This is a genomic window from Neotamlana nanhaiensis (assembly GCF_000943555.1).
Classification (GTDB): Bacteria; Bacteroidota; Bacteroidia; order Flavobacteriales; family Flavobacteriaceae; genus Neotamlana; species Neotamlana nanhaiensis.
On record NZ_JTDV01000010.1, the window covers coordinates 230,687 to 346,029 of the forward strand.

115 protein-coding genes, 1 other RNA gene and 2 pseudogenes (1 of these 118 cut by a window edge) are annotated in these 115,343 nt (G+C 33.5%); 44 read left to right on the forward strand and 74 right to left on the reverse strand.

The features are described from left to right. Positions 1 to 238 precede the first annotated feature (238 nt). Entirely contained in the window at positions 239 to 997 is a 759-nt protein-coding gene (gene yaaA, locus PK35_RS11575) for a peroxide stress protein YaaA (RefSeq protein ID WP_044626718.1), read from the forward strand. A gap of 2 nt (positions 998 to 999) precedes the next feature. Here the strand turns inward: yaaA and PK35_RS17420 are convergent, their stop codons facing one another. Further along, positions 1,000 to 1,134 carry a 30S ribosomal protein THX gene (locus PK35_RS17420; protein ID WP_082048577.1) on the reverse strand — a complete coding sequence of 45 codons (135 nt, stop codon included), beginning with the start codon at positions 1,132 to 1,134 and terminating at the stop codon, positions 1,000 to 1,002. 56 nt (positions 1,135 to 1,190) lie between these two features. Here PK35_RS17420 and PK35_RS11580 point away from each other — a divergent pair, with 56 nt between their 5' ends. Then, the gene (locus PK35_RS11580; RefSeq protein ID WP_044626719.1) at positions 1,191 to 1,922 is read left to right on the forward strand and encodes a uracil-DNA glycosylase family protein; all 732 of its coding nucleotides are present in this window, start codon (positions 1,191 to 1,193) and stop codon (positions 1,920 to 1,922) included. A 156-nt stretch (positions 1,923 to 2,078) separates the two neighbouring features. Here the strand turns inward: PK35_RS11580 and PK35_RS11585 are convergent, their stop codons facing one another. The 3 genes from PK35_RS11585 to PK35_RS17545 are packed head-to-tail and all read right to left on the reverse strand — an operon-like array spanning position 2,079 to position 3,498. Further along, positions 2,079 to 2,447: a DUF2200 domain-containing protein gene (locus tag PK35_RS11585; protein ID WP_044626855.1), complete on the reverse strand. Its 369-nt coding sequence runs from the start codon at positions 2,445 to 2,447 to the stop codon at positions 2,079 to 2,081. A gap of 7 nt (positions 2,448 to 2,454) precedes the next feature. Further along, positions 2,455 to 2,856, reverse strand: coding sequence for a DUF2721 domain-containing protein (locus PK35_RS17540; RefSeq protein WP_044626720.1), 402 nt, complete (start codon positions 2,854 to 2,856; stop codon positions 2,455 to 2,457). Between the two features lie 3 nt (positions 2,857 to 2,859). Beyond that, positions 2,860 to 3,498 carry a YdeI/OmpD-associated family protein gene (locus PK35_RS17545; protein ID WP_117624670.1) on the reverse strand — a complete coding sequence of 213 codons (639 nt, stop codon included), beginning with the start codon at positions 3,496 to 3,498 and terminating at the stop codon, positions 2,860 to 2,862. A gap of 207 nt (positions 3,499 to 3,705) precedes the next feature. On the opposite strand from PK35_RS17545, the gene PK35_RS11600 reads away from it, so the two are divergent. The 4 genes from PK35_RS11600 to PK35_RS11615 all read left to right on the forward strand — a co-directional run bounded on the left by PK35_RS11600 (position 3,706) and on the right by PK35_RS11615 (position 7,150). Continuing rightward, positions 3,706 to 4,443, forward strand: coding sequence for an energy transducer TonB (locus tag PK35_RS11600; RefSeq protein ID WP_044626721.1), 738 nt, complete (start codon positions 3,706 to 3,708; stop codon positions 4,441 to 4,443). A gap of 216 nt (positions 4,444 to 4,659) precedes the next feature. After that, positions 4,660 to 6,006 (forward strand): histidine kinase, encoded by a 1,347-nt coding sequence (locus PK35_RS11605; RefSeq protein WP_044626722.1) that lies wholly within the window; start codon positions 4,660 to 4,662, stop codon positions 6,004 to 6,006. 13 nt (positions 6,007 to 6,019) lie between these two features. Further along, complete coding sequence (locus PK35_RS11610; RefSeq protein ID WP_044626723.1) at positions 6,020 to 6,361, forward strand: 2TM domain-containing protein; 342 nt, start codon at positions 6,020 to 6,022, stop codon at positions 6,359 to 6,361. 33 nt (positions 6,362 to 6,394) lie between these two features. Then, positions 6,395 to 7,150 carry a LytR/AlgR family response regulator transcription factor gene (locus PK35_RS11615; RefSeq protein WP_044626724.1) on the forward strand — a complete coding sequence of 252 codons (756 nt, stop codon included), beginning with the start codon at positions 6,395 to 6,397 and terminating at the stop codon, positions 7,148 to 7,150. A gap of 16 nt (positions 7,151 to 7,166) precedes the next feature. On the opposite strand, the gene PK35_RS11620 is transcribed toward PK35_RS11615, so the two are convergent. The 3 genes from PK35_RS11620 to PK35_RS11630 all read right to left on the reverse strand — a co-directional run bounded on the left by PK35_RS11620 (position 7,167) and on the right by PK35_RS11630 (position 12,731). Continuing rightward, positions 7,167 to 7,640 (reverse strand): ASCH domain-containing protein, encoded by a 474-nt coding sequence (locus PK35_RS11620; protein ID WP_044626725.1) that lies wholly within the window; start codon positions 7,638 to 7,640, stop codon positions 7,167 to 7,169. A gap of 219 nt (positions 7,641 to 7,859) precedes the next feature. Further along, the gene (locus PK35_RS11625) at positions 7,860 to 9,584 is read right to left on the reverse strand and encodes a porin family protein (protein WP_044626726.1); all 1,725 of its coding nucleotides are present in this window, start codon (positions 9,582 to 9,584) and stop codon (positions 7,860 to 7,862) included. 108 nt (positions 9,585 to 9,692) lie between these two features. After that, positions 9,693 to 12,731 (reverse strand): tetratricopeptide repeat protein, encoded by a 3,039-nt coding sequence (locus PK35_RS11630; RefSeq protein WP_044626727.1) that lies wholly within the window; start codon positions 12,729 to 12,731, stop codon positions 9,693 to 9,695. Positions 12,732 to 12,952: 221 nt separating this feature from the next. Between PK35_RS11630 and PK35_RS11635 the strand changes: the two genes are divergently transcribed. The 4 genes from PK35_RS11635 to PK35_RS11650 are packed head-to-tail and all read left to right on the forward strand — an operon-like array spanning position 12,953 to position 16,176. Next, entirely contained in the window at positions 12,953 to 13,636 is a 684-nt protein-coding gene (locus PK35_RS11635; RefSeq protein ID WP_044626728.1) for a cell division ATP-binding protein FtsE, read from the forward strand. Continuing rightward, positions 13,636 to 14,379 (forward strand): class I SAM-dependent methyltransferase, encoded by a 744-nt coding sequence (locus tag PK35_RS11640; protein ID WP_238320910.1) that lies wholly within the window; start codon positions 13,636 to 13,638, stop codon positions 14,377 to 14,379. The genes PK35_RS11635 and PK35_RS11640 overlap by 1 nt, the downstream gene beginning before the upstream one ends. Further along, positions 14,379 to 15,224, forward strand: coding sequence for a glycosyltransferase family 2 protein (locus PK35_RS11645; RefSeq protein WP_044626729.1), 846 nt, complete (start codon positions 14,379 to 14,381; stop codon positions 15,222 to 15,224). Before PK35_RS11640 ends, PK35_RS11645 begins: the two co-directional genes overlap by 1 nt. 10 nt (positions 15,225 to 15,234) lie before the next feature. Beyond that, positions 15,235 to 16,176, forward strand: a complete 942-nt coding sequence (locus PK35_RS11650) for a glycosyltransferase family 2 protein (RefSeq protein WP_044626730.1) — start codon at positions 15,235 to 15,237, stop codon at positions 16,174 to 16,176. Here PK35_RS11650 and PK35_RS11655 read toward each other — a convergent pair. From PK35_RS11655 to typA, 5 genes are all read right to left on the reverse strand, one after another. Next, on the reverse strand, positions 16,173 to 17,255 hold the full coding sequence (locus PK35_RS11655) for a glycosyltransferase (protein WP_044626731.1): 1,083 nt from the start codon (positions 17,253 to 17,255) through the stop codon (positions 16,173 to 16,175). The two genes, PK35_RS11650 and PK35_RS11655, sit on opposite strands and share 4 nt — an antisense overlap. Before the next feature lie 21 nt (positions 17,256 to 17,276). Then, positions 17,277 to 18,875 carry a sulfatase-like hydrolase/transferase gene (locus tag PK35_RS11660; RefSeq protein WP_157841066.1) on the reverse strand — a complete coding sequence of 533 codons (1,599 nt, stop codon included), beginning with the start codon at positions 18,873 to 18,875 and terminating at the stop codon, positions 17,277 to 17,279. A 7-nt stretch (positions 18,876 to 18,882) separates the two neighbouring features. Further along, a complete protein-coding gene (locus PK35_RS11665; RefSeq protein ID WP_044626733.1) occupies positions 18,883 to 20,178 on the reverse strand; it encodes an O-antigen translocase in 1,296 nt (431 codons plus the stop codon). Between the two features lie 13 nt (positions 20,179 to 20,191). Continuing rightward, positions 20,192 to 21,502, reverse strand: a complete 1,311-nt coding sequence (locus PK35_RS11670; RefSeq protein ID WP_044626734.1) for an O-antigen translocase — start codon at positions 21,500 to 21,502, stop codon at positions 20,192 to 20,194. 389 nt (positions 21,503 to 21,891) lie between these two features. Next, positions 21,892 to 23,691 (reverse strand): translational GTPase TypA, encoded by a 1,800-nt coding sequence (typA, locus tag PK35_RS11680; protein WP_044626736.1) that lies wholly within the window; start codon positions 23,689 to 23,691, stop codon positions 21,892 to 21,894. A gap of 289 nt (positions 23,692 to 23,980) precedes the next feature. Here typA and kdsA point away from each other — a divergent pair, with 289 nt between their 5' ends. The 6 genes from kdsA to PK35_RS11710 all read left to right on the forward strand — a co-directional run bounded on the left by kdsA (position 23,981) and on the right by PK35_RS11710 (position 30,495). Beyond that, a complete protein-coding gene (kdsA, locus tag PK35_RS11685; protein ID WP_044626737.1) occupies positions 23,981 to 24,799 on the forward strand; it encodes a 3-deoxy-8-phosphooctulonate synthase in 819 nt (272 codons plus the stop codon). Between the two features lie 281 nt (positions 24,800 to 25,080). Then, positions 25,081 to 27,426, forward strand: a complete 2,346-nt coding sequence (locus PK35_RS11690; protein ID WP_044626738.1) for a TonB-dependent receptor — start codon at positions 25,081 to 25,083, stop codon at positions 27,424 to 27,426. 63 nt (positions 27,427 to 27,489) lie between these two features. Further along, on the forward strand, positions 27,490 to 28,206 hold the full coding sequence (locus PK35_RS11695; RefSeq protein ID WP_044626739.1) for a DUF4198 domain-containing protein: 717 nt from the start codon (positions 27,490 to 27,492) through the stop codon (positions 28,204 to 28,206). Positions 28,207 to 28,285: 79 nt separating this feature from the next. Further along, the gene (locus PK35_RS11700; protein WP_044626740.1) at positions 28,286 to 28,618 is read left to right on the forward strand and encodes a hypothetical protein; all 333 of its coding nucleotides are present in this window, start codon (positions 28,286 to 28,288) and stop codon (positions 28,616 to 28,618) included. 2 nt (positions 28,619 to 28,620) lie between these two features. Beyond that, the gene (locus PK35_RS11705; protein WP_044626741.1) at positions 28,621 to 28,917 is read left to right on the forward strand and encodes a hypothetical protein; all 297 of its coding nucleotides are present in this window, start codon (positions 28,621 to 28,623) and stop codon (positions 28,915 to 28,917) included. A gap of 33 nt (positions 28,918 to 28,950) precedes the next feature. Next, entirely contained in the window at positions 28,951 to 30,495 is a 1,545-nt protein-coding gene (locus PK35_RS11710) for a PepSY-associated TM helix domain-containing protein (RefSeq protein ID WP_044626742.1), read from the forward strand. Here the strand turns inward: PK35_RS11710 and PK35_RS11715 are convergent. Both PK35_RS11715 and PK35_RS11720 read right to left on the reverse strand, forming a co-directional pair. Then, complete coding sequence (locus tag PK35_RS11715) at positions 30,492 to 30,869, reverse strand: DUF1801 domain-containing protein (protein ID WP_044626743.1); 378 nt, start codon at positions 30,867 to 30,869, stop codon at positions 30,492 to 30,494. The genes PK35_RS11710 and PK35_RS11715 overlap by 4 nt on opposite strands. After that, positions 30,856 to 31,119 (reverse strand): hypothetical protein, encoded by a 264-nt coding sequence (locus PK35_RS11720; protein WP_044626744.1) that lies wholly within the window; start codon positions 31,117 to 31,119, stop codon positions 30,856 to 30,858. Before PK35_RS11720 ends, PK35_RS11715 begins: the two co-directional genes overlap by 14 nt. A gap of 125 nt (positions 31,120 to 31,244) precedes the next feature. Here PK35_RS11720 and PK35_RS11725 point away from each other — a divergent pair, with 125 nt between their 5' ends. The 4 genes from PK35_RS11725 (at position 31,245) to PK35_RS11740 (ending at position 34,503) form a co-directional block, all read left to right on the forward strand. After that, positions 31,245 to 31,853 carry a hypothetical protein gene (locus PK35_RS11725; RefSeq protein ID WP_044626745.1) on the forward strand — a complete coding sequence of 203 codons (609 nt, stop codon included), beginning with the start codon at positions 31,245 to 31,247 and terminating at the stop codon, positions 31,851 to 31,853. Positions 31,854 to 31,927: 74 nt separating this feature from the next. Next, positions 31,928 to 32,221 (forward strand): winged helix-turn-helix domain-containing protein, encoded by a 294-nt coding sequence (locus PK35_RS11730; protein WP_044626746.1) that lies wholly within the window; start codon positions 31,928 to 31,930, stop codon positions 32,219 to 32,221. Positions 32,222 to 32,275: 54 nt separating this feature from the next. Then, positions 32,276 to 33,655 (forward strand): cell envelope integrity protein CreD, encoded by a 1,380-nt coding sequence (creD, locus tag PK35_RS11735; RefSeq protein WP_044626747.1) that lies wholly within the window; start codon positions 32,276 to 32,278, stop codon positions 33,653 to 33,655. 179 nt (positions 33,656 to 33,834) lie between these two features. Continuing rightward, positions 33,835 to 34,503 carry a DUF1361 domain-containing protein gene (locus PK35_RS11740; protein ID WP_044626748.1) on the forward strand — a complete coding sequence of 223 codons (669 nt, stop codon included), beginning with the start codon at positions 33,835 to 33,837 and terminating at the stop codon, positions 34,501 to 34,503. Here PK35_RS11740 and PK35_RS11745 read toward each other — a convergent pair whose 3' ends face one another. Genes PK35_RS11745 through PK35_RS11755 form a run of 3 tightly spaced genes read right to left on the reverse strand, consistent with a single transcriptional unit; the run spans position 34,504 to position 36,946 of the window. After that, positions 34,504 to 35,286 (reverse strand): SDR family NAD(P)-dependent oxidoreductase, encoded by a 783-nt coding sequence (locus tag PK35_RS11745; protein WP_044626749.1) that lies wholly within the window; start codon positions 35,284 to 35,286, stop codon positions 34,504 to 34,506. It lies immediately after the preceding gene. Positions 35,287 to 35,315: 29 nt separating this feature from the next. Beyond that, on the reverse strand, positions 35,316 to 36,521 hold the full coding sequence (locus tag PK35_RS11750) for an NAD(P)-dependent oxidoreductase (protein ID WP_044626750.1): 1,206 nt from the start codon (positions 36,519 to 36,521) through the stop codon (positions 35,316 to 35,318). 5 nt (positions 36,522 to 36,526) lie between these two features. Then, positions 36,527 to 36,946, reverse strand: a complete 420-nt coding sequence (locus PK35_RS11755) for a DUF1801 domain-containing protein (protein ID WP_044626751.1) — start codon at positions 36,944 to 36,946, stop codon at positions 36,527 to 36,529. Positions 36,947 to 37,257: 311 nt separating this feature from the next. On the opposite strand from PK35_RS11755, the gene ssrA reads away from it, so the two are divergent. Beyond that, positions 37,258 to 37,654: a transfer-messenger RNA gene (gene ssrA / locus PK35_RS17430) on the forward strand. 363 nt (positions 37,655 to 38,017) lie between these two features. Here ssrA and PK35_RS11760 read toward each other — a convergent pair. The 32 genes from PK35_RS11760 to flxA form a co-directional block, all read right to left on the reverse strand. Further along, a complete protein-coding gene (locus tag PK35_RS11760; RefSeq protein ID WP_052825981.1) occupies positions 38,018 to 38,260 on the reverse strand; it encodes an AAA family ATPase in 243 nt (80 codons plus the stop codon). Between the two features lie 73 nt (positions 38,261 to 38,333). Beyond that, on the reverse strand, positions 38,334 to 39,623 hold the full coding sequence (gene flxY, locus PK35_RS11765; RefSeq protein WP_044626752.1) for a flexirubin biosynthesis putative acyl-CoA ligase FlxY: 1,290 nt from the start codon (positions 39,621 to 39,623) through the stop codon (positions 38,334 to 38,336). Then, positions 39,624 to 41,294: an acyl-CoA--6-aminopenicillanic acid acyl-transferase gene (locus PK35_RS11770; RefSeq protein WP_044626753.1), complete on the reverse strand. Its 1,671-nt coding sequence runs from the start codon at positions 41,292 to 41,294 to the stop codon at positions 39,624 to 39,626. It abuts the gene before it with no gap. A 7-nt stretch (positions 41,295 to 41,301) separates the two neighbouring features. After that, positions 41,302 to 42,840, reverse strand: coding sequence for a phytoene desaturase family protein (locus tag PK35_RS11775; RefSeq protein WP_044626754.1), 1,539 nt, complete (start codon positions 42,838 to 42,840; stop codon positions 41,302 to 41,304). A gap of 9 nt (positions 42,841 to 42,849) precedes the next feature. Next, positions 42,850 to 46,530 carry an MMPL family transporter gene (locus PK35_RS11780; RefSeq protein ID WP_044626755.1) on the reverse strand — a complete coding sequence of 1,227 codons (3,681 nt, stop codon included), beginning with the start codon at positions 46,528 to 46,530 and terminating at the stop codon, positions 42,850 to 42,852. Continuing rightward, entirely contained in the window at positions 46,523 to 47,707 is a 1,185-nt protein-coding gene (locus tag PK35_RS11785; protein WP_044626756.1) for a DUF2062 domain-containing protein, read from the reverse strand. Before PK35_RS11785 ends, PK35_RS11780 begins: the two co-directional genes overlap by 8 nt. A gap of 34 nt (positions 47,708 to 47,741) precedes the next feature. Then, positions 47,742 to 48,236, reverse strand: a complete 495-nt coding sequence (locus PK35_RS11790; protein ID WP_044626757.1) for a hypothetical protein — start codon at positions 48,234 to 48,236, stop codon at positions 47,742 to 47,744. 2 nt (positions 48,237 to 48,238) lie between these two features. Continuing rightward, a complete protein-coding gene (locus PK35_RS11795) occupies positions 48,239 to 48,604 on the reverse strand; it encodes an ApeI family dehydratase (protein WP_044626758.1) in 366 nt (121 codons plus the stop codon). Further along, on the reverse strand, positions 48,604 to 49,221 hold the full coding sequence (locus tag PK35_RS11800) for a porin family protein (RefSeq protein ID WP_044626759.1): 618 nt from the start codon (positions 49,219 to 49,221) through the stop codon (positions 48,604 to 48,606). The genes PK35_RS11795 and PK35_RS11800 overlap by 1 nt, the downstream gene beginning before the upstream one ends. A gap of 3 nt (positions 49,222 to 49,224) precedes the next feature. Continuing rightward, positions 49,225 to 49,836 carry a flexirubin biosynthesis protein LolB2 gene (lolB2, locus tag PK35_RS11805; protein WP_044626760.1) on the reverse strand — a complete coding sequence of 204 codons (612 nt, stop codon included), beginning with the start codon at positions 49,834 to 49,836 and terminating at the stop codon, positions 49,225 to 49,227. Further along, positions 49,817 to 50,434 (reverse strand): flexirubin biosynthesis/transport protein LolA2, encoded by a 618-nt coding sequence (lolA2, locus tag PK35_RS11810; RefSeq protein WP_044626761.1) that lies wholly within the window; start codon positions 50,432 to 50,434, stop codon positions 49,817 to 49,819. Before lolA2 ends, lolB2 begins: the two co-directional genes overlap by 20 nt. After that, entirely contained in the window at positions 50,427 to 51,191 is a 765-nt protein-coding gene (locus PK35_RS11815; RefSeq protein WP_044626762.1) for a polysaccharide deacetylase family protein, read from the reverse strand. Before PK35_RS11815 ends, lolA2 begins: the two co-directional genes overlap by 8 nt. Continuing rightward, positions 51,185 to 52,249, reverse strand: coding sequence for a beta-ketoacyl synthase N-terminal-like domain-containing protein (locus PK35_RS11820; RefSeq protein ID WP_044626763.1), 1,065 nt, complete (start codon positions 52,247 to 52,249; stop codon positions 51,185 to 51,187). The genes PK35_RS11815 and PK35_RS11820 overlap by 7 nt, the downstream gene beginning before the upstream one ends. A gap of 2 nt (positions 52,250 to 52,251) precedes the next feature. Then, positions 52,252 to 53,454 (reverse strand): beta-ketoacyl-[acyl-carrier-protein] synthase family protein, encoded by a 1,203-nt coding sequence (locus PK35_RS11825; RefSeq protein ID WP_044626764.1) that lies wholly within the window; start codon positions 53,452 to 53,454, stop codon positions 52,252 to 52,254. 8 nt (positions 53,455 to 53,462) lie between these two features. Continuing rightward, a complete protein-coding gene (locus PK35_RS11830; RefSeq protein WP_044626765.1) occupies positions 53,463 to 53,720 on the reverse strand; it encodes a phosphopantetheine-binding protein in 258 nt (85 codons plus the stop codon). Continuing rightward, on the reverse strand, positions 53,708 to 54,334 hold the full coding sequence (locus PK35_RS11835; protein ID WP_117624672.1) for a 3-oxoacyl-ACP synthase: 627 nt from the start codon (positions 54,332 to 54,334) through the stop codon (positions 53,708 to 53,710). The genes PK35_RS11830 and PK35_RS11835 overlap by 13 nt, the downstream gene beginning before the upstream one ends. Before the next feature lie 16 nt (positions 54,335 to 54,350). After that, complete coding sequence (locus PK35_RS11840) at positions 54,351 to 55,493, reverse strand: beta-ketoacyl synthase N-terminal-like domain-containing protein (protein ID WP_044626767.1); 1,143 nt, start codon at positions 55,491 to 55,493, stop codon at positions 54,351 to 54,353. After that, positions 55,486 to 55,926, reverse strand: coding sequence for an acyl-CoA thioesterase (locus PK35_RS11845; RefSeq protein ID WP_117624673.1), 441 nt, complete (start codon positions 55,924 to 55,926; stop codon positions 55,486 to 55,488). The genes PK35_RS11840 and PK35_RS11845 overlap by 8 nt, the downstream gene beginning before the upstream one ends. After that, positions 55,916 to 57,187 (reverse strand): ABC transporter permease, encoded by a 1,272-nt coding sequence (locus PK35_RS11850; protein WP_044626768.1) that lies wholly within the window; start codon positions 57,185 to 57,187, stop codon positions 55,916 to 55,918. The genes PK35_RS11845 and PK35_RS11850 overlap by 11 nt, the downstream gene beginning before the upstream one ends. After that, positions 57,180 to 57,923: an ABC transporter ATP-binding protein gene (locus tag PK35_RS17680; protein ID WP_044626769.1), complete on the reverse strand. Its 744-nt coding sequence runs from the start codon at positions 57,921 to 57,923 to the stop codon at positions 57,180 to 57,182. Before PK35_RS17680 ends, PK35_RS11850 begins: the two co-directional genes overlap by 8 nt. 3 nt (positions 57,924 to 57,926) lie before the next feature. Continuing rightward, positions 57,927 to 58,931: a BtrH-related acyltransferase DarH gene (gene darH / locus PK35_RS17685; RefSeq protein ID WP_044626770.1), complete on the reverse strand. Its 1,005-nt coding sequence runs from the start codon at positions 58,929 to 58,931 to the stop codon at positions 57,927 to 57,929. After that, the gene (gene DarG / locus PK35_RS11865; RefSeq protein WP_044626771.1) at positions 58,921 to 59,331 is read right to left on the reverse strand and encodes a flexirubin biosynthesis protein DarG; all 411 of its coding nucleotides are present in this window, start codon (positions 59,329 to 59,331) and stop codon (positions 58,921 to 58,923) included. Before DarG ends, darH begins: the two co-directional genes overlap by 11 nt. A 4-nt stretch (positions 59,332 to 59,335) precedes the next feature. Further along, a complete protein-coding gene (locus PK35_RS11870) occupies positions 59,336 to 59,776 on the reverse strand; it encodes a hotdog family protein (RefSeq protein ID WP_044626772.1) in 441 nt (146 codons plus the stop codon). Beyond that, entirely contained in the window at positions 59,776 to 60,204 is a 429-nt protein-coding gene (locus tag PK35_RS11875; protein WP_044626773.1) for a hotdog family protein, read from the reverse strand. The genes PK35_RS11870 and PK35_RS11875 overlap by 1 nt, the downstream gene beginning before the upstream one ends. 3 nt (positions 60,205 to 60,207) lie before the next feature. Beyond that, complete coding sequence (gene darB / locus PK35_RS11880) at positions 60,208 to 61,341, reverse strand: dialkylresorcinol biosynthesis protein DarB (protein WP_044626774.1); 1,134 nt, start codon at positions 61,339 to 61,341, stop codon at positions 60,208 to 60,210. Between the two features lie 3 nt (positions 61,342 to 61,344). Next, the gene (locus PK35_RS11885) at positions 61,345 to 62,280 is read right to left on the reverse strand and encodes a hypothetical protein (protein WP_044626775.1); all 936 of its coding nucleotides are present in this window, start codon (positions 62,278 to 62,280) and stop codon (positions 61,345 to 61,347) included. Positions 62,281 to 62,375: 95 nt separating this feature from the next. Then, positions 62,376 to 63,257 carry an LpxL/LpxP family acyltransferase gene (locus PK35_RS11890; protein WP_044626776.1) on the reverse strand — a complete coding sequence of 294 codons (882 nt, stop codon included), beginning with the start codon at positions 63,255 to 63,257 and terminating at the stop codon, positions 62,376 to 62,378. 18 nt (positions 63,258 to 63,275) lie between these two features. Then, entirely contained in the window at positions 63,276 to 63,518 is a 243-nt protein-coding gene (locus PK35_RS11895) for a phosphopantetheine-binding protein (protein WP_044626777.1), read from the reverse strand. A 7-nt stretch (positions 63,519 to 63,525) separates the two neighbouring features. Further along, on the reverse strand, positions 63,526 to 64,743 hold the full coding sequence (locus tag PK35_RS11900) for a beta-ketoacyl-[acyl-carrier-protein] synthase family protein (RefSeq protein ID WP_044626778.1): 1,218 nt from the start codon (positions 64,741 to 64,743) through the stop codon (positions 63,526 to 63,528). 9 nt (positions 64,744 to 64,752) lie between these two features. Beyond that, positions 64,753 to 65,484: a flexirubin biosynthesis SDR family reductase FlxB gene (gene flxB / locus PK35_RS11905; RefSeq protein ID WP_044626779.1), complete on the reverse strand. Its 732-nt coding sequence runs from the start codon at positions 65,482 to 65,484 to the stop codon at positions 64,753 to 64,755. Positions 65,485 to 65,521: 37 nt separating this feature from the next. Beyond that, positions 65,522 to 66,649, reverse strand: a complete 1,128-nt coding sequence (locus tag PK35_RS11910; RefSeq protein WP_044626780.1) for a WG repeat-containing protein — start codon at positions 66,647 to 66,649, stop codon at positions 65,522 to 65,524. An 18-nt stretch (positions 66,650 to 66,667) separates the two neighbouring features. Next, positions 66,668 to 68,191 (reverse strand): flexirubin biosynthesis tyrosine ammonia-lyase FlxA, encoded by a 1,524-nt coding sequence (gene flxA / locus PK35_RS11915; protein WP_044626781.1) that lies wholly within the window; start codon positions 68,189 to 68,191, stop codon positions 66,668 to 66,670. 106 nt (positions 68,192 to 68,297) lie between these two features. Between flxA and PK35_RS11920 the strand changes: the two genes are divergently transcribed. From PK35_RS11920 to PK35_RS11960, 10 genes and pseudogenes are all read left to right on the forward strand, one after another. Further along, positions 68,298 to 69,545, forward strand: coding sequence for an NAD(P)/FAD-dependent oxidoreductase (locus PK35_RS11920; protein WP_044626859.1), 1,248 nt, complete (start codon positions 68,298 to 68,300; stop codon positions 69,543 to 69,545). A gap of 215 nt (positions 69,546 to 69,760) precedes the next feature. After that, positions 69,761 to 70,747 carry a glycoside hydrolase family 43 protein gene (locus tag PK35_RS11925; RefSeq protein WP_044626782.1) on the forward strand — a complete coding sequence of 329 codons (987 nt, stop codon included), beginning with the start codon at positions 69,761 to 69,763 and terminating at the stop codon, positions 70,745 to 70,747. A gap of 154 nt (positions 70,748 to 70,901) precedes the next feature. Next, the gene (locus tag PK35_RS11930; protein WP_044626783.1) at positions 70,902 to 71,666 is read left to right on the forward strand and encodes a ParA family protein; all 765 of its coding nucleotides are present in this window, start codon (positions 70,902 to 70,904) and stop codon (positions 71,664 to 71,666) included. Between the two features lie 3 nt (positions 71,667 to 71,669). Then, the gene (locus tag PK35_RS11935) at positions 71,670 to 72,572 is read left to right on the forward strand and encodes a ParB/RepB/Spo0J family partition protein (protein WP_044626784.1); all 903 of its coding nucleotides are present in this window, start codon (positions 71,670 to 71,672) and stop codon (positions 72,570 to 72,572) included. Continuing rightward, complete coding sequence (locus tag PK35_RS11940; RefSeq protein WP_044626860.1) at positions 72,562 to 73,188, forward strand: DUF5683 domain-containing protein; 627 nt, start codon at positions 72,562 to 72,564, stop codon at positions 73,186 to 73,188. Before PK35_RS11935 ends, PK35_RS11940 begins: the two co-directional genes overlap by 11 nt. Before the next feature lie 33 nt (positions 73,189 to 73,221). Further along, complete coding sequence (gene dapB, locus PK35_RS11945; RefSeq protein ID WP_044626785.1) at positions 73,222 to 73,926, forward strand: 4-hydroxy-tetrahydrodipicolinate reductase; 705 nt, start codon at positions 73,222 to 73,224, stop codon at positions 73,924 to 73,926. A 90-nt stretch (positions 73,927 to 74,016) separates the two neighbouring features. Then, positions 74,017 to 75,576 (forward strand): annotated as a pseudogene (lepB, locus tag PK35_RS11950) (signal peptidase I); the annotation flags it as partial. A gap of 54 nt (positions 75,577 to 75,630) precedes the next feature. Next, positions 75,631 to 76,011: pseudogene (locus tag PK35_RS17890) on the forward strand (RDD family protein); the annotation flags it as partial. 78 nt (positions 76,012 to 76,089) lie between these two features. Next, the gene (locus PK35_RS11955) at positions 76,090 to 76,713 is read left to right on the forward strand and encodes a WbqC family protein (RefSeq protein WP_044626786.1); all 624 of its coding nucleotides are present in this window, start codon (positions 76,090 to 76,092) and stop codon (positions 76,711 to 76,713) included. Continuing rightward, positions 76,713 to 77,021, forward strand: coding sequence for a DUF6122 family protein (locus tag PK35_RS11960; RefSeq protein WP_044626787.1), 309 nt, complete (start codon positions 76,713 to 76,715; stop codon positions 77,019 to 77,021). The genes PK35_RS11955 and PK35_RS11960 overlap by 1 nt, the downstream gene beginning before the upstream one ends. On the opposite strand, the gene PK35_RS11965 is transcribed toward PK35_RS11960, so the two are convergent. The 9 genes from PK35_RS11965 to PK35_RS12005 all read right to left on the reverse strand — a co-directional run bounded on the left by PK35_RS11965 (position 77,022) and on the right by PK35_RS12005 (position 84,588). Continuing rightward, entirely contained in the window at positions 77,022 to 77,918 is an 897-nt protein-coding gene (locus PK35_RS11965; protein WP_044626788.1) for a hypothetical protein, read from the reverse strand. It abuts the gene before it with no gap. Between the two features lie 121 nt (positions 77,919 to 78,039). Next, a complete protein-coding gene (locus tag PK35_RS11970; protein ID WP_044626789.1) occupies positions 78,040 to 79,062 on the reverse strand; it encodes an endonuclease/exonuclease/phosphatase family protein in 1,023 nt (340 codons plus the stop codon). Between the two features lie 62 nt (positions 79,063 to 79,124). After that, positions 79,125 to 79,979 carry a rhomboid family intramembrane serine protease gene (locus PK35_RS11975; protein WP_044626790.1) on the reverse strand — a complete coding sequence of 285 codons (855 nt, stop codon included), beginning with the start codon at positions 79,977 to 79,979 and terminating at the stop codon, positions 79,125 to 79,127. Then, positions 79,979 to 80,725, reverse strand: coding sequence for a rhomboid family intramembrane serine protease (locus PK35_RS11980; RefSeq protein WP_044626791.1), 747 nt, complete (start codon positions 80,723 to 80,725; stop codon positions 79,979 to 79,981). Before PK35_RS11980 ends, PK35_RS11975 begins: the two co-directional genes overlap by 1 nt. A gap of 47 nt (positions 80,726 to 80,772) precedes the next feature. Beyond that, complete coding sequence (gene mutL / locus PK35_RS11985; protein WP_044626792.1) at positions 80,773 to 82,659, reverse strand: DNA mismatch repair endonuclease MutL; 1,887 nt, start codon at positions 82,657 to 82,659, stop codon at positions 80,773 to 80,775. Positions 82,660 to 82,665: 6 nt separating this feature from the next. Continuing rightward, a complete protein-coding gene (locus PK35_RS11990; protein ID WP_044626793.1) occupies positions 82,666 to 82,947 on the reverse strand; it encodes a hypothetical protein in 282 nt (93 codons plus the stop codon). A gap of 16 nt (positions 82,948 to 82,963) precedes the next feature. Next, positions 82,964 to 83,194 carry a hypothetical protein gene (locus tag PK35_RS11995; RefSeq protein WP_044626794.1) on the reverse strand — a complete coding sequence of 77 codons (231 nt, stop codon included), beginning with the start codon at positions 83,192 to 83,194 and terminating at the stop codon, positions 82,964 to 82,966. A 130-nt stretch (positions 83,195 to 83,324) separates the two neighbouring features. Continuing rightward, a complete protein-coding gene (ribH, locus tag PK35_RS12000) occupies positions 83,325 to 83,810 on the reverse strand; it encodes a 6,7-dimethyl-8-ribityllumazine synthase (protein ID WP_044626795.1) in 486 nt (161 codons plus the stop codon). Between the two features lies 1 nt (position 83,811). Continuing rightward, positions 83,812 to 84,588 (reverse strand): tetratricopeptide repeat protein, encoded by a 777-nt coding sequence (locus PK35_RS12005; protein WP_044626796.1) that lies wholly within the window; start codon positions 84,586 to 84,588, stop codon positions 83,812 to 83,814. A gap of 139 nt (positions 84,589 to 84,727) precedes the next feature. On the opposite strand from PK35_RS12005, the gene recF reads away from it, so the two are divergent. The 4 genes from recF to PK35_RS12025 all read left to right on the forward strand — a co-directional run bounded on the left by recF (position 84,728) and on the right by PK35_RS12025 (position 87,272). Continuing rightward, positions 84,728 to 85,807, forward strand: coding sequence for a DNA replication/repair protein RecF (recF, locus tag PK35_RS12010; protein WP_044626797.1), 1,080 nt, complete (start codon positions 84,728 to 84,730; stop codon positions 85,805 to 85,807). A 291-nt stretch (positions 85,808 to 86,098) separates the two neighbouring features. Further along, positions 86,099 to 86,512 carry a hypothetical protein gene (locus PK35_RS12015; protein ID WP_044626798.1) on the forward strand — a complete coding sequence of 138 codons (414 nt, stop codon included), beginning with the start codon at positions 86,099 to 86,101 and terminating at the stop codon, positions 86,510 to 86,512. Between the two features lie 114 nt (positions 86,513 to 86,626). Next, positions 86,627 to 86,923 carry a DciA family protein gene (locus PK35_RS12020; protein ID WP_044626799.1) on the forward strand — a complete coding sequence of 99 codons (297 nt, stop codon included), beginning with the start codon at positions 86,627 to 86,629 and terminating at the stop codon, positions 86,921 to 86,923. Positions 86,924 to 87,083: 160 nt separating this feature from the next. Continuing rightward, positions 87,084 to 87,272, forward strand: coding sequence for a cold-shock protein (locus PK35_RS12025; RefSeq protein ID WP_044626800.1), 189 nt, complete (start codon positions 87,084 to 87,086; stop codon positions 87,270 to 87,272). 91 nt (positions 87,273 to 87,363) lie between these two features. On the opposite strand, the gene PK35_RS12030 is transcribed toward PK35_RS12025, so the two are convergent. After that, the gene (locus tag PK35_RS12030; protein ID WP_044626801.1) at positions 87,364 to 87,783 is read right to left on the reverse strand and encodes a nucleoside-diphosphate kinase; all 420 of its coding nucleotides are present in this window, start codon (positions 87,781 to 87,783) and stop codon (positions 87,364 to 87,366) included. Positions 87,784 to 87,869: 86 nt separating this feature from the next. Here PK35_RS12030 and PK35_RS12035 point away from each other — a divergent pair, with 86 nt between their 5' ends. Genes PK35_RS12035 through PK35_RS12055 form a run of 5 tightly spaced genes read left to right on the forward strand, consistent with a single transcriptional unit; the run spans position 87,870 to position 92,016 of the window. Further along, the gene (locus PK35_RS12035; protein ID WP_044626802.1) at positions 87,870 to 88,889 is read left to right on the forward strand and encodes a DHH family phosphoesterase; all 1,020 of its coding nucleotides are present in this window, start codon (positions 87,870 to 87,872) and stop codon (positions 88,887 to 88,889) included. After that, the gene (gene gldI / locus PK35_RS12040; RefSeq protein WP_044626803.1) at positions 88,882 to 89,424 is read left to right on the forward strand and encodes a gliding motility-associated peptidyl-prolyl isomerase GldI; all 543 of its coding nucleotides are present in this window, start codon (positions 88,882 to 88,884) and stop codon (positions 89,422 to 89,424) included. The genes PK35_RS12035 and gldI overlap by 8 nt, the downstream gene beginning before the upstream one ends. 4 nt (positions 89,425 to 89,428) lie before the next feature. Further along, entirely contained in the window at positions 89,429 to 90,556 is a 1,128-nt protein-coding gene (locus tag PK35_RS12045) for a peptidylprolyl isomerase (protein ID WP_044626804.1), read from the forward strand. 54 nt (positions 90,557 to 90,610) lie between these two features. Beyond that, on the forward strand, positions 90,611 to 91,534 hold the full coding sequence (lgt, locus tag PK35_RS12050; RefSeq protein WP_044626805.1) for a prolipoprotein diacylglyceryl transferase: 924 nt from the start codon (positions 90,611 to 90,613) through the stop codon (positions 91,532 to 91,534). Next, a complete protein-coding gene (locus PK35_RS12055) occupies positions 91,534 to 92,016 on the forward strand; it encodes a DUF192 domain-containing protein (RefSeq protein WP_044626806.1) in 483 nt (160 codons plus the stop codon). Before lgt ends, PK35_RS12055 begins: the two co-directional genes overlap by 1 nt. 190 nt (positions 92,017 to 92,206) lie before the next feature. Here PK35_RS12055 and era read toward each other — a convergent pair whose 3' ends face one another. From era to PK35_RS12070, 3 genes are all read right to left on the reverse strand, one after another. After that, positions 92,207 to 93,088, reverse strand: a complete 882-nt coding sequence (era, locus tag PK35_RS12060) for a GTPase Era (RefSeq protein WP_044626862.1) — start codon at positions 93,086 to 93,088, stop codon at positions 92,207 to 92,209. A gap of 106 nt (positions 93,089 to 93,194) precedes the next feature. Next, entirely contained in the window at positions 93,195 to 93,890 is a 696-nt protein-coding gene (locus PK35_RS12065; protein WP_316930180.1) for a BamJ family beta-barrel-assembly machinery protein, read from the reverse strand. A gap of 120 nt (positions 93,891 to 94,010) precedes the next feature. Further along, the gene (locus PK35_RS12070) at positions 94,011 to 95,198 is read right to left on the reverse strand and encodes a response regulator (RefSeq protein ID WP_044626808.1); all 1,188 of its coding nucleotides are present in this window, start codon (positions 95,196 to 95,198) and stop codon (positions 94,011 to 94,013) included. 176 nt (positions 95,199 to 95,374) lie between these two features. On the opposite strand from PK35_RS12070, the gene PK35_RS12075 reads away from it, so the two are divergent. From PK35_RS12075 to PK35_RS12085, 3 genes are read left to right on the forward strand one after another with little or no spacing between them, the layout of a single operon-like run. Continuing rightward, entirely contained in the window at positions 95,375 to 98,467 is a 3,093-nt protein-coding gene (locus tag PK35_RS12075) for a membrane protein (protein WP_044626809.1), read from the forward strand. Beyond that, entirely contained in the window at positions 98,468 to 99,673 is a 1,206-nt protein-coding gene (locus tag PK35_RS12080) for a hypothetical protein (RefSeq protein WP_044626810.1), read from the forward strand. Continuing rightward, complete coding sequence (locus PK35_RS12085) at positions 99,667 to 101,184, forward strand: glycoside hydrolase family 2 TIM barrel-domain containing protein (RefSeq protein WP_044626811.1); 1,518 nt, start codon at positions 99,667 to 99,669, stop codon at positions 101,182 to 101,184. The genes PK35_RS12080 and PK35_RS12085 overlap by 7 nt, the downstream gene beginning before the upstream one ends. Here the strand turns inward: PK35_RS12085 and PK35_RS12090 are convergent. From PK35_RS12090 to PK35_RS12100, 3 genes are all read right to left on the reverse strand, one after another. Next, a complete protein-coding gene (locus PK35_RS12090) occupies positions 101,174 to 102,391 on the reverse strand; it encodes a glycosyltransferase (RefSeq protein ID WP_044626812.1) in 1,218 nt (405 codons plus the stop codon). The genes PK35_RS12085 and PK35_RS12090 overlap by 11 nt on opposite strands. Before the next feature lie 115 nt (positions 102,392 to 102,506). Continuing rightward, the gene (locus tag PK35_RS12095; protein ID WP_044626813.1) at positions 102,507 to 103,745 is read right to left on the reverse strand and encodes an oligosaccharide flippase family protein; all 1,239 of its coding nucleotides are present in this window, start codon (positions 103,743 to 103,745) and stop codon (positions 102,507 to 102,509) included. A gap of 40 nt (positions 103,746 to 103,785) precedes the next feature. Then, positions 103,786 to 104,052, reverse strand: coding sequence for an STAS domain-containing protein (locus tag PK35_RS12100; RefSeq protein ID WP_238320911.1), 267 nt, complete (start codon positions 104,050 to 104,052; stop codon positions 103,786 to 103,788). A 160-nt stretch (positions 104,053 to 104,212) separates the two neighbouring features. On the opposite strand from PK35_RS12100, the gene PK35_RS12105 reads away from it, so the two are divergent. Beyond that, entirely contained in the window at positions 104,213 to 106,273 is a 2,061-nt protein-coding gene (locus PK35_RS12105; RefSeq protein ID WP_044626815.1) for a tetratricopeptide repeat protein, read from the forward strand. A gap of 4 nt (positions 106,274 to 106,277) precedes the next feature. Here the strand turns inward: PK35_RS12105 and PK35_RS12110 are convergent, their stop codons facing one another. From PK35_RS12110 to PK35_RS12150, 9 genes are all read right to left on the reverse strand, one after another. After that, positions 106,278 to 106,745, reverse strand: a complete 468-nt coding sequence (locus tag PK35_RS12110) for a hypothetical protein (RefSeq protein WP_131474413.1) — start codon at positions 106,743 to 106,745, stop codon at positions 106,278 to 106,280. Positions 106,746 to 106,895: 150 nt separating this feature from the next. Next, positions 106,896 to 109,322, reverse strand: coding sequence for a DUF4114 domain-containing protein (locus PK35_RS12115; protein ID WP_044626817.1), 2,427 nt, complete (start codon positions 109,320 to 109,322; stop codon positions 106,896 to 106,898). Positions 109,323 to 109,432: 110 nt separating this feature from the next. Then, positions 109,433 to 110,149 (reverse strand): LytR/AlgR family response regulator transcription factor, encoded by a 717-nt coding sequence (locus tag PK35_RS12120; protein ID WP_044626818.1) that lies wholly within the window; start codon positions 110,147 to 110,149, stop codon positions 109,433 to 109,435. Between the two features lie 9 nt (positions 110,150 to 110,158). After that, the gene (locus tag PK35_RS12125) at positions 110,159 to 110,476 is read right to left on the reverse strand and encodes a hypothetical protein (protein WP_044626819.1); all 318 of its coding nucleotides are present in this window, start codon (positions 110,474 to 110,476) and stop codon (positions 110,159 to 110,161) included. 4 nt (positions 110,477 to 110,480) lie between these two features. After that, positions 110,481 to 111,530, reverse strand: coding sequence for a sensor histidine kinase (locus tag PK35_RS12130; RefSeq protein ID WP_044626820.1), 1,050 nt, complete (start codon positions 111,528 to 111,530; stop codon positions 110,481 to 110,483). Continuing rightward, entirely contained in the window at positions 111,530 to 112,663 is a 1,134-nt protein-coding gene (locus tag PK35_RS12135; RefSeq protein WP_044626821.1) for an FIST signal transduction protein, read from the reverse strand. Before PK35_RS12135 ends, PK35_RS12130 begins: the two co-directional genes overlap by 1 nt. Before the next feature lie 4 nt (positions 112,664 to 112,667). Beyond that, entirely contained in the window at positions 112,668 to 114,650 is a 1,983-nt protein-coding gene (locus PK35_RS12140; RefSeq protein WP_044626822.1) for a PAS domain-containing sensor histidine kinase, read from the reverse strand. Beyond that, positions 114,651 to 115,190, reverse strand: a complete 540-nt coding sequence (locus tag PK35_RS12145; protein ID WP_044626823.1) for a heme NO-binding domain-containing protein — start codon at positions 115,188 to 115,190, stop codon at positions 114,651 to 114,653. After that, on the reverse strand, positions 115,190 to 115,343 hold the 3' end of the coding sequence (locus PK35_RS12150) for a response regulator (protein WP_044626824.1). 260 nt of this gene lie beyond the right edge of the window; only the last 154 of its 414 coding nucleotides appear in the window; the start codon falls outside the window, past its right edge — the gene reads right to left on this strand; it ends in the stop codon at positions 115,190 to 115,192. The genes PK35_RS12145 and PK35_RS12150 overlap by 1 nt, the downstream gene beginning before the upstream one ends.

Genomic DNA, 115,343 nt, shown 5'->3' on the forward strand with positions numbered 1-115,343 from the left:
CTTTCACTACTCGCTTCACGCTCAAGCGTGAGAGCTCAAACATGCCGTTCAATCCCTAACGTGCTGGCGAACTCCAAAGTATCTTTACATTTTCAGAAAGCAAAATCAATAAATAAAAATTATCAAATCAATACCTATAAATAAATTTTGTTTATTTCAGTATTTAAAATAGATTTCAAAATCCGAATAAAAATTTCAATACTAATCGTAAATTTGACTTCAGAAAAAAAGAAACCATATGAAACTCGTATTATCGCCTGCTAAGTCATTAGATTTTGAAAGTGAATTACCAATAAACACACACACCGAAGCACAATTTTTAAAACAAGCCGAACGCTTAAACAAACTTTTAAAAAAGAAATCGGCCAAAAGTTTATCGAAACTCATGAGCATTTCCGATGCTTTAGGGCAATTAAATTACGAGCGTAATCAAAGTTGGGAACTTCCTTTTACAGAAGACAATGCACGACCTGCTGCCTATGCTTTTAATGGCGATGTTTATAAAGGTTTAGATGCTTACACCATTCCTACTGACAAAATAGACACGTTTAAAAACACCGTTCGTATTCTATCAGGATTATACGGCATTTTAAAACCAACCGATTTAATACAACCGTATCGCTTAGAAATGGGCACAAAAATGCCTGTTGGAGTAAAAAAGAACCTTTATGAATTCTGGAAAAAAGACATTACAAAAGCATTAAATAACGAACTTGAAGACGACGAGCTATTTTTAAACCTGGCTAGTAACGAGTATTTTAAAGCTGTTGATACAAAAGCATTAAAAGTACCTGTGATAACTGCCAATTTTAAAGATTTAAAAAATGGCGAATACAAAGTTATTTCGTTTTTTGCTAAAGAAGCTCGCGGACTCATGGCACGTTATATTGTAGATACAAACGCAAAAACTATTGATGATTTAAAAGGATTTAATTACGAAGGCTACGGTTTTAGCGAAAGTATGTCTAAACCAAACGATTTAGTATTTATTAGGTAGTATTATTTAGGTGTGGCTTTGTGACCAACGCTTATTTTTTTCTCAATAGACGGTCTTTTTTTAATTCGTGGTCTTCTATTGCCAAAAGTACCTCGGTGTATTTTTCCTCGTTTTGTTTTTTTATCGCCTTTTCCCATTAAAAGTTGTTTCTTTATAAAGTACAAAAAATAACAACGCAAGTCAAATTTTATACGTGTTTAAGCATAAGCATCCATACGATCCTTTTATTCAGCCTGATACAGAAAAACTCATTGTGGGCACTTTGCCACCTCCGCGATTTTCAATGGGAGAACTTTTAGAAAAAGATGTCGATTTTTGCTATGGCAGCTACTACAATTCACTTTGGCTGTACATTGATAAAATTCATAATCTAAACTTACGATACGACAACTCTACAGAAGCCGTACAACAGCGCAAAGATTTTTTAATAACACATAAAATTGGGGTTTGTGATATTGTAGCAAGTTGCGAACGCGAAAAAATTGATGCTTCCGATTTGGGTATGACGAACATTAAACTACGCAATATTATTGGCCATTTAAAACAAAATCCTAATATAAACACCTTACTTTTTACAGGTGGAAACAGTAAAAATGGTCCAGAGTATTTCTTTAGAAAGCATCTTAAAGAACATGGTTTAAAACTTGAATTAGTCAACAACGAAACACCAAGAATTCACCAATTTTCGCTACCTGTCATTGCGACTGAAGCGAAGCAATCTGCACAAAAAGAAACTATCATTACTAACACAGCCGAGGAATCTCATCAAAAATCACGAGTTATCAAAACCGTATCGTTAACATCTAGTTCTGGTGCAGCCAATATTTCAATCAGTAAAATCCCGCTATACCGACAATTAAAAGCTAAAAACCCCGATTTTAATACGTTTGCTTTTCGGGTTATGCAGTATCGCGAGTTTTTTTGAGCAAAGCTTATTTAAATTAAATTCGAAACCTTTTAATAGGTTGAACTAAGCCTTAAAAAACGTAATTAAAATTCTTTCGACTGCGCTCAAGATGACAAGCAAATAATCTATTAAACTTTTAGTTACTCTATTTTTAGTTTTATCTCGAACTCTAATTTATTTAGGTTCTCGTAAAATCTTTTCCATTTTACGGCCTTTGGCTAATTCGTCAACAAGTTTATCTAGATATCGAGTTTGTTTGGTTAACTCGGTTTCAATATCTTCAATTCTATAACCGCAAATAACACCTGTAATTAAATACGCGTTAGCATTAATTTTGGCTTGTTTAAAAAAGGTTTCAAAGGTTACTTTTTCGTTAATTAACTCTTGTAATTTGGCCTCATTAAAACCTGTAAGCCACTCAATTACTTGGTGTAACTCTTCAACCGTTCTACCCTTTTTTTCAACTTTAGTCACATAATGTGGGTAAACCGAAGAAAATGTCATGCTCGCAATACGTGCGTCGTGTTCTGGTGTTGTTGCCATAATTTTATTATTTAGTTGTGTTTTCAATATCACTAATATGGTGTTCTAAGGCTTTTACCGATATTTGAATTTCAACAACCAATAAAGCCAATGAAACTATTAACAACAATAAAGCCATACCAAACACCCAAACCGCAACGTTTTGCTGTTCAATATAAATTAAAAACATAGTTAACACGCACAACAACAAACTGCTAATGCCAAAAATTTGCATATAGCGCGTTAAATATAAACGGGTTTTAATATTTTTAATTTGCACCATTAAAACGGAATCTTTTTCTTTTTTATACTTATCGTGCAAACTTCTAATTACCGATGCGTATGCCAAAAACCTATTGGTATAGGCCAGCATAATTAACGAAATAGCTGAAAATAGTAAAGCTGGTGTTGTTAAGGTAAGTTGTTCCATAACTTATTTTTTGGTTTGTTTGTATTTATCATGTAAACCTATGCCGCTTAAAATTAGAGGTGTACACTTTTCTATTCGTGCAGTTCTGGTTTTAGCTTGTTTGGGTTGCGAAAAATAAAGAATATACCCACGCTGCCTACCAGGTGTTAAACTTTTGAAAGCCGATTTAAAATAGGGATCATCTTCAAATTTTGCTTCTAATTCTTCAGGAATGGGTTCGGGATTCTTTTTAAATTCAATTTGTAAGCCTGCCTTTTCTGCTTCAATAGCTTCAAAAATATAGGCTTTTATATCAGCTTCAATCGATTTAATATCATCTAAATTAGTAAACTTAAATAATCGTACAGCTTGAGAGTTTTCTCCTGGCTTCTCTAAAAGTTGTTTTTCATCGGCGAGTAAAGCACCTTTAAAAAAACCGATAGCACAATAATTTTTTAACGCAGTTATATTTAAAACATTTTTACCATTAAAGGTATAACAAGGCACGCCCCATTTACAGGTTTCGGTGAGGCCACATTGCAAAACAATGTGCCTTAACAATTGGAGTTCCCTTTGCCATGTGTGTATTTTACAATCGGGTGTCGCCCCAAGCGGACATCGACCACATCCCTCAATAAAATAATTTTCAACCGATGTATTCATTATTCTAATTTAGAATTAGTTCAACAATATAACTCTATTAAAAGCAATATCAAATAGATAATTCTCGCACGACTGCAAAAAGTCGTAATAAATTAAGAATTGAACATTACAGATATTTTAAGCAATTTATTCGAGAGTTTACATGATAAATATCATTCCATATAGGCTTCAATTCCAATAATTTTACTGTATTAAATTATTTAAGTCATGAAACCTAAAAAGAACCCAGAACTAGAAATAGGACGACATAGCAGTATATATTTTGCCATTGGGCTTAATTTAATGTTATTACTGTCTTGGAGAGCGCTTGAACACAGAACTTACCAGAAAGACGACTTTGTTATGGAAGTTCTAGATGTTAATTATAAAATTGAGGATGATATTCCTATTGTTAAAATGAATACGCCGGCTCCTCCTCCACCGCCTGCCAAAGTCCCCCAAATAATTGAAGTCATTGAGGATGATATTGTTGATATAGAAGAAACAGTTATTGAGAGCACAGAAACAGGGCAAGATGATGCCATTGAAGATTTTGTTGCTATTGGCGTTGATGAAGTGGTGGTTGAAGAAGTTGAAGAAGATGTGGAAGTTGCCTTTGCCGTAATTGAAGAAGTACCCGTTTTTCCTGGTTGCGAAGGATTAAGCAAAGAAAAAACTAAAGCTTGTTTTCAACAAAAAGTACAAGAGCATGTTGTAAAGAACTTTAATTACCCCGATGTTGCTTTACAACTAGGTATCCAAGGGCGTGTATCGGTTGTTTTTGTTATCGATTCACAAGGTAAAACTACCAAAATACGCTCTAGAGGCCCAGATAAATTACTTGAAAAAGAAGCCGAACGTATTATAAGCATAATGCCCAAAATGGAGCCCGGAAAACAACGTGGCAAACCTGTAACAGTACAATACGCAGTGCCTATTTACTTTAAATATGCTGCAACACATTAAAATGGGGTGATTTTGTTTCATGAGAGGCCGGATATGAATATGTTTTCTATCTGGCCTCTTTTTTGTTATAAAACTATCACTTTTACATTTCAGAATAAAAAAATAACAATTCGGTTATTCACTTTTTAAAAACCAATACTTCATCAAGATATTTGCAGTGTAATTAATTAAGCACTTTATTTATTAATTTTAAAAAAGTTTATAAAACATTACACCATGTCAAAATCTGGAAAAAACATATTAATCACTTTTATTTTAGGCTGTATCGTTTTTGTAATTGGCACCTTATTATCCGGTGGTTTTAATTTCGAAACGGTAAACGAAGCCATTATAAGCTTCGCCTTTTACCAATTGTACGCTTTTGTTTTAGGGTATTCAAATATGTTGTTTTTCGATTTTTTAAGTCGTAAAAACTGGAAAAAAACAGACTCTGTTAAACGCATAATTATTGGCGTAATTGGAGCCACAATTTTAACCATAATTGGGTTATTTATTTTACGAGCTTTAACCGCTCTATTAATGTATCACCAAACATTTAACGAGTTTATTACAAACGAAAAGTTTGCTTATTACAAGTTTGGTTTATGGATTACCTTAACCATTGTTGCCGTATTTCATGTAATTTACTTTTACAATAAATACCAACAAAACCGCATAAAAGAACAAAAAGTAATTGCAGGTACCGCGAGTGCTAAATTTGATGCTTTAAAAAACCAATTAGATCCGCATTTTTTATTTAACAGTTTAAATGTGTTAACTAGTTTAATTGAAGAAAACCCAGAAAGCGCACAAAAATTTACCACCTCGTTATCAAAAGTTTACCGTTATGTTTTAGAGCAAAAAAACAAAGAATTAGTTACGGTTGATGAAGAACTGCAATTCGCTAAAACCTATATGTCGCTTTTAAAAATGCGTTTTGAAGACAGTATTGTATTCAACATGCCCGAAAAAGCAAGTAACCCCGATAGTAAAGTGGTGCCATTATCGCTACAACTACTTTTAGAAAATGCCGTAAAACACAATATGGTTACAAGCAACAAACCTTTACATATAAGCATATATGAACAACAAGGCAATTTAGTGGTAGAAAACAATTTACAACCTAAACAAATCGTGAAAAAAAGTAGCGGTGTTGGCTTAAGTAATATTAAACAACGCTACCAACTTTTAACACATAAAAACGTATTCATTAATCAAGAAGCAAACCGTTTTGCAGTTGCAATACCAATGCTAACCAAACAATTATCAGTTATGAAACCTATGCATTCAAAATCAAATTTTAGCGATAGCTACGTGCGTGCACGCGACTACGTAAACGAACTTAAAGGCTTTTATTATAGTTTAATAAGCTATTTTGTAGTAATTCCTTTTTTAATTTACATTAACTACAACACCTATTGGGGCGTAAAATGGTTCTGGTTTCCTATGTTAGGCTGGGGCGTTGGTCTGGTTTTACAAGGCTTTAAAGTATTTGTTAATAATGGTGCCTTTGGTCGCAACTGGGAAAAACGTAAAATTGAACAATTTATTCGCGAAGAAGAAAATAAAAAACGTTGGAATTAAAAACTAAAAAATCATGGAAAATAAAGATATACAACCTTACAACGACGACTTTAAAAACAAAGCTTTTTTAAAAGAAGAAGCTTACCTACGAGCTAAAGAAAAAGTAAAAAAAATAGTAGGCTTTTATTGGCATTTAGCCGTTTTTATAGTAGTAAATGCCTTTATAATAATTACCATTGTTGTTAATGGTGGCAGTTTGTGGCACTTTGGTACCTGGGCAACACCTTTGTTTTGGGGCATTGGTTTACTTTTTCACTTTTTAGGTGTTTTTGGCGTTACGTTTTTATTTGGAAAAGACTGGGAAGAACGTAAAATTCGCGAGTTTATGGAAAAAGATAAATCGGAATGGGAATAACAAATTAATTAACAACACTAACCAATCAAAATTATGAATGTTATTATTATAGAAGATGAAAAACCTTCGGCACGTCGTTTACAACGTATGCTAGAAAAACTAAATATTAAAACCGATATTCTTTTGCATTCGGTTGAAGAATCTTTAGCTTGGTTTAGCAACAATACACATCCTGATTTAATTTTTTTAGATATCCAGCTAAGTGATGGCTTATCGTTCGAAATATTTGAAACAATTGCTATTAAATCGCCTGTAATTTTTACCACAGCCTACGATGAGTATGCGCTACAAGCGTTTAAACTTAATAGCATCGATTATTTATTAAAACCTATTGATGAAGACGATTTAGCAACGGCTGTAAAAAAATACCAAGAACGCCAACCACAACAACAAGCCGTTACTTTAGATTTTAACGATATAAAGAAACTTTTGGTAAACCCCATAGATCGTGAGTACAAAAAACGCTTTTCGGTAAAGGTTGGTCAGCATTTAAAACTTATTTCGGTTGATGATATTGAATGCTTTTTTAGTGAAAATAAAGGCACTTATTTACACACCACGGAAGGCCGAAACTATTTACTTGATACCACATTAGAACATTTAGAAAACGAACTAGAACCACAAACCTTTTTTAGAATTAACCGTAAATTTTTTGTGAATATTAACGCCATAAAAGATATGGTAAGCTACACCAATTCGCGTTTGCAAATAAAGCTTAAAACATACAACGAACAAGATGTTATAGTGGCTCGCGAACGTGTAAAAGATTTTAAAGCTTGGTTGGAATAATTATTTAATGTCTGACTTAAATGGTAAAAATAGTTTTAAATTGCTCGCAAATAATAATCATATTTTGTGACGGTTGATCGCCTTTAACTGCCATTTCTCTGGTATAATACGCCCAATGCACCTTTTGCCAATAGGCTAACGATTTATCGCCTTCGCCCTCAAGTTTAGCGTAATTAGCCGATATTTTATTGTAAGGTACGTGCTCGATTTTTATGGTTTTAATTATGGCCTTGGCCTCACCATTCCAATTAGTTACTATATTTAAATCGCCAACATTTGGAAACGCATAACCATAGGTTTTAAACCACCACAACGATGTTGATGTGGCTTGTTTAACACCTTGCACAACCAAACTTACGCAAGTATCGGCATCGGTTTGGTTATCGCAGAAATACCAAGCTTCGGGGCGATTATAATTTTTATGCTCTGGATTCGCTTTTACAAAGTTATTCCAAAGCGTTTGTACCGATGCGTTATTAAACGTTTTCATGTGCACAAAATACTATAATTTATACAAAGTTTGCGTTAAGGATTGCAGTGGAAAGCCCACAGGGAGGCACGACCGAGGACTTGTAACGGAAAGCCTGACCCCTTGTGGGTAACGCTCAAATAATTAAGTTTTTTTTACGGAAATACCTTTGAAACCCTGAAATAAATTCAGGGAGACAACAAGTATCTTAGAATTTAAACTTTTTGCTCTGGCAGTAATTTAAAAATCGAATTTATAGGTGGCACCTGCCAAAAACTGAATGCCCTGAACCGGGAAATTTTGCCATTTCTGGTAACTGTTGTTTGCTAAATTATTTCCTCTAGCATACACCGAAAATTTATCGTTTATATGGTAACCTACGTGTGCGTTGGCATCGAAAAAGCTATCTAGAGTTAAAGTTTGTGTAGTTGGAGAACTTTCCATTACAATTAAATCTTTTCGCTCGCCTACATAAAATAAATTTGCTCCTGCAAACCAATTTTGGTTGATTTGATAATCGAAAAACAACGACCCTTTTATGTCTGGTAAATTCCAAGCTTCTGGCTGTGTTTTGGCATCGTAAGCAAAATATTCGGCTTTTAAACCTAACTTAAAATTACGACTAACATCCACATTTATTTCGCCAGCTACTCCAAAGGTATCGACGTTATCGTAAACAATTCCGAAGGAATTCCCGTACTCGTAAGCCTCGGTAGCCGATACATCTTTTATAGCATTGGTTATAAACAAAGCTTTGTTTTTATCGGCATTGTAATGACCACTTATACTATAACTCATATTACTCGATAACTTACCTTTTAAACCAATGAAAGCTTTGTAAAGATTATCGGTTGGTGCAATATTTAAAGTTGGCGACACAAACGGGTTTTCGGCCGCAAAACCATAGTATGAATTTTGGTTTAAATCGCCTTGAACACCACCATAAACAATTAAAACATCGTTTACCAAACGATAAGTTGCTGTTACATTTGGATACAAATAAAACTTACTCGCCCCTGTTTCTTTATCGTTTAAATAATAGGTTGACACACCAAGATTTAAGGTTAAATCGTCGCGTTTAAGCTCGTAAGTTGGCGAAAGACCAACGAAGAAATTCCCATAATCGAGCGCATCGGTGGTGAAATAATTTTTATCGAACGTACCACCAAGATAATCGAATGTTAAACCTGCTGAGATTTCGATATCGTTTATAGGCAAATCGAAAGCTGTATTTACGACTAACCTATTTTCTCCCGAACCTTGGTTATCGCCGAAACGACGAAATTTAAAATCGGCCGATTTAATATAAGCATCTTCAAAAGAAATATCGGCACCAAAATGCGCATTATAAAACATATGATCGACCGCTGGGTTATTTGTCTGTACGGTTAAAACTTGCGATTCGGGCACACCATACCAGTTGTAAACTTGATGCTGAAAACCACCTTCTACATTCCAAGCGTAATCGCGCATGTGGCTACTGTAATTTACATTAACTTTTGAATTTGAAAAATGGTCGTCGAACTCAACGCCTTCAATACCGCCTTGTGAAGAATGATGACTTACATAACCACCAACACTTTCGTTACGGTTTAAAGCATGGTTTAAATACACTTCCCCTAGAAGTGTGGTGTATGTGCCCACGCCCAAAGTGGCGTAATTATCGAAAATTTTAGCAGGTTCGCGCTTTTCTACAACAGCTGCCTTACCTTTTGCAGGTGTAAATGTTGATGCCACCGGAAAAGAAAAAATATTGTATTTCACCACTTTTTTAGTTTCGGTGGTTTCGTCGTCAAGCTTTGGTGTTTCACGAACTTTAAACGCATCAGAAATAGTTGGTGTATATGGTTTTACAACATCAATAACACCAGTGTTTATAGTATCTCCTTGTCGGTTTTGAGAAAACGCTACCGTAGCATTAATTGTAAATACTACCAATAAAATATGTTTTATGTGCTTTCGCATGGGTTTTGCTTTTTTTTACTTAATCCACAACCGTGGAATTGATTTTGATTTTATTCTGATTGATATTTTGCACTATTAATTCAAGATAAACGCGTGTTGCTCTTAAAATTAATCTTCAGTTTCAATTGATGAATTTGTTTTAGCTTCTTCGGTTTTAATTTTCTTTAATTCGGCTCTCGCTTCGCTAATAACATCGTCGAAATCTGGAAAATTTTGGATCACACTTTCTAAAATATACGTGGCTTGAAATGCATCTTTTAAAGCATAAAAGTTTTTAGCCATAAGCACCAAACCTTTGGCACTGTAATATTTATAACCCGAAAAATCTTTTGCTAATTTTTGTACCGCCGTGTTTGAGGATTCATATTTTGCTTCTTTATTTTTAAAATAAGCGTTGTAATATAAAGCTTCAGCAGCGGTTTCGCCTGTGGCTACTTTTTCAACTTCTGCGTAAGAGGTTTTAGCTTTAGCTTCATTGTTTGTTTTTATAGCCGAACGTGCAATAATTACATGTGCATCACTTTTTATTTTGTTATCAATTTTTGAACTGTTCAACACTTTTTCCGCGTAAGCGACAGCCTCATTATAATTTTCTAATTGATAATTGGCTTTCATTAAATTAGACTGTGCAAACACCACGTTTTGAGGAAAATTAGCTTCGGCCTCCAAACGCTGTAGCACCGGAATAGCGTTTTTCCAGTTTTTCTTCTCTAAATGATATTGAGATAAACGTGTTAAAGCTTCTTCGGTATATTCGTTTTGCGATGTTTCCGCAATATATTGGTAATGTGGCGCTGCGTTTTCTAGCAAATCTTTTTTGTAATACAACTGTGCGATATAAAATTGCGCTTGTAAGGCGTGCAGACCATTTGGAAACTGACTTAAATATTGGTTGAATTGTTTAATGGCTCTATCGGTGTTGCCATCGACGTATTGTTTTTCGGCTGCTTCGTAAGTGGTATTATCCAAATCGGTGTCGGTAACCTCCACATAATCCAAGGTTTTTACCCAAGCAGCATACTCATCAACTTTTCCTAAATCAATATAAATTAAACGCGCCGTTGAAACCGCTTGCACTGCCTCGGGCGAACCTGCATAATTACTAGCAACGTTTTTAAACTTCACCAAAGCATCTTGGTTTTGGTTGGCGTTGTAATAAATTAAACCTTGTCGTAACAATGCTTTTGGCACAAACGAACTGTTTTTATACGCTACACTTAATTTGTTATACGTGGTGTGCGCTTTTTGAGTTTGACCTTCTTTCACATAAGAATTACCAAGTTCGTACATGGCATCGTCACGTAATTTTGACTTTGGATATGTTTCAATAAAAGTTTCTAATTCATGTATTTTTTTTGAAGATTGCCCCGCATAACCAACGCTTAAAGCTTTTTGAAAAAAGGCATAGTCGGATTCTATTTCGTTTAACTTTATGGCATTTTGATAGGCATTTATTGCATTTTGGTATTCGCTAGACACAAAATAACCATCGCCTAACCTTAAATACGCATCGTTAAGTCTTACCTTATCATCCTTATGATTACTAATGAATTGATTGAAATAGGTGGTTGCCTGCGGATAACTTTTTAACTTAAAATAAGTGTAGGCTAAATTATAATCTAAATTCTCGAATTCTGGTGTTTCTGAAGCTTCTGCCATTTGGCCAAACTGTTTAAAACCTATTAAAGCATCATCAAAATTAGATAAATTATAATCGGCTTCGGCTTTCCAAAAAGTCGCTCGTGCTGTGTAAATAGCTTCCAGCGATTCTTTTAACGAGGCATCAAATAAATTTTCGGCTTCTAAATAATCGTTTTCATTATACAACTCTAAACCGCGATAAAAAGCTACTTTTTGGTAAGCTACTTTGTTATCGTAACTATTTTTTCCTTTTAAAAGCTTTAAAGCTTCGGCATAGTTTTTTGATGTGATGTACGAATCGATTAACAGGGTTTCAATTTCTTCGCGATAGCTTGTTTCTGGGTATTTATCTAAATAAGCTGCTAAAACTTGTGGTGCCGATTGATACGGATTCCCTATTTCGTAACTAATTTTAGCATAATTCAACCAAGCATCTTCTTGAATTTTTAAATCGAAATCCATTTCTGAAGCATTTTTAAACGCATTTAAAGCTTCTTGTTTTTTATCGAGATGCACATAACTTTCGCCTAAATGATAATAGGCATTTTGAGCAATGCTGTTACTACCACCTACAATTTTATTAAACTCATTTATAGCATTTTCGTAATCTTTTTGTTTGTAATAGGTGTAACCCAATTGGTAATAATCGGTGTTATTCCACTTGGCGGTTTTATCGCGCTTTCCTTGTCGTCCTTGGTACGCTTTTAAATACGGTAAAGCTTCAGTGTAATTTTCGAGATTAAAGTAGCTCTCACCTATTATTTTTGATAGTTCGGATACTTCATTTTCGTCACTAGAATCTAATCGGTCTTTTGCTAACGCAATAGCTTTTTCAAAATTTCCTAGTTTAAAATTTAAATCGGCTTGGTAGTACGATAGTTTTTCTTTGTAACGTTCTTGGTCGCTTACCTGATCGAAATACTCGTTAGCTTCATCGTAATCGTCGCCTTCATAAGCCATAAAACCAATGTAATATTTGGCTTGTGAGCCATATTCTTTTGAGCTTTCAACACGATTTAAATACTTTTTAGCATCTTTATATTGCTTCACAGAAAACGCCGAATAACCATTGTTAAAGTAAAATTTTTCCTTTTCACTTCGGCCTAAAGCATTTTCGTTTACTTTATCATACCACTTTCTGGCATACGCATATTTAGAATTTTCGAAATAATAATCGGCTACATCAACATAAGCCGTATTTCGCTTGGTACTTGTTGGATATTCTGCTACAAAATTCTCAACCAATTGGTCGGCATTTTGCTGATTTAAACGCACCGCACAATTGGCTATATAATAAGCACAATCGGATTGTAAAATATCTTCTTCGGCCGTTTTTTTAACGCTCGAAAACAGCGATTGCGCTGCTAAATATTGCTGATTATTATAAAGCGATAATGCTTTTTGATAATCGACTAAGTTGCTAGTATAAGTGGCCGATTGCTGTGCCATTGTTGGGAAAACAAAACCCAAAACAAGCATGAGGGAAAGTATGTTTTTGTAAATCATTTACAAGTCGTTTTTTAATTTGAGTATTCAAAGATAAATGAATCTAAATTGTATAACGCAACAATCGTGCTAGAATTATAAATGGAGTTATTAAATATTTTAAATGATAAATTTTAGAATATTAAAAGTAAAAAGTAACACACTACACAATAAAAATATAAGCATATGGTTTGTTAGGTTAAACTATAAACTTTAAACTTGTACTCTTAAACTGTTATAACATGTCTACCCCTATTTTACAATTAAAAGACGTCTCTATTTTTCAAGGCGGAAGCTTAGTTCTTTCTAACATTAACTTAGAAATGAACAAAGGTGATTTTGTATATTTAATTGGTAAAACAGGCTCCGGAAAAAGTAGTTTTATGAAAACGCTTTACGGCGATTTACCTTTAACTGAAGGCGAAGGTAGCATTGTAGATTTTGACTTAAAAACTTTAAAAGAGAAAGAAATCCCGTTTTTAAGACGTAAATTAGGTGTTGTTTTTCAAGATTTTAAATTATTACCCGACAGAAACATTAATGATAATTTGCTTTTTGTTTTAAAAGCAACTGGTTGGAAAGACAAAACCAAAATGACCACTCGCGTTGAAGAAGTTTTAACCAAGGTGGACATGAAAACCAAAGGCTTTAAATTTCCGCATGAAATTTCTGGAGGCGAGCAACAACGTGTTGCCATTGCTCGTGCTTTACTAAACCATCCAGAATTAATTTTAGCCGATGAGCCCACAGGAAACTTAGACCCTCAAACCAGCATTGAAGTTATGGAGGTTTTACAAGAACTCAGCAAAAATGGTAACACTATTTTAATGGCAACACACGACTATGCGTTACTATTAAAATATCCTAGAAAAACATTAAAGTGCGACGAAAACCAAGTTTATGAAGTCGTGCAGCGAAAAAGCTAATGATTTACCATGTAATAAAACAAAAGGCCAAAACTTTAATTCCGAAAAAAGTTTTATTTAAAAACGAATTATTCTTTCGTTCGCTTTACGGTTTTTTTCACAAAGGCAAAACCCACCAATGCAATATTTGCAAGCATAAACTAAAACAGTTTGTACCTTTAAAAACCAACGATTTACTTTGCCCGTTTTGTGGTAGTTTATCAAGAAACCGTAGGTTATGGCATATTTTGAATAAAGAAGATGCTATAAATGGTTCTATCTTACATTTTTCACCATCACGAAGCTTATATAGAATCTTAAAAAAAGAATCTTCCGTAAAATACTTTAGCACCGATTTTGAAGATGAGTTTTTAGCCGATTACCAATTTGATATTACAAAAATAAATAGACCTAATAATAGTTTCGACACCATAATTTGCTATCATATTTTAGAGCATATTGTTGAGGATCACAAAGCCATGGAAGAGCTTTACCGTGTTTTAAAACCTAACGGAAAACTATTTATACAAACACCTTTTAAAGCAGGAGCTATTTACGAAGATGCATCAATTGTTTCACCTGAAGCTCGATTACAACATTTCGGACAAGAAGATCATGTAAGAATATATTCGGTTGAAGGCTTAAAAGAAAGATTAGAAAAGGTTGGCTTCACTGTTAACATACTTCAATTTAATAATCACATTGAAGACTCGAAGTTTTATGGGTTTACAATACCTGAAACCATCTTAAAACTTAGCAAATAATGCTTTCGGTATTAATTCCAACATACAACTGCCAAATTACCCAGCTTGTAAATATTTTACACAAACAAACCACCGCTTTAAATATTGCATTTGAAATAATTGTTTTTGATGATTGCTCTACAAACAAAGAAACTACTAGGCAAAACCAACGAATAACTGCTTTAAAAAACACATATTATACTATTTTAAGTAAAAACTTAGGAAGAAGCGCCATTAGAAACGCTTTAGCAAAACAAGCAAAATACGATTTGCTGCTTTTTATAGACGCTGGTACCATACCTAAAAGTAATAGTTTTATTAAAAATTATATTGACTTAAAAGTTCACAAAATAGCATCAGGAGGTATGACATTTCTAGAAATTCCTCCCCAAAAACCTAATAAATTACGATGGTTGTACACGAAACGACGCGAATTTAAGGCTCTATGCTCTTCAAATTTTATAATACAAAAAGAAGTGTTTTTATCTCATCCTTTCGATGAAACCATAAAAACCTATGGCTACGAAGATGTTTTGTTTTTTAACACCTTAAAACAACATCAATTTAAAATACATTTTTTTAATAATCCGGTTATTCATAATGCCGACGATAACGCCAAAATTTTTATAAAGAAAACGGAAACAGCCTTAAATAACTTAGTGTTACTTTATAAGAAGAAGAAGATTTCTCCAGAACAAGTTAAACTATTACATGTGTATTTAACTTTAAAATCTTTAAAAATAGCTGGTTTAACCTCCTTTATCTTTAAAATTGTTAGACCATTAGTGCTAATCAACTTAAATTCTAACAATCCCTCTATTTTATTGTTCGATTTTTACAGAATAGGTTACCTTTGCCGCCATTAACAAAAAGCGAATGTCATTTTTTTCTGTAATTATTCCTTTGTATAACAAGGAAAAATATATTGAAGCCACCTTAAATAGTGTTTTAAACCAAGAATTTAAAGACTTTGAAATTATTATTTTTGATGATGGCAGTACAGATGATAGCTTAAAGCAGGTTGAAGCATTCTCTGATTCAAGAATTTTAATAATAAAAGAGATAAACCAAGGTGTTTCGGCCGCAAGAAACAAATCAATTGAGCTGGCCAAAGGCAAGTACATAGCGCTTTTAGATGCCGATGATATTTGGGAACCAAACCATTTAACAGAATTACACAAATTAATAACACTTTTTCCAGAAGCTGGACTCTATTGTAACAACTACCGTGTGTTTTATAACAGTGCTGTGTCTCGACCTGCAAAATTTAATTTTCAATACGCTGCAAATGGGGTATTGGTTAACGATTTTTTTAAGGCGAGCATTATAAATTGTGTTGCTTGGACGTCATCGGTATGTTTTGCAAAAAATACATTTACTGAAATTGGAGGGTTTAAACCCCACTTAAAAACATCGCAAGATTTAGATTTGTGGATTAGGTTTGCCCTTAAGCACCAAGTAGCTTTTAACCCTAAAATAACTATGAGCTACAAACAATACGTTAGTAATAGTTTATCGAAAAACGAAAGCCATTATAACGAAATTCGCTATAATTTTATATCTAGTTTCTCTGAATTTGAAAAAACAAATACCTCTTTAAAATTATATTTAGATATAAATAGATATGCCGTTTCGCTTAGAGCCTTGATAAACAATAATAAACCGCTGTATAAAAAACTAAAGCAGGAAATTGACTTTAAAAACTTAAACTTTAAGCAAAAAATACTAATAAATACTCCAAAAGTGGTGTTAAAACTTCTTAAAAAGCTTCAAATAAGTTTAATTAAAATGCGTGTTTATTTAACGGCATTCGATTAATTAATATCTTGCTCTATTAATCTTTTCCAATCTTTGGCTATTTTTTCAACAGCAAATTTCTCAACACTTTTTCTAGAATTATTTTTACAAGTTTTATAAAGTTGCTTATCTATAACAAAACTATTAAATGCTTTTGCTAAAGCCTCTGGATTATGGTTTTCAACCAATAAACCATTGTGTTTATGTTTTACAATTTCACTTGGCCCCGATTTACAATCTACAGAAATCACAGGTGTTCCGCAAGTTAAAGATTCTATTAATACTCTTGGAAAACCTTCGTGATAACTTGTTAAAGCAGTAAAAACAGCATTCTTCACGTAAGGAAATGGGTTTCTTAAAAAAGGAGCATATTTAACTTTATTGTTTACTTTTAGGTTATTTATTAATCCTTTTAAAATATGGACATCGTTACCAAACCCAATAATGAGGAGATTAATGTTTTTATCTGGTAATGTTGATTTTTTATAGGCGTTTAATAACAAGGTGAAGTTTTTTACACTTTCTTCAATACGACCATACCACAAAATAAAATTGGAGGGCGTTTTTACCTCTTTATTTAACCTAACATCCAACAAGTTAACATCAATTGCATTATAAATTTGTTTAACATTTTTTAATCCATAGTTTTTTTTAATGGACTTTTCTATTTCTTTACTTACGGCAACCAATTCAATAGGTTTTTTATAGAGCAATTTTGCCAAAACTTTATTTTGCGGAAAATATTTTTGAAGCCCATAACTACGTACCACAGCAATCCTTTTTTTTGCCTTAAAAACGAAATTGTATAAAAAAAACTCCTTAAAAAAACTCGGTCGGGTCCGGTTATCAATAATAACATCAAATTTATTTCTTTTAAAATATTGGCGCAAGGTTTTAAATTTATCAAAGCTAGTAAACTTAACACCAAGCTCTTTTTCTAGATTAAATAAGGTACCTGCATATTTATAGTCTATATCGTTCTTAGTTATCATTATGTGCACATCATAACTCAAACCAGTTAGCATTTGTGAGAGTATCGCACTAGAACGTTCTGCGCCTCCTTTTCCTAAAGATGTTGCAACAATGCATATTTTTTTCATAACCTCTTGCTATAAATCCAATTAATCACCCGTTTTAAAATAGGCATCATAATCCAAAGTATCAAAAACAATCCGAGTTCTTTCCCTTAAATGTTCACTAAAAATACTACGAGAAGAATCAACATCTTTTGCCTTTATACAAAACAAATCCGCCATGGAATGAAACAAATCATCGGACATATACTTTCGGTCTTGATTAGAAAAAAGATTTCGATTTTGTTTATATTTTTCTGACTGCCAAAGCACAAAAGGAATCTCGTATACATTTTTTGTTCTTACCATGTCTCTAAAATGACCTGAAAACTCAATATCGTCATATACTTCTTCGCCATGATCGGAAAAATAAAGCACTGCACTTGTAACATTTTTACTTTTAACCGACTCAATCACAGACTTAACTATATAATCTGTATAACGTACAGCATTATCGTAAGCATTAATCTGACTATAAATAACATCCTTTTTAAACTTGCTTCTTGGAATATCTTTAAAAACATTATAATGTTCTGGATAGCGATACTTATAGTTCATGTGCGTTCCTAAAGTGTGCAAAAAAACAACCTTTTTATCGTTTTTATCTTGAAGCACTTCATGCATTTTTTTAACCAAAACTTCATCATACAATGTTTTTTCCTTTGCATTTTTAATATTCAAAAAATACGACTCACTTGCCCCCATGCCTATTTTTGTAACATAAGAATCGTTAGCTCCTAATGGTTTTTGTGCCGAAATCCAATAGGTTTTAAAGCCTGCTTGATTTAATAACTGGATGATTGAACCATTATATTTAGCATCTGGATTTTCATAATTCCCCAAGGTAAGCACTTTAGTTAAACTAGCTATGGTATAAGTATCTGGACTAATAACTTTGTTGTAAATTGTTAATTCGTCTTTCATAGCATCGAGCAATGGTGTCGTATTTCTGTAATATCCATATATACCTAAATGCGACCGCGCCGTTGATTCTCCAACAATTACTACATAGATTTCTTCTCCGTAAATTTTAATAGACCTTTCTACATTTGTAAAACTGCCCATTTTATCTTTAGCATAATCACCTAACTTACTAGATTCTATATGGTAGCCAACGGCAGATCTAGCAATCATAAAGGGCAAATTGTAAATTATTAAACCTGAAAACTTTAACAAAATAATGATACCAAAAGCAAGAAGCGACATTTTTGTAGCAATTCGAGGAAATTGTAAGCTTAACTTGTTTAATTTAGTTAACAAAAATAAGGTTACAACCAATAAGCTAATTCCTAAAACAATAATAGGTGTGTCAAAATAAAAACCTATAAATTCTTTGGTTTCTTCGGAGTTGGTATCGAATGCTACAAAAATTGCCGATTCTGTAAATATGGTTTTAAACAGATAATAAAAAGCTGTTTCAACAAATAAGAACACCGAAAAAACAACAAAAGATACATTTAAATAATATGACTTTAACTTATTATTACCAAAACAGTAAAGCGGACAAATAAGAACTATAGCAAAAAGGATATTTTCTACAAGGTTTAAAACTAAGCTTAGGGCCAATTTACTAAAAACACACTCAAACAGTATAGCAACTAAAATAAGTAATAGGTATTTTGAAAATATCTTAAAAAATTTGGACATAACTTGTTTACAACGTATTGCTTTTACCAAAAGCATAGTTTTTAAATATAAAAACCACAACAACTAAGTATATAACGTACCTAAAAAAATGTGCCATTACAACACCTTTTAGACCAAAGTTATTAATAAGTAAGTGTGATATAACTACAAATAAAACTACTGCTAAAACTTCAGTAAAAATATAAAACTTCATTCGCCTTTTTGCCAAAAACTGATAGGATAATACAAATGCAACAAATTTAATAAAATCACCCAAAAGCTGCCATAAAAACAAGTCACTTACTTCTAAAAACTCTCTAGTATACAAAAGGTTAACAATAGTTTCTCGTAATAGAAACACCAAAAACATTCCTAAAAAAATAAGAGGTAACAACAGTTTGTAAATTTGTTTCACTTCAACCTTAAATTCTGAAAAGCGATCTATTTGTGAATATTTAGGTAATATATATAACGGAAATATGGCCGCTGTAAACTGCATGTAAGTTTTAGAAATAGACGTCATTGCCGTCCAATACCCCGCAGCCGACATATTTAATTTATTTTCTATAAGATTTCTAACAATTATATCTGTTAAATTAACAGACAATACAACTACTAAAGTTACACCACCGTAACTAAGTAAATCTTTTTTTAAGTTGGAGCTAAAACTTACTTTTTTAAAACTAAAATATGTCGAAACTATTTTTCTTGAAAAAAAGATGTAATTAAAAAATTGAAGAAGAGGGTTAATAATAATTGCAAATAAACTACCCATTAAGCCCCATTTAATTGTAAAAACCACCAATAAAACAGATGTTAAAACAATTGAAACCAACGTGATTTTTGTGTATTGTTTATACTGAGAAAGCCCATTTAATAAGGCGTATAAAATCACATTAACTGCCATAAAGGGAAAAATAAACGACAAAACTTTAATAACTAACACATAGTTATTTTGTTTACCAAAAACGTAATTATTAATTGGTTCGGCAAAAAAAAACAGCACTAAAAAAGATGCTATTGTCGAAAGCATTGAAAACACAAAAGTTGCTGAAAAAAGCGCATGTAACTTTTTACTATTGTCTTTAAATTCCGCTATGTATTTTATCAATCCATTCGTCGTTCCTAAAACCGATAATTGCTCAAGAAAAACAACTAGGTTTTTTAAGTTTCCAATAATAGCTAGTCCTTCTGCCCCAACAATAACGGCAAGAATTTTTTGCGAAATTACCGAAAACCCCATTCTTACCAATACCAAAAATGTATTTGCCGATGTTGCTTTAAGTAGCAAATTACTTTTTATAAACTCCCGAAGTCTAAACATTCAAAAAAAGCGCTTAAATGTTCTCTATTTTTTCTCTGTCAGCTCCAAAAAACGAGCTGCTAAAAATTAGTAAAATAATGCCATAATACATAACATAACTTACAAAGTGAGCAACCACAGCACCTTTTACACCGCCAAATGCATTTATAAAATACACACTGGTTATATATAAAATAATAATTAAAAAAGCCTCGGTTAATACATAGTGCCAAAACATTTTTTTTGCAAGAAACTGATAGGCAATAATAATGGAAAGTACTTTTACAAAGTCCCCCAAAAGCTGCCAGAAAAACAAGTCTTCTACAGGTTGAAATTCTTCAGTAAAAACGCCTAAAATAATGTATTTTTTAAAGACATAGATGAGTAGCATTCCTGCACCCAAAAATGGCACAATAGTTTTATAAAAATGCCACACTTCCTTTTTAAAAGCCTTTGTTGTTTTAATTTCTGAAAAACGCGGTAATAAATACAACGAAATTAACGAGCTTACAAACATTAAATAATATTTAGAGAGCCTTGTCATAGCTTCCCAAAAACCAGCTTCCTTATAACCAATATTATCAATAATATACGATCGAATAGCAATAGTAACTAAAGGTAATAACAACGCCGGAAATAAAGCCATAACAGAATACGCACTTAACTTTTTCAACATTTTAAAACTTATAGCTTTAACCTGTATATGCGGCAACATACTTTTTCTGTTAATAATGCCAACGAGTGTAATTAAAAAGATAATAGACTCTGCAATAGCAACCGAAATTAAAGCGCCTTTTAACCGTTCTTGATATATTAACAATAAAGCAATACTCACACTAAGTATTTGCCCTATGATATTGATTATAATAAGAATTTTATACTTTGAAAACCCATTTATAATAGAAAAGGTAAACATGTTTAAAGCATAAAACGGTAAGGCAATAGCGAATATTTTTATAACATAACCGTAGTCGTTATAACTTGGAAATATGATGGTATTTATCCATTCAGCACCAAAATAACAGAAAAAAGAAACGAGCATGGTAGACATAAACCCGAAATAATAGGCCGTAGAAAGCGTTTTAGCTAAAGCCTTACTATTATCCTTAAATTGTGCAACATACTTAACAATACCTTTATAAAAGCCTTGAGTGGCTAAGGTTTGAAACGCAGCTACAAAATTTCTTAAATTACCAATTAAAGCTAGCCCAAATGGCCCCACAATTACGGCAATAGCTTTCGAGGTTAGTAAGCCTGCAATTATTCTGGTTATTATGGCAACCATATGCAGCGAAGCTATTTTTACTAAAACTTTATCGTTTATGTATTCTATTAATTTTCTCAATTAATAACTTTTGGATTGGCAGATTAACTCTACAACGTAAAAATTAACCTAATATTCTAAAAACACGGTTACTGTGTGCTTAAATATACAAATCATTTAGCTTTATCATAATTTAAAGCCTACGAGATATTAATGTTTCCGATAAAAAGCAATTAAAACTACTTTTTAACGATATAATATAAGTTGATAAAAAAAATAGCCAGATTAGTTATAATAATTGGCTTAGATAACGGAGTAAGTAAAAAACCGTAACAAACAAATAATAAACACCCTACGCAATTAACAATGCGCAAACGGGTAACGGCTTTCATTAAAAATGAAGTTAAAACGGTAGCGGTGGCTAGGTAACCTAGCCACTCTACCCAATGTATTCCGAAAAAATCCATATATTAAATAGATTTATTTCGTTTTCTATCTACTTCTTTTAAGTATATTTTACGAAGACGTAAGTGGTTTGGTGTAACCTCAACGTATTCATCTTTTTGTATGTATTCTAAAGCTTCTTCTAACGAGAATTTAATAGCAGGTACAATTTTAGCTTTATCATCTGCACCAGCACTACGTACGTTACTCAACTTTTTAGTTTTGGTAACGTTAACCGTCATATCATCCTGACGAGAGTTTTCACCAATTACCTGTCCTTCGTAAATATCTTCACCTGGATCGATAAAAAACTTACCTCTATCTTGTAATTTGTCAATAGAATAAGGAATAGCAGTACCATTTTCCATAGATACTAACGACCCATTTTGACGCTCTGGAATTCCACCTTTTAGGGGCTGATATTCTTTAAAACGGTGTGCCATAATAGCTTCACCCGCAGTAGCTGTTAATAACTGGTTACGTAAACCAATAATACCACGGGATGGAACAATAAACTCACAAACCATACGGTCGCCTTTAGCTTCCATACTCGTCATTTCACCTTTACGCATCGTTACCAATTCTACCGCTTTACCCGATACATTTTCAGGTAAATCAATGGTCATTTCCTCAACTGGTTCACATTTTACACCATCAATTTCTTTAATAATTACTTGTGGCTGACCAATTTGTAACTCATAACCTTCACGACGCATCGTTTCAATTAATACCGATAAATGCAGTACACCACGGCCAAAAACCATAAACTTATCAGCACTATCAGTTTCTTGAACACGTAAGGCTAAGTTCTTTTCAAGCTCTTTGGTTAAACGCTCTTTAATATGGCGCGATGTTACAAACTTTCCATCCTTTCCAAAGAAAGGCGAATCGTTAATAGTAAATAACATACTCATTGTTGGCTCATCGATAGCAATGGTTTTTAAACCTTCTGGATTTTCAAAATCGGCAACCGTATCACCAATCTCAAAACCATCAAGACCAACAATAGCACAAATATCTCCAGTTTGTACTTCATCAACTTTAATACGTCCTAAACCTTCAAAAACATGTAATTCTTTAATTCTATTTTTAACCATAGAACCATCACGTTTTACTAAAGTAATTTGTTGATTAACCTTTAATTCACCACGTGTTAAACGCCCAATAGCAATACGTCCTGTAAAGCTCGAGAAATCTAACGATGTAATTAACATTTGCGTAGTACCTTCTTCAATTTTTGGCTCAGGAATATGCTCAATCACCATATCTAATAAAGGCTCAATATTTTCGGTTGGCTTTTGCCAATCTTCACTCATCCAGTTGTTTTTCGCACTACCATAAACCGTTGGAAAATCTAACTGCCACTCCTCTGCTCCAAGTTCGAACATTAAATCGAATACTTTTTCATGTACCTCTTCTGGCGTACAGTTTTCCTTATCCACTTTATTTACAACAACACAAGGTTTTAACCCTAAATCAATAGCCTTTTGTAACACAAAACGTGTTTGTGGCATAGGGCCTTCAAAAGCATCAACAAGTAACAACACACCATCGGCCATATTTAAAACACGCTCAACTTCACCACCAAAATCGGCGTGACCAGGCGTATCAATAATATTAATTTTAGTGTCTTTATAAGTAACCGAAACGTTTTTAGAAGTAATAGTAATACCTCGTTCACGCTCTAAATCGTTGTTATCTAAAATTAAATCGCCAGTATTTTCGTTTTCTCTAAATAACTGACAGTGATACATAATTTTATCAACCAAAGTCGTTTTCCCGTGGTCAACGTGCGCAATAATTGCAATGTTTTTAATAGTAGCCATAATAGTGCTTATTTTAAGGGCGCAAAGGTAGTTATAAATTCTCGATATTCAACACATTTTTTTTATTTGGGCATTACCCTTTGCAACCCACAAAATTTCCAACTTAAAACCATGTTTATTAATAGGTTGCAAAGCGTCGCGCTTTCGTTACTCGCGCTCTGCGAGGCGCTCAAACAGGCCACTCAATCGCTAATGCACTTTTTTGCTAAGGTTGTTTTATGTAGTGCTTTAATTTTGGTGTATTAAATTCGGGCATTAATACTATCTTTGTGGCATCAAATTTTAAAGCATGACACTTCAAGACATCCCTAAAATAAAACATACCAATAGCAACAACTTCTTTTTACTTTGTGGCCCATGCGCCATTGAAGGCGAAGACATGGCTTTTCGCATTGCCGAAAAAGTGGTTAACATTACCAACAAGCTAGAAATTCCGTATGTATTTAAAGGAAGTTTTAAAAAGGCCAACCGCAGTCGTATTGATAGTTTTACAGGCATTGGCGACGAAAAAGCCTTGGAGATTCTTGCCAAAGTATCCGAAAAATTTGATGTTCCAACCATTACCGATATTCACGAAATAAGCGATGCCGCCAAAGCTGCACAATGTGTAGATGTGTTGCAAATTCCGGCGTTTTTAGTACGTCAAACCGATTTGGTTGTAGCTGCCGCCGAAACTGGCAAAGTGGTGAACCTTAAAAAAGGACAATTTATGAGTCCGGAAGCCATGAAACACGCCGTACAAAAAGTAAAAGATGCTGGTAGCGACAAAGCTTGGATTACCGATCGTGGTACCATGTTTGGCTACCAAGACATGATTGTAGATTTTCGTGGCATACCAACCATGAAGCAATACGCTCCAGTGGTTCTTGATGTCACGCACTCTTTACAACAACCTAACCAAACAGCTGGAGTAACAGGTGGTCGCCCAGATATGATAGAAACTATTGCACGTGCTGGTGTTGTAAATAATGTAGATGGATTATTTATTGAAACGCATTTCGATCCTGCAAACGCAAAAAGCGATGGCGCGAACATGCTTCATTTAGATAATTTAGAGCAACTTTTAACGAATCTTGTTACTATCCGAAAGACTATTAATAATTTATAATCGGGTATAATAAAACGCCAAAAATCCTATTAACAGGAACTTCTTTTTAGTAATTCATAGCACTTTTTAAATACATGTGCTCATTTCACCTGTGCGCTATTCTCAATAAAAAACACCTCTTATTGAAATAACCCAAAACTCTACTTCCCATAACCAATAATCACTTAAAAAATTAACACTTAAAAAATTTATTTATAATTAGTCTAAATAAATTTTGAAGTTATGTTTTTCCCTCATAGATTTGCGTTATATTATTTAGACTAATTAAAAATAAATAACTAATGACTAAAAATGTTATACTTTTAGTTTTTGCTGCGCTCTTTTCTTTTGCAGTAAAAGCCCAAACCGGAACGATTCAAGGAAAAGTCGTTTCAAATCAAAACACACCAATTAACAACGTTAATATAACCTTAGTAAACACTAACAAAGGGACTACCACCAACGCGAATGGTGATTTTACACTTAGCAATTTATCGGCTGGTGACTACACATTACATGTTTCTTTTGTTGGTTTTAAAGAAGTTAATAAAAACATCACCGTTACAAATGGTACGCTTACAGTGCCTACAATTACCTTAGTTGAAGGCAACGAAGAGTTAAGTGAAATTATTCTTGAAGGACATAAAAACAAATATTTAAAGCGAGAGGCATCTTCTTCATTACGTTTACAAGGAGAGCTGATTGATTTACCACAAAATGTTCAAATTATTAGTAGTGAATTGCTAGCAGACCAGCAAGTAACCTCTATAATGGATGGGTTAACACGTAACGTAAGTGGGGTTACTATGCTAGAACACTGGGGACATTTTGCACGTATTAACATGAGAGGTTTTAGACTACCTGCCTTTAGAAACGGTTTCAACTTTTTAGATACTTGGGGGCCACTTGCCGAAGACATGAGTATTGTTGAAAGTGTAGAATTTGTTAAAGGACCTTCTGGTTTTATGATGGCAGCAGGCGAACCTGGTGGTTTTTATAACATCGTAACTAAAAAACCTACCGCCAATAGAGTTGCAAATATTACGCTTTCTGGTGGAAGTTTCGATTACTTGAGAGGCGCTGTAGATTTAGGTGGCAAACTAACCGACGACGGCTCAATTCTTTACCGCTTTAACGCCATGTACCAAACTACCGATTCTCATCGTGGTGACGAAAATGTAGACAGATATGGTTTTGCTCCGGCACTTACCTTCAATTTATCTGATAAAACATCAATCACTACCGAGCTAACTTACGATAAAGCCGAAAGTTTAATTGGTTCTGCATATGTTTTTGCTCCTGTTACCGATGGTTATGGAAGTTTAGATCGCGATTTCAAATTTACAGACACCAATTACCCGGCTACTGATATTGAGCAAGTTGTTTTTTACACCGACTTTAAACACCAATTTAATAAAAACTGGGATGTACAAGCAAAATTCAACTATTTACGATACGACCAAACAGGTAATTCTACTTGGCTTTGGAGCCTTGATTCTACCACAGGAGATGCCGTAAGATATGTTAGCGAATGGGATGCTTTATCTCTTGGTAAATACTTCCAAGCTTATGTAAACGGTAAATTCAATACAGGAGGTATAAGCCATAAAGTGATGGGTGGTTTCGATTTTACAGAAAAACAATACTGGGCAGATTGGGCAGATTTAGTTGTTGTTGATACCCAACAACCTTTTAATATCTACAATCCACATTATGACATTGATGTAGATTACAATTTCGATCGCTCTCAAAATGTACAGGATAGAAACGGTGGTACACCTTACAACGGAAATACGGTACGCTCATTTTATGCTCAAGATGAAATTGGTTTCCTAGAAAATAAAATCCGTTTAACCCTTGCTGGAAGGTACACTAATTTAAGTACTTTAGGAAAACCAGATAACGATAAAGAATTTACACCCAGAGTTGGTTTAAGCGTAGATATCTTACCTTCTTTTGTGGCTTATGCTTTATATGATCAATCATTTTTACCACAAGCAGGACGTACACTTTCTGGAGAATTAGTAAATCCAGTAGATGCTGTTGATATTGAAGGTGGATTAAAGAAAACTTTCTTCGATGGTCGTTTGAAAGCAGCTCTAGGTGCCTACCAAATCACCAAACAAAATATAGCATTCTCCGATCCTGCTGACCCTACAGGAAATTCGGTAATCGAGCTGGGAGAAGTACAATCTAAAGGGATAGAATTCGATTTACAAGGAGAAATTCTTCCAGGACTTAACGCTGTACTTAACTATGCTAACACCAATGTTGAAATTACAAAAGACCAAGACCCAAACTTAGTAGGTAATCGTGTATCAGGACATGCTAAACATGTTACAAACGGATGGTTTAATTACAATTTTGGAGAAGGTTCAAAATTAAATGGCTTCGGTGCTTCTTTAGGCTACCAATACCAAGTCGATCGTTCTACTTGGGCTTGGGCTGCCGATAACCAAAGTGATTTACCAGATTATTTTAGAATGGATGGCGCTTTATCTTGGAAAAACAAAAAAGTGCGTGTACAACTTAATGTAAATAACATTTTAGACGAGTATTTATACGCTGGCGCCAACTACGGTTCTTACCTTTATTGGCAATCAGAACCTGGTATTAATGGTCGTTTAACTGTAACTTATAATTTTTAACCTAAACAACAAGGCAGTCTCCTTATAATTTAAGCAGACTGTTTTTGTTATAAACCGCAACTCATGAAAAAAACAATTTTCGCAATATTACTTCTGGTATTAGCAACAACAAAATCGTTTGCACATTACCTTTGGGTTGAAACCAATCCTTACGGCACCATTGGTGAACAACAAGACATTAAAGTTTATTTTGGAGAATACACTTACGGCGTAATTGAAGAAGTTAAAGGCGACGCATTTTCAAACGTAAAAAACTTTACACTTTGGATAGTCGATCAAGCAGGCAACAAAACGCAATTAACAGTAACACCAAAAGCCGATCATTACATTGCTAAGTTTACACCAAAAGCAAATGGCGTTTATACCGTGATTTTAAACAACAACGATATTGACGTTATTGATTACACCAAATACGATTTCGGAATTTTCAAAACTCATTACCACGCTACCGCTAAATTTCAAGTTGGTAAAACATTAACCGATACTTCGGCAAATAACCCTGAAGGTATTGTGGTTAAAGATGTTTCGAAAAATCCAAACGAAGTTACGCTACAAGTACTCTATAAAAACAAACCTTTAGCAAACAACGAATTGCAGGTTTATGTTTCAGATTTGTGGAGCAAAACGCTGCATACCAACGAGCAAGGTGAAGTAACGTTTAAACGCCCTTGGAATACAAAATATATTGTAGAAACCACAACCAAAGAAGAAGTTCCTGGAACTTTTAAAGGTAAAGATTATGAATTTATATGGCATTGCGCAACGTATTGTTTGCCATAGTTAATTCAATTTTTTGAGTTAGTTTTTTTAGTGGAACTCTAGGATTTTTTAATCCTAGAGTTTGTTAGTTAATAATATTATGATAACAATAGCCTTATTTTTAAACTTTTTAGCATTTTATGTGCTGTACAATACCACAAAAAGAGTGGTTATCACGCCACATTTAGGCTTTGAAAAACACATACAGCAAAACATTAAATCCTCTAAGATTATTGGTCTTATGTTGCTGTTAATAGCATTAGTTTTTAATGTTATAAGCTTTGGCCTTGGTGTGGGCACATTGTTCTTTTTTATTGTTTTAATGACCTTTGGTAGTCTTGTAATCTTACTAGCTCCATTAAAACTTATCAATACCAAAACTTTAGTGCTCTTTTTTATAGCGACATTAATTTTAGAACTCTTATTTGTATAATTATGCCTGCAAACAAAAAACACCTTTCTACACCTTGGCAACGTTTTGCTAAAATAACCGCAGGCTTTATTGGTGGTTTTTTAGTTACGGTAACGCTTCATATGGCTTTAGCCATTTGGATAAACCCCGAAAATGTAATCATCACCTCATCATTTACAGGGTTTATGCTTTGGATTACTTTAATGATTTGGGCCTTTGTAGCTGAAAATGGTTGGAAAATCTGGGGTATTTTTATAGCACTTAGCGTTCTTTTTTACGCATTGGTTTATTTAGGAAACACTTACGTCCCGTTAGTTTAAATATAATTACATCTAATAACAACAAATTAATTAATGAAAAACAGAATTTATAATATATTATTCCACACGCATACTATTAGTGGTATTATTATTAGTGCAGCACTTTACGTGATATTTTTTGCGGGTTCGTTTTCGTTTTTTAGAGACGACATCGTGAATTGGGAACGGAACGATGCACCTCCTGTTTCAGATCATATTTTTTTAGACTACGACAAAACTCTAGACTCATTAAACAGCGCTCATAATTTAAACGGACGTGATGTTGAATTTACCAAATATTATATTGAAAACCGCGTAAGCGTTAACCTCTCACCTACCAAAGACACGCTTGCCGAAGACGACTTAAAAACCAATAAATTCTTTTACATTGATGCCGATAATTTAAAAGAACACACTTACGCCGACAGCTATTCTCTTGGCGAATTTTTATACCGACTACACTTTTTTGCTCAAATAAAATATCCGTTTGGTTATTATTTATCTGGCTTTGTAGCGTTTTTCTTTTTGTTTGCTATTGTTACAGGCGTACTCGTACATTGGAAAAAAATAGTATCGAACTTCTATACGTTTAGGCCACTGGCTAAATTAAAAACCATGTGGACCGATGCGCATACAGGTTTAGGAATGATTGGTTTGCCATTTCAATTTGTATATGCCGTTACTGGTGCTTTTTTTATGCTGAAAGCTTTACTAATTGCCCCAATGGTTTTAACCTTATACAATGGCGATGATGCTAAATTTTATGATGATTTAGGGTACAGCCATCCGCATTTTGAATATGCAAACAAACCGTTATCAACTTCATATAGCATTAACAGTTATATCGAAAAAACAAAAGCTGAATGGGAAAATTTCAATGTTACTCAAATTCATATTTTCAATTATAATGATGAAAATATGCATCTTTTAATTGAAGGCCATTTAGACTACCAAGATAAATTTAACGCAACGGGTGAAGCCCTGTACAACATAAAAAATAAAACATTAATAGAAAGTAAAAGTCCGTTTGAAACTAAAACCTATCTCGATGGTGTAAAAAATGTAATGTACAGAATACATTACGGTGATTACGGCGGTTATATTTTAAGACTTATTAGCTTTATACTTGGAATTATTTCGTGTTTTGTAATTATTTCTGGGGTTATGATTTGGCTTGTAGCTCGAAACAAAAAAAATATCCCAGAGAAAAAACGTAAATTCAACGAAATACTGGTTCGTATTTACTTAGCCATTTGTTTAAGTATGTATCCTATTACAGCAGCTTCGTTTATTGCTGTAAAAGTAGCTAAACCTGCAAGTATGAGTTTTATTTATAACTTCTACTTTATTGGTTGGTTAATCTTAACTTTATTATTCATTCTTAAAAAAGACAACTATTTTACTAACAAAATATGTTTATTATCTGGAAGTATTATTGGCTTACTTATTCCATTTGCAAACGGATTTATAACAGGCAATTGGTTCTGGAAAACTTATAGCAATGGCGATGTACAACTCTTTTTTATTGATGTATTTTGGATAGTATTAAGTTTAATTACGCTTTGGGTTAGCCTTAAAATAAAACGGAAAACCGTTTAAACAAACCACGCTTTCTTACTCGCTTTTAAATGTTTTGAAGCTTCTTTTAATATGGAAACAAACTCGTTATGATTAAAGGTTTCCAGACTATAAATTTGTAATGACCGAACCTGTTTTCTATTTGAATTGTTTTTTAAAACAGGAAACGCTTTTTCTAGCAAAATGCCTTGTACAAAAGCCACATCAACATAGGTTTTTCCTTTTAAAATATTAAGGTAAAGTAGTGGTTTTTTATCGATGCGATAAAACGGAATTTTGTAGCTATAATATTCTTCAGCTTCTGGTAATGTGCTTAAAATCGAATCTCTAACACAAAGCATTATGGATTGATACGGCTCTTTTTGATTTAAAAAATATTGCTCAACTGGCTTCATTTAAACTTAATTTCTTCCAAAAAGATAAGAAATTAGAATAAATGGGTTCTGGTGTTTCTGGAGATATTTCAAAATAACCTTGGTCAACAAAAAAATTAAAAACCAAACATTTATAGTCGTCACAACATTCTTCTATCTGATTCTGAATTAAAAATTTTGAAACTTTTTTCCTAAACGCATACTCCATATCGAGTTTGGTTTGCACATACACTTCGTCTAGCTTTGTTTGAGATTGCCAATTAATTTTCATTTTTAAGAGAGGAATTGATAACGATTGCAAAATAATTTATTTACATTAATTTAACAAATAATTAACATTGAAAACTAATTCTGAATTGGTAAATGAATTTACTTTGCATTTCAAAGTACTTTAAAATGGAATCAAAAGATTATTTAAAAGACATATCAGAAATCAAAAATTTAATGAATAAATCCTCTCGATTTATTTCATTAAGCGGTTTATCTGGAGTATTAGCAGGAATTTATGCCCTTGTTGGTGCAGCCATTGCCTATTTTTTAGTTAAAAATTCTGATCGCGGTTATTTAATTTTAGATGGTTACATTTTTAAACTATGCTTACTTATTCTCGCTTTAGTTGCCATTTTAAGTATTGCCACTGGAATTATTTTAACCACCAAAAAAGCGAAAAAACAAGGTGTAAAAATTTGGGATAACGCTTCAAAACGATTGGTTATAAACTTTTTAATTCCGTTATTATCTGGTGGTTTATATATTTTAATAGTATTATGCCAAGGTAAATACGGACAAACCGCTGCTTTGATGCTCATTTTTTATGGTTTAGCGCTCGTTAACGCTTCAAAATACAGCATTGGAGATATTAAATACTTAGGTATTATCGATATTATTTTAGGTTTAATAGCTGCTTCATGTCCTGGATATGGCTTTTGGTTATGGGTTATTGGTTTTGGCATTATGCATATTGTTTACGGCACATGGATGCATTTTAAGTATGATAGAAATTAGTGGCTAGTTTTTAGTACGGTAAATTTTAGTTTACCTAACTTGAAACATTAAACCTGAAACTTTGAATCAACAACATGAGCATCATTAATAATATAAATAAAGCATTCGATCACCGAATTAGATTAGGCATCATGTCTATTTTAATGGTTAACGAATATGCCGATTTTAAAATGCTTAAAGAATTACTCGATGTTACCGATGGCAATTTAGCAAGCCACACCAAAGCACTAGAGAAAGTTGAATATATAAAAGTAGAAAAGCAATTTATAGGTAGAAAACCAAATACCCGTTACGCGACAACAAAACTTGGCGAACAAGAATTTAAAAAACATATTAATGCCCTTGAAAAATTAATTAATAAACAATAAATCCTTTTTTTTAATCATTTACTTTGAAATTCAAAGTACTTTAATTTACTATTTATGGAAACACCTCAAAAAACAGCACCACCCAACCGATTTTCAAATTGGTTAAAAACATCTATCACCTCACGCATGGTCATGATTGGGTTTTTAACCTTAGTTTTATTAGTACCACTCACCTTTATTCAAAATTTAATACAGGAACGCTCTTTCCGACAGGATGAAGTCGTAAACGAGATAAACGAACAATGGGGCAACGAAGTACTTATTTACGGGCCTATATTAAAAGTGCCCTATAAAACCTATTCGGAAAAAATAGTGACCGACAAAAAAACTAAAAAGGTGTTTACCGAAACAAATGAAGTTATTAATTACGCTTATTTTTTTCCTGAAAGCCTCAATATAAAATCGAACATTAACCCCGAAACGAAACAACGTGGTATTTATAAAACCGCGGTTTACAATAGTAACATTGAACTTAACGGCAATTTTACAAAACTCGATTTTAGTGATATTGAAGTTTCGGAAAATGATATTCTTTGGGAAAAATCGAAAATAATTATTCAAACTTCAAATGTAAAAGGTGTTAATGAAGCGCATTTAACACTTAATAAAAACACCTACGATTTATCATCAAAATATAACAGTCAAACCAATTTAGCATACAACCAAGTTGCAATGCATACGCTAGAAACTAAAACATTTACTAAAAACCCGATAAATTTTAACGCCCCAACATCCTACACCATAAACTTCAATATAAAAGGCAGTAAACAAATTCGTTTTATTCCAACAGGAAAACAAACTGAAGCACATGTCACATCAAACTGGAAAACCGCTAATTTTATTGGGGAATTTCTACCTTATAATGGAGACAAAATAAGTGACGCCGGTTTTGATGCAAAATGGAAAATTCTTGATATAAATCGTCCGTTTTCGCAACAACATTTCAACAATTTACCAAATTTACAGGCGTTCGATTTTGGTGTTAATTTTATGATTCCTGTAGATGAATATCAAAAAAGCGAACGATCGGCTAAATACAGCTTTTTGGTTATTGGCTTAACCTTTTTGGTCTTTTTCTTAATTCAAACATTAAGTAAAATAAATATTCATCCGTTTCAGTATTTAATGATTGGGTTGGCCTTAACCATGTTTTACACACTTCTCATCTCCATTTCGGAACATAGTAACTTTTTTAAAGCCTATATAACTGCTGGTATTTCGGTAATCGTTTTAATTACGCTTTACTCCAAAACCATATTAAAAACCTTTAAGTTTCCCATATTTATTGGATTGTCCTTAACGGCACTTTACACCTTTATTTATGTAATTATTCAGTTAGAGAATTACGCATTACTAGTTGGCAGTATTGGTTTGTTTTTAATACTCACAACAGTCATGTTTGTATCTCGCAAAATAGATTGGAATAACGCATAAGTTTTATTAGTTAATTACCAAAACCTTGTTTCTAAACCCCAATACATGAAACAAGGTTTTACTAAAAACATAAAAACTAGGTTTTGACTGCGCTCAACCTGACAAAAGGCATAAACCTTTTTCAATTATATAAAACAACAGTAATGTTATAAAAAACACTCTTTAAAAATTTAAAAATCATGGAACAGATAAAAGAATTATCATTTAACAAATACAGCGCTTTAAGTATTTTATTTATTGCGCTATCGTCAAGCTTTTTTTTACTAGCCGTTAAAATGAAGCTTACACATGCCTATCATTATTTATTTTTAGTTTGGAACATCTTTCTAGCAGTCATTCCCTACGCCATTACCACATATTTAAAGCGCAACCCCAAACGTTATAAATTAAGTATGGTGTTATGGCTAGGTATTTGGCTGCTTTTTTTACCTAATGCGCCCTATATAGTCACCGATTTTGTGCATTTACAATACAACTACAGTCATTATTTTTGGCTCGATGCCCTTATTATTGCAGCCTTTGCTTTAAGCGGGTTATTATTATTTTATTTTTCGCTTTTAGATTTTAATAAAATCACTGCTAAATATCTTTCATATAAAACCAGTTTATATACTACTGTGACTATTTTGTTTGCATCGGCATTTGGGGTTTATTTAGGAAGATACTTTAGGTATAACTCTTGGGATATTGTAAGTAATCCAATAGATTTAATAGTTGATATTTTTCACCTTTTAACCAACCCAAAATCTATGACAAACCCTTGGTTATTCACCATTATTTTTGGATTATTTCTTTGCGGTGGATTTTGGATAATTAAAACATTAGAACAACAAAATTTGAAGCACTAACTAGTTCTTTCTGTTTTTCTCTTGAAGTTTTCTAACTATTGAAGCTGCCATATTACGAGGAATAATACGCGGTAATGTTGCTAAAAATTTATTAAACCCACCAGGAATAGCATAGGGTTTACCTTTTAACATGGCTTTATAACCATAAAGCGCGACCGATTGCGCACAACCCATGTTAAATTTTATTTTATTTTCTGAAGTGTTGGCAGAAACCGTTTCTTGAAACGCCGTTTTTGTTGGGCCTGGGCATAAAGCGGTTACCGTAACGCCTGTGCCTTTTAATTCGTTTGCTATAGCCTCAGAAAATGATAACATATAACCTTTTGAGGCATAGTAAATAGACATTAAAGGCCCTGGTTGAAAGGCAGCCAACGAAGACATATTTAATATTTTCCCCGAACCACGTTTTACCATACCATCTAGTGCTAATTTAGTTAAATGTGTTGCGGTAACAACGTGAACGTTTAGCATTTGAGACTCACGTTCCCAACTGGTGCTGGCAAAAGTACCGAATAAACCAAAACCCGCGTTATTTATTAAAACATCTAGAGGTTCGTTGTTTATGTCGTTCATAATCTCTTGAGCGACATTTACTTGACTCAAATCCTTTTGTAAGGTAACCACCTCAACATTATAGGACGCTTCTAGTTCGGTTTTTACTTGTATTAATTTTGAAGCATCAATATCAACTAAAAATAATTTGTAATTGTCTTTGGCTAACAAAACAGCCAATTCGTAACCTAAACCAGAGGCAGCACCTGTAACTAAAGCGGATTGTTTCATACCTCAAATAAAGTAATAATTATGGAAAATCACTCTTTTTCGTCTACAAAATCTTGTAAATAGCTAAATTTTGCGGTTAACTTACCCTTTTCGGTAATTTTGGCGCGTTTTAAAATACCGTCTTTATCTCCATTAAAAAACGCAGGAATAACGTGTTGTAAAAACATATCGCCAAAACCTTCGCTAGCATCTTGCGGTAATTCGCATGGTAAATTATCGACCGCCATAACTACAATGGCGTTTTCGTTTTTATAATCTATTTCCGATTCTGTCTGCGAATCGTAACCATAAATAGGATCTGCAATGGTTGATGCACGAAGCGTTGTTGCTACTGGTCCATCGACATCGCAGCTAATATCGGCGACCACTTTTATGTTAAAATCGGACGACTTAACATCAGCTCTGGTATATAAATATGGTGCGCCATCGCCGTAAAAATGACCGGCGATATAATAGTCGGTTACTTTTGCAAATCGCATAAAGTTAGATTGATAATCTTGTGGATTATTAAAAAAATCGATATTGTTAAGTACACGTCCGTCGCGGCGTTTATTATAATCGAGCACATCAATTTTGCAATACACAGGCTCGTTGAAGCTGTCGTTTAAATACTCCTTAACCGACACCGATTTTATACGCATAGCATCTAACATTTCTTGAGCTCCGTTTGCGACTTTACCACTTCCGGTTAGCAGTATTTTGATGTTAGGAAGTTCAATTTGGTTTAATTCGGCAATTAAAGCGGCTTGATTAGGCAACGGACCTGCTTTTGGTAACTGCCAAGTATTGTATTTTAAACCCCAAGCACGAAATCCGTTGTAAGCCCCAACAATGCCTGCAAATCTTCCGAAGCCTATAAGTCGGTTGCCTTTAGCATCGACAATGGTTTCATGGTCGTAAAGCTCAATATTTTTATCTAAAATGGCTTTTAATAATTTACGGTTGTAAGGTTGCTTTTTTATGGTATGCGAAAAGAAGAAATATTTTTTATTAGGAATTAATGCCGAAATAGGCACTTCTTTTACGCCAATAAAAACATCGGCATCTGATACGTCATTAACAACTTCAATACCTGCTTGTCGATACGCCTCGTCTGAAAACACACGAATATTTGAAGCTTCTACAACAAATTGGGCTTCTGGAAATTGCCTTTTAGCCTCAACTAATTTTTCTGGTGAGAAAACCACACGACGATCGGGTGGTGTTTTACGTTCTGTGATTATTGCGAATTTCATAGATTTTATGCGCCCAAAAGTGGCAGATGTTTTATTTTATGATAGGTTAATGCAAGAGTTATGCAATGCTTAAGTTCGGTTACAGGAATCGTTTCATTTAGATTAAAAATGATAGCTCTATTGCCTTCGAATTTAAAAACGCCTTTGTAAATTATTTTAAAAGTAGAAACGAGTTGCGAGGTGCATTGAAAATACATAGCGTATTGGTTGGGTGCTTTTGGTTTCCAATCGATTCGCAACGTACTTCCGTGTTTTGTAACATAACTGGGTTCATTCCATTTTAGGGTTTCTTCTAGTTTTTCCAAGCCTTCAACGTTGTCTGCGGTATTTAAAACCAAAGCTCGCAATGCATCCATTTTGAGTTTTACTTGTGGTGGATAATTATTAAATATTTCGGTTACTTTTGGATGACTGACAATTTGCATAGCACAATACAATGGAATACTTTTTGTTGTAATTTAAGTGTATTAAAACAGATTTACAAACTTTTTAATATCTTTGCCGCCCGCGTTAAGGATTGAGGTATTGTTGGAGCTCCTCGCAGAGAGCGACTACCGAAAGCCTGACGCACTTTTGCCATTAAAAGCAAAAGTGGGTAACGCACACTGTTTAAAAATACGCTTCGACTTCGCTCAGTGTGACAGTTGAAGTGACATAAAAACTTTTAATTGATGAGCTCCCGAAACAAGTTCGGGATTAATTCAATAACGTAAATTAAAATTTACTATTTCATTAAGGGGTCGACTGGTTTTGACAGCGAGATTAATTGAACGGTAAGCACGTGGTGTAATGGTTTTGAAACACCTAAAAGGCTAGACCAAACTTTAAACGGCGAGAATAACTACGCTTTAGCTGCTTAATAACTGAATTATAGTAAGTTCAAGCCCCGGCACACAAGGTGTGCAAGCTAAATGTCTCTAGAAAGCCCTGGTTAATGGCGTTCTTTTTTGAGGCATCGTAAAGATTAACTAAGATTAGGTAGCGCTTTGATGCCTTTTCGAGATTTAAAAGCTAAGTTGTAAGTGGGTTGTCTTTAACCAGCTTGCAATCGAAAAAATAAGAAAAGAATAAACGTGTAGAAAGCCCTTTGGTTACTTGTTTGGACGAGAGTTCGATTCTCTCCGACTCCACAAAAAAACGCTCTAAATTATTTTAGAGCGTTTTTTGTTATAAATGCCGTAAAAAAGATTCTGGATTGTTTAAAAACATTTTTGTTATGGAATAATGATCAGTGCATTCTAAATCCGTTTTAACCATACTTTGATTGGTCACCTCGTAAACAATTCTTGTCCAAAATCTCGCCTAACACGATGTAATTGAAAATTTGCACTATCTTTCATTTGTTGGACAATATGTTGAGGCACCTCTTCTCCTAAATTAAATTGATTTTGTAAATTAATATTGTTTCGGTGTACACTATTTAAATAACCGCCAAAATATTCTGCTCAAAAAAAGAAACCTACCGATCGCTCTATATTCCATTGCAACTTCAGATATTAAACTAACTGCTTCGCAGCCTCAAAGCATTTTTTAGAATAACTTGTACCATCCATATGCGGTAGTTGTAGACGATACGCTAAAGTCTGAAGCAAACTAGACTTACCTGTTCCATTTTCACCAATTATAAAAGTAATTTTGTTGGATAAATCAATATGCTTCCCAAATTTTATCGCTGGCACATCGTAAGGATAAGGCTGTGTTCTATTTATATTTAAATTTATTGATGAAAGATATGGCATGATTAAAAATTTTCAACACTAAATTTAAATGGATTATTTCAAATTTCACACTAAAACTTGCTGTATACAAGTATTACCCGCGCCTATCAATAACCAAAATAGGTTTCCTGCTCATTTTCGGGAAGCGGAGTTTTTCAATCGTTTCTTTTGGATGAAGCTCTATATTTGGCGTTACCCGAAGTTTGGCTCTAAAATGATCTTTTATAGCGTTTAAAAAATCTTTGGAATTGTTTGTCGTCGCTATTTTTAAGCAAATTTCGTCGGTACCAATACTATTATGGCTAATCTCGATAACATAACTTTCCACCTCGGCAAAATCGTTTAGAATATTATCCATAGCCGGCGGATATAACGTGGTGCCTTTATATTTTATCATTTGCTTTTTACGACCAACCACAGGTCCAAGTCGTAAGGTAGTTCGACCACAAGGGCAAGCTTCGGTGTGGGCTTTTACCATATCACCAGTTTTAAAACGCAATAGCGGCATGCCTTCAACCCCTAAAGTTGTAATTGTTAATTCACCTACTTCGTCTTTTGGTACAGGTTGGTTATTTTCATCTAAAATTTCAGTAATTATTAATTCTGGATGCTGATGCCCTCCTTGATTGTGTTCGCACTCGGTAAAGGCTGTATTCATTTCGGTAGAAGCATAAGTTGAATACAAATTAATATCCCATTTTGCGGTAATTTTTTCGGCTAAGGTGTTTAATGTAAAATCTTGATTTCTTAAAGATTCACCAATACAAATTGCGCCTTTTACACCAGATTTATTAACATCGATACCATGCGATTCGGCATATTCAATAAGTTTTAGCAAAAACGATGGCACCACAATTAAATAAGTAGGATTAAATTTTAAAATAGAATCCCATTGCAATTCTGGCACGCCAGCACCAACACGAATTATGGTGGCTCCTAATTTTCTAACACCTAAAAAATAGGCTAAACCTGCCATAAATCGGCGGTCTATGGTTGTCATAAGTTGCACCACATCGCCTTCTTTCACGCCTGCGCAAGCAAATGAAATAGCCTCGTTATATGCTAAACGATCTAAATCTTTATCGGTTAAACCAAAAATTACAGGATCGCCTAAAGTTCCCGAAGTCGTCACATAATCGCGAATTTTATGCTTAGGCACGCATAAAAAATCGTCGTTGTTTTTTTGTAAATCATCCTTTGTGGTAAAGGGAATTAGGCTTAAGTCTTCAAGAGTTTTTATAGTTGAAACATCAATATTATTTTCTGAAAAAACGCGTTGATAATACGCTGAATTTTCACTTAAATACGCTAATAATGATGCTAATTTTTCTTCTTGAAAAACTTTTATGTCTTGCAAAGATGCTTTCTCTATGTCGGGAATCATTTACAACTTCCTTTTTATTTTTTTAATATATGCTTTTAAATTTTCACGATCTGGCACCGTAGTTACTTCTTTGGTTAAAGCTGCTTCAAAATTAAGCAATGCCGCGGTATAATATTTCTTTTCGTAAAAATACTTTCCTACCAAATAATAGGCTTCCCAAAAATTAGGATTTAATTGTTTAAAAGCTTCTAATTTGTTGGTATTAATGTGTGTGTTATTTGAAATAGCTTCGGATAGCTTTCTACTTTCAACACGATAATTTTCATAATTTTTATAAGCTTCAGAATACAAAAACGGATCGGTTTCTATATTCAATGCTGAAGTTTGATTCGATTTAAAATCACCTTCCGCTTTTGCGAAAACATCATTTAAATTATAAGCCACAAATTCGCCTAAATTATATGGGTTTGAAGACACCCAAACCAAACCTTGCTCAGGTTTAAAAACCACACCATGATGCGCCAACAACTGATTTAAAGCTTTTTCGTTACCATAACCTAAGGCCAAATCGTGCAATCCTTCACGATTGCGCAACATAGCCACTGCTTTTTGTGGCGTTATTTTTTCTTCTTCATTTATAAGTTCTTGCAAGCGCTCGTAACGGTATTGTGAATGGCTATTGTGAATATGTTCTGCATTGCGATCATCGGTTTTATAAGCATCACTTTGAAAATGATTGGTACAAATTAACTGATTGGCATTAGGCACTTGATACACCCCAAAGTTTTTAGGCGACACCTCGATAGTTACTGCATTTTTATCGGCGGCGCTTCCTATAAATATAGATTCGGACACAAAAACTTGTCGTTTTTTAGCAATCGCCACAGCTTCTTCTATATTTGATGCATATTGCAAAATTTCTCGTGTTAAAATGGAAATAGGCGTTTTGGCCACTAACGGAATTTTAGACTTACCAGCATTTATAGTAACAGTTAAACCTTTTTCGTTCATCCCAGAAACCACTCCAATCATTCCTGGCCAAGTTACCGACATAAAATTGTAACCACTTTCGGGTTTTACAAAGGCTATTATTTTTTGTTTGGCAAAATCGTCGCCCGCATAAAAATCTAAATTCCGACCAATTAGCATGCTACCATCGCTTGTTTTATCGCCCCAAACGGCAAACGATGAACAACCAACCAAGGCCAAGTCTTGAAAGGCATGACCAATGTCGTGCGCACCGTGTAAATAAAGAATGCGCAAATAATCATCGGCAATATAATCGTAATCATCGCCAGCATATTGGGCTAAACCGTAAATTTCGGTTTTAAATTCTTCTGGAATGTGTAAATACATTTTGCGATTATACCACGCCATAAGTTTACGTAGTAACTTCTGCTTAAATTTTGATGGCACCATGGTTTCCACCTTTCCTAAAAAATAAGCTTCCTGTTTGGCAAATAATTCTTGTGTTAAACGCCCCGTTTTTAAACCCAATTGCAACGGATTGCCACTAACCAACAATTCCCATTGCCCTTGCTTATTTTTGGTAAGAAAGTTATTGTTTAAAGCAAATGTAGAATCGTTTATTGTTGTTCTCTCTGGTATTTCTGAAGAAAACTGAGTAACATCTGGTATATCGTGCAAGGATTTTTTAACACCACAAGACACCAGCATTAAAACAGCCAAAGTGCAAAACAATTTATGTACCGACTTAAAAATCAGTTTCATGCCAAAACTACTTTATGGTTTCCGATACTTTGGTTTCCTTATTAATTTTATCTACCAGATAATCCATTCCTAAAATCTCAGAACAGGTTATTACGCCACCAATAGTAACCCCTAAAATACCATGCATATTTAAACTTTGTCCTGTAAAATATAGATTTTTCACCTTAGTTTTTGGGGATACAATAGATTGTAACGGCTTGTTCACATCCTTTACATAACCGTACATGGACCCGTTGTGACTACCAATATAATCGCGATACGATAGCGGTGTAGATGTATAGTATGATTCAATACAATCGCGAATATTAGGAAACTTTTTCTCTAATTCATCAATTAATTTTTCGGCTTTTGCTTTTTTAAAAGCTTCGTAACTTTCACCTCTTTCGTTTTTCTCTTTAACGGTATTAAACGTATCGCTCCAACCTTCAACTTCATCCCAACGCATGTAAGTCATCACCGTTAAACATTCGGCAAAATCGGAGGTGTTTTGGCCCACTCCAAACGATACCATATAACCTTCTGGCCATGTTTCTTGAGTATAATCTTGCGAATCCCACATTTTTTCTACGTCGCGAAAATGATAGAAATTATGATTATAATATTTAAATGAATTTTCTTTAAAAACCACATATAAACTAAACGGTGCTATGGTATTTTCAATAGTGTTAATACGGTTTACATAGGCTTTTTTTAAAGGGCTATCTTCCCCTAACATTTGCAAGGTTAATTTAGGCTCGATATTAGATATAAACTTATCGCCTCGAATTACTTTTCCATCGGCACAAACCACCTGAGTTACTTTCCCATTTTCTGAACTAAACTCGGTAACCTTTTGGTTTTTATAAGCTTCACCTCCATGCTTTTTTAATTGCTTAATAAGTTGTTTTGTTATTTGGCTTCCACCATTAACACAACGATAAGCACTTTCTATATACGAGTTAACCGAAAGCGCATGCACATACAACGGCGTGTCTTCTTTATAACCAGCATACAAATAATTTGTTCCTGCCAAAACCCCTTTTAACTTGCTATTATTGGTTAAAGAATCAATAAATCCTTTTGCCGATTCTTGAAAAATTTCAATATCGTAAGGGTTGCCTTTTTTTACCGAATACAGCGGAAACTTTTGGCAAACTTCAATCATTTTATTGCAATAGGTTACAATAGCGTCCTTTTCGCTGGGAAACTTTTCAATAAGTTTTTCTCTAAAGTTATCATAACCTTGAGCGTATGGAAATTCGCCTTCATAATTATCGAAAGTCACGACATCAAAACCATCAACATCTAAACGTTTTAGCTTTAAATGATCCATAATCCCGATATAGGAAAAATAAGTGTGTAGATTTTGACCTTCATCTAACCCGCCAATATAATGTACGCCCGTATCGAAAATGGTTTTATCTCTTACAAAAGTTTGTAAGTTACCCCCGTATTGTTGGTTTTTTTCTAAAACACATACGCTATAGCCTTCTTTTGCTAAAATTATGGCACTCACAAGACCTCCAAGTCCGCTTCCTACAATAACAACGTCGTAGTGCTCCTTCATTAAATCGTTTTATTTTTTTGTTAAAATAGCTAGATATGTTTCTTCGTGCTGCACCGCAAATTGATGCTCTGAAACAAACTTTTGGGTTAAAATACAACTTTCTTTGAGTAGCACCAATGTTTTAATGTTTTCTGTTGTTTTTAATTGATTTGCGACTATTTTTGATTCAATTATTAATACATCAGCGGTATTTATTTTTTCCTCAAACCCTTCAAAACCATCATTATAATTTAGTTTATAATGTGTATTAGTCAAGTATGAATTTTTAAGGATCTTCCGAACACTTAAGTCTTCAATAAAGCTTTCAATTTTTAATGCAGGATTATTTAAAGCCATCAAGAAATCTAATTGCCCGTTTTTTGTTGAAATATGACAAACTTGTTTGCTGTCATGAAGCCGTTTCAAAATTTTATAATACTGATTTTTATACTGCTGCAAATCAGTTTTTACCCAATTATACAGCGCATCGCCTTTATACCTAAAATCGCATAACACTAAATGATGAAAGTAAGTGGCATCTTCATTTTCTTTTCTAAACTTTAAAAATTCAGCTTTAAAATGTTTGCTAATAAGTTTAGTTCTGGCTCTAGTTGTTTCTCCAAAAGACACATCGTTAGCTTTAACACGATCGAGCACTTTTAGGGTAATTTTTCCTTTCCTAATTATAAAATCACCTTTGGAATTTACTTCAGAATTCCCATGAATTAAAATAGGCAAAACATCTAAATTAAACTGTTCTGCCAAATAAAATGCGCCTTTATGAAACCTGTTAATTTTATTTGTAAACGAACGTGAGCCCTCTGGAAACACCATAATACTATAACCTTGAGCTACTTTTTCTTGTAATTGTTCCAGTCCGTTTTCAATACCATCGGACACTGGGAAATATCCAGCAAGTTTCATGGCTCGTGCATAAACTGGCGAATTATAAACCCAATCGTTTACCAAAAAAATAATTTTGGGTGAGACCATTTCAATCGTCAATGTATCTAAAAAAGAGGTGTGATTTGCAATAATGACTGCTGGTTTTTCAAACGTTTCATCAACATCATTAATGATTGTTTTGGGCACAAACGGATTAGATTTTAAAACTGAGGTTAAAAATTTAGAGACAATTTTATGAAACCTTAGTAAATAAGCGTCCTTTTTTGAAGGTCGTATTTTTATAAAAATAGTGGCTACTATTGATAATAAAACCGTTCCCAAACCGTAATACGTAAACGACATGGTACTATGCAACAACTCGAACACCGTTTTTGGTCGCGATGTTTTACTGCCTATTAATAATTTAAACAATAGAGGTTGAATGGTAAAGGCCATAACCATAGCCGATAATATTCCTATTATAGACACCACCGAAATGGTATATAGCGCCGGATGTTTTGCAAAAATAAGCACACCAACACCTAAAATAGTAGTGATAACCGATAAAACAATTGAGGTTTTATGGGTATTTAAAACGCGTTCGCCAGTGCGGTATTCATGCAGTAAACCATTGGTTACAAATATGCCATAATCGATGCCTAAACCAAAAATAAAGGAGGAAATTATAATATTAAAAATGTTGAATTTTATCCCCAAAAGTCCCATTAAACCTACAGTTGCAAACCATGTTAATGCAATAGGAAGCGCCGTAATTAAAGTTAATGATGCACTGCGAAACGAAATGAACAAAATAACAATTACAACAAGCAATGAATACCAAACCAAACGATTAAAATCTGATTTTAAATTTCCTAAAAACTGCTCGTTAATTCCTTTTCGATCTATAATAACAACGCCTTCTGTGTTTTTAAACTGAGTTGAAAAAGCTTCAATATTTGCTTCATCGAGCTTTACTAAAGATGAAACGGTATAAAAATTATCGCTTTCGCTGATGAAATCTTCAATATTTAAAACTTTTAAAACCGAATACGATGCAGGTTTAATATATTGAAACTCCTTATTAATTAAATTATAAAATTGCTGATGTGTTTCGGGCTTAAATCCTAATATTTTTCCGCTTTTAATTAAGTTGGTTTTTACTGTATCTTTTTCATTTTCACTCCAGAATTGTTGCCATTGTAGTATTTTTTCTTGCTGATGTGATTCGGATTGAACCAATGCGCCTACCGAACTAAAATCGATAATTTCACCGCTAGATTTTAATTGATTCAAAACATTAAAAACCAAATCGTTTACTTGTAAAGCCTCTTGCAACGTATTTCCATGAGCGGCCACGTAAACCGATTTTGATGCCACATTTGTAATACGCTCTAAATTGCTTTGAGCTTGCATAAGTTTAGGTGGCTCGAAGTTTAACTTGCTTAAATCTTTATTAAAACCAACCTGCTTATACGTAAATATAGAGATTAATAAAACCAAGGCAATGCCTATAAAAACAGCTTTCTTTTTATGAAAATTTATACTTGCAAACGCATCAATAAATGTATTTGAATAGGATTTTGAAGCTGACTTTTTATATAAATGCGGTATTAAAACTAAGGCAAAAACCGACGAACCTAAAGCACTAACACCTGCAAATAAACCTAAATCTTGCAGCGCTTGTGAATCTAAAAACAACAAACAGAAAAACGCCAATGAGGTGGTGACGCTACTCATTAAAACAGGTTTTGTAATGTCGTTGTATAAGGTTTTTATGTTGTTATTATCTCGAATATGAGTAAGAATATGCAAGGCATAATCGAGTGTTACGCCCAACAACACCGAACCAATACCTAATGATATAGCCGAAATTTTTTCGCGTAACACAAACAATACGGTGATGGCTAAAAGTCCGCCAAAAATAGTTGGCACAAACAAAATTATAGGCAACAATAACTTGCGATAAAACAAAATGAGAATCACCAAAAGTATGGTTAACGTAATGCTAACTGTAAATTGTATATCGTGTTTTATTTGTTTAGCGTTTTCAACAGCTACCAAGGCACCTCCAAAATAATCGACACTTACTTTGTTTTTAAAATTGCTATTTAATGTACTAGCTAAAGCATATAAATGCTTCGAAAGTTGTGCGTTTTGTGCTGTTTCACTCGACTTTAATTTTGGTGATATAAACAGTAAAATGTGTTTTTTATCTTTCGTTAGCAAATAACCATTGGAAAGGTTTAAATCATCTCCTAAGGTTAAACTTTGCAGTTTTTTTAAACCTAAAAACGATAATCCCAAAGGATCTTTTACTATGGTTTTCTTTAAAACAATCCCCGATGGCGACACTAAGGTTTTATAATTATTTTTGGTAATCGCATCAATACTATCTTTACTGAGTTTGTTTTTTATATGCTCATAATCTTCAGTATCTAAAAAAAGAGGCAAGTTGTTGTATACAAAATCGAGTGTGTTTACGGTGGCATCATCGTCAATTTTTCCTTGAATATTTTCAATATATTGGCTTGATGACGCGTTTAAACTATCAATAAACACATCAGCAAAATGGGTTAAATCGTTTACACTTCCGTTTTCCTCTAAAGCAATATTGACAATTATTTTATCGGCAAACTTCATCGATTTAAACACTTTACTTGCGTTTTCGTTTCCTTTATTTATAGGAATAAGTTTGGTAATATCTTCTTCAAATTCAATTTTAGTCGCAACAAAAATCAAACTAAAAAGCAACAGTAAAAACCCGAAAACACTTAGCGTTTTCCGATTTTGAATAGCCTTGTATATACCGAAGAAAATCTTAGCCATTTTTTACAATTACGTTTTTACGTCCTACTAAATTAAACAACAAAAAACTAAGCGCCGTAAGTACTATTGATGCCACCGTTGCCAGTACAAAACTACCAACAATATAGGTTTCCAAATGTTCTAAAATCACGAAATCTTTGGTGACCTCATCGAGTTTATAGCTAAACTCTACGCCATAAAGCCACTGCCCAATTTTTGAACTGAAATAAATGATAAATGGAATACATGGTGGTATGCTAACGTTGGAAAACGCAAAGGCAATGGTTTTGTTTAACTTAAAAAACATCGCCAGAAAAATAACCGTTACCGTATGAAATCCCCAAAGTGGCGACAAACCAATAAACACACCTAAACCTACTGAAAGCGCTTTCTTTTTTGGCGAATCTTGGCTCCCTAAAAAGTCTTCTAAAAAAAAACGTTTAATGCCTTTTTTTTTTAATCTACGAAACAAATTTCGTGGTTTTATATAAAGCAACATGATTAAAACAAGCACGGTATTAAGTACGCTAATTCTAGCAAAATCCTTTACAGGCCTAAAATGTGTAACGCGCTCGCTCAAGTCGTACAACACTTTTACTGGCATATTTTTAACCGCAACACCAGCCCAAGCTAATCGTACAATAACTTCAATTTCGAACTCAAATTTATTGGTGAAAAATTTGCGTGTTTCTATAATGTGTAACGGATATAACCTAAAACCCGATTGTGTATCATCAAGTTTAATACCTGTTTCAAACCAAAACCAAAAGTTAGAAAATTTATTACCAAAGCTACTTTTTTTAGGCACTCCTTCTTGACTCATATTTCTGGAACCAATTAGCAACAAATTTTTGTCGGGATGTGATTCGAGAGCTTTAACAAAATTAGGAATATCTTCAGGAAAATGTTGTCCATCAGAATCGATGGTTATAGCGAATTCGTAACCTTTTTTAATGGCTAATTTAAAACCTTCGCGTAGTGCTTTTCCTTTACCTTTATTCTTATCGAAGGTTATAACCTCAACCCTATCGGTGTAATTTTTAAGAATGTTTGATGTATCGTCGGTAGAACCATCATTTACAACAATAACGTGGTTTGAATAGTTTAAAACGCCATCAATAACCCGTGCTAATGTTTTTTGATTATTATAGGTTGGAATGATAACGCAAATGCTAAAATGGGTTGGTTCTTTTTTCATTTGCTTTTATTTTACTGAAAATGCTTTAAAAAACTCAGTTTGCTACTTGTGCTTTTTCTTCATCAGTAAAAACTTTCGATTGCAAGATATAATCTTCTATATAATTTTTCAAATGACTATCGGAAATACTTTTTAAACCACTTAAAAGTTTGGTTTTATCTTCAGGAATATTCTTTTTGTATCCTAAAATTTTAGGCGCATTTTCTTGAATTGTTAGCCGTATTAATCGGGCTTCCAAGTTATTTGGATGCTTTTCAATAGCATGTTCTACCCACGAAACGCCTTCAATAAACCCTTCTTTTTTATCTTTAATTTTCTCGGCACTTTTAGCTTTTAAGGCAATAACCGCGCCTTTATAAGCAACCAACGCTGGCTTGTCATTTTTTGTTACAGCAATTAAGATTTTATCGAGTTGCTCTGTTTTTTCAGTATTTTCAGCCGATTGTCTATACGTTTCTCTTACCGATTTTAAATCGATTTTTTGAGGTAAAATCATCAAAAACAGAACACAAGACATTAATAGTTTCATAATTACACCACCTTTAAATTCATGCTTAATTTAAGCGCCACTGTATCGTTAAACTTGGTTACGTTTTTTACTCTATAAACACCATCAAGTTCGGTAATATTTAAGGTAAATTCTAAATCGGGCGTAACTTCAGGATTAATAATTTCCATGAATTTCACGTTGCTCGACGAAGCCATAAAAAGCAATTTCCCCACCACTTGGCTCGTTATATCTTTTACTATTTGCATAATGCAAACACCAGGTGTTACAGGATTGCCAGGAAAATGCCCTTTAAAAACCTCGTGGTCCTTATTAATAGTTACCAAAGCAATAGTTTGCTCGTTTTCGGTTTGTAAACTGTTTATTTTATAAAAATCTTGTAATAACATTAGCGGAACTTAAATTTATAAATTAACCCCAACTGAAACACTTTGTTTAATTGGTTCTCATCATCATAATAGTAGGTCTCGTCTTCGTGATTGTAATTATCGTAATCGTTAAACAAGTCCAAATCTATTAAACCTTGTTTTATACGTGCTTCAACCGTTAAACCAAACGGAAATTCGTAACCAATACCACCTAAAATACAAATATCTATCGGTGTTATATCATATTCCACATCATCATTTAAAATATTTACCCAATTATAATCAACGTTTACATCTATACTCGGTCCAACAATTAAGTGCAATCCAGTACCTTTTGCTATAAAAAACTTGTTAGCCAAAGCCACCGTTACATAATTTAAATCGATATCTTCTCGACTAGAGTATAACGACTTACCGCCTTGGCTGCTGTAACCAATTTCGGGTTGTAAGGCATAAAACTCGGTAAATTTAATTTCACCAAAAAGTCCCGCATAAAAACTTGTTTTCGTATCTACTGATTCTAAATTAGTCACTTCAGCAAAATTTGCTCCAAAACGAAGACCCGATTTAAAAGTTACCTGTGCAAAACTTGTTGTAACTGCTAACAAAAACAGTAAACTAAAAAGATTCTTTTTCATGATTTATTGATTTAAGGCCTTAAGATTGATGTGTAATTTTATTGATTGATGCACAATCTCAATTTTTTGTGCAAAACTATTCTTTATTTCGCTAAATAAAAATATTGTTTTTGGCTTTTGATGCTTAACGCTTTCAATTTTAGATAAATTTGAATTTGAAAAATAATAGTACAAATCACTTTTATCTTTTTCAGATTTTAAAATATTGAAATTATCTATTTTGAAAGATGCCCTTACCGGAAGATTCGATTTTATTAAAGTTGAAAAATCTTGTTTTAAGATATTTATGAGCATTTTTTTATTTAAGTCTTCTAAAATGAAGTTTACTTTGAAGCTATCATCTATAAAAGAAAAATCGAAAATTTTATTACCAAATTCGGTTGTAAAGGCTACACGATGATTGTTTTCGGCAAGCTTTTTCACAATTAATAAGCCGCCAAAATTATTCCCGTAAACCGTAATATTTGCTTTGTACACATAATCGGTTGATGCCGAATCAAAATAAACATTCTCAATCGTATTTATTGAAACTGGTTCGCTTTGCAACCCGTATTTTTTGCTATACGAACCGCAAGACACCAAAACAAGACACAGACTAATTATTAAAAATCGCATCGTTAATTGTGGAGTTTAAAACGCGGTTTGTAAATTCAATTTTGGTATAATCACCAGATGGCTCAGTCATTTTAATACTATCTACATCGCCTTTATCATCAAAACTAATTTGGAAGCTTTTTATAAAATCACTCAATTTTTCATCCTTGGGTTCAAAATTAACCACGCTACCCGCATCTACTTTAAAATAAGAAATATCAAACTGCTCATCGTCAAACATATCGCCTTTTACACTGTTTACGATTAAATTATTAAGCTCGGTAAACATTTTACTCGAACCTACATCAACCTCACTTTTATTGCCTTCGTTATTTATAAAAAGTGTTTCATTTTTAAAAATTATACTGTACTGAAAAGGTTTTACATAAGCCCATTTTACAAAACCAGGCGATTTATAATGTAATTTTCCTTGCGTTACAATATCGTTCGATAAAAAATCTAAATGCTTGTATTGTGTAAAATCGCTAACAATAGTCTTTTTTTGCGACGCTCTCGTTTTTACCAAAGCCTTTAAAGTTTCGGCTTCGGTGTTTGTCATTTTTTGTTGTGCACTTGCCCAAGTAGCGACCAACAAAAAGGCCATTAAAATTTTATTCATAAGGTTTTAAATCGCATAAAGCATCAATAGTTACCGATGCTAAATTTTTCTGCTGTAAAAATAACAATAATTGTTCCAAAACGATTAGTGTTTTCTCGCTAGTGTCGTGTAACAGAATAATATCACCTGCTTTTATGTGTTTTGTAATGCGATTTAAAACAGTTCCTGAATTTCGCGATGTTGTATCGAGCGACCGCACATTCCATCCAACAGATGTTAACCCTAAAACCTTAACTGCTTTACTAATATTTGGGTTTGTAACTCCAAAAGCGGGCCTGTAAAGATTCATTTTCAAGCCCGTAAAATTCTCAATAATAGTGTTTGTTTTCTTTAATTCTGAAATAACTTTTTGGGTTGAAAAAAATCCGAAGTTGTTTGAATGTGAATACGTATGATTACCAACGGTGTGCCCATCGCCTATAATTTGTTTTAGAATGTCTGGATGATTTTCGGCATGCTTACCAATACAAAAAAAAGTAGCTTTAGCATTAAACCGATTTAAAAGTGCTAAAACTTGAGGTGTAAATTGCGAGTTTGGGCCATCATCAAAAGTAATTGCAACCGCCTTTTTTGAGGTTTTAGCATTTGAAAGCACCGATTTTAAATGATAATTCCAACCAATTAAACCTGAGCCTAAACCTGTAATTACAAACCAAATTACAACTACCAAAACCATGAAAATCCAACTGCTATTACAAATAATTAAACCAAGTAAAGCAATACAACTAACAATGCTTATGGTTTTAAAATTTAGCATGATTTTAATAAAGTAAAACTATGATTTTGCCCGCGATACTGGTTGTAAAGTAATACATTTTTTATTTCTGAAGGCATGTCTCCTTTTAAAACCACAGCTTCTGGAATGGTTTGTAATTTTAAAACGCGAGCAGCAAGCCAAAACCCAAAAGAGGATGCGGTATGGAACTCACCAGACAAATGTTTGTAAAATAATTGCGACGTATCTTTTAAGCTATTTTCGGCTAAAACATCGTAAAACCCATCGAATTCTACATCGCCATTACAGCCTAAAACAACAGCACTTAAATCTTGAATGCTGAGATTTTGTTCTTCTAGAAAAGCATTAAGTTCTGTATTTAATTCATCGGCTTCCAAAGTGTTAATTAGTTTCACATCGACAACCTCAGCGTAGCTAGTTTGAGATTTTTCATTTGAAACCACAAAGAAATTAGCGCCTTCGCTAAATACAGCACCTTTTGTTTTATTTTGCAGTAATTTTGAAGCCTCAACAGCTTCAGATTTTATATGATTTACCGCTTTATGAATTTCTATAGTATGTGGCGCCAATTCATCTACTCCACCTATTAAAATAGATTGACTTTCATCGGTTTGTATTTGCAACATCGCATCTAACAATGCCGACTCGAACGACACCGAGGCATGCACGTAGGTAAAATTATAACCTTTGCAGCCCATATCTAAGGCTATTTGACCGCCAACCGTGTTGTGTGTAGATTGTATAAATGGTGTTGGCGTTAAATATTGCTCGTCGTTATCGATAATGGCACTTAAAAACTTCTCGGAATCGCGTACACAGCCCATACCTGTTCCTGTAATAATGGCATCAACATTTTCTAAATTTGCTTCTTGTAACGCAGTTCGTGATGCGGCAATTCCCATTTTAATACCTTTAGCCATACGTCGTGCGGCAGCAGGTGGAATAAAGGCTTTGTAATTAACATCGATAACTGGAATTACACGGTCTGTGTAATATTCAACATCGCTTAAAAACGCCGTATTATCAAATGTATTTTGCGCCGAAATACTTCCTAAACCATTTACGTAAACTTTCCCCATAATTATTGCTTTTTAGAAAATATTACGGTTGAACAATTTCCGCCAAAACCTAAAGAATTTGATAAAACTGTATTAACCGCCTCTTTTTTTAACTCCAATTCAGGAACTAAATTAAAAGCCGTCATTGGTGTTTTATAGTTTAAATTAGGATACACAACATCATGCTGTAATGCTAAAACCGAAAATACAGCTTCAATACCACCAGCAGCTGCCAAAGTGTGTCCTGTAAACGGTTTTGTAGAACTAAACGGCGGCATATCATCACCAAAAACTCTTAAAAACGCTTTACCTTCCGATAAATCATTATTCCCTGTGGCAGTACCGTGTGCATTTACATAATCGATAGCTTCCGGTTTTAAATTGGCCACTTTTAAAGCTTGTTGCATTGCTAAAGTAGCACCATCGCCATTTTCTGAAGACGCCGTTTGATGAAAAGCATCATTTGCATTACCGTAACCTTTTACATAGGCCAAAACGGTTTTATTTTCAGCCTTCACAACCGCATCAGATTCTAACACTAAAAATGCAGCAGCTTCACCTAAATTTAAACCCTTTCGGTTTTCGTCGAACGGTGTGTTATAGGTGTCCGATAAAATCATTAAACTTTTAAATCCGTTAATGGTGAATTTCGATAAACAATCGGCTCCACCAACAATAACACGATCTAATTTCCCTGATTTTATAAGACGCGCCCCCAACATAATGGCATTTGCCGCCGAAGAACAAGCGGTGCTAATAGTTGTAACTAAACTATTTTTTAAACCTAATTGTTCGGCTATTTTTTGGGTCGAATCGCCTGCATGATGCGCTTCAATGTATTTTTGAACTGTTTTATCTTCTAAATACTCGTAATAGTATTTCTCGGTCATATCCATACCTCCAACACTGGTTGCTGATATTAAACCTGTTTTGTATTCATTTATATCAGAAATACGAGCGCTTTCAACTGCTTCTTTTGCAGCTACTGCGCCTAATAAAGCGGTTCGAGAATAATTATTAGTTTCGGGTAATTGCAACAGGCCTTCCAATTGGCTATTGGTATAAGCAATTTCACCAACCATAATATCGTTTTTATGATTGGTGTTAATTTTAACCACACGACCAATGCCTGTTTTACTAGCAAAAAGGGCTTCGCGATTTTCATCTACATTGTTTCCAATAGCAGATATTATACCCATACCTGTAATTGCAACGCCTTTACCCATGTGTATAATTATTTTGTGCGGTGTTCTGCAATGTAAGCAGACATGGTGTTAATCGATTCAAAAATAGCACGACCTTGTTTTGGGTCGGTTAATTTTATGCCATAAGTTTTATCGAGCATCACAATAAGCTCTAACGCATCAATAGAATCTAAACCTAATCCGTCTCCAAAAAGCATATCGTCATCGCCAATTTCGGCAGGTGTTATATCTTCTAAATTTAGTTGTTCTACAAGGCTTTCTTTCAATTCTTGTTTTAAAGCGTCCATAATTCGTTGTATAATGTATTTATTTGTTGTTCTGTATGTTGTAGGTCTCCGTTGGGTGTTACAAGATATAAAAAGGCTTCGTAATCTTCATCATCTACATTTACCCAACCGCATAAAATTTTATCGGCTTTATTATCGACAATTAAACTTTGTGCGTAATTATAAAAATAATTGGTTTTAAAATTCTCGAATACAAAGAAACTATTTTCTGAGTACAATTTATATTTAATACTAATTTCGCCCAACATTATATTTGGTAAAGTGTACACAAATACCGCTGGACTTGGGTAATAACTCGTTTTATCTTGTATGCTATCTTGGTGTTTCCTATCGGTATCTAAACTCGAGGCTTTGTTTCCCATAACCAAAGCTATATTCTCTTGGTTTTCTTCGGAAATATTTTCGTACTGAAACAAAACGTCTGCTGCTAAAAAGGCTAACTGACTTAATTTATCCATTTTAAAAAACTTGGAATAATTAACATTTAGCGCTTTATAAGCTTGTTTTAAGAACGTTGATTCTTCAGGTTTAACTGAAAATAGAACCTTTCCGTTAAGACTGATTTTATTTTGCTTAACATGACAATAAGACGATATTTTAAACTGATTTTCCATTATTAATCTATCTATCTTATTTTACTTTTTTAAAGATTACTGCTGTGTTACATCCACCAAAACCTGAAGCTGTTTTTAAAAATGTATTAAGTGGTTTTTCGGTTGTTTCTTCAATAATGTTTATCGGCTGTGTTACACCCATTTCGGCAAAACCTAAGGTTTTTATCAGCTTATTTTGTTTTAAAGCCTGCATACCAATAATGGTTTCAAGCAACCCTGAAGCCCCAAGTGTATGCCCAAAATACCCTTTTAAACTGTTAACTGGCGTATGTTCTAATCCTAATCTATTTAGGGCAATGGCTTCCATTTCGTCGTTATACATCGTTGCTGTACCGTGCGCCGAAATATAATCGATGTCTTCTGAAGTTAAATTTGCTTGATTTAAAGCCGATTTTATACTTCGATACAAGCCTTCACCTGTTCGCGATGGTCCCGAAATATGATTAGCATCATTACAAGAAGCTTCACCTAAAATTTCAACAGCATCATCACTTAGGTTTGCTTCATTTTTAGTGACTAATGCACTTACTGCTACTTCGCCTATGTTAATACCAATGCGGTTTTTATCGTATGGTTTGCAAATCTCTGAGCTTAAGGCTTGAAATGAATTAAAACCCGACAAAATAAACTCGGTAACCAAATCGCCTGCCACAATAAACACCTGATCGAACATGTTACTTTTTATGTAACGTTTAGCAACCGCAACTGCTAAAACTCCCGAAACACAAGCGTTTGAGAGCACGATAGGTTCTGTTTTAAAACCAAAATAATTAGTTACATTTTTTGCTAAAACGTCAAGATATGCGCATTCTTTTGGAAAATCATTTGCATCATCTAAAGCATCAATATTGCCTTTTGTCGTTGAAATAATTAAACCAACACGATCGGTTAGCGCAATGTTAGATTGACTAAAAGTATCTTGAAGCGATGCTATAAACATCTGCTCCAATTTTGTATATTTTTTTTCAGAGGTATTGTTGAAGGCTGCTGATAATACTTCATCATCAATTAAAGAAGACATAAAAGGTTCTGGCATTATCGAAGCATCTGCAATTTGCTTGAGTCCAGATTTGCCCTGAATCACCTCTTTTGCAACCGAAACACTATCGAACCCTAAAGAGGATATAATGTTGTTATATGATACATACACTTTACTCATCTAACAGACCTACTTTTTTCTTCCAAGCTGTAAAAAAATCTGGTGGTGTTAACCATAGTTCACCTTGACCAATATTATCTACAAAAACCTGAACGGTTTCTCCTGTGCAAACCAACTCGTTGTCTTGGTTATAAATTTCGTAGCGAAAAATCATTTTTGCTGCCGAACTATCTACAAAAATGGTTTTAACCGTCGCTACATCGCCATATTTAAGAGGGCGCTTATGTTTAGTTTTCGATTCTATAATGGGAGTTGCAAAGCCGTATTCCTTTTGATCTAAATACGAAATACCATGGTGTCTTCCAAAGTTTTCTCTACCATCCTCGAAATATTGAATGTAATTTCCGTGCCATACAATACCTAACGGATCGGTTTCTACAAACCGAACACGTACTTTACTAGTATGTTCTATTTCTTTTGGTTTAGACCGCATGTTTCTTTTCGTTATAAAATATAGACAGTATGGTTGTGGCTGCAAAAAACAGTAATAGTAATAGCAATTCGGGTAAAATATCGGATAAACTACCGTTGCGTAAAAACACGTCGTAATACGCGTTTAAGCCCCAATTCATTGGTGAAATATTCGATAATACCTGCATAAACTTTGGCATAATAAACACTGGCACCCAAACCCCGCCAATGGCGGCCAAAATAACTACAAAAGTAGCTCCAAATGGTGCCGATTGCTCTTGCGTTTTGGCAATAGTACCAATTAAAACACCCAAACCTATAGCTGCTAAACCAGCAAAAATACTAACTACAAACAACAATGGCAACCTACCTGAAACATCAAGTGTTGGTAAGCCTATTTTTGGAAATACAAATACGCCAACCGCCAACATTAAAGCAAATTGAATAAGGCAAACAGCTAAATAAACAACTGTTTTACCGCCTAAAACCGTAGCATAACTTACAGGGTTGGTGCGCAACCTAACAAAAGTACCTTGACTTTTTTCTTTTACAATATTTATTGAAAGCGGCACGATAATAAAGAAAATGGCAAATAACGACCACGCTGGTACGTTATGTTGTGCCGAATTGGGCATGTACTCTTCTTGATTATCCTTTTTAGGTAAAATTTCTTTGAAGGTTACAAAGTTATCGGTTTTAAAAACGACATCGTCTGGATTATCACTTAATTGCTTTTGAAAACTGGTGTAAATGGTTTTCATTTCAATTTTCGATATCATTTTATCGATGCCATTTTTAACTGAATTTTTAAACGACACTTGCGTTGCTGGATCGAAATATAAACGCACTTCTTTACTAGTAACTTCAGGTTGCTCTAATGCTTTTTCTTCTGAATCTATTCCAAAATTTTGGAGTAAATTATCAACGTTATTATTTACTTTTTGATGTAAATCGACTGTTAAATGCTCTGGAATAATAACGGCCAATTGGTAATCGCCACCAAACACTAATTCTTTAGCTTCAGTTTCTGTATCTTTTGTAACGATTTCGAAAGCTTCAGAGGATTTTAAACCTTCTAACATGGTTTTTGCAACCTCGCCTTTATCATTATCGACCACCAAAATAGGAATTTGAGTATTTTCGATGGTTTTAAACGTGCTATCTTGAATTAAGGTGATGGTTATAATTAACACCAATGGCATTACAAACAAAATAACTACACTACCAAAATCGCGCTTAAGCAGCAAAAACTCCTTATATGTTGAAGCAAATAACTTATGCATAATCGCGCAGCTCTTTACCGGTTAAACTGATGAACACATCTTCTAAATTATGTAAATCTTCGGCTTTATTAATTAAATCCTTTGGCTTGCCTTCTACAATTATTTGTCCGTGATCAATAATGGCAACCTTAGTACAAAATTGTTCGGCTTCGTTAAGATGATGCGAGGTATAAATTATAGTTGTTCCGTTAGCGTTTAACTCCTTTAAAAAAGAAATAATTACATTTTTTGATTGCACATCAACACCAACAGTAGGTTCGTCTAAAATTAAAACTTTAGGATTATGCAAAATACTAGCCAATAAATTAACACGACGTTTCATACCTCCAGAAAAGGTGCTAATTTTTTTATTAGCAAACTTCTCTAAACCTAAAATTTCTAAATGACTTAATATTTTTTCGTTTAACGCTTTCCCTTTTAAACCATACATGCTCCCAAAATATTTTAGATTCTCGAAAGCTGTTAAGGTTGGGTACAACGCATATTCTTGAGGTACAATACCAATTAGTTTTTTTATTTCGGTTTTATGTTGTTTGTAGTTTAAATCATTAATGGTGAAACTCCCCGAAGTTGGTTTCACTAAAGCACAAAGCATAGAAATTAAAGTCGTTTTTCCTGCACCATTTGGCCCAAGAAGTCCAAAAATTTCCTGATCGTTTATAGACAGACTCAAATTAGACACCGAGTAATTTTCGGCACCTAAGTACTTCTTAGAAATCTTATCTATAACTATCATTATTTATTTAATAGCTTTTTTAAGGGCTTTAAAGAAAACTTCTTCTTTATCGGCTAACTCTAATAACATTTCTGAAACCTTATCGTACGATCCTGTGGTTGCTTTACGATTTTTATACAAACGCGAGGCTTCTAAGGCAAAATCGCGCCATAAATCGCCAATTTCGGTCATTTCTTTAGAAAGTTCTCTTAATTTTTCATTATTTAAAATACCGCTAGACTCTTGTAAAAACGCTGCAAAAATATAACGAAAACCACCACCACCGGTTCCAATTTCTTCTTGCATTCGTACAATTTGCCCTAAATAATGATTAGCTACTTTTATACCTTTCTTCTTTGGCCACTTTTTAATAAGTTTTGCCACTCGCCTAATACCTTTAACACCTACAATTGGAATAGGTGCCAACATATCGCGACACGTTTGGTTTATACCTTTTATAATAGCTTCTTTATACGGAATATCACTTTCTTTTGGGAAAGAAATAGGATAATAAATTTGTCCGTTTGGTGCAAATGGTCCTTTGGCAAAACGTGCCTTTTCCATTTGTTTTTCATCTAAAGTTGCAACCGTTTCAATAACGGGATCGCTAACTAAATAATTGTTATCTTCTTTACCGTAAACCACAATATTGTGGGCATTAAAATGAAAACGGTAATGATCTGGTAAGTATAACAAATGATAAATACCAACTTGTAAACCAACCGGATTATTGTTTTTTAAATTTTCGTCTAAACGCTGTTTCGCTTTGGTTACACTTTTAAACTTTTCGCGTTTAAAAGTAACCCCGATACGTTTTGCAAAACGCTTAAAAATAAGCCCAGGCATAACACGATAGGTTACTGCTGGACCGTGATTTACCTTTAAAAACGGAATGTAACAGTATATAAGCCCAGAACCTATACCAAAAATCATAGGTTCGCTAATGTTTAAGCCATTATGCTTCATTAAATTTGAAACCACACCATTTTCGCAATGTGCAGACTGGTGATGTTTAAAATCAATCTTCATTTAAATCTCCTTGTTTTAGTTGCTCCAAACTTATGTTAAAAGCATCGGCGTATTTTTGTAATAATTTATCGGATAATTTTTTAAAGCGCTTCGGGTTAAAATGACGCTTTACGCGAAATGGCCAAATACCAACATAACCTGCTAGAATAGTAACGTCCATTCTATTTAATTCCATATAATACTCAATAGGACTTGTTTGATTATTTATGACGCGTTGTTTCGCTTCTTCGGCACGTTCTTTAATATCTTCAATGGCATTATTTAGAGCAATTGTTTTGGGCGTCCAACCACTACTTTTTGTGGTGATGTAGTTACCGTTTTCGTCGGTAGCGTAGCATAATTCTTTTTGGTTAATAGAATCTAAACTACTTTTATCTTGAGGCACTTCGTTTGCTTTCATACCTTTAATTAATTTCGCGAATAATTAAATTGAGATTGCAAGATACTAATTCTTTATGGTCTTGAATGATTGTACATTCAATATTACACAGGCTGTAATCGTCTGCATCGAACCTAGAAATTAAATTAGCGTTAGAGGAAATGGTAGTATTTACTTTTGGTAAATGTTGAATTGTTACTTTTTTTATAGCACTAATAAAACCAATAAGTTTAACAGTACTTTTGTTGTCGTAAAACGATTTGCCAACAATACAAGAACAGGTTTGCGCCGCATATTCTATTAAACCTGCTTCGGCAAAATACCCATTATCGTTGAAGATTGATGTTTCATTAATAAAAAACTGCGTACATACCCGTTCATCATCAATAGAAATGACTTTATCAACCATTAAAAATGGCGGCCGATGTGGTAATAATTCGCTAATGTTTATTTCCGAAAGGTTCATTACGAAGCTAATACGGTTTTCATTTCACCAGAAGCAATTTCCTCATTTTCAGCATTAAAAACCGAAATTTCCACCATGGTAACCCCCATAATTTCGTGTAACACATTTACTTTTGTCGTAATGGTTTCGTTAACTTTAGGAAGCTGTGTAATATTTGTTTTTTTTATAGAACCAATATAACCTGTTGGCGCATCTTCACCTTTTACAAAATAATTGTAACCGGTATGTAAAGCAATGGTTTGCGCCATATTTTCTACCAAACCAGGTTCGGTAAATTTATTATTTTCAACAAAAATATTATTGGTTGGAATGGTGAATGCTGATACGACTTCGGTTTCAGAGAAACTTATAAGTGAATCAACCATTACAAATGGCGCTTTTTGCGGAATTAACTTAGTAACATCTTTAATAGGAAATTGTGCACTCATCCTTTAACAAACCGTTAGTAAGGCAATAGAATACGAAAATCTGGCACTTTCTGGTACCGATAGCAGTATTTTTTGACCTTTTTTAAGTTTCCCAGAAGCCACCAATTCTTCAATCATTAAATAAATTGAAGCAGCACCCACGTTACCAACGCGGTCTAAATTCATAAACCATTTATCCCATGGAATTTCAATACCTGCCGCTTTCATACCATCATATAAACCTTCTTTAAAGTAATAGGATGAAATATGCGGTAAGTAATAATCGATATCATCAACCGATATATTATGTTTAGCAAACGAGCGTTTTAAACTATCTACACCTTTTTCAAGAATATTGGCACCTAATAGTTTAACATCTTGCTGAACGGCAAATAATGTTTTTTTACTCCATTGGTCGGCAGCATATTCGCGCCACGGTTTTAAAAGTCCGTCGTCCTGTTTTTCACCTCCCGAATACATACAAGCTTCAAGCTCGTCGGCATACGAGAAGCCTTCCATCCATTCAATTTTTAATGGTTGTTCGCCTTTTGGCTCACTTTCTAGTAACAAAGCTCCTGCACCATCAGAAAGCATCCATCGTAAAAAATCTTTATTAAATGCAATAATTGGGTTTTCTTCTAAGGTTTCCAAATGCTTTACTTCATCTTCAAAAATATCAGAACGAAACCAGGTTGAACTTCTTTCAGACCCTGTTACAACGGCATTATTCGATTGTTCGCATTTTACTGAAAGATATCCGTATTTTAGGGCATTCATGCCCGAACAACATGCGCCAGACGGTGAATTTACCTCAACATTTCCATTTTTTAAAAAACCGTGTACCATTGAAGCGTGCGATGGCAAAATATGGTCTGGACTCGATGTACCACAAGACAATACTTCAATATCGGTGGTTTTAAAATTACTATCGCAAAGGCCTTTTATAGCTTCGGTGGTAAGTTGGGCATTATTATGAGTGATATTACCAGCCTCATCAATGGCATAATATCTGGTTTTTATTTGGTTATTTCGTAAAACAATGCGTCTTCCTTTAGAATGTTTACCATTAATTAAACCTAATTTAGCTTCCATTTCGTCGTTAGAAACTGGTTTATTTGGTAAAAACTTAGAAATACGAGTTATATAAACTTCTTTCATAAATTATTTAATCTGCTCTAATAATGCAACCGAAGCATAATACTCCTTTTGCCTTTTTATTTTTTGGATATTTAGTAAATAAGTTAGCAAAAATAACACAAAAACTACTGGGGAAATAATCCAAATGGCAATTAACAAATAAACATTAAACATTTTAAGTAATATTTTACGTTTTTTGGTATTGGCTTCACTTGATTTTGAGATAAAAGTAGACCATTTAGAAAAAATGATATTGGCTTTTCTATCTACAGTTATTAAAAAGGGTTTTATTTTTACTGCCTCGTGCTTTAATAAGTTTTCTTGAAGGGAATCGAATTTATTTTGAATGAGGTGTGATTTTATAATAGGGCCAAATTTGGTAGCATTATCGATATCGGTTTGACTGACACCTGGTTTCGGAAAAATTCCTAAATAGCGCTTTTTCTTTCCAGAAAACATCCAACGAACTATGGTAATTACGCTAATATGGTTTACGTGCCTATCAACTAAAGCTATGTTTCCTACCAAATTGGCTTGCAAATTTTTTAGGTGCTTTTTCACCTTTTCCTGCGCCATAATCCACATGTTTCTAGAACCGCTTACCGTTACTACGTTTGCGTTTTTAAATAGTGTTTTTGCGTAATCGGATTTTAAAAACGACGATACTGGCAACGATGGTGTTAAATACCACACTTGATAACCTAAAATAACTAAATCGTATTTTTTGTTTAAAATATCCTGAGGCACAGGTTTAACAGGCTGTTTTTTTTGCAAAAAAGTATCGGGAAAAACCCCAAAAAAATCTTCTTTTTTCCAAGGAAACGGAAAGTTTTTTTCGAGTTGCATTTCATGAAAGTTAAGTTCTACATCATCTCCTTGTGCCAAACTAGAAACAATATTATTTACTATTTCGGTAAGTTGACCAGATTGAGAATAATGCAATACGAGAACTTGCTTCATGCCTATTTAAAAATTATCGGTAAAAATAACCATTTAAAACTTTAAAACTAATTTTTATTTTTCAATCTAATTATTAGCACATTAAACATTAATAATTAACGCAGTTTCTCCCAAAAGTCGAAATAATTAAACCATTGTAATGGGTATTTTTTAAGCATCCAAGTAAGGCTTTCGGTATAATCGTTTAAAAGAGATTCTACATCGCGATGCTTTGCTTGCGATTGTCTGGCATATAAATGATAATGCAAATTTTTCTCTTTCATTACATAAACAAACAAAACAGGCACGCGTAAGCGTGAGGCCAACATAAAAGGTCCTGCCGGAAATTTTGCCTTTTCGCCAAGAAAATCTTTTTCTAAAAATTTGGTATTTTGGGTGTAACGATCGCCAGTTATACAAACAATTTCGTTTCTAGCCAATGCCGCATTTATTTCGAATATGTGCGACAAATCATCTTTTAAAATTATAAGATTGATGTTAGATTTAGTAGTTACACGTTCTAAATACTCTTTTATAGCCGTGTGTTCTTGATTTGTGGTAAGTAAACTAATAGAAGCCGATTCATCTAAATCTCCAAAAAAGTGTTCGGCAATTTCAAAATTACCTAGGTGAGCACTTATTAAAATACCGCCTTTTTTATTTTTTAAAGCTTGGTTTATTAAATGAATTCCATCGAACTCGTAAGTGAATTTTTTACGCAAGCCTGATGAAATAGCTACTTTATCAATAATAGTTTGCCCAAAAACAAAGTAACTATTGTATACATTTTTAAAGCTTTTAAATTTTGAAAATCCTTGCCGCTTATGTAAATAGTAAAAAATAGCCTTAAAGCTATCCTTTGCAAATAAAACGAAATAAAAGGAAACAAAATAAAGCACAAAATAAGCTGCCTTAACACCTAGTTTTTTAATACAGAATACAAAAATTTTGTATCCTAAAACGGTTCCTCTGGATTTACCTTTCCATTCGGCAGCCATAATGTTATTTATAAAGCGTTAGTTAAGTTTACGCTCAATTAAATCGTAAAAATCTTGAAGTACTTTAACGTTAACAAAGTCTTCGCCTACCAATTTCACACCAAAATTAGCTTCAACCGACACGACTAGATCTACAAAATCTAAACTATCTAAATCTAGAGTTTCTTTTAAATCGGCATCCGGCGAAATATCGTCGCTTTCAACTTCAAATTCATCTATAAGGAAGTTGTCTATTTTTTCAATAATAACCTCTTTTGTCATCACGCCACTATATTTTTTTTATTATTAATGCTGAATTGGTTCCTCCGAAACCAAAAGAATTGGACAAAAATACATTAATTTTTTTATCTATGGTTTTACTCACCAAATTTAATTTTTTAGCATCTTCGTCGGGCGTTTCCAAATTAATATTAGGTGCTACAAAACCATGCTGCATCATTAACATAGAGTAAATTATCTCGCTTGCTCCAGCCATCCAACACTCGTGCCCCGTCATCGATTTTGTTGAACTTACCGCTGGACCATTATCGCCAAAAACATCGTAAATAGCCTTGGCTTCGTTAGCATCACCAACAGGCGTTGATGTAGCATGTGCATTAACATAATCGATATCGCTAGCTTGGATTCCTGCCTGCTTTAAAGCCATTTTCATGGCCGAACTTGGCCCAACAACATTTGGTGTAGAAATATGCTCGCCGTTTGATGAAAAACCATAACCAATAACTTCTCCTAAAATTGGAGCGCCACGTTTTACAGCAGACTCGTATGATTCTAAAATTACAGTTGCAGCACCACCACTTGGCACTAAGCCATCGCGATTAGCATCAAAAGGTCGTGAAGCTTTAGCTGGATTTTCTGTATTTACCGAAAACACTCCTAAACCGTCGAAACTGGACATAACGTACGGATTAATTTCTTGGGCTCCTCCACAAATAACACAATCTTGTAAACCACTTTTAATTAATTGATACGCCATACCTATGGCATGCGAACCACTAGCACAAGCGGCACTAATTGTAAAATTAATTCCAGTTAATTTAAAAATGGTAGACAAATTCATGGTTACTGAAGAGTTCATACCTTTAAAAATAGCTCCAGAACCAACTAAAGTGGTATCTTTTTTTTCACGAACTTTATCAACCGATTCTATTACAGATTTGGTTGTACTATCGTTTCCGTAAAGGATACCAACTTGATTTGCATCAATAAAATCTTGATCTATTTTAGCATTTTTAAACGCTTCAACGGTCGCCATATAGGCGTATTCGCCTTCTTCACCAATACTAATGCGTTGTTTACGCGACAAAACACCTTTTAAATTAGGCTTGCTAACCATTCCTGTTAAAGGCGAACGGTAACCAAATCCAATGCGTGCTTCATCTATAACAATTCCTGATTTACCTTGATAAAGCGATTCTTTTACTTCGTTTAAGTTCTCACCAATACACGAGTAAATCCCCATTCCTGTAATTACAACTCTGCTCATTTTAAAAAATTACGAGTAAATTCCGCCATTAATATTAATAACCTCGCCTGTAATATAAGATGCTTTTTTAGAAATTAAAAACGAAACGGCATGAGCGACTTCTTCTGGCTCGCCAAAACGATTTATTGGAATTAAGTTTTTAAGCTCTTTTTCGTCGAGTTCGGCAGTCATATCGGACTTTATAAAACCAGGCGCCACAGCATTAACCGTAATTTTACGTTTTGCAACCTCTTGCGATAAGGCTTTTGTTGCACCTATTAATGCCGCCTTAGCTGCCGAATAATTAGTTTGCCCTGGTGTACCTTTTACCCCAGAAACGGAAGCTATATTTACAATACGCCCGTAACGGTTACGCAGTAATTTTTGAATAAAAAAGTTGGTTACGTTATAAAACCCGCTTAATGAGGTGTTTATAACATTATTCCAATCTTCGGCAGGCATCCACATAAACAACCCGTCTTTGGTTATACCAGCGTTATTTACAATAACTTCGACTACCGCGTCTGGGTTATTTTCTTGCCATGTTGATAAAACCGATTGTACTTGTTGCGCATCGGCTACATTAAATTGTAAAATTTCACCAGTATTTCCTTCGGCTTCTACAAATTGCAACGTTTCTTTTGCTGCTGCTTCGTTGTTGTTATAATTTATAAGAATATGATACTCTGAATCTTTTGCTAACTGAACACACACAGCTTTTCCTATACCTCTAGATCCTCCAGTTATTAGGGCACACTTCATTAAAAAATATATTATTAGTTGGTTAGATTTTTATTTTTTATTCGAAAAGTTCTAAGTTTTGGTACCACGTATTATTTAATACCTCGCCTTTAGTATTTAAAAAGGCCCACTCCTTTTTGTATTTTACACGCACTAAACCATCGATGAAGCCTTTTTCGGTTTTTACGCCAAAAAACATACCAAAATTACCTGCGGTAATTCCGTATTTTTCTTCTATCACCAATTTACCATCGGTGTTAATAAAGCCCCATTCTTTTTTTGTTTTTACTGGTGCTAAGCCATCTTCACTAAACACCTCAGCATCTTTATATTGCGCTTTAATTACCTCTTCGCCCTTTAGGTTAATATAGCCCCAAAGTTTATTTTCGTAATATGGCGCTAAGCCTTTTGTAAAACCTCTAACTCTTTCGTATTTTGGCTCGATTACCCATTCGCCATTGGCATTAATAAAACCAACTTTTTCACCTTTTTTGGCATAAGTTATATCGCCATTAAGCGTGAAATCCCAAATTTTTATAGCACCCTCAACATGAGTAAAAGTTTTGTCTTTTATTAAACCCCAAACACCTCCTTTTTTAGCTACAATTATACCATTGTAAAGATTTCCAATTTCTTCGTATTCAATTTTTATATACTCGTTTCCGGTTTTATCGATTAACCCCCATTTTTCATTTTTTTGAACTCTAGAATACCCATTATAAAAATCGAATGCCTTGGTATAATCTTTAGGAATAACTGTTTCTCCCTTCTTATTAATAAACCCAACGTTATCAACCGTTCGAACTACAGCTAAATCTTCAGAGAAATCGTAAACTTTATCGGTTACAACATCGCTTAAAATTTTGTTTCCAGTTTCATCTATATAATACCAAGAAAGGCCATCGTTTACAATTGCAATACCGCATTGAAACGCCTTTGTTTTTTTTAAAGTTGGTTTAATTACCCACTCGCCGCTTCGGTTTATATAACCCCAAAGTTTATCGTTAGCCATGGCTTGTGCATAATCGCCAGAAAAACTTTTAGCGTTTAGAAATTGAGGCTTAATTACCCAATCGCCAGATTTATTAATATACCCAAATTTTCCGTCTACTCTTGCTAAAGCTAGTTCTTGAGCAAAACATAAACTTAAACTAAAAAAAGCAACTACAAAAAACAGTTTTTTCATAACTAGAAACAATTAGATTTATTTAATTTTCATTAAATATTGTTTCACCTTATTTACGTAAGGATACATCACAATATCTTCTGTAAATATAGGAACTATTTCTCGTATATCGTCGTAAACTTTTTTGGTTTTTGAAGAAACTTTATCTTTAACTTCTAGATATTCAATAGCTTGAACAATGGTGATAAGTTCGATAGCTAAAACCTCGAACGCATTCTCTATAACCTTCTTTGTTATTAAAGCCGCATTGGTTCCCATACTAACAATATCTTGATTATCGTTGTTATTAGGAATACTATGCACATACATTGGATTTGAAAGCGTTTGATTTTCGGCCGTAGTTGAAGTCGCTGTAAATTGCACCCCTTGCATCCCAAAATTTAGGCCTAATTTACCTAAATTAACAAATGGCGGTAACATATCATTTAATCTTGCATTTAATAGGTAATTTAACTGTCTTTCGCTCAACATACTCAATTTAGTAACAGCAATTTTAAGCTTATCCATTTCGAGCGACACGTAATCGCCGTGGAAATTTCCGCCGTGATATACATGCTTACGTTTTACATCGACAATAGGATTATCGTTTGCCGAATTAACCTCATCAACTAGGATCTCTTCAACACTATTTAAAGTATCTAAAACAGGCCCTAATATTTGCGGCACGCAGCGTAACGAATAATACTCTTGTACTTTTTCTTTAAAAACCGAAACGTTTTCGTTTTTTGAGTACAAATAATGCTCGCGTTTACGCGTTAATTGACTATCGGATAAATGTTCGCGCATAAGTTCGGCAATATCTTGTTGCCCTTTATGACGCTTGGTTTCGTTTAGCTCTAAACTTAAATGATCGTCGTATGCTTTCACAATTTCGTTTATTGCAGACGAACAAACGATCATGTTATTCATTAATTCACGCGTATAAATAACATTTACAAGCCCAATACCTGTCATTGCCGAAGTACCATTCATTAATGCTAAACCCTCACGTAGCTCTACCGAAATTGGTTTAAGGTTTTCGGCCTTAAAAACATCGGCAGTATTGGTACGTTCTCCTTTATAAAACACTTCGCCTTCACCTATTAAAACCAAAGCCAAATGCGCTAATTGCACTAAATCGCCACTAGCACCAACGCTACCATGCTCAAAAATTACAGGCGTAATATCTCTATTTATTAACTCTTGCATTAATATAATAGCCGATTTATGTATACCTGAATTCCCTTTAGATAATGTGCTTAATCTCGCTAACATAATAGCTCGCACATACATAGGTGGCAAAGGTTGCCCAACACCAGACGCATGGCTTCTAATAAGATTGTATTGTAGCTTTATGCGTTGAGAGTCTTCAATTTTATATTGTGCCATAGGCCCAAAACCAGTATTTACACCGTAAATAACCTTATCTTGAGAAAAATTTACCAAAAATTTAAAACTCTCTTCTACCTTTTGTATTGTAGCATCATCTACTACAAAAGGTTCATCTTTAAAAATAATTTTAAAGAAATCGTCTATTTCTAGACTTCCTTTATAGGTTAGCATATTTATTTTATAAATTTATTGAGTAAAATCGTTAATTTCTTGCGCGAAAATAGTTAAGTTCGTCGTAAATATAAAATAATAAGTAATTATTCCAACATCTATGGATATTCAAAATGAATGTGTTGACGTATTAATTATTGGGGCTGGCCCATCCGGGATTGTAGCCGCAGCCTACCTTAATAATCAAGGCCATAACGTAAAAGTTATTGAAAAATCGAAGTTCCCACGATTTGTTATTGGCGAAAGTTTACTACCACGTTGTATGGATCATTTTGAAGAAGTAGGACTACTTGACTGCTTAAAAGCTGAACATTTTGAAGTAAAATCTGGCGCCCGTTTTTTAAGTAAAGATGTGGTTTGTAATTTCGATTTTAGCCAAAAACACACCCCTGGATGGGATTGGACCTGGCAAGTACCACGTGCCGATTTTGATAATGCCCTTGCTACCGAATTAATAAACAAAGGGGTCGATATTATTTTTGAACACGAAGTTACTAACGTTATTTTTAACCCAGACGGAAGCTCAGTTACGTCTGTAAAAAACAATATTGGCGATAATTTTAAAATTGATGCTAAATTTATAATTGATTCTTCTGGATACGGACGTGTTTTACCAAGATTACTTGGTTTAGACAAACCATCGTCTATCCCTACGCACTCCTCAATTTTCACTCATGTTAAAGATGTAAAACGCCCTGAAGGAAAGGAAGGTACATTAATTACTTTTGATGTTATTGATAAAGACACTTGGTTTTGGGTTATTCCATTTTCTAACGGCATAACAAGTATTGGTTTTGTGGGAGAAAATAGCTTATTCGACTCTTATGAAGGCAACACAACCGAGGTTTTAAATAAGATGTTAAAATTATCGAACTACTACCATGATAGATTTTGCGATTTAAACTACGAATTTGTACCTGTACACATAAAAAACTACTCGAAAGCAGTAACCAAGCTCTGCGGCAAAGGCTTTGCTTTAACTGGTAATAGTGCCGAATTTTTAGACCCTGTATTTTCTTCGGGTGTAACATTTGCTACCGAATCGGGTTTAAAAGCAGCCAAACTAATTTCGAAAGAATTACAAGGCGTAACTGTAAATTGGGACACCGACTATGCTGGCTACATTGCCGAAGGCGTAAATGTATTTGCCTCGTACGTAAAAGAATGGTATACCGGCAACTTACAGACTCTATTTTTTCATCGTCCAGAAAACTTAGAAGTAAAAAAACAAATTTGTGCGGTTCTTGCGGGTTATGTTTGGGATAAAACTAATCCGTTTGTAAAAAAACACAACCGCATTATCGCAAGTATGGCGCATGTAATTAGCATGCAAAAAGAAAAAACGACCAAATAAGGTGATTATATCTTTTTAGAATATACCCAATTGCCCTCTTCACAAAAAACCAACATGCCTTCAGAAAATAAACCCTATGGTATTATTTTTGAGATTGAACACACAGGTCTCACAATTATTTAAGTGTAAAAACTACACTTAATAAAAATAAAGCATTAAATTTACCCCAAGTACAACCAAACCAATAAGCGTTAATCTTTTAATTTACCATATAAATGAAGGCAATTATAACCATATTATTAGCACTAGTAACTTTTAATATTTCTTTAGCTCAAAACGACACATTCGACAATCCACTAGCCGAAAAGCGTGCCGATCCATGGGTTTTTAAAACCGACGAAGGTGTTTACTACCTTATTGCCACTGTACCAGAATACAATCAAATTGTTCTGCGCCAATCACAAACTATTAATGGCTTAAAAACAGCTGAAGAAAAAGTAATATGGACAAAGCATAAAACTGGCGATATGGGAAACCATATTTGGGCACCAGAATTACATAAAGTTAATGGAAAATGGTATATTTATTTTGCTGCTGCACCTGCCGAAGACTTATGGAAAATTAGAATGTGGGCACTTTCAACAGACCATAAAGACCCCATGAAGGGCAAATGGAAAGAAGAAGGCCAAATAAAAACCAAAAACGATTCATTTTCTCTCGACGCCACCTCGTTTGAGCATAACGACAAACGCTACCTCATTTGGGCACAACGTGTTGGCGATGGCACAGCTTTAATTTTATCGGAAATGCTTAACCCAACAACACTTACTGGTCCCGAAGTTATTTTAACAAGACCAGAGTTTAGCTGGGAGCGCGTTAAGTATAATGTAAATGAAGGACCTGCAGTTATTAAAAAGAACGGTAAAATTTTTGTTACGTTTTCGGCAAGTGCCACAAACCACAATTATTGCGTGGGCCTACTTTGGGCAGACGACAAAGCCGATTTACTTAATGAAAATAACTGGCAAAAATCGCCAAGTCCAGTATTTTACACCAATGCAGATGTAAAACGATATGGACCAGGACACAACTCCTTTACAACTAGCGAAAATGGCGAAGATATTATTATGATTTACCACGCCCGCGATTACAAAGATATTATTGGTCATGAGTTAAGCGACCCTAATCGTGCTACACGTGCACGTGTAGTAAACTGGACTCCAAGTGGTTTCCCAGATTTTATGCAATATATTGGAGATTAACAAAACATATTTGTTCCATCATTTTTAACACGCAAATTATTTAAAAAAGAGCTGTAATTACTCGTTACATTTCTTTTACCAATTTGTTAACAAGTTCCGTTTTTATTACTAATAAATAATCGTATTTTTACCCCTAACAAAACCAAACTAGTTAATGGGTAAAATTATTGCAATTGCTAACCAAAAAGGTGGCGTTGGTAAAACAACAACCTCAATAAATTTAGCAGCTTCATTAGGCGTTTTAGAGAAAAAAGTATTGCTTATAGACGCCGATCCTCAGGCTAATGCCACTTCGGGAATTGGTGTAGACGTAGAATCGGTTGAAATTGGCACCTATCAAATTTTAGAGCATTCGCATGGACCAAACGAGGCTATTATTGGCACAAACACACCCAATTTAGATATTATACCTGCACATATAGATTTGGTAGCTATTGAAATTGAATTGGTTGATAAGGACAACCGCGAGTACATGCTTAAAAAGGCCTTAAAAGATGTAAAAGACAATTATGATTACATTTTAATAGATTGCGCACCATCATTAGGCTTATTAACACTTAATGCATTAACAGCTGCCGATGCTGTAATTATACCAATTCAATGCGAATATTTTGCGCTAGAAGGTCTAGGTAAATTATTAAACACCATAAAAAGCGTACAAAAAATACACAATAAAGATTTAGATATTGAAGGCTTACTACTTACCATGTACGATGCACGTTTAAGGCTATCGAACCAAGTGGTAGAAGAAGTACAAAAACACTTTAACGATATGGTTTTTCAAACTATTATACAGCGTAATGTACGTTTAAGTGAAGCCCCAAGTTATGGCGAAAGTATTATTAATTTTGATGCCTCGAGTAAAGGCGCTAATAATTACTTAAGTTTAGCCAAAGAAATTATAAATAAAAACTCCTAAATTATGGCGAAGGCAAATAAGAAACAAGCTTTAGGAAGAGGTTTATCGGCCTTATTAAAAGATCCAGATAACGATATACAATCGGCGCAAGATAAAAACGCCGACAAAGTTATTGGTAATATAGTTGAATTAGATTTAGAGGATATTGAAGTTAACCCGTTTCAACCGCGTACCAATTTTAGCGAAGAATCGTTACGCGAACTAGCATCTTCAATAAAAGAGTTAGGCATTATTCAACCTATAACCGTTCGAAAAATTGGGCACAACCAATACCAATTGGTATCGGGTGAGCGTCGTTTTAGAGCTTCAAAATTATTGGAATTAGAAACAATTCCAGCATATGTTCGTATTGCAAACGACCAAGAATCGCTAGAAATGGCCTTGGTTGAGAATATTCAACGTCAAGATTTAGATCCTATTGAAATTGCCTTATCATACCAACGTTTAATAGATGAAATAAATTTAACCCAAGAACAAATGAGTGAGCGCGTGGGCAAAAAACGCTCTACCATTACCAATTACTTGCGTTTACTAAAATTAGACCCCATTATTCAAACTGGTATGCGCGACGGGTTTATTTCTATGGGACACGGTCGTGCTTTAATTGCTATTGACGATACCAGCACACAACTCGATATTTACGAAAGTATTCTTACCAAAAAATTATCGGTTAGAGAAACCGAAAGTATGGTTCGCAATATAAACACACCTAATACCAAGGCCTCAAATAAAACCGATAACGAGATTCCTACGTTTATAAAAACAGGAATTAATTCGTTTTCGGAATACTTTGGGCACAAAATTGACGTTAAAGTCTCTAAAAACGGAAAAGGAAAAATAACGATTCCTTTTCATTCTGAAGAAGATTTTAACCGCATTAAAAAATTAGTTGAAGGTGCTAAATAAAATTGTAATAGCAAGTCTTTTATTTTTATTCTGTAGTTTTTCAATACTGGCTCAAAACGAGAACAACACCAAAGAATCAAAAAAAAAACAGCTCACTAACGAAGTTGTAATCGATTCTATTATTGAAATTCGAGAACCTATAGATGCTTTGCGCCCTGCTAAAGCCGCCTTTTTTTCGGCCATTTTACCAGGTTTAGGTCAGGTGTACAATAAAAAATACTGGAAGGTTCCTTTAGTTTATGCCGCTATTGGAACGGGATTATATTTTTATATTGATAACAGCAAGCAATACAACCGCTATCGCGATGCTTATAAAAGTAGATTAGCAGGCTTTACTACAGATGAATTCTATTATGATTCAAACGGAAACTTTCTAGAAACCCCAAGAATAACCACCGAAAACTTAGAAACTGCACAGGATTTCTACAAAAAAAACAAAGAAATCTCTCTTTTAGTAACCATTGGTTTATACGCCCTAAATATTATTGATGCCAATGTTGATGCGCATTTAATGCAATATAATGTAGACGAAAACTTATCTTTGGCACCACATTACGAATTTAATCAAATTGATGCCACAAGTAATTTAGGCTTAACCTTAAATTTTAAATTTTAACCTTTTAAATAAGGAAAAAATAAACACACACACATGAAAATAGCTTTACTAGGATACGGAAAAATGGGTAAAACCATTGAACAAATCGCTTTAAAACGCGGCCACGATATTGTTTTAAAAATAGATAAAGGCGATACCAATTACGACATTACCCAAGCCGATGTTGCTATAGATTTTAGTATTCCAAACGTTGCTTTTAATAACATATCTAATTGCTTAAATAATGGCGTTCCCGTAATTTCTGGAACAACTGGGTGGTTAGATGATTTCGATAACGCTGTTAATTTATGTAACGAAAAGAAAGGCGCGTTTATTTATGCTTCAAATTATAGTTTAGGCGTTAATATCTTTTTTGAACTGAATAAAACACTTGCTAAAATGATGACTAATTTGAAACAATACAATGTTTCGATGGAAGAAATTCATCATACACAAAAATTAGATGCGCCAAGTGGAACCGCTATTTCTTTAGCTAACGATATTATTTCAAACAACGCCAATTACAACGATTGGAAGCTGGAGGAAGCAGGCGAAAACATTATTCCTATTGCAGCAAAACGCATTGAAGATGTTCCTGGTACCCACACCATTACCTACGAAAGCGAGGTAGACACCATCACCATAGATCATGTGGCACACAACCGCCAAGGTTTTGCCTTAGGCGCCGTAATTGCTGCAGAATGGATTGTTGGAAAAACAGGCGTTTTTACCATGAAAGATGTGTTAAACATTGGTTAAAATCTATTTAACAAGTAACACAGAATAACATTTTGGTACTAACAACAACATTAACCTATTGCTAAGAGGCAATAATCAACATAAAAAGTTATGACTTGGACACAGTGGTTTATATTCTTATTAATTATTCAAGTAATTCATGGTTTAGGCACCTGGAAACTTTACATTAAAGCTGGCAGACAAGCTTGGGAAGCATTTGTTCCTGTGTATAATGCCATAGTTTTAATGAAAATAATTAACCGCCCTTGGTGGTGGACTATTTTACTGTTTCTACCCATTGTAAACCTCATTATGCTTATGGTGGTTTGGGTTGAAACTGCTCGTAGCTTTGGCAAAAACAGTATTCAAGATACAGCACTAGCCGTTTTAACATTAGGCTTCTATAATTATTATTTAAATTATGTTGCCAATGTTTCTTACGTTGAAAACCGAAGTCTTCAACCTAAATCGGGTTCAGGTGAATGGACAAGCTCTATTTTATTTGCAATTGTAGCAGCAACCATTGTACATACCTATTTTATTCAACCGTTTACTATTCCGTCATCGTCTTTAGAAAAATCGCTACTAGTTGGCGACTTTTTATTTGTTAGCAAGTTTCATTTCGGTGCACGTGTGCCTATGACAACCGTTGGAGCGCCTATGGTACATGACACCATTCCGGTAATAAAAAAGAAATCCTATTTATTCGATGACCATAAAGGTAGCTCCTCTTGGAAAAACAAACTACAACTCCCTTATTTACGTATTCCAGGGTTTGAAAGTATTGAGCGTAACGATATTGTGGTTTTTAATCAACCTGCCGATACGCTTTTGGATATGAACAACTTTCATCCAGATCGTAACTATTACAAACCTATCGATAAAAAAACCAACTTGGTAAAACGTTGTGTTGGGGTTGCTGGCGACACCCTAGAAGTTCGTGATGGTTTTGTTTACATAAATGGGAAGAAAAACGAACTGCCCGATCGTGCGCATCTACAATTTAGCTATTGGGTTCAACCAAAATCGAGCCAGTTCAATCCTAAATTTTTAAAGGATCGTTACGATATTACCGATGGTTTTGGGTTGAACAATCAAAATATATATTATTTCGCTGCTATTTCCGATGAAGCTTTGGCAAAGTTTAAAAACAATCCAAATGTAGTTAGCATTACGCCTAACATTAAAGAAAAAGGTGAACGTGATCCTAATATTTTTCCACATGATCCTAATTATAATTGGAATGTCGATCAATTTGGGCCACTTTATATTCCCGAAGAAGGAAAAAGTATTAACATTACCGTTGATAACCTGCCGCTTTACAAACGTGTAATTACCGAGTACGAAGGCAATACATTAAGTGTAAAGGGCAACCAAATTATAATTAATGGTGAAGTAACAAACAACTACACCTTTAAACAAAACTACTATTGGATGATGGGTGATAACCGCCACAACTCTATTGATGCTCGCGCTTGGGGCTTTGTGCCGTTTAGCCACGTGGTTGGAAAACCCGTATTTATTTGGATGAGTTGGGATGGCTCTAGCCCACGTTGGGAGCGCTTTTTTACAACGGTACAAGGTAAAGGAGAAGCTTCGTCTATGCTACTTCCTTTCTTGATTATTCTGATCGGACTATTTTTATTTAATAGATACTTAAATAAAAATTCAGACATATTTGAATCTGAAATGCCGCTTTCTGCCTTTCAATTTGCGTCAATTTTTGATCGTGTTAAAGCCGCCTTTATTGACACTGTTATACTCATTTTAATGATGTATGTATTCTCTTTAATTTTTGACAGTTTTGAACCTGTTTCAGAAATCATAAAAATTACGATTTACATATTGCTATTTATTTTATACGACCCCTTGTTAACAGCTTTAAAAGGAGGAACAATCGGTCATTCTATTCTAAAATTAGGTGTTAGAAAAGATGAAAACTATGATGAAAAAGGCAAAAGAATTCCTTTTTTAATTGCCATAATTAGATTTATACTTAAAGGCACTCTTGGTTGGGTTTCTTTATTAACTATTTCTGGAGACAAAAAGAAGAAATCAATACATGATAAAGCGGCTAAATCAGTCGTGATCAAACTCAATAAATAATCATTTAAAAAAAATTATTTACTTAAGTTATTCACACATTTCAATTAAAAAATTCCCACTTTCGTGGGAATTTAAATTATGAATATCATCTTACACCCAACATACTTCCCAAACATTAAGCATTTTGTTGCTATGGCAAATGCCGAAGAAGTATGTTTTGAAATGGATGATAATTTTATAAAACAAACCTACCGAAATCGAGCAAATATTTATGGTGCAAATGGTAAATTAACCTTGAATATTCCGGTTGTTTATTCTCAAAAAAATCGGCAAAAATACCGTGATGTTAAAATTTTTAATGATGAAAACTGGCAGAGCAACCACTGGAAATCTTTAGAATCGGCTTATAGAACCTCTCCTTTTTTTGAATTTTATGAAGATGAATTGCAACCACTTTTTACCGAAAAAGCTGATTTTATTTTAGATTTTAATTTGAAGTGTTTTGAAGTAGTGTGTGTTTGTTTACAATTAGATTTAAACCTAACACAATCTACAACCTTTGAAAAGGAAATAACCGATAAAACAGATTTTCGACCATTAGTTAATGCTAAAAAAGAAACCGCGCCTAACTTTGATAGTTACACGCAAGTTTTTAGCAATAAACACGGTTTTATACCCAACTTAAGCATCCTAGATTTACTATTTAATGAAGGCCCAAATGCCTTAAATTATTTAGAATCTCAGCAACTAAATGTATTATAATGTTACAACCCTTTGTACATTACGGCACTCATTTTTTATTACCTTTAATAATAGCCATAGTATTTTACCGTAAACAATGGAAAATTGCTTATATAACTATGGCTGCAGGCATATTAATAGATTTAGACCATTTGCTCGCAACACCTATATTCGATCCTAATCGTTGCAGTATAGGTTATCATCCGCTGCATTCTTGGTTTGCTATTTTATTTTATATTTTTCTTTTGGTTCCTAAAAAATCGCGTTTAGTCGCACTTGGCTTAGTTATTCACATAATTGCCGATATCTTAGATTGCAGCTTTATGTAATTAAATACCACCGTAAATTAAATCTTCGGTTAAATCTAGAGTTTCAACCTGACTCAAATCGGTTACCAAACGTGTACTGTAGGCTTTACAGGCCTTCCACTCGGTTTTATAGTATTTTTTTACGGCTTTCAATTCCTTTTTATCAATAAGCGGTTCTTTAGTAAACATGCTGTCTGGCAATAATCGCGCTCCATGTAAAATGCCATAACGCAATCCGCCTAAATACAGTTTCCAAAATAAATTTAAAACTCCATTTTTAAATTTGCGTCGCTTAGTCATATTAACATATTTACCAACAAATTGCATCGCTTTTAATTGTTTTTCTGAATAGGATTTATGTTTTCTAGACAAATCTAAATCGCTTAAATTGACCGTCGTATTTAAAGCATTTGCAATACCTCCTATAAAAGCTTTTGAATCATTTTTTAAATCGTTGTAAACTAAAACCAAAGGCTTTTTATTAAAATTAGTTTCTAAAATTTTAATTTGCCTATCGTAATCCATGTGTAATTTTTTAAAATAACCTGAATCGTTTTCTACATCAAAAAAATCTTTAAAACTCCCCGTAAAACCATTTTTTACATAACGTCTATATTCCGAAGCAATGTAACTATCATGCCTTCTAAATACAATTATAGATAAAGTATCTGGGTAAGCTTTTGCGAATTTTTGAACCTCACTTTCAAAAACTCGACGATCTAACTCGCGTGATACCAAATACCTTTTATACGCGCCTTTGCTTATAATTTTTATAGATTTTTTATAGCGCGTTCGTTGAATATAAAAAAGCCCTTTAAGCTTTGGAAAGACGCGATATTGTAAAAAAGTAGTTCCTGTTTTTGCGGTACCAACATGAAAAAAAACTTCAGGTTGATTGTTTTTGGTTAACGTTTGCATTTGTAAGTTTTTGATGGTTAGCACTTAAACCACAAACATAATTGCACTATGTTATTTAAAAGTTATTGCTAATTCTTTTTATAGCTAACATTTAAAGCAACATATTAATAAAGCGTTAAACCTATTTACTACTTAAAGTTGTTGTAATGGGATAATGATCGGAGTAATGACCTTTAAACGTATTAAAACCATTTACAGAGAAGGCATCGTCGGCAAAAATAAAATCAATACGAATGGGAAAGAATTTAAAATGATAGGTTTTACCAAAACCACTCCCCGCTTCAATAAAAGCATCGTTTAAATCGCCTTTAATTTTTCGGTAAACATATGAAAAATCCGTATTGTTGAAATCACCACAAATAATCATTTTATAATGGCATTTATTACGATGCTCTAAAAATAATTCGGTTTGAAACTCTTGTTCCTTAAATGTAGAATTAACCCTTTGAAACAAACGTTCGGAATCTTCATTTTTAAGACTTTCTACCTCAGGATTTATTTTTAAAGATTCTAGGTGAATATTATAAACTCTAATGGTATCTTTTCCGTTTACAACATCAGCAAAAATGGCATTATTGGCTGTATTAGGAAACTCAATTGATCCAGAATTAATTATTGGGAAATTCGAAAAAATAGCTTGTCCAGATTTAGTTTTCTTCCCTGATAGCTTTTCATATTTATACTTAAAAAAAGATAAATCGACGTTTTTATGTGGATGATATTCTTGAATGCTCAAAATATCGGGAGAGGCGTCTTTAATTAAATCTACTATTTTGGTTTCAACATTTTCTTCAGGCAACCAATCGTAAAGATTAAATAAGCGCACATTGTAATTCATCACTTTAAAATTACCCGAATTTTCAATATGTTTTGATGATGAAAACTTATACAGCGATCCATAGGTGAAATAACCTATAACCAAAACAACTAACGACAATATTAACTGCTTTTTTAGCTTAATAAGCCAATACAATAAAAACAGTAAATTCATTAAAATTAGAAACGACACCCCCAAATTTAGCACCGCTAAAATGCCAAATGTTTTAGGTGGTAAAAAAGGCAACACATAAGACAGCAACAATAACAGCGCAAAAACGCCATTAAAAAAATAAACAACTTTATTTATAAAGCTAAGTTTACTCATGTGTTGCTTGTATTGCTTGTTTTAATTTGAAGATTTTTAAACTTTGAAAAATTACGAGTTTACTACTTACCTGCTCTAAATAAAAACTCCTTTTCCTCTGATGTTAAACTATCGTAACCACTTTTACTTATTTTATCGAGAATAACATCCACTTTTTTTTGATTATTAAACTCATTAAAATCGGCTTTAGTATAACCACCTACTTTATTTTTGTTTTTGTGTACTGTTTTTAAAGGCCCTTTTTTTGAAGACTTAAATACGTTGAAAATTTTGTCCATTAACCGTTCAAAACCACTACCAATATCACTTCCAACTTGTAACTGCTTCGCATAAATATAACCTAGTAATGCACCTCCCAAATGAGCCAAATTACCACCAGCGTTAGCACCTAATAACCCAACAACATCTAAAACTACAATACCTAAGCCAATATACCATAATTTAATATTGAAAGTAAAAAAGCGCACTTCTTGGTTTGGCATGTAAGCACATAAAAAAATAAGTAACGCCCTAACTGCAGCCGAAGCTCCCAACAACCTAGAATACTCACCAAACAAGCTAGGCAACAAGGTATAACCTAACATAAATAATATGCCCCCGAAAATAGCTCCTAAAAAATAAACGTTTAAAGCCATTTTTGAACTAAACAGATTTAAAAACATACGCCCCAAAAAGAACAACCAAAGCATATTGAACAAAATATGTAAAAAATCGGTTTCCGAATGCAAAAACGCATAACTAATTATGGTCCACGGTTTGGTAATAAACTCACTAAAACTACTTGGTAATTCAAACCAAACCATTTGATTTTTAAACACAAGTGATAGCAAAAAAACAACCACATTAATGGCTATAATTTTTTCTAATACATTTAGGTTAGCAAATTTGTATTTTAAGTCTTGAACAAAAGAACTCATTAATACCAACGATTTTGGTTAAACTGATTTTTTTTCCAATACCACATAATAATAAATCCGGTAATCGCGCCACCAACGTGAGCCATATATGCCGTATTACTTGGACTAAAAAAGGATTGTCCTGTAATGCCAGAAATCAAATCTAATATAATAATTCCAGGGATAAAATACTTAGCTTTTATAGGGATAGGAAGAAAGATCATCATAAGTTCTGCATTAGGGTTCATCATCCCAAAAGCTGCTAAAACTCCCATTATACACCCCGAAGCGCCTACCATTGATGCAAAATAAATTTCGTTAAACTCCTGCCCAATAGCTCTAAACGCTTTACCTTCTTTAAACACTTCAATAATTTGGTCTTGTGTAAAACCTAAAGCCATCGCTTCTTGTTCCATAGGAATATACCTAAAATAATAGTAGCCTAACTGTAACGCTACCGCTCCTAATCCAGCCGATATATAAATAAACAAAAAACGCTTTGAGCCTAAGGCGTTTTCTACAGGCGTACCAAACATCCAAAGTGCAAACATATTAAACAACAAATGTGTAACACTAAGGTGTTGTAAATATCCGCCACCATGCATAAACATGTGTGTAATAATTTGCCAAGGTTTAAACGCTTCATTTTTTGGAAAATATAAAGCAAACCAATCATAAAATACTCCATTGCCAATAAAAAGCGTTCCTATAAACATTAATACATTAATGATTATTAAGTGTTTTACAGTCTCGGAGATTCTCATCATAATTTAAACTTTCTTATTGTAAATCTTTAATCTAAGTTAAAGTAACATTATATAAATTTTTTATCTAATTCATCAACACTCATCGTAATAAATGTTGTTTTATTAGTAGGCGAAACATTAGGTTCTTTACAAGCAAATAACTTATTTACTAAATGTTCCTGTTCATCTTTTTGTAAAGATTGCCCGGTTTTAATTGCCAAACTTTTAGCCATTGATTTCGCTAGTAAATCGGCCGCACTAAAATTACTATCGGGCACTTCGTTTTCTACATCGCTTATTAACTGCTCTAAAATAATAGATACTTCACTTTCGGGAACACCAACAGGAACGCCTGTAATTTCGACAGTTTCTTGAGTTATTTCAGCAAACATAAACCCTGTAAATTCAAGATCTTCTTTTAATTGCTTAATAATTTCTACATCTTGTTTTGAAAAATGCAGCTGAAGCGGAAACAATAATTGCTGGCTCGTAGCTTCTTTTATTGTTAGATTTTTTAAAAAATCCTCATACAACACCCGCTGATGCGCACGGTACTGGTCGATAACCAACATACCCGATTTTATAGTACTAACAATGTATTTATTGTGAATTTGATAGGTTGTATTCGCCTGTTCAATCTCCTCATTTTCGAACATTGAAGCTGTTTGTTCTTCACTTTCAAATTGAACTTCACTAAAATCGACAAGTGTATCGTCGTTATTATTAATTTCTTTTGAAGCTACACCGACATATAAACTATCCCAATTACTTGGCGTTGTTTTAAATGAAGTACTTTGCTTAGACACAGAAGAAAAGGACGGTTTTGCTTCACTTTTAACCGCTTCATCTTGAAACGGGTTAAAGCTTCTGTCCACTTCAATTTGCGGCGCTTTTATATTGCGTTTTTGCTGTTCGTAAGTCGTATCTAAATTCGGGTCTCTATCAAAATCTAAAACTGGAGCAATATTAAACTGCCCTAAACTGTGTTTAACCGCAGCTCTTAATATGGCGTAAAGCGTATGCTCGTCGTCGAACTTAATTTCGGTTTTAGTTGGATGAATATTGATATCGATAGTTTGCGGATCGACATCTAAATTTAAAAAATAACTCGCATGTGTCCCACTTTTAAGCAATCCTTCGAAAGCTGAAGCAATAGCATGATTTAGGTAGGCGCTCTTTATAAATCGATTATTTACAAAAAAGTATTGTTCGCCTCTAGTTTTTTTAGCATACTCTGGCTTACCAACAAAACCTGAAATTTTAAGTACTTCGGTGTCTTCGTTAACAGGAACCAATTTTTCATTGGTTTTGCTTCCAAAAACATTAACAATGCGCTGTCTAAAATTACTAACAGGCAAGTTAAAACTTTCGCCACCGTTGTTATACAGCAAAAAACTTATGTTGGGATGCGCTAAAGCCACACGATGAAACTCATCGATAATATGTCGTAACTCTACAGCATCTGATTTTAAAAAGTTACGTCGCGCCGGGATATTAAAAAACAAATTCTTTACCGCTACCGATGTACCGTTAGGTGTAACCACAACCTCTTGGGCTACCACTTTACTTCCTTCAATTTGAACCGTGTTCCCTACATCATCAGTTTCTTGCTTCGTTTTAAGTTCTACATGAGCAATGGCCGCAATACTTGCCAAAGCTTCACCACGGAAACCTTTTGTATGTAGCTGAAATAAATCGTCGGCAGAACGAATTTTAGATGTGGCGTGACGCTCAAAACTCAATCGAGCATCGGTAGTACTCATGCCTTTACCATCGTCAATAACCTGAACTAAGGTTTTGCCGGCATCTTTAATAATTAATTTTATCGTATTTGCTCCAGCATCAATGGCATTTTCAAGAAGTTCTTTAACTACCGAAGCGGGACGTTGTACAACTTCTCCTGCGGCTATTTGGTTTGCTACATGATCGGGTAAAAGTTGTATAATGTCTGCCATAAATTATTATGAAAAAAATATAGATAAATCGAAATCGATTATAAATAAAAATATTAAAACTAAAATTCCCACAATTATTAAAATACGACGATTCGCTTCTTTATCTGGATTTTTATAATCTTCTAAAGCCTCGTTAAATCGTGTTTTTATGCTTTTGTTGGTTTCAACGGTTTTTCTAAAATCGTCGAATTTATGTTTAATTTCAAACGGATTACCTTCGCCTTTATCGTCGAAATAACGTGGTTGATAATTAAATTTTTTGTTTTTACGCGTTTTTAAAAGTCCCATAGTGTTTAGCTTTAAGTTACATGTATTTTTTTTCGAGTAAATACATACAAATCAATAATAATACCAAAGCCAAAATTAATGTGCGAATTGGCATAATGCCCTTTGCTTTTTTTCTGTTCCCCACACTGCTTCGCCATTTTGAGACAAAGTCTTTTTTATCGGCATCACTTTCGTTGGATTTTTCTTTATTTTCCTTTGAAAAACGAGGCTGGTAATTAAACGTTCTGGGCTTGCGTTGTTTAAACAAAATTGTGGTATTTAAACCTCAAAAATACTTAAAAATAGGCAGAATTAAGACGTAGAAATGCCAAAAATTGTTAACAACAAGGCTTGATGACCACAGACTCGAGGCCAAAATAAATGCGAACTGCTTACTGTTAACTATTCAAACGCAATTGGGCCATTTTAATAGCAGCAATCGCTGCTTCAGTACCTTTATTACCATGTTTTCCGCCAGAACGATCGATGGCTTGCTGCATAGTATTATCGGTAAGTACACAGAAAATTACGGGTGTATCGGTAGTAACATTTAAGTCTTTTATACCTTGAGTTACACCTTCGCAAACAAAATCGAAATGCTTAGTTTCACCTTGTATCACACTACCAATGGCGATTACAGCATCAACCTTTTGTTCAATCATTTTTTTACAACCGTAAATAAGCTCGAAACTTCCTGGAACATCCCAACGAATTATAGCATCTTTAGCAACACCATTATCAATTAAAGCATCAATAGCACCTTTACACAAGCCTTCGGTGATGGTTTCATTCCATTCTGAAACAACAATCCCAAACCGAAAGTTACTCGCGTTTGGGATTGTGTTTTTATCGTATTCTGATAAGTTTTTATTTTCTGTAGCCATATTATTTGTTAGCTAACACTTGTGCTTTTCCTATTAACACTTCAACTTTAGAAGCTTCGGTAGAATTAGCATAGTCTTCTTGTATTTTTTCAAAATATCCTAAAGCCCTACTTGCTTTTCCTAATTCTAAAGCAATTACACCTGCCTTGTACAAATACATTGGTGTAGTATACTCATTGTTTCTCATATTAGCAGCTTCTTCGTAATAGCTTAATGCATCTTCTTGCTGATTTAATTGTGCAAATGCATCACCTATATTTCCTTTTGCTAATGGCGCTAACACTTCATCTTCACTTTTAAAATCACTTAAATACTCAATCGCATTTTTGTAATTTTTTAAGTTTAAATACGCTGTACCTGCATAGTAATTTGCTAAGTTAGCCGATGGTGTTCCGCTGTATTCTTCAACAATATCTAACATACCAAATTTACCTTCGCCACCAGACAACGCTAAATTAAATAACGAATCTTTCGCCGTTCCTGTACTGTTTACAGCATCGTTAAAATATTTTTGAGCTTGAAACATATCGTTCATAGCATTGATTTGTTTTGGCTTCGCAATAAACTCTTTATAGCCCATCGAACCTAAAACTACTAAGGCAACAACACCAATAATAATGAATATATATTTCTGATTTTTCTCAACAAAAGCCTCTGTTTTCGACGCAGTTTCGTCTAAGGTATTAAATACTTCTGCAGTAGTAGAATCCTCTTCAATATCAATTTGCTTTTCTACTTTTGTTTGTGGTTTCCCACCTTTCTTTTTATAAGTCGCCATGCTATGCTGTCTAAATTATTGTGGCGCAAAAATAAAATTTTTCTTCATAACTAAAAGCCTATTTATTTGATATTTTTCAATAATTTGCGCTTCTTTATAGCTTGTAAGCCTTTAAATGCAAATTTAGCTGCCCTTTTTTATGATTTTAAAATCGTTATCCTTACTTAATTACAAGAATTTTGAAAGTAAATCGTTTGTTTTCAACAACAAAATTAATTGTATTGTAGGTAACAATGGCATTGGAAAAACAAATGTGCTTGATGCAATTTATCATTTATCCTTTGGAAAAAGTTATTTTAACCCAATTGCAACACAAAACATTAAACACGACGAAGATTTTTTTGTAATAAATGGCAATTACGATAAAGCTGAAGCTGAAGAAAAAATAACCATTAGCCTAAAACGCGGGCAAAAAAAAGTAATAAAACGCAACGGTAAAGCTTACGATAAATTTAGTGAACACATTGGTTTCTTACCTTTGGTAATTGTGTCGCCCGCCGATAGAGATTTAATAATTGAAGGTAGCGATACCCGCCGAAAATTTATTGATAGTGTAATTTCACAAAGCGATAAAACCTATCTAAATCAATTAATTAGCTACAACAAAATCTTAGCACAGCGCAACGCACTACTAAAATACTTTGCCTTAAACCATACTTTTAATCAAGATACACTTGAGGTTTACAACAACCAACTTAATGAATTTGGCACCCAAGTTTTTAAAAAGCGAGATGCTTTTTTACAAGCATTTATTCCTATTTTTAAATCGCGTTACCAAGCCATTAGCAATGGTAATGAAACGGTAGATTTGGTGTACAGTAGTCATTTATTTAACAATGATTTAGACACGCTTTTAAAACAAGCTATTAATAAGGACAAAGCCTTACAGTACACCAGTGTTGGTATACATAAAGACGATTTACAGTTTAATATTGAAACGCACCCAATTAAAAAATTCGGGAGTCAAGGACAACAAAAATCGTTTTTAATAGCGTTGAAATTGGCTCAATTCGATTTTATAAAAGCGCAAAGTGGCGTAAATCCCATTTTATTACTCGATGATATTTTTGATAAGTTGGATGAAAACCGAGTAGCACAAATTATAAAATTGGTTGACGATGAAAATTTCGGACAGTTATTTATAAGCGACACCCACGCCAACCGAACCGAAAATGCCGTAAAACAAGTACACCAAAGCTACGAGATTTTCAACTTATAAAACCACACCAATTCTTCCCACACGCCTTTAAAACACCGGATTTATCAACCACAACTATTTAAACAACTCAACTCGTTTTTTAAATTATATGCTCACGTTTTATCATAATTTCGATGTGCATAAAACATACAAATTATGAAAACATATAGCAGAATACTTTTAGTACTTTTTACAATAATTTTCTGCGGATGTAATAAAGATGAAGAAACCTCTGAGATTGAAAAGACGACACCATAAGCCAATGTTAACGTAACACTTACGCTATCTAACAATCAAACCCTATCATTTACCATGCATGATGCGGACTTTATTTTTGCCTGCGGACTTGAAGGTGGTATTCAAGACGATGCTCATTGGTTTATTAGAGGCCCAAAAATAACCAACGGTTCAGAATCTATTGAAATTAAATATCTAAATTTGATTATGCATGATATTGGTAATGTAAATACGCCGTACACCTACTCTGGCATTCCTGTTGATGGAGAAAGCTACAACACCGTATTAAGAAATGATATTGAATATACTATAACCGCTGTTACGTACTCTATTTTAGAGTATAATGTAATCAATTCCAATTTCAGCTCATACTTTGCAACCGCATCGGGTTCATATTTTATAGAAATTGAATCGCCTAATGGCGACAAGGAATCTATACTTATCTCGTTTAGCCCAATGCTTCAAACGGATTACGGAGGCGGTTGTTAAAAACCCTTTTGAAGCACATCGTTTTTTTAACATAAAAAATGTATTGAAACAAAATATTAATCAACAATAACGTTTTAAAATAATTACCTTTGATACTTATTTTGAAATAATAACATGCAAAAAAGAAACCATGACCATTTAAGTATTAGTGACGCGCTAAAACAATTTGTAGAAACCAATAAATTAGAAAAGGGTTTAGACAAGGTTAATGTGGCCAACGCTTGGGAAAAACTTATGGGTAACGGTATAACCAACTACACCAATTCGGTAACTTTAGAGCGTGAAACTCTTTATGTTAGCTTAAGTTCGAGCGTGCTTAGAGAAGAATTAAGCTATGGTAAACAAAAAATTATTAACATGCTTAATGAAGAGTTAGGTAAGGAAATTATTAAAAAACTGATTTTAAGATAATTACATTTTTTATTAATTTTAAATTAATACCTCAAAAAATAGTTTCAATGCTTTTTTTTAGTATCTTTCGGCTGTGTAACTTTTTGTTAAATCGATAGCTAATAATTATTATTTGGCACTGAGTTTGCAAAACATAATAATTAATTTAATATTTTAAAAAATGACAGGAACAGTTAAATTCTTCAACGACTCAAAAGGCTTTGGTTTTATTGTTGAAGAAGGTTCAAAAAAAGAACATTTCGTTCACATTTCTGGTTTAATTGATGAAATTAACCAAGGAGACAACGTAGAATTCGAACTACAAGAAGGTAGAAAAGGTTTAAACGCAGTAAACGTAAAAATTATTTAATTATATATATACAAAGTAATTGCTGACTTTTTTAAAAGTAAAAACCCGCTAATTAGCGGGTTTTTTAATTTCTATGTTTAAAAAATTTCGCTTAAAAAGTATCTCTTCCTGAAAAATGGAAAGCACCTTCAATCGCTGCATTTTCATCACTATCACTACCATGCACAGCGTTTTCACTAATTGAAGCAGCATATAATTTTCTTATCGTTCCTTCAGCAGCATCTTCAGGATTAGTAGCTCCAATTAAAGTTCTAAAGTCTTCAACCGCATTATCTTTTTCTAGAATTGCCGCAACAATTGGACCTCTAGTCATATATTCAACTAAATCTGCAAAAAACGGACGCTCATTATGAATAGCGTAAAATTCTTCAGCATCAGCTTTAGTTAATTGTGTTAATTTCATTGCTACAATTTTAAATCCTGAAGCCGAAATTTTTTCTAATATTGCACCAATGTGTCCTTTTTCAACAGCATCAGGCTTAAGCATTGTAAATGTTCTATTTGTTGCCATGTAAGTTATTTATTTGCCTGCAAAAGTAATGTATTTAAAATTAAAAACAAGCTATTCAATTTTAAAAAATTGTATCTTCGCCAACTATGAATAATGCAGACTTAACACACATAAAACACTTATTTTCAACACGAAAGCGCATTGTAATTGTTGCGCATAAAAACCCCGATGGCGATGCTATTGGGTCTTCACTTGGTTTATTTCATTATTTTAAAAAAGGAAATCACGAGGTACAAGTTATAATGCCCAACGATTATCCTGAATTTTTAAAATGGATTCCTGGAAACGAAACTATTCTAAAGTATGAAGAATCGCCCGTAAATTGCGACACTTTTATAAACAATGCCGATGTTATTTTCACCTTAGATTTTAATGCATTTCATCGTACGGGAACCATGGAAGAGTCGCTAACCAAAAGTAGCGCATTAAAAATAATGATAGATCATCATCAATCGCCAGACGCTTATGCTACTTACACCTATAGTGATGTTACCATGAGTTCTACTTGCGAAATGGTTTATAATTACATTAATATGTTGGGCGATGAAAATAGTATTGATGCCGATACGGCAACATGTTTGTATGTGGGAATAATGACAGATACAGGCTCATTCCGTTTTCCTTCAACAACAAGTAAAACGCATCAAATTATCGCTAATTTAATCGAAAAAGGAGCCAACAATTCGCAAATTCATAATAATATTTACGACACTAATAGTTACGAACGCCTGCAGCTTTTAGGTTGCGCCCTTAATAATTTAAAAGTAATACCCCAAAGCCGTACTGCATATATTACGCTGTCGCAAGACGAACTTAATCGTTATAACTTTAAAAAAGGGTTTACCGAAGGTTTTGTAAACTATGGTTTATCGTTGCAAGGCATTGTTTTAGCTGCTATTTTTATTGAAGATAAACAAGAAGGTATTATTAAAATTTCACTGCGATCAAAGGGTGATTTCTCTGTAAATTTAATGTCTCGCGAGCATTTTAATGGTGGCGGACACACCAATGCCGCTGGTGGCCGAAGCACTTTAAATTTAACCGAAACGGTTGAAAAATTTATTAGTATCTTACCAAATTATAACAATGCCCTTAATAATGAATAAATTTTTAACCTTTTTACTACTTATTTTAGTTTTTGGATGCAAATCGCCCGAAGCCAGACGACCCATTTCAGTGAAATCGGGATCGTTTATAAACGAATCTATCGAACGTAATAAAAAGCTAAACGCCAAAGAGCATGCTTTAATTGAAAAATTAATGCAAAATAAAGCCGAAAATTATATAGCTTCCGATAACGGTTTTTGGTACTATTACAATAATAAAATTGAAGCAGACACCCTAATAACGCCTAAATTTGGAGATATTGTTAACTATAATTACAACGTAAAAACCTTAAACGGACACGAAATTTACTCCGCCGAAGACATAAAAACTCAAAACTATGCCATGGATAAAGAAGAATTATTTTCTGGTATGCGTGAAGGGTTAAAACTTATGAAAGCAGGAGAAACCATAACCTTCATTTTTCCATCGCAAAAGGCCTATGGTTATTATGGCGACGACAATAAAATTCATCACAACACCCCATTAATTTGTAAAGTAACTGTAAACTCAATTACCCAAAATCAAACCCCATAAAAAAATGAATATCTACAACAAATCTATTTTCATTTTAAGCTGTGTTTTATTACTTAACCTAAGCTCTTGCAAAGCCCAATATCCTGATTTAGAAGATGGCATTTACGCCGAATTTATTACCACAAAAGGTATTATGGTAGCTAAATTAAACTTGGAAAAAACCCCAATTACCGTAGCCAACTTTGTGTCGCTAGCCGAAGGCACCAATACTATGGTAGATAGCATTTATAAAGACAAACCATTTTATAACGGCACTATTTTTCATCGTGTTATGGATAAATTTATGATTCAAGGAGGCGATCCACAAGGTACAGGCATGGGTGATCCTGGATATAAATTTAAAGATGAATTTCATCCAGATTTAAAACACGATAAACCTGGTATTTTATCGATGGCAAACTCAGGACCAAACACCAATGGCAGTCAGTTTTTCATTACCGAAATTCCTAAACCACATCTCGATAACGTACATAGCGTATTTGGCGAATTGGTTATAGGTTTAAATATTCAAGACTCTATCTCCAATGTTGAAGTAGATGGTAGAAACCGCCCTAAAAAAGATGTTGTAATTACCGAACTAAATATTATTAGAAAAGGCAAAGTAGCTAAGAAATTTAAAGCTAATGATGTTTTTATTAATCATTTTGCAGAAGAAGAACGCTTAGCTAAAGAAAAAGCCGAAAAAGAAGCTGCAATAATTAAAGCTTCGCAAAACAAATTTGAAGCTCAAAAAGTAAAAGCAACAACTTTAGAATCTGGCTTAAAATACTTTATTTCAGAAAACGGTACAGGCGAAAAACTAAAAGACGGCGATATTGTATCATGCCATTACGCGGTATATTTTGAAGATGCCAAACTACTCGAAACCAGCAAACTTGAAACGGCTGAAGCCCTTGACGCCGTTAACGAAAAACGAAAATTAGCAGACAAATACCAACCTGTTGAATTGGAATTGAGTGCCGATGCGCCGCTAATTTCGGGTTTAAAAGAAGGATTAAAACAACTAAGTTTAGGCGATAAAGCCACCTTTTTCATTCCCTATCATTTAGCCTATGGCGAATATGGCAATCGCGGTATTCCTGGAAAATCGAATTTAATTTTCGAGATAGAGACCATTGAACTTATTAATTAAAATTTAACAAAAAACACTGTTTTTAGGGCTATATTTACCCATAAAATTACACCTATGCATTTACTAAAACTCGATTGGAATCCCGTTACTGGCATTGATATTGTTGGAAATTTTAAAATCCATTTTTACAGCCTTATGTGGGTTGCCGCTTTTGTAGTTGGTTGGTACATTATGAAACGTATTTTTACTAAAGAAAAAATTGCTTTAGAAAATCTCGATCCGCTTTTTATTTATACCGTTTTAGCAACCATGCTTGGAGCGCGTTTAGGCCATGTGTTATTTTATCAATCGGAATTAATACAAGAAGACTTTTTTAGCATATTTCTGCCATTTAGTTTTAAAAATGGTGTTGAGTTCACGGGTTTTCAAGGTCTTGCTAGTCATGGTGCTGCCATTGGCATTATTATTGGCATGTATTTATACCGAAGAAAATACAAGTACAAATCGATACTTTGGATATTAGACCGCATTGTAATTGCTGTGGCTTCAGGAGCTGTTTTTATTAGAATTGGAAACTTTATAAATTCTGAAATTATTGGTAAACAATCGGGCGACTTCCCTTTAGGCGTGCGTTTTATTCAAGATTATTACAACAAATATGAAGCGGTACAAATTACAGGCATTAAAAACGTACAAAAAGCTTATGATGCCATTGCTAATAACGCTGAATTACTTAGCGCTGTACCATACAGACATCCAGCGCAATTATACGAATCGTTCTGCTATATTTTCGTGTTTTTAATTTTATTGTATTTCTACGCAAAAACTAAAAAAAGTGAACAAACAGGCTTTTTATTTGGGCTATTTTTAATTCTATTATGGTCTATTCGTTTCTTTATTGAATTCTTTAAAGAACCCCAAGGCGAAGAATACATTAACTGGTTTGGTTTAAATACAGGACAATGGTTAAGTATTCCGTTTATTTTAATTGGACTTTATTTTATGTTTGTTTACAAACCCAAAACTGTGGCAAAATAATGACTATTAAATCCTACGTTTCGTATTTCTTGTTAAGTTTGGTAATTGTTTTCACGTCGTGTAAAGAAGACAAAAAAGTTATTAAACAAACCGAAATTAGCTTTACAAAAGAAGGCGAACTTACTATTTTTAAAAGTGACAGCACACAAGTTAAATTTGACATTGAAATAGCAGAAACCAAGTACGAAACCCAAACTGGTTTAATGTACAGAAATAGCATGAAAGCGAACCGTGGTATGCTTTTTATTTTTAATGATGTGCAACCGCGTTCGTTTTATATGAAAAATACAAAAATTGGATTGGATCTTATTTTTATTGATGACAATAATAAAATTGTTAGTTTTCAAAAAAACGCGAAACCTTATAATGAAGCTTCTTTACCATCAAACGTTCCTGCAAAATATGTTTTTGAAATTAATGCAGGCTTAGTTGATGAAAAACACATTCTGGTTGGCGATAGTATTGACTTTATAAAACAATAGTTATTTCTTTTTTGAAGTCCTAAATATCCTTAAAAACAAAAAAGCCCTAATTGAAAAAGAAGAATATCAATTAAAGCTTTTTTAAAACTAACTAACTCAAAACGTGTCAAAACAATACTTTCATTTTGACAGCGCAAATATTGAATTATTATATTAATAAATTGTTACGATAATAAAAACTTACTATTATTTAATTGTTGTAACCAAAACGTCTCAATTGGTTTTGATTACTTCTCCAATTTTTATTCACCTTAACATATAAATCAAGGTGAATTTGCTTACCAAAAAAGGTTTCTAAATCTTTTCTAGCCTCAACGCCTACACGCTTTAAGGCACTACCTTTATGGCCAATTATAATACCTTTTTGTGTATCGCGTTCTACCATAATAACCGAGCGCACACGAATAATTTTTTCTTCTTCTAAAAACTCTTCAGTATCTACCTCAACGGCATAAGGAATTTCTTTTTTATAGTGCAGAAGAATTTTTTCGCGAATGGTTTCGTTTATAAAAAAACGCTCTGGTTTATCGGTAAGCTGGTCTTTAGGATAAAATGGTGGCGATTCAGGAAGTAACTCAATTATTCGGTTAAAAACAGCCTCTACTTGAAAACCTTCTAAAGCAGATATAGGAATTATTTCGGCATTAGGTACTTGCTGCGACCACAGTTGCACTTGCTCTTCTAATTGTTCTTGATTTGAAACATCAATTTTATTTAAAAGTAATAAAACAGGTATTTTTGAATTTGTTATTTTATTAAAAAAGGCTTCATCTTTTAAAGCATTTTCACCAATTTCAACCATATAAATAAGCACATCGGCATCTTCAAACGCCGATTTTACAAAATCCATCATCGATTCCTGTAACTCATAAGCGGGCTTAATGATACCTGGCGTATCACTAAAAACTACCTGAAAATCGTCACCATTTACAATACCCAAAATACGATGACGTGTTGTTTGCGCTTTTGAGGTTATAATAGAGAGTTTCTCGCCTACAAAAGCATTCATTAAGGTAGATTTACCTACGTTAGGATTTCCTATAATATTTACAAAACCAGCTTTATGCTTCATTTTAAAAAATTTATTTGCTGCAAAGGTACAACTTGGTATTTTATTTTGTTCCATAAAAAAAGGTGCTAAACGTATTTAGCACCTTTTTACGAAGTTTATTATTTAATTACTCTAATATTTCTAGTAATTCTACATCGAAAATTAAAGTTGCATTTGGCTCAATTTTTCCACCTGGTCTTGGGTTTGCACCGTATGCAATATCGCTAGGCACAAAAAACTTATACTTTGCGCCTTCTTTCATTAACTGTAAACCTTCAGTCCAACCTTTTATTACTTGTGTTACTCCAAATTCGGCTGGTGTACCTTTATCTACAGAGCTATCGAAAACTGTACCATCAATTAAAGTTCCATGATAGTGAACTTTTACTCTATCGGTAGTGGTTGGTGTTGCGCCTGTTCCTTCTTTTAAAACAATATATTGTAAACCACTTTCGGTTGTTACAACACCATCTTTTGCTTTATTTTCAGCTAAAAACTTCTCGCCTTCTTCTTTATTTTGCTTCGCTTTTTCTTGTCTTTTAGCTAACTCTTCTTGTTGTTTTTTCTGAAAATAGGTTCTTATTAATTGTTGTGCTTGAGTGGCATCTATTTGCATATCTGTAGAATCGGTAACATTCATAAAGCCTTGAATAAAAAGCTCTGTATCGAACTCATCGAAGCTATTTTTTACGTTTTTAGCCACATCCATACCAATGGCATAACTTACAGAGTCTATTTCTGTTGTTAAGGGTTTATTTGTAACACCTTGTTTGTTACATGATACAAGTAGCACTGCTACAATTGCTAAACTTAAAAATCTCATTAGTTTCATTTTATTTTTTATTGATTGCCAAAAATAGGAAAAATAATATTGAAGACTAAACTATTTAGAAATAAAAAAGGAATGCTCTCGCATTCCTTTTCCAAACAATCAATCAACTTACTAGTTGCTATTAACAACCATGCTCTTTATTGGTGTGCTATTAACCTTTCTCTTTTTTCTATAAACCCATGCAATTTGACCTAACTGCATAACTATTTTAACCGAATCTTTCATTGATAATTTTGAACCATCGGCATGAATCCATCGTTTTAATGGTTGCTCGCATAGCAATGTTCTTGCTTGTTTTAAACCAAAATGATGACTTATGCGTTTAAATATTTCAACATCAAATATCCATTGGGTAACAAATTTTTCTCCAAATGCAATGTTTATAACATCTTTTCTAAAAATTTTAGCACCACACTGAGTATCTTTAAAATCCATTTTCAAGATTTTACGGATAATATAATTAATGGTTAAACTTATAATTTTTCTTGCCGATTCTTTGGTTATGTTAGCGCCCATTCTAGAAATTCTAGAACCGCTTACTATTTTAAAGTTTGAAGCTTCAATGGTTTTTACTAAATCGTCGAAATCTTCTAAATCGGTCGATAAATCGGCATCTAAAAAACCAATAAAATCTAAATCGTTTTTGGCCGCCATATGCAGCATACCTAAACGTACCGCTTCTGCCTTTCCTCCATTTTTCTCACAATTATATACCGTGATAAAATCTTCTCTTCCTTTTTGTAAATTCTTTAAAACATCGAGTGTATTATCTTTACTTCCATCGTTAACAAAGCATAAATGATAACCAGAATACTTATCGATATAACTTAAAAACTCATCACTTAATAAGCGTTCTTCTTCGTTGTAACATGGAATAACCACGCCAACACATCGCTGTTGAATTACAACTTCGTCATTTAAGGTGCATTTTGTTTCATCGGGCACACCAATTAAACGTTTTACTCGAGCGCAAACCTCGTTTAAACTTAGCGGCTTTTTCATGTAATCGTCTATTCCTAAATCGAATCCCTTAGTAATCACATCGTCTTGTGTGTTTCCAGAAAGCACCATAATAGAAGTTTTAGGTTTATCAGATTTTCGAATATGCTCTACCACTTCTAATCCTGAAATCTCAGGCATGTTAATATCTACAATTACTAAATCTGGATTAAATGTTTTAAAAACCTCTAAGCCTTTTTTAGAGTTTGTTTCAATGGCTACTTCGTAACCAAGCTCGGTTAATCTTTTTTGTAATGGCAGTAAAACTAACTGCTGATCGTCGATTGCTAAAACTTTCATAACTAAGTTGATTTGTTACTGATTTGGATTACAAATGTATTACGATAACTCACTGAAAAAGCTTATTTTAGTTTAAGGGAATATATTGTGTAGACGAATGGTATTTTAGTATAGACGAGTGAAAAAATTTAGTACAAACCAATTTATATCTTTACTTTTATTAACAAAACAACAAGTTGAAACCCGAAAAATCTAACAAATATTTAATAGCAGCGCTTCTTTTAGGGTTGGCATTTCATGGGAGTTCTATTTTTTTTACTTTAGAAACCACTTACGATGCTTTGATACATTTGTTTTTTGCCGATCATTATGCGAATAGCTGGTTTGAACCATGGAATTACGAATGGTACACTGGTTTTACCGTACAAAGCTACCCGCCATTGGTGCATCAATCTATTGGTTTACTGTCGTATGTTGGCGGTGTAAAATTTGGAATGTTTGCAGTAGCGCTAATTGCAATTATTTTATTTATAACGGGTTCTTACCGCTTTTCTTTACTCATTTCTGGCAACCGAACTGTTGCTGGTTACGCCTCGGTTTTAGCTGTATTTTCGTCGTCGTTTGTAGAAACCTTACATATTTTTGGTCAGTTACCTAGTATTGTTGGTGTATCGGTTTTAATGCATGCCTTACCCGAAATATATTTATGGATTAAAACGGGAAAAAAATGGTATTTAGCCACCTGTTTATCGCTTATTGCTGTTACTGTAACCTCGCATCACGTTACCCCTATTTTTGGTATGGTATTTTTTATATTCCCATTAATAGGAATGGTAATTATGGATGTTTCTCGAGAGCAGGTTAACACCACTAAAGAAGTAACTTTCAAGATTTTTTTAAACAGCTTTTTTAAACTTTTTAAACGTATTGTTATTTTTGGAGGTTGCTCGCTGGTTTTAATAGTAGGTTGTATACTACCTTATTGGATAAACTCGAAAGCCAACCCAATAACTCAAGTTCCTATTCCACACGGTTCGCGCGATAATTTTTTAGAAATAACCTCGTCCGGACTCGTATTTTTCCTAATTCCTTGGGGCGTTTTATTAGTGCTTTTACCTTATATTTTTTACAGATATTATAGCAAGCGTTATATTTTTTTTGGTTTATCTATTACCATTCTAACTATTTTAGGTACGGGCGGAACGACGCCAATTCCAATTAAAGTTTTAGGCGAAACGGCATTTAACATATTAACCTTAGATAGATTTACACTTTGGGCTTCTATAATGTCCATTCCTCTTATGGGTGAATTTGCATATCGATTTGTTGAAGGCGATATGAAAGCATTAATTCAAAATAAGTTTGGTGCAATATATCATCGTATAATTGGCGGAATTTTAGCTGGTTTATTTGTGTTTATGGTCGTTTTTACTATGAGTTTAAATTATTTTAGACCATCGCAACCGCAAAAAATTAAAATGCTACCTATTGTTAATTTCTTAAATCAAGACGACCATGACAAGTGGCGATTTTTAACCCTAGGATTTGGCGATCAAATGGCGTGGCTAAGTGCACAAACAAACGCTATGACTGTTGATGGAAATTACCATTCGGCACGTCGTTTACCCGAATTAACCACGCGCCCCATAGAACGTTTAGAAAACTCTAAATTTAAAGGTGTAGCTGGCATTGGCTCGTTACAACAATTTTTAACCACTCCCGAAAAATATAATTTAAAATACATTTTCTCGAACGATAAATTCTACGATCCTATTCTATTTTTTTGTGGTTGGCAACGTCTGCGACAATTAGAAAATGGTATTATGGTTTGGGAACGACTAAATATTCCTCCAGTTTCATCTATTTTACCCAAAGAAGATGTCGCTAAATGGCTAAAAATTCACTGGGGCATTATGCCGTTTTTAACTGTTTTAATTGCTTTTATTTTAAATATACAAATGCTATGGGTTAACATGCTAAAAACCCGTGTAAAGCCTCCTAAGGCGTTTTTAAAATTTAGTATTACTTACAATAAATTTAATAGAAATGTTTTAAGAATTACACATGTGTGGTCCCTTTTTCTGGCGATAGTTGTGTGTTACGGCATTTATTTATTTTATTTAAAAAACGATTCACAACGAAGTCCTGAAAATGCAATTATAGCATATTATGATGCATTAGATTTTAAAGAATTTGAAAAAGCCCACAGCTTAATAGACCCTAAAAGCAACATACCCATTGCGCAATATATGTTAGAAATTTCGGTTACAGACGGCTTATTAAGCAGTTATGCTAAAATGGATGCCATAAAAGCCGAAGTAATAATGCATAACGATAGTACAGCCACAGCTACGGTATTTACAAACTGGATTACCCCTTTGGAAAAAATTGCTAAAACCGACTATAAATCGCTTACTAAAATAAAAGGAAAATGGTATTTATTACCCGATGATCTTGATAACGATTTACCTCCAGACCAACTTTACTCAAACAACGTTACTAAATATTACAACCAAGGTCGCCGCCGTATTACCACCGAACAAACACACCACGAGGATATTTTAAAACAACCCGTTTTAGAGGTAATTTCTGCAAAACTTGTAAAATACAATGGTAGTTATGCTATAATTGGCGAAGTACAAAATATTGACAATGTACCAGCCGATATAATTTTAAAAGGTACACTTTACAACAATAACAATAAACAACTAGCAACCTATAATGCAAAATACCATGTAAAGCATAAACTTATGCCTAAGGAAACTAGTAGTTTCAGGATTAATTTTGAAGGCATCGCATGGTCTAAAACACAAGATTCTATTCCAGATACTTTTAACCCCGATGAATTTACTCCCGTAGCATTCGAGGAACAACCCACCAAATTCAATTTACAAGCAGCTGGAAACGTAGCCGGATCTGATTTATACAAAAGTGTTGTACTAAGCGACCTAAGTATTAACCAAAACAGTATAAGCGGCAATTTATTTAATAGTGGCATTCAAGAAATTACTATTCCTCAATTACTTATAACGTATTACGATGAAAATAAATCGATGCTTTGGGTGGACCACTTATTTATAAAAGAAGGTGTTAGGCAAGAGCGCAAACAAGATTTTAATTATCCTATTTTAAATGAAGGTGCTGTAGAAATAATTAATTCTAGCATGAAAAACATTTTTGTTAATGGTTTACCTAATGAAGATATTTCGAATAAAATTGTTCCTAATCGTATTTTAAATCATGTAAATAGCGAGCTTCAACCTATAAATCACCCTGATTTTAGTTTTATAAAAATTGAAATCAACACCTATATTGCTAGTCCATTTTAAATGAAATTAAAATTAATATACATATTACTTTTAAGCTTGGTTTCAGTTATTTTTTCTGAAGCTCAGCAAAATTCATCTATAAAATTATTAACTAACACCGCATCAATACCTGTTGGCGAACCTATCGTTTTAAAATTTTCAAGCAGTACTAATTTAAAACCCCTTTTATATTGCTCAAATAGTTATGGTAGCACCGTTTTAGCATCAAAGCTAAATAACAACATTTTAGAATTTACTATCCCAACAAACATGACCAATAAAATTGGAGCTATAAACTGGAAAATACTTGGTACACCCGAAAATATTTCAGGCCATTTAACCATTGTTCCAAAACCCCAAGTAGCATCAATGGAAACCTACATTGGGCCGCCAAGTATTGAAGCCGGCGGTACAGATTATAGTATGCTTGTTGTAATTCCTACCGATAGTTTAGACAACCCTGTACCAACCAATACTTTAGTAAACGTAAAACATCAATTTATAAATATTGAAGAAACTAATGCCGTTTATACCAAAAACCTAATAGCTTACCGTAATATTTACGCACATAAAAAAGATGGACGCATTTTGGTGTCTTCTGAAAGTTTAGGAACAAATTCAAAAGAATTCACGGTAAATGCTATGCCTGCAATTCCATCAAATTTTACCATTATGGTAAATCGGCCACATAATTACGCCGATGGAAACCAAATAACCACGTGCACGACTTCTGTAATAAAAGATGCACATAACAATGTGGTAAGTGATGGTACTTTTGTTAACTTTTTTATTACGAATAATAAAGGTTACGTTTTAAAGTCATCGGGGTTAACCATTAACGGCATTGCTACTGCTAAAATTATTCATCCAGATTATGGCGACACTTGGCGCATAAAAGCCTATGTTGAAGGTATGGCCGAAAGCAACTCTATTTTGGTAAGCTACCAACAAGTTATTCAAGATTTTGAAGTTGCTTTTAAAAATAAAAACCGCAATCTAACCATTGGACCTTTACAAAGTTTTATGAAACAGATGATACCCGATGGCATGCAGGTAAAACTTCAAATTCATCAAAACAACAAACGCATTGAAACCTTTATAAAAACTTCTTTTAATGGCTATGTAACCTTTAATTTAAAACCCGAAATTTTTAAAAACGGCACATATGATATAACCGTTGAAACTGCTGGAATTACAAAAGAATTTAAAACCTTAACGTTATGGTAAGTTTAAACAAAACTATTATGCGAACCATACTTATTGCATCGTATATTATGCTTATAGCCCTTTTAACTTATGGTTTAAGTGCTATTTTTAGCTATTTAAATACAGGAGCCGACCGCAGTAAAATGCTCCATACAGAAATTGCAAAGGTGGAGCAGTATTTACCAAAAATTATTTGGCAACCATTACGTAACGAAGGTCGCCCCATGGATAATGAAAACTTAAATACCTTACAAAACGATTACCTCGATGCATGGTACGTTAAGCAAATTGCTTACAAAACCAATAAAATAGCTGGCATTAAAGATTACTATACCGAAAGTGCACGCGAAAATTTGTATCGCTTTATTGAGCTTAACAAAAAAAACAACATTTCGATTGAAGCAACAACGCTTAACCATAATCCTAATTTAGATTTTTTTAGTGAAGATGGCCAACTTGCCGTAATTACCGATAAGGATGTAACTGAATACAAACGCATATTTAAAAACGATAGTCTTTTACACGAAACCAATGAAACTTCGACTTACAAAATTGTATTTTTACTTGAAGATGGCTTTTGGCGTATAAGGCATATGGTAAAAGAACAAACACAAGAAACAAAACAAACCTCTGCAACTATAAGCACCAATAGTTTAAACATTAAAGGTATAAATTACTATCCGCAAGCCACACCATGGGATATGTTTGGCGACCAGTTTTCGACCGACACTTTAGCGCAAGACTTTAAAATTATTAAAGATGCTGGATTAAATTCTATTAGAATTTTTGTGCAATACGACGATTTTGGTGCGGCAAAAGTAAATCCTTTAAAACTTAAAAAACTATTACAAACACTGGATATTGCAAAAGAGCATAACTTAAAAGTGGTTTTAACCTTGTTTGATTTTTATGGCGATTATTCGATGATGAATTGGACACTTAACCAACGCCATGCCGAACAAATAATTAGCGCAGTAAAAAACCATGACGCTATATTGGCTTACGATATAAAAAACGAACCAAATTTAGATTTTGAATCTAGAGGTAAACAAAATGTAATAGCTTGGTTAGAAAAAATGATTGATTTAGTAAAAACAATGGATAAAAAACACCCGGTTACCATAGGATGGTCCAACACCCAAAGTGCCACAATTTTATTGAGTAAAGTTGATTTTGTTTCGTTTCATTATTACGAAGATTTAAAGCAATTAAACGAGGCGATAACATCCTTAAAAAAGCAAATAAAAAACAAAGCTATTGTTATGCAGGAATTTGGATTATCGTCGTATAACGGGTTTTGGAAACCCTTTGGAAGCACCGAAGAAGACCAAGCAAATTATCATAAAATGGCACAAAACATAATTGCTAAAAATGAGTTACAATTTATGTCTTGGACCTTATACGACTTTGCTAAAATACCAAAGGAAGTCGTTGGTCGACTTCCATGGCGAAAACGAGTTCAAGGGCATTTTGGCTTTATTAACCAAAACCGAGAGACTAAACCCGCCTTTCAATATATTTCTAAAGAATAACTTCGTTTGTAGCTAATTCTTCTCTATTATTTCGCTTTGATAGTATACTTTTAAAAGTAGCCACATACATTTGAGCTATTTTAGACATGGGGTATGCCGTAGCTGCTTTATAATTGGCTTTTCCAAGCTTAACTCGGTATTCCTCATTGGTTACAATGGCTTCAATAGCATTAGCTAAACTAGTTACCGAGGTTGGCTCGAAAAACTCACCGCGATAACCTTCATCTTTTATTAAAAGTGCTAAATCTCCTAAATCGGGCATTACAACCGCTTTCCCATAACTACCCGCTTGATGTAAAACTCCAGAACTTCCAGTAGTTGAAGTATATGGAAATACCACCACAGCACTATCGTTAAACAAACCAGGAACCTCATGCTCTTCTACATAACCTGTAAATCGTAGTTGCTTAACATGACAATATTGTTGTTTTACCCCCTCTAAATATCCTGGAACATTTGGGTTATCGGTTCCTGCAATTACAATTTCAAGATTCAATCCTGTTTTAGTTCGCACTTGCTCTACGGCTTCAATCATCTGCTCTACCTTTTTATAAGTACCAAACTTACCAAAAGTCATAATTTGCATTGGCGCTTTTGGTATGTTATAATTTGGCTCTTCAGCTATCTCAAACGTACCATGAGGTATTAATTTCACGTTTTTAGCGTGATATTTATCCTGTAAAATATCAACATACTTTTGCATAGTTAGTGCAACGGTATCGGCTTGAAGTATTAAACGTGTTAAACTAGAACCAATAAAACCATATATTTTTTGCATAAGCTTACTATTTGTAAAACCTGCACTGCCTAAATCTACCTCTTCTAAAATATTATGAAGCAAAACTATACTAGGAATACGCTTTAATTTACAAACAAGTGGCAACATTAAACCTAAAGCGGCAGCTACTTTTTTATCGCCAAATTTCATAAACTGTAAATTAAACAATACCGCATCGGGTTTCGTATTGTTAATAGCCTTAGTTACACTAAAAATATTTTTATAACTATTAAAACTCCAACATTCTTTAACAGTAATTTTACAACCTGCTTCGGTAAAGTTAAGATCCTTATTGCCTTCTGTTTTATCGGTTAGTAATATAAGTTCTGTAATATCTTCCTGTTGCCTAAATTGTTTTACAAGATGGTATGCATACTCATTTAAAGTAACCTTACTTGGCGGATAAGCTGTAACTAGTGCTAATTTCATGATATAGATTTTTTAGGATTATGGTACAAATTTGAGGATTTACCTTACTTTAATAAGTAATTTTAGATAGAACGCTATTTTAGTGTAGACGAATGGTAATTTGCTTTAGACTAGACTATTTTTTATGATTTAACTTAAAAAACGCCATTTGAATAATAAGTAAAAGTAACATAGCTATTATTTGCATATGTACAACCTGAGATAAGCTATCGTGAAAAAACACAACTAATCCCATTTGCAAAACCCCAAAAACACCCGATATTATAACGGGCAAGTATTTATCGAGCGATAAATAATAATATGCAAAAATATTTGAAATAGCGAACATCGAGGTGGCTAAAGCGTATTTCCATAATAAGGGTGCCATAGCTAAATAACTTTTACCAAATAACAGGGTAATAGCCGTTTTTGGAAATAAGGCGCATACTAATGTAATTAAAATGGCAATTCCTGCTATATAGGCCACATACTTAAATAAAACTGGAGCTGTTTCTTTTCCTTCTTTTTTTAATTGAATTACTGTTGGTAATAATAACATTACAAACATCCAAGCTATAAAATAAACGATACGTCCTATTAAAGCTAACGATGCATACAAGCCTGCATCGTACGATTCAAAATAATGCTTTACCAATAAAATATCGCTATTATTTATTATAATTTGGGTTAACTCATAAAAAGCTGTAATTACAAAAAAACTTCTAATTGCTTTTGTATTAGTTTGGCTTAACGATAAATGCTTTACCGATACTATTTTAGGCATCTTAAATGGTACTAAGCCAAACATAAACGACACTAAAATACCAATGGCTATTACTATTGAAGACTGCAAATTTAACATATAAATTAACCCTAAAGTAATAACCAAACGGCTTAACATTTCGCCTTGGTAGGTAATTGACAGCGACTTAAACGCTTTTTTCCCTTGGTAAACACCGCGATTTACGCTCATTATAAAATACAGCGGCACACCAAAGCCAAAAACCATAAACATACTGGCAGACGATGTATTGAAAACCACTTGCAATTGGTTAGCAAATAAAACAATTAGCAATCCTAAAACAACACCTACCAAAAGGGCATTCTTATAAATTTTACTAATAAAACTGTTAAACGTATCGTTCTCAAACAACACCGAAAATTTTGCTGTAACCAATTGAAATGTCATGGCTGCAAAACTTAAAACCAGCAAAAAAGTAATTAAAACGGCTGCATCTGCAAATTGCGCAGGTCCTAAAATACGACCCAGAATTAAATTGTATAAATAATTACCTCCATTAACAATTAGTACGCTAAGCATAAACAATTGTTCTGGAGTAATTTTCCTTGTTTTTAAAGTGGCTAAAAGTTGCATGATAGATTTGGAGTTTATCAATGTTGGGGCTATTAATAATTTATAGGTTACTTATGTTTTGATTATAAAATTCGCTAATTTGCTTACCTTCAACCGATAAGACTTTTTTCTTCTCAAAAGCAAATAAGTTAAGTTCTATAAAGGCTTTTATTCCTGCCAGACTTATAGACTTTACCTTATCAACGTTCAAAATAATTTCACTATAACGATTAAAAAGTGCTATAATCTCGTTTTTAAATTGCGAAACGTTAGAGGCGTCTATTTCGCCTTCTATCACAAAAATCTTATTTTTAGATATAATTTCCATAGTCATTTTGCGTAACATTAATTTATTATTCGTTTGATATTGATGCAAATATCATTTAAATATCAACCGACGGCTTTTAAATTTCGGTGAGTTGCAATTTGCTGTAGGTGAATGAAGTGCATTTTGGTATTAACTTGCAGTATCACTAATATTTAAAATTATGATTGTAAAAAGGCCACTTATCTATCTTTTAATTTTTCTTTTAAACTACACCTACGCCCAAAATATGAAAGAAGGCTTTAATTATTTAGAAACAGGTAATTACCAAGATGCAGAGATCTATTTTAAAAACATTTTAAGTGACTATCCTACCAACAAAACAGCCCGATTATGTTATGGGCGTGCTATTGGATTAAATGGTAAAGCAAACGATGCAGAAATACTATTTAAAGCTTTATTAGAAGATTTTCCAAACGATTTTGAAGTAAAATTAAATTATGGCGAATCGCTTTTGTGGAACAAAAAATTCACACCAGCAAAGGCATATTTTAAGCAATTAATAACCGAAGACCCAAAAAGTTTCGCTGCGTTACTTAGTTATGCCAATACGCTATCTAATTTAAAAGAATACCCCGAAGCTTTAACGTACGTAAATAAGGCTTTAAACGTTTCTCCTGGAAATATAAATGCATTAACCTCAAAAAAATATATGTATTTGGGCTACGCTTACCAAAAACAACAAGCACAACAATACCAAGAGGCCGAAGCCCTTTTACAAGAAAACCACAGACTTTTTAAAAATGATAAAGACACGCTAATAAATTTGGCTAATTTGTATTTAATTGCAAACCAACTAGAAGATGCAGAAAACACATATAACACTTTAGCTCAAAAGGCAGAAAATATGTTGACTGCTTTAAATGGATTAGCACTAGTTGCTCACCTAAATAATAAAGAAAAAAAGGCATTACAATTAAGCGAACAAGCCTTTTTAAGTTTAGGTGCAAATACTGATGCCAACATGATAAAACCAACCACCGAACGCTACATTCAAGCTTTAATTTGGAATAAAAAATTTAAAACAGCGAGCCAACTTATTTCTAACTTAATAAAAAGTTCCCCAAACGAAAACTGGATACTTGCGCTACGAGCAACACTAAATATTTATAAAAGTGACTTTAAAAAAAGTGTTACCGATTACAATCAAATTTTACTTAACGATAGCTCCTCTTTTGATGGCAACTTAGGAAAAGCGAACGCTTTAAAAGCCTTAGGATTTTACAAAAACGCTTATACCTCGGCAGAAAACACCTTGAAATTTTACCATAAACAAAAAGATGCCACCAATTTTATAAACGATTTAAACACCAACTTTACGCCATTTGGGGAAACAAAAGCGTCATACTCTTTCGATAATGGCGACAATAAAGCTTTTAATGTACAAACAGGTATTGAGTTTCCTACCTCAACAAAATTTAAATGGCTAGTAAACTATGCTCACCGCAATACCAGTAATAAAATAACCAATAATGAGGCAACATCAAACACCCTTTTTGCTGGTTTTGCCTATCAAATTTTAAACAATATAACATTACATGCAAATGGAGGCATAACAGCTGCAACTGCCAACGGAAACAACTTTACACAATTTGTTACAGATGTGTCGTTGCACCTAAAACCATTTAAACTACAAGTGCTAGACGTTGGTTACAAACGCGAAATACAAAGTTTTAATGCCGAATTAATTAATAGGGAAATTGTAATGAACAACCTTTACGCCAATTACAATTTAAGCACCAATTTTAACCTAGGCTGGTTTACCCAATACTTTTATACATGGCAAAATGACAATAACAACAGAAACCTTTTGTTTACCTCGTTATACTATAATATTTTAAGTAAACCTGCATTAAAAGCAGGATTAAATTACCAATATATTACATTTAAAAACCAAGTACCCACCATTTATTTTAGTCCAGAAAAATTTAATGCCGGCGAAATATTTGTAAACCTAATTAAAAACGAAATTATAACGAAACCCAACGAATGGTTTTACGAACTTACTGCTGCTACAGGCTTACAATTTATAAATAACGATAAAAGCCAAAGTACCTATCGTATACAAGGTAAACTAGGTTATAAGTTTTCCAACCGTTGTTTAAGCAATATTTATGGTACCCGCAGTAATATTGCATCGGCTACTGCTGCTGGTTTTACGTACACCGAAATTGGTGTTAGATTTAAATGGCTCTTGTTTAATAGTCCCGTTTTTAGGAAATAAAACGTTACTCCACTCTATTTAAGGTCATTTCAAAAAACTGTATCCAAGTGCCATCACGATTGTATTCTCCTGTTTCTTGCCACTGTTCGTTTTCATTAATCCAAATTATATAACGCATATTTTTATTCGGATACCAGAATAGTTTTTCATTAATTAACTCCGCCTGAAACTCAGCATTTTGCCCACTTGGTAAATACGACCGAAACGAATAAGCTTCGGTTTCTTTATTATAAGATAAGATAGCAAGTGCGTTATGTATAATACGGCCTTTCACCTTCCCTAAGCCTTCAATTAAAATTGCAGTAGAATCAAGCTTAAATTGAATATTTTCTATTTGGTTAAACTCAGATTTATTAGGACCTCGCATCATCCACCCATTTCCTTTCCAATTACCAACCATAAAACCTAATGCTTTAATTTTAGATTGGCTTATTAAATCGGTTTGCGATGACTGAGCTAGACTAGAATTCATTAAAATTAAAACAAGAAAAAAAGTTAAAGCAGCTTTCATATATGACTGATATTTAAAAGTTTACAGTTGACTCAAATTTAAGGTTTTAAAATAAAAAAAAGGGCAAAAACATAATGTTTTCACCCTTTTAAGTAAATAATCACTAAAAAATCACTCCTTCATGAACGTACCAGAGTAAACTCTTTTATTGCTATCAATCAATTTAAATTTATATAAACCTCTCGATAAATTCGGGGCGCTATATGTGATTGCTTTACCGTGTGTTAAAATATGTTGTGTATCTACAGTTCTACCTAGCATATCGTAAACTTTTATATCAACAAATTGAGCATTGCTTTTAAGCTGTACTGTTGTTTTTGTGGTAAACGGATTTGGGTAAGTATTTAAACCTTCAGCTTCTTCAACTTGAGTATTAGACAAACTTGCCTCGCTTGAAAATGCTAACTCGCTTATTGACAACGTAAATGGTTGCAGTGTTGAATAATTCCCTAAAACCGAAAACACTATGGTTTTTATATTAGTTATATCTGCTGAGTTACCATTTGCATCCTTAAAATCTGAAAAATTAATGACGTGCATAGTTTCGGTACTATTAGCTGGTAATGTGTAACGCAATCTATTATTCCAATCGGTTAATTCTTCAGGCATTAATACAATTTCTACTGGTTGCGAATTAAAAATTTCGAATTGAACACTTGTAAACTCTGAAACATTTAAGGTTTGATCGCCTGGTAAAATATGTCGGAATAAATTAACATTATCTCTAACACTTCCAGAAACCATTGGTTGTCTGTTAACCTCATAAACATTATCGCTATAATTTGAAGCTTCATTATCTACTAAAAAAGTATTTATATTGGCGGCTTCATCTAGATAATCTAACCCCCAAGGACCATCAGCTAAATACAAGGCATCTTTTTGGGCAGATGTATTCGTAGCTAACGAGAAGCCTATATCAAAAAGAACACCTGTATCAACACTTATTACTTCGTTATAAGCACCACTTAATGCTATATTTTGTTGGATATTAGAATGATTAGACACTTCTGTTTCGGCTACGTTTCCGTTAAATATAAGGCTGGTAGTTGCGGTTTTATTAATAATATTTAAATGAATTTTTCCGTTTGAATAGTAGCCAGATTTAACAAAAACCGACGGTATTTTATCTTCAACTAAAGTACTTGTTAAGGCCTTTTCGCTTGTAAACGTATCAATAATATGATTTGCTATTGCAAACACCTGCGAGAACGAACTACCCCATATTTGAAAATTATTATAATCGCCTTCTGGGTATTGATCAATATTCCAAAAACTAAATAACTTATTGCTTTCTGCCTCTAACTTTACCGAAAAACTTAAGGTGTATTCTGTTTCTCCTGTTGCTCGTTTAATTTCTGAATTAATAACGTTATGGCCTCGTACTGTTACGGTTCTAATATCTTCTAAACTCGAACTATTTAATCGGTCGCAAATTGCTTTAGAGTGGTCGTAAACACCCCCAACTGTTTTAGTAGCTAAAACCGCAGAAACCCTATTTGAATCTTGATATAAATCTACCGAAAAAACTTCTTGAGCATTAGTAATACCTAACAAATCATCGGGACTAGAAACATATGCCGTTTCATTGCCATACATTCCTGTTTCTGGCAAATATTTTTCTAAAGAGTTTGTTCCAGAATTTTTGCCAGATTTCCCTTTAGCATAAGTTTTTTGTAAGATTTTTTTATCGGCAACCTTTCCCATAATTTTACGCTTAAAGTTACGCTTTGCAATTTTACTCGCTAGGTTACCATTACTTTCTAAACCGCCTAAATTAGCCGAAGTTATTGTGGTAGACTCTGGGACAACTTCTGGTAAATTTGTTGTTTTTATAGCGTCGTAAGGGTTTGCAGTTACATAAAAAATAGCATCATTAAAATCGTTATCGCATGAACTATAATCGCGACGAATATCTTCAAAACCTAAAATAACACGGTCGTTTTCAGGATCGGCTAATAATACATTATGGTGTCTTAAATGCTCGTCGGCTTCAGGGTTAAATTCTGTATTTGAATACAACTGCCAATGTCCCCAAGTAACCAAAGACCCGTTCCACGCATTAGCTAAAAGTACCCAACCAATTACAGTATCTGGTTGAAATGTACCTATTTTAACCTTATTACCAGGTTGTAGTCCGCCACCGCTTCCAACGGCAGAAACATTAGGAAAAATTATGGTTATATCTTGGTCGGTTGGCATTACCGGATTGGGATCGTTAATATTGTAAGTATAAAACCCTAAAACATTGCGGTAGCCGGCACCTTCATCAACAAAAGTAACCCAAACATCGGCAGGTTTTTCAATTACAATATCGGTATCGTAACCCGAAGAAATATAATGTGGATTGTAGTCTGGAACCGGATAGCCTTCTGGAAGCGAATTACTTACCATTTGCATGGTAGCATCGTCAATGACATCCGAAGTCGGTTCTAAATACAGTGGCGTTCCATCATAAGTGTAGTCTCCTAAATAGTTAAAGTTTTGAGCAAAACTAAATACCGAGACAATTAAAATTAAAAGTTGTAGTATTTTTTTCATGATATATAGATTTGTTGAAACAAACTTATATCAATACATACAGTATTTTTTTAATTTTCGACTGACAAAACATTAAGTGTAGACGAATGGTAAAAACAACGGGATGAGCGTTATAGCAAATTTAAACGTTTCATTAACTCAGGGCGGTTAGATCGGCTTACAGGTATTACATCCTTTTTAATTAAAACACTATTATCCTCTATATCAACAATTTTTTTAATGTTAATAATAAAAGACCTATGCACTTTTAAAAACACATCGTTTGGTAGTTTTTCTTCAATTTTTTTTAAAGTTGAATGTACCGTGTAGTTTTTATCTTCGGTTTTTAGCTGAATATAATCGCCTCTAGCTTCAACCATATAAATACTTGGAATATCAATTTTTATTAAACGTCTATCTATATTTATATACAAATCATTATCCGATGATGCTTCTACCTCTTCGGTTGAAGTAACGGTTTGGGTTGAAGTAGGACTTGAAAGTGATTGAGCCTTTTGAATACCTTTTAAAAAGCGTTCTTGAGAAATGGGTTTTACCAAATAATCAACAATACAATTGTACTCAAACGCTTGAATTGCAAATTTAGGATCGGAGGTTGTTAAGATTATTTTAGGAGGTTTTTTTATGGTATCAATAAAATCGAACCCCGTAAAATCTGGCATATGTATATCTAAAAATATTAAATCGACTTGATTTTGATTTAAATATTTTATTGCCTGAATTGCATTAGGAAACTCTTCTAAAACGTTTAGAGACGAGACGGTTGAACATAATTGACCAATGATTGCGCGAGCAGTAGCTTCATCATCAATAATAATACAATTCATAAAGGTTAGTTATAGTTGATCTAAATACTTTGTTATATTTTGTAAAATAGCTTCAAACTCGTTTTTAAGCTCGGTTTTGCCTTCAATTAAGTTTTCTTCGTAAGCCACAGCTACAGTATAACTTTTTTCTAGCCCTAAAATACTAATTTTATGCTTAAGTTTGTGTACATTTTCGGCGGTTTCTTTATGTTTTTTCGCGGCCAAGTTGTTATAATACACTTTCTTTTCTTCTGGAAACTCTATTTTAATGATATCAATTAGCTTTTGTTCGAAGACTTTATCACCTCCAGACATGTTTTCTATATACGACAAATTTGGTTGTTCCATAGTGTTATTTTTTTATGGTAAAATAAAATGTTGTACCCTTTCCTACCTCAGATTTTAACCAAATCTCTCCGCCATACATGGTTACAATTTTTTTGGCAATAGATAGTCCCATACCTATAGTACCAACTTTAATTTCGAGTTTTTGAAAGGTTTTAAATATTTTATCGAAATACTTCTCTTCGATACCTTTACCATTATCTTTTACAAAAAATTCCCAATGGCTTTCATGTTCTGTATATCCTATTTCAACTTTACCTTGTTTTTTATCATTAAAGTTAATGGCGTTGGTAATTAGGTTTCTAAAAACTTGCTGTAATCTATATTTCTCGCCCTTAATTAAAGGCAATTGTTGCAATTTAACAACCGATATATTATCTGGTATTTCAAGTCTACCTAAAACTTCGTTTACAGCATAATCTACATCTACATTATAAATACCTTCTTGAGCTCTACCAATGGTTGAATATTCTAAAATACCATTAATTAAAAGCTCCATTTTTTCAACATGATTTCTAATTTGATAAATAGTTTGTTTATCGCTTTCGTTAAACACATCTTTATTATCATCATACAGCCATAAAGTTAAGGTATCGATACTTCGCAATGGCGATTTTAAATCGTGCGATATCATGTGGGCATAATCGCTTAATTCTTGGTTTTGATACGATAATTCTTCGAGCAATTTTTCGCTTTTCTGATTAATTTCAACAATTTTTTGCGCTTGGTCTTCAATAAAATTAGCGAGGTTTTCAACATCAAAACTGCCAACATCTTTATTTTTTTGGGTTGAAGATTGGTCTATATTTAATGTTTCAACAATGTTTTTTAGCTTATTTATTACCTTTTTTTGTGCCTCGGCCTCTTCCTGAAGTTTTTGATTTGCAGTAAACAATTCTTCCGAACTTATTTTCATAGCGCGTTGTACCATAACAAATTGCTCGTCGAAATTATTGTATGAATTATTAACGGCTTCCATAAAAGCCTTAACTTCCTTATTTTCTAAAAGGTCGTCGTTTAAATATTTACGTATTTGTCTTTTTAATAACGAATTCATTATTCACTTAATAATGTTACAGTCATGGTTTGATTGTGTAACTGACAATTATTTTCGCCGTTGAAGGGCGCTATTTCACCATAGGAATAAAACCCAGAAACCACTGTGTTTTCACCAACTACTGATATTACTTCTTCAACTTCTTCTTCTACACGTTGATCTAAAACCAGTTTTCTACCAATACAACTTACTAAAAAAGCTATTTCGGGGTCTTTTTTTCGGTTTAAAATGGCTTGTCTTGCGGCTTGTTCGGATGCATTTGCAATATTATCTACATTCGTCATCATAAGTTGTACCTTAGAATTTTCGGGAATATCGCCTGCAAAAATCATAGAATGGTCGTCTTCGTTTATGTTAAGAATTGTTCTTACAATAGAGTGGTCTTCATTTTCAATTTTCACATTCATAGGATACAGTAAAGCTGCTCCTGGTAAGTCTTTCGATTTTTCTCCTAAATATTTTTTATACAAATCTAAAGCTGGTAAATTATCGAGTTCGTAAAGCACATTACCTTTCGATTTTGTTACAATACGCTCTGGCCCAAAGGGTGTCCATCCGCCATAAATTGAAAATGAGACTTCTAAACTATCGCCATAAAACCCAACAGCTACAATTTCGCCTTCCTTAGGGTTTTCGTTATATGATGCTAACGTTTTTTCGAACCTTGCAGCATCGCCACATAAGCCACCCGTAATTAAAACATTGTTGTTTACGGCAGCGTTCATCCCTTTTGTTAATTGGCTACCGTTAACAAAACTACCTTCGCTTACTATAAAAACAAATTTTAAATTTTCTTTATTAAACTGATTTATGATATCGTTACCTGTTTTATAACTATCTTCTGTTAATGCCGATACATTACTAGTTTTTATTTCGAATGTACTTTTTTCAAACTCCATTGCGGTAATGGTAATTGAATCATCATCAACCGATTGTGATGTTATATCGCCACTGGTAGATGCAAAAATTATATGTGCATTTGGAAATAATGCACTTACTTCGCTATAAATATTATCTTGTTCTAATAAAAAACGATTACCAAAAACCAAAACTAACGGATTGTTTAAGCTCTGGTTTTCACTTAAATATTCCCAGTCGCTATTTTTTTGTTTTTTTAGTTGAACTATTTTCATGGGTTTAAGTTTTTTTTAATGTAAAATAAAAGGTTGTTCCTTTAGTAGGTTCGCTCTCTAACCAAATTTCGCCTTCATGCATTTCTACTATTTTCTTAACAATAGAAAGCCCTATACCTGTTGAATCTTTTCGTTTATTTAAGGAGAGAAAAATTTTAAATATTTTATCGTGAAATTTTTTATCGATGCCTATACCGTTATCTTTAACCGAAAACTGATAGAAATCGCCTTTTGCTTGCACATCAATCTCTACCAAACCAGCTTCTTTGTCTATAAATTTAATAGCGTTACTCATTAAGTTTTGAAACAGCTGTTGCAGTTTAACTCTGTTACCATTAAGGCTTGGTAGCGTATTTAACACGGTAACGTTTACATGACTAGGCTTGTGTAAAATTCCTATTAAATCGGTAACTAATGTATGTACATTTACCTCCTCTTTTTCACTATCTTCTGAACCTATACTGGAATACTCTAAAACATCGGTTATTAATTGTTCCATTTTTTCGAGTGTGGTTTCAATATGCGCAATGTTTTGTAAGCTAACAGCATCTAATTTGTCTTTATTATCTTCTTTTAACCAGCTTACTAAGGCATTAATACTGCGTAATGGCGATTTTAAATCGTGCGAAACCACATGAGCGTATTCGTAAAGTTCGTCGTTACTTTTTTCTAACTTTTTTAATAGATTCTCTTTTTGTAGTTGTAGGCTTTTAATATCGGTTATATCGAAATTTATTCCAATAGACCCCACAACTTCGCCTTTTAAATTATAATTTGGCGCTCCACTTACTAACCAATGCCGTAATTCTCCTGCTTTATTTTTTATACGAACTTCGTAAGAATCTGTTTTTCCTTTTTTACGATTTCTGTTTTGCTCATTTACAATTTCCTTATCTTCATCAGAGGGTAAAAAATCTTTACCTACTTTACCAATTATTTCATCTTCGGCATAGCCCGTCATGTCGTAAAAGCTTTTATTAGCCATTACAATTCTGTCGTTTACATCAACTTCCAATAAGCCCAAATTCATGTTAGAAATTATACTTGAATACTTAAACTTTTCAGCTTCTAAGCTTTTTCTATATTGGCGTCTAATGGTAAAATCTTTATACTTCCATAAATGGCCTTTGTAAACACCATCTCTAAAAATAGGTATATAATCGCGCTCAAAAATACGGTCGTCAATTGTTTCTAAATCTTCATTTAAAACAGGCTTTTTAGAATTAAATGCCGCGGTTATATCGGTAATAAATTTTTGGGAATCTTTAAAGCTGTGCTTTATTTCTTCTATTACTGGCAGACAATCTTTACCCACTAATTCGTTGGGTTGTTTCTTAACATTAAAAAACTCACAAAATTTATTATTAACAAGAATTATTTTTCGGTTTTCGTCTTCTAACAATACGCCTTCTTCTAGGTTTTGAATTAACGCTGCTAAACGCTCTTCAGACTCTATTAATTTTTCTTTTTCGTTTTTTGATTGGGTAATATCTCGAACAATACCGTGTGAAGCAATGGGCACTCCATTATCATAAATAACACTGGCATTAATTTGAACTATAATTTTTCGATGATCTTTTGTGGTAATATTAACAACTAAATCGCTTACCGAACCACCTTCTCGATAAACGACATTAAAGGCATTAAAAACGTCTATATATTGATCTGGACGCACTAAATCCATTAAGTTACAGCTATCCTTTACACTTTTTAAGCCCAAAAGGGTTACTGCTGCGGCATTCATTTTTATGATATTGCCTTCTACATCGGCCACTACATAGGCATCTACAATATGCTCGAAAACACCTTGTAGTTGCGAATCGGTTTTTGCAAAAGTAGATTCTAAACTAGTATAAGCCTCGGCTAATTTTTGATTAGACTCATACAACTCTGCCGATTTTTGTTCTAAAATAGCTTCAGCTTGCTTTCTAGCGGCTTTTTCGCGATTTAGAGCACGTTGAAGTATGTCAATTTTATCTTGACTCATTTAATTTTTCTTTATAATGAATTTTACTTCGGTAGCTACATCATTTAGCTTTTCAAACTCTATCGTCGCTGTTTCATTAAAATGCTCGAAAGTTTTATTCATTAACCCTAAACCAAAAGCATGCATTGCTCTACTAGATTTATAAATTAAAACTAATAGGTTTGGTGTTTTTTCTAAGACTTGAAATGTTGGCAATTCGGCATCGGGATATATTTTTTTTACCTCCACATGAATGTGATTTTCTATTGAAGCCAGCATTTCAATAGGATCGGAATACATTTGCAATATCCCCGAGTAGCTTCGCTTAATTACACTAAAAAAATGTTCGGCGTAAACTTGCAGTAAATCATCGGTAGAAATATTAGTATTTTCACTTAAATTATTTAGTAATTGTAACATTTCTGAAAACTCGTAGGTTCCTACAGAGGTATAAACTCCTTCAGATTTTAGATTAGAATTGGATATTATACTATCAACCATTTCTAAGCCAAATTTATCTTCGACTAAATCAAGAAACTCTGTAAAAACAATGCCTTTCATTATATTTGTTTTAGTTCGTTAATGCTCCAGTACCCTAAAACTCTTTCAATTTTAGAAACATACTCTTCATATTTTAAAGGTTTTATTACATAACCTGCAATACCTATTTTATAGCACTCTAACAGATCGCGTTGGTTACTCGATGTTGTTAAA

Bases quoted from the DNA above. Each gene is read 5' to 3' on its own strand.
- yaaA (WP_044626718.1), top strand. From the start codon at position 239: ATGAAACTCGTATTATCGCCTGCTAAGTCATTAGATTTTGAAAGTGAA.
- PK35_RS17420 (WP_082048577.1), bottom strand. From the start codon at position 1,134: ATGGGAAAAGGCGATAAAAAAACAAAACGAGGAAAAATACACCGAGGT.
- PK35_RS11585 (WP_044626855.1), bottom strand. From the start codon at position 2,447: ATGGCAACAACACCAGAACACGACGCACGTATTGCGAGCATGACATTT.
- PK35_RS17540 (WP_044626720.1), bottom strand. From the start codon at position 2,856: ATGGAACAACTTACCTTAACAACACCAGCTTTACTATTTTCAGCTATT.
- PK35_RS17545 (WP_117624670.1), bottom strand. From the start codon at position 3,498: ATGAATACATCGGTTGAAAATTATTTTATTGAGGGATGTGGTCGATGT.
- PK35_RS11600 (WP_044626721.1), top strand. From the start codon at position 3,706: ATGAAACCTAAAAAGAACCCAGAACTAGAAATAGGACGACATAGCAGT.
- PK35_RS11605 (WP_044626722.1), top strand. From the start codon at position 4,660: ATGTCAAAATCTGGAAAAAACATATTAATCACTTTTATTTTAGGCTGT.
- PK35_RS11610 (WP_044626723.1), top strand. From the start codon at position 6,020: ATGGAAAATAAAGATATACAACCTTACAACGACGACTTTAAAAACAAA.
- PK35_RS11615 (WP_044626724.1), top strand. From the start codon at position 6,395: ATGAATGTTATTATTATAGAAGATGAAAAACCTTCGGCACGTCGTTTA.
- PK35_RS11620 (WP_044626725.1), bottom strand. From the start codon at position 7,640: ATGAAAACGTTTAATAACGCATCGGTACAAACGCTTTGGAATAACTTT.
- PK35_RS11625 (WP_044626726.1), bottom strand. From the start codon at position 9,584: ATGCGAAAGCACATAAAACATATTTTATTGGTAGTATTTACAATTAAT.
- PK35_RS11630 (WP_044626727.1), bottom strand. From the start codon at position 12,731: ATGATTTACAAAAACATACTTTCCCTCATGCTTGTTTTGGGTTTTGTT.
- PK35_RS11635 (WP_044626728.1), top strand. From the start codon at position 12,953: ATGTCTACCCCTATTTTACAATTAAAAGACGTCTCTATTTTTCAAGGC.
- PK35_RS11640 (WP_238320910.1), top strand. From the start codon at position 13,636: ATGATTTACCATGTAATAAAACAAAAGGCCAAAACTTTAATTCCGAAA.
- PK35_RS11645 (WP_044626729.1), top strand. From the start codon at position 14,379: ATGCTTTCGGTATTAATTCCAACATACAACTGCCAAATTACCCAGCTT.
- PK35_RS11650 (WP_044626730.1), top strand. From the start codon at position 15,235: ATGTCATTTTTTTCTGTAATTATTCCTTTGTATAACAAGGAAAAATAT.
- PK35_RS11655 (WP_044626731.1), bottom strand. From the start codon at position 17,255: ATGAAAAAAATATGCATTGTTGCAACATCTTTAGGAAAAGGAGGCGCA.
- PK35_RS11660 (WP_157841066.1), bottom strand. From the start codon at position 18,875: ATGTCCAAATTTTTTAAGATATTTTCAAAATACCTATTACTTATTTTA.
- PK35_RS11665 (WP_044626733.1), bottom strand. From the start codon at position 20,178: ATGTTTAGACTTCGGGAGTTTATAAAAAGTAATTTGCTACTTAAAGCA.
- typA (WP_044626736.1), bottom strand. From the start codon at position 23,691: ATGGCTACTATTAAAAACATTGCAATTATTGCGCACGTTGACCACGGG.
- kdsA (WP_044626737.1), top strand. From the start codon at position 23,981: ATGACACTTCAAGACATCCCTAAAATAAAACATACCAATAGCAACAAC.
- PK35_RS11690 (WP_044626738.1), top strand. From the start codon at position 25,081: ATGACTAAAAATGTTATACTTTTAGTTTTTGCTGCGCTCTTTTCTTTT.
- PK35_RS11695 (WP_044626739.1), top strand. From the start codon at position 27,490: ATGAAAAAAACAATTTTCGCAATATTACTTCTGGTATTAGCAACAACA.
- PK35_RS11700 (WP_044626740.1), top strand. From the start codon at position 28,286: ATGATAACAATAGCCTTATTTTTAAACTTTTTAGCATTTTATGTGCTG.
- PK35_RS11705 (WP_044626741.1), top strand. From the start codon at position 28,621: ATGCCTGCAAACAAAAAACACCTTTCTACACCTTGGCAACGTTTTGCT.
- PK35_RS11710 (WP_044626742.1), top strand. From the start codon at position 28,951: ATGAAAAACAGAATTTATAATATATTATTCCACACGCATACTATTAGT.
- PK35_RS11715 (WP_044626743.1), bottom strand. From the start codon at position 30,869: ATGAAGCCAGTTGAGCAATATTTTTTAAATCAAAAAGAGCCGTATCAA.
- PK35_RS11720 (WP_044626744.1), bottom strand. From the start codon at position 31,119: ATGAAAATTAATTGGCAATCTCAAACAAAGCTAGACGAAGTGTATGTG.
- PK35_RS11725 (WP_044626745.1), top strand. From the start codon at position 31,245: ATGGAATCAAAAGATTATTTAAAAGACATATCAGAAATCAAAAATTTA.
- PK35_RS11730 (WP_044626746.1), top strand. From the start codon at position 31,928: ATGAGCATCATTAATAATATAAATAAAGCATTCGATCACCGAATTAGA.
- creD (WP_044626747.1), top strand. From the start codon at position 32,276: ATGGAAACACCTCAAAAAACAGCACCACCCAACCGATTTTCAAATTGG.
- PK35_RS11740 (WP_044626748.1), top strand. From the start codon at position 33,835: ATGGAACAGATAAAAGAATTATCATTTAACAAATACAGCGCTTTAAGT.
- PK35_RS11745 (WP_044626749.1), bottom strand. From the start codon at position 35,286: ATGAAACAATCCGCTTTAGTTACAGGTGCTGCCTCTGGTTTAGGTTAC.
- PK35_RS11750 (WP_044626750.1), bottom strand. From the start codon at position 36,521: ATGAAATTCGCAATAATCACAGAACGTAAAACACCACCCGATCGTCGT.
- PK35_RS11755 (WP_044626751.1), bottom strand. From the start codon at position 36,946: ATGCAAATTGTCAGTCATCCAAAAGTAACCGAAATATTTAATAATTAT.
- PK35_RS11760 (WP_052825981.1), bottom strand. From the start codon at position 38,260: ATGCCATATCTTTCATCAATAAATTTAAATATAAATAGAACACAGCCT.
- flxY (WP_044626752.1), bottom strand. From the start codon at position 39,623: ATGATTCCCGACATAGAGAAAGCATCTTTGCAAGACATAAAAGTTTTT.
- PK35_RS11770 (WP_044626753.1), bottom strand. From the start codon at position 41,294: ATGAAACTGATTTTTAAGTCGGTACATAAATTGTTTTGCACTTTGGCT.
- PK35_RS11775 (WP_044626754.1), bottom strand. From the start codon at position 42,840: ATGAAGGAGCACTACGACGTTGTTATTGTAGGAAGCGGACTTGGAGGT.
- PK35_RS11780 (WP_044626755.1), bottom strand. From the start codon at position 46,530: ATGGCTAAGATTTTCTTCGGTATATACAAGGCTATTCAAAATCGGAAA.
- PK35_RS11785 (WP_044626756.1), bottom strand. From the start codon at position 47,707: ATGAAAAAAGAACCAACCCATTTTAGCATTTGCGTTATCATTCCAACC.
- PK35_RS11790 (WP_044626757.1), bottom strand. From the start codon at position 48,236: ATGAAACTATTAATGTCTTGTGTTCTGTTTTTGATGATTTTACCTCAA.
- PK35_RS11795 (WP_044626758.1), bottom strand. From the start codon at position 48,604: ATGTTATTACAAGATTTTTATAAAATAAACAGTTTACAAACCGAAAAC.
- PK35_RS11800 (WP_044626759.1), bottom strand. From the start codon at position 49,221: ATGAAAAAGAATCTTTTTAGTTTACTGTTTTTGTTAGCAGTTACAACA.
- lolB2 (WP_044626760.1), bottom strand. From the start codon at position 49,836: ATGCGATTTTTAATAATTAGTCTGTGTCTTGTTTTGGTGTCTTGCGGT.
- lolA2 (WP_044626761.1), bottom strand. From the start codon at position 50,434: ATGAATAAAATTTTAATGGCCTTTTTGTTGGTCGCTACTTGGGCAAGT.
- PK35_RS11815 (WP_044626762.1), bottom strand. From the start codon at position 51,191: ATGCTAAATTTTAAAACCATAAGCATTGTTAGTTGTATTGCTTTACTT.
- PK35_RS11820 (WP_044626763.1), bottom strand. From the start codon at position 52,249: ATGGGGAAAGTTTACGTAAATGGTTTAGGAAGTATTTCGGCGCAAAAT.
- PK35_RS11825 (WP_044626764.1), bottom strand. From the start codon at position 53,454: ATGGGTAAAGGCGTTGCAATTACAGGTATGGGTATAATATCTGCTATT.
- PK35_RS11830 (WP_044626765.1), bottom strand. From the start codon at position 53,720: ATGGACGCTTTAAAACAAGAATTGAAAGAAAGCCTTGTAGAACAACTA.
- PK35_RS11835 (WP_117624672.1), bottom strand. From the start codon at position 54,334: ATGGAAAATCAGTTTAAAATATCGTCTTATTGTCATGTTAAGCAAAAT.
- PK35_RS11840 (WP_044626767.1), bottom strand. From the start codon at position 55,493: ATGAGTAAAGTGTATGTATCATATAACAACATTATATCCTCTTTAGGG.
- PK35_RS11845 (WP_117624673.1), bottom strand. From the start codon at position 55,926: ATGCGGTCTAAACCAAAAGAAATAGAACATACTAGTAAAGTACGTGTT.
- PK35_RS11850 (WP_044626768.1), bottom strand. From the start codon at position 57,187: ATGCATAAGTTATTTGCTTCAACATATAAGGAGTTTTTGCTGCTTAAG.
- PK35_RS17680 (WP_044626769.1), bottom strand. From the start codon at position 57,923: ATGATAGTTATAGATAAGATTTCTAAGAAGTACTTAGGTGCCGAAAAT.
- darH (WP_044626770.1), bottom strand. From the start codon at position 58,931: ATGAAGATTGATTTTAAACATCACCAGTCTGCACATTGCGAAAATGGT.
- DarG (WP_044626771.1), bottom strand. From the start codon at position 59,331: ATGAAAGCAAACGAAGTGCCTCAAGATAAAAGTAGTTTAGATTCTATT.
- PK35_RS11870 (WP_044626772.1), bottom strand. From the start codon at position 59,776: ATGAACCTTTCGGAAATAAACATTAGCGAATTATTACCACATCGGCCG.
- PK35_RS11875 (WP_044626773.1), bottom strand. From the start codon at position 60,204: ATGAGTGCACAATTTCCTATTAAAGATGTTACTAAGTTAATTCCGCAA.
- darB (WP_044626774.1), bottom strand. From the start codon at position 61,341: ATGAAAGAAGTTTATATAACTCGTATTTCTAAGTTTTTACCAAATAAA.
- PK35_RS11885 (WP_044626775.1), bottom strand. From the start codon at position 62,280: ATGAAGCAAGTTCTCGTATTGCATTATTCTCAATCTGGTCAACTTACC.
- PK35_RS11890 (WP_044626776.1), bottom strand. From the start codon at position 63,257: ATGGCTGCCGAATGGAAAGGTAAATCCAGAGGAACCGTTTTAGGATAC.
- PK35_RS11895 (WP_044626777.1), bottom strand. From the start codon at position 63,518: ATGACAAAAGAGGTTATTATTGAAAAAATAGACAACTTCCTTATAGAT.
- PK35_RS11900 (WP_044626778.1), bottom strand. From the start codon at position 64,743: ATGAGCAGAGTTGTAATTACAGGAATGGGGATTTACTCGTGTATTGGT.
- flxB (WP_044626779.1), bottom strand. From the start codon at position 65,484: ATGAAGTGTGCCCTAATAACTGGAGGATCTAGAGGTATAGGAAAAGCT.
- PK35_RS11910 (WP_044626780.1), bottom strand. From the start codon at position 66,649: ATGAAAAAACTGTTTTTTGTAGTTGCTTTTTTTAGTTTAAGTTTATGT.
- flxA (WP_044626781.1), bottom strand. From the start codon at position 68,191: ATGCTAACCTATAAAGGAAGTCTAGAAATAGACGATTTCTTTAAAATT.
- PK35_RS11925 (WP_044626782.1), top strand. From the start codon at position 69,761: ATGAAGGCAATTATAACCATATTATTAGCACTAGTAACTTTTAATATT.
- PK35_RS11930 (WP_044626783.1), top strand. From the start codon at position 70,902: ATGGGTAAAATTATTGCAATTGCTAACCAAAAAGGTGGCGTTGGTAAA.
- PK35_RS11935 (WP_044626784.1), top strand. From the start codon at position 71,670: ATGGCGAAGGCAAATAAGAAACAAGCTTTAGGAAGAGGTTTATCGGCC.
- dapB (WP_044626785.1), top strand. From the start codon at position 73,222: ATGAAAATAGCTTTACTAGGATACGGAAAAATGGGTAAAACCATTGAA.
- PK35_RS11955 (WP_044626786.1), top strand. From the start codon at position 76,090: ATGAATATCATCTTACACCCAACATACTTCCCAAACATTAAGCATTTT.
- PK35_RS11960 (WP_044626787.1), top strand. From the start codon at position 76,713: ATGTTACAACCCTTTGTACATTACGGCACTCATTTTTTATTACCTTTA.
- PK35_RS11965 (WP_044626788.1), bottom strand. From the start codon at position 77,918: ATGCAAACGTTAACCAAAAACAATCAACCTGAAGTTTTTTTTCATGTT.
- PK35_RS11970 (WP_044626789.1), bottom strand. From the start codon at position 79,062: ATGAGTAAACTTAGCTTTATAAATAAAGTTGTTTATTTTTTTAATGGC.
- PK35_RS11975 (WP_044626790.1), bottom strand. From the start codon at position 79,979: ATGAGTTCTTTTGTTCAAGACTTAAAATACAAATTTGCTAACCTAAAT.
- PK35_RS11980 (WP_044626791.1), bottom strand. From the start codon at position 80,725: ATGATGAGAATCTCCGAGACTGTAAAACACTTAATAATCATTAATGTA.
- mutL (WP_044626792.1), bottom strand. From the start codon at position 82,659: ATGGCAGACATTATACAACTTTTACCCGATCATGTAGCAAACCAAATA.
- PK35_RS11990 (WP_044626793.1), bottom strand. From the start codon at position 82,947: ATGGGACTTTTAAAAACGCGTAAAAACAAAAAATTTAATTATCAACCA.
- ribH (WP_044626795.1), bottom strand. From the start codon at position 83,810: ATGGCTACAGAAAATAAAAACTTATCAGAATACGATAAAAACACAATC.
- PK35_RS12005 (WP_044626796.1), bottom strand. From the start codon at position 84,588: ATGGCGACTTATAAAAAGAAAGGTGGGAAACCACAAACAAAAGTAGAA.
- recF (WP_044626797.1), top strand. From the start codon at position 84,728: ATGATTTTAAAATCGTTATCCTTACTTAATTACAAGAATTTTGAAAGT.
- PK35_RS12015 (WP_044626798.1), top strand. From the start codon at position 86,099: ATGCATGATGCGGACTTTATTTTTGCCTGCGGACTTGAAGGTGGTATT.
- PK35_RS12020 (WP_044626799.1), top strand. From the start codon at position 86,627: ATGCAAAAAAGAAACCATGACCATTTAAGTATTAGTGACGCGCTAAAA.
- PK35_RS12025 (WP_044626800.1), top strand. From the start codon at position 87,084: ATGACAGGAACAGTTAAATTCTTCAACGACTCAAAAGGCTTTGGTTTT.
- PK35_RS12030 (WP_044626801.1), bottom strand. From the start codon at position 87,783: ATGGCAACAAATAGAACATTTACAATGCTTAAGCCTGATGCTGTTGAA.
- PK35_RS12035 (WP_044626802.1), top strand. From the start codon at position 87,870: ATGAATAATGCAGACTTAACACACATAAAACACTTATTTTCAACACGA.
- gldI (WP_044626803.1), top strand. From the start codon at position 88,882: ATGAATAAATTTTTAACCTTTTTACTACTTATTTTAGTTTTTGGATGC.
- PK35_RS12045 (WP_044626804.1), top strand. From the start codon at position 89,429: ATGAATATCTACAACAAATCTATTTTCATTTTAAGCTGTGTTTTATTA.
- lgt (WP_044626805.1), top strand. From the start codon at position 90,611: ATGCATTTACTAAAACTCGATTGGAATCCCGTTACTGGCATTGATATT.
- PK35_RS12055 (WP_044626806.1), top strand. From the start codon at position 91,534: ATGACTATTAAATCCTACGTTTCGTATTTCTTGTTAAGTTTGGTAATT.
- era (WP_044626862.1), bottom strand. From the start codon at position 93,088: ATGAAGCATAAAGCTGGTTTTGTAAATATTATAGGAAATCCTAACGTA.
- PK35_RS12065 (WP_316930180.1), bottom strand. From the start codon at position 93,890: ATGAGATTTTTAAGTTTAGCAATTGTAGCAGTGCTACTTGTATCATGT.
- PK35_RS12070 (WP_044626808.1), bottom strand. From the start codon at position 95,198: ATGAAAGTTTTAGCAATCGACGATCAGCAGTTAGTTTTACTGCCATTA.
- PK35_RS12080 (WP_044626810.1), top strand. From the start codon at position 98,468: ATGAAATTAAAATTAATATACATATTACTTTTAAGCTTGGTTTCAGTT.
- PK35_RS12085 (WP_044626811.1), top strand. From the start codon at position 99,667: ATGGTAAGTTTAAACAAAACTATTATGCGAACCATACTTATTGCATCG.
- PK35_RS12090 (WP_044626812.1), bottom strand. From the start codon at position 102,391: ATGAAATTAGCACTAGTTACAGCTTATCCGCCAAGTAAGGTTACTTTA.
- PK35_RS12095 (WP_044626813.1), bottom strand. From the start codon at position 103,745: ATGCAACTTTTAGCCACTTTAAAAACAAGGAAAATTACTCCAGAACAA.
- PK35_RS12100 (WP_238320911.1), bottom strand. From the start codon at position 104,052: ATGGAAATTATATCTAAAAATAAGATTTTTGTGATAGAAGGCGAAATA.
- PK35_RS12105 (WP_044626815.1), top strand. From the start codon at position 104,213: ATGATTGTAAAAAGGCCACTTATCTATCTTTTAATTTTTCTTTTAAAC.
- PK35_RS12110 (WP_131474413.1), bottom strand. From the start codon at position 106,745: ATGAATTCTAGTCTAGCTCAGTCATCGCAAACCGATTTAATAAGCCAA.
- PK35_RS12115 (WP_044626817.1), bottom strand. From the start codon at position 109,322: ATGAAAAAAATACTACAACTTTTAATTTTAATTGTCTCGGTATTTAGT.
- PK35_RS12120 (WP_044626818.1), bottom strand. From the start codon at position 110,149: ATGAATTGTATTATTATTGATGATGAAGCTACTGCTCGCGCAATCATT.
- PK35_RS12125 (WP_044626819.1), bottom strand. From the start codon at position 110,476: ATGGAACAACCAAATTTGTCGTATATAGAAAACATGTCTGGAGGTGAT.
- PK35_RS12130 (WP_044626820.1), bottom strand. From the start codon at position 111,530: ATGAATTCGTTATTAAAAAGACAAATACGTAAATATTTAAACGACGAC.
- PK35_RS12135 (WP_044626821.1), bottom strand. From the start codon at position 112,663: ATGAAAATAGTTCAACTAAAAAAACAAAAAAATAGCGACTGGGAATAT.
- PK35_RS12140 (WP_044626822.1), bottom strand. From the start codon at position 114,650: ATGAGTCAAGATAAAATTGACATACTTCAACGTGCTCTAAATCGCGAA.
- PK35_RS12145 (WP_044626823.1), bottom strand. From the start codon at position 115,190: ATGAAAGGCATTGTTTTTACAGAGTTTCTTGATTTAGTCGAAGATAAA.